At 72.6% G+C, this 115343-nt stretch carries 68 protein-coding genes and 2 pseudogenes (2 of these 70 running past the window's edge); 28 read left to right on the forward strand and 42 right to left on the reverse strand.

Features of this window, described 5'->3' with window-relative positions:
• Positions 1–1548 carry the 3' portion of a glutamine--fructose-6-phosphate transaminase (isomerizing) gene (glmS, locus tag ABJI51_RS39835; protein ID WP_348956351.1) on the forward strand. It extends 276 nt beyond the left edge of the window, so only the last 1548 of its 1824 coding nucleotides appear in the window; the start codon falls outside the window, past its left edge; it ends in the stop codon at positions 1546–1548.
• 3 nt (positions 1549–1551) lie between these two features.
• Here glmS and ABJI51_RS39840 read toward each other — a convergent pair whose 3' ends face one another.
• From ABJI51_RS39840 to ABJI51_RS39865, 6 genes are all read right to left on the reverse strand, one after another.
• Entirely contained in the window at positions 1552–2874 is a 1323-nt protein-coding gene (locus tag ABJI51_RS39840; RefSeq protein WP_348956352.1) for a BNR repeat-containing protein, read from the reverse strand.
• Positions 2875–3020: 146 nt separating this feature from the next.
• Positions 3021–4205, reverse strand: coding sequence for an NAD(P)/FAD-dependent oxidoreductase (locus ABJI51_RS39845; RefSeq protein WP_348956353.1), 1185 nt, complete (start codon positions 4203–4205; stop codon positions 3021–3023).
• The gene (locus ABJI51_RS39850; RefSeq protein ID WP_348956354.1) at positions 4202–4402 is read right to left on the reverse strand and encodes a ferredoxin; all 201 of its coding nucleotides are present in this window, start codon (positions 4400–4402) and stop codon (positions 4202–4204) included. The genes ABJI51_RS39845 and ABJI51_RS39850 overlap by 4 nt, the downstream gene beginning before the upstream one ends.
• A gap of 29 nt (positions 4403–4431) precedes the next feature.
• Positions 4432–5640, reverse strand: a complete 1209-nt coding sequence (locus ABJI51_RS39855) for a cytochrome P450 (RefSeq protein ID WP_348956355.1) — start codon at positions 5638–5640, stop codon at positions 4432–4434.
• Positions 5641–6002: 362 nt separating this feature from the next.
• On the reverse strand, positions 6003–6437 hold the full coding sequence (locus ABJI51_RS39860) for a pyridoxamine 5'-phosphate oxidase family protein (RefSeq protein WP_348956356.1): 435 nt from the start codon (positions 6435–6437) through the stop codon (positions 6003–6005).
• Complete coding sequence (locus tag ABJI51_RS39865; protein ID WP_348956357.1) at positions 6434–7009, reverse strand: TetR/AcrR family transcriptional regulator; 576 nt, start codon at positions 7007–7009, stop codon at positions 6434–6436. Before ABJI51_RS39865 ends, ABJI51_RS39860 begins: the two co-directional genes overlap by 4 nt.
• A gap of 88 nt (positions 7010–7097) precedes the next feature.
• Here ABJI51_RS39865 and ABJI51_RS39870 point away from each other — a divergent pair, with 88 nt between their 5' ends.
• On the forward strand, positions 7098–8120 hold the full coding sequence (locus ABJI51_RS39870) for an aldo/keto reductase (protein WP_348956358.1): 1023 nt from the start codon (positions 7098–7100) through the stop codon (positions 8118–8120).
• Positions 8117–8986, forward strand: coding sequence for an LLM class flavin-dependent oxidoreductase (locus ABJI51_RS39875; RefSeq protein WP_348956359.1), 870 nt, complete (start codon positions 8117–8119; stop codon positions 8984–8986). Before ABJI51_RS39870 ends, ABJI51_RS39875 begins: the two co-directional genes overlap by 4 nt.
• A 69-nt stretch (positions 8987–9055) precedes the next feature.
• Here ABJI51_RS39875 and ABJI51_RS39880 read toward each other — a convergent pair whose 3' ends face one another.
• Positions 9056–9472, reverse strand: a complete 417-nt coding sequence (locus ABJI51_RS39880) for a MarR family winged helix-turn-helix transcriptional regulator (RefSeq protein ID WP_348956360.1) — start codon at positions 9470–9472, stop codon at positions 9056–9058.
• A 53-nt stretch (positions 9473–9525) separates the two neighbouring features.
• Between ABJI51_RS39880 and ABJI51_RS39885 the strand changes: the two genes are divergently transcribed.
• Together ABJI51_RS39885 and ABJI51_RS39890 are read left to right on the forward strand one after the other, a co-directional pair.
• Complete coding sequence (locus ABJI51_RS39885; protein WP_348956361.1) at positions 9526–9936, forward strand: SRPBCC family protein; 411 nt, start codon at positions 9526–9528, stop codon at positions 9934–9936.
• Entirely contained in the window at positions 9933–10646 is a 714-nt protein-coding gene (locus tag ABJI51_RS39890) for a class I SAM-dependent methyltransferase (protein ID WP_348956362.1), read from the forward strand. The genes ABJI51_RS39885 and ABJI51_RS39890 overlap by 4 nt, the downstream gene beginning before the upstream one ends.
• A 2-nt stretch (positions 10647–10648) precedes the next feature.
• Here ABJI51_RS39890 and ABJI51_RS39895 read toward each other — a convergent pair whose 3' ends face one another.
• The 4 genes from ABJI51_RS39895 to ABJI51_RS39910 form a co-directional block, all read right to left on the reverse strand.
• Positions 10649–12673, reverse strand: coding sequence for a cellulose binding domain-containing protein (locus ABJI51_RS39895; protein WP_348956363.1), 2025 nt, complete (start codon positions 12671–12673; stop codon positions 10649–10651).
• Between the two features lie 81 nt (positions 12674–12754).
• Positions 12755–16066: an error-prone DNA polymerase gene (locus ABJI51_RS39900; RefSeq protein WP_348956364.1), complete on the reverse strand. Its 3312-nt coding sequence runs from the start codon at positions 16064–16066 to the stop codon at positions 12755–12757.
• A 39-nt stretch (positions 16067–16105) separates the two neighbouring features.
• Positions 16106–16684 (reverse strand): TetR/AcrR family transcriptional regulator, encoded by a 579-nt coding sequence (locus tag ABJI51_RS39905; RefSeq protein ID WP_348956365.1) that lies wholly within the window; start codon positions 16682–16684, stop codon positions 16106–16108.
• The gene (locus tag ABJI51_RS39910) at positions 16685–17488 is read right to left on the reverse strand and encodes a class I SAM-dependent methyltransferase (RefSeq protein WP_348956366.1); all 804 of its coding nucleotides are present in this window, start codon (positions 17486–17488) and stop codon (positions 16685–16687) included.
• Between the two features lie 87 nt (positions 17489–17575).
• Between ABJI51_RS39910 and ABJI51_RS39915 the strand changes: the two genes are divergently transcribed.
• Together ABJI51_RS39915 and ABJI51_RS39920 are read left to right on the forward strand one after the other, a co-directional pair.
• Positions 17576–17968, forward strand: coding sequence for an effector-associated constant component EACC1 (locus tag ABJI51_RS39915; protein ID WP_348956367.1), 393 nt, complete (start codon positions 17576–17578; stop codon positions 17966–17968).
• Positions 17965–19710, forward strand: a complete 1746-nt coding sequence (locus tag ABJI51_RS39920) for a caspase family protein (protein WP_348956368.1) — start codon at positions 17965–17967, stop codon at positions 19708–19710. Before ABJI51_RS39915 ends, ABJI51_RS39920 begins: the two co-directional genes overlap by 4 nt.
• On the opposite strand, the gene ABJI51_RS39925 is transcribed toward ABJI51_RS39920, so the two are convergent.
• Complete coding sequence (locus ABJI51_RS39925) at positions 19707–20657, reverse strand: helix-turn-helix transcriptional regulator (protein WP_348956369.1); 951 nt, start codon at positions 20655–20657, stop codon at positions 19707–19709. The two genes, ABJI51_RS39920 and ABJI51_RS39925, sit on opposite strands and share 4 nt — an antisense overlap.
• 63 nt (positions 20658–20720) lie before the next feature.
• On the opposite strand from ABJI51_RS39925, the gene ABJI51_RS39930 reads away from it, so the two are divergent.
• Positions 20721–21863 (forward strand): epoxide hydrolase family protein, encoded by a 1143-nt coding sequence (locus tag ABJI51_RS39930; RefSeq protein WP_348956370.1) that lies wholly within the window; start codon positions 20721–20723, stop codon positions 21861–21863.
• Positions 21864–21939: 76 nt separating this feature from the next.
• Here the strand turns inward: ABJI51_RS39930 and ABJI51_RS39935 are convergent, their stop codons facing one another.
• From ABJI51_RS39935 to ABJI51_RS39945, 3 genes are all read right to left on the reverse strand, one after another.
• On the reverse strand, positions 21940–24222 hold the full coding sequence (locus ABJI51_RS39935) for an Orn/Lys/Arg family decarboxylase (RefSeq protein WP_348956371.1): 2283 nt from the start codon (positions 24220–24222) through the stop codon (positions 21940–21942).
• A gap of 192 nt (positions 24223–24414) precedes the next feature.
• Positions 24415–25953 (reverse strand): DNA polymerase Y family protein, encoded by a 1539-nt coding sequence (locus ABJI51_RS39940; protein WP_348956443.1) that lies wholly within the window; start codon positions 25951–25953, stop codon positions 24415–24417.
• A 351-nt stretch (positions 25954–26304) separates the two neighbouring features.
• Positions 26305–26976, reverse strand: a complete 672-nt coding sequence (locus tag ABJI51_RS39945) for a hypothetical protein (RefSeq protein WP_348956372.1) — start codon at positions 26974–26976, stop codon at positions 26305–26307.
• A 281-nt stretch (positions 26977–27257) separates the two neighbouring features.
• On the opposite strand from ABJI51_RS39945, the gene ABJI51_RS39950 reads away from it, so the two are divergent.
• The 3 genes from ABJI51_RS39950 to ABJI51_RS39960 all read left to right on the forward strand — a co-directional run bounded on the left by ABJI51_RS39950 (position 27258) and on the right by ABJI51_RS39960 (position 30933).
• Positions 27258–28487: a lipase family protein gene (locus tag ABJI51_RS39950; RefSeq protein ID WP_348956373.1), complete on the forward strand. Its 1230-nt coding sequence runs from the start codon at positions 27258–27260 to the stop codon at positions 28485–28487.
• 77 nt (positions 28488–28564) lie between these two features.
• Positions 28565–29407 carry a TIGR03620 family F420-dependent LLM class oxidoreductase gene (locus ABJI51_RS39955; protein WP_348956374.1) on the forward strand — a complete coding sequence of 281 codons (843 nt, stop codon included), beginning with the start codon at positions 28565–28567 and terminating at the stop codon, positions 29405–29407.
• A 131-nt stretch (positions 29408–29538) separates the two neighbouring features.
• Entirely contained in the window at positions 29539–30933 is a 1395-nt protein-coding gene (locus ABJI51_RS39960) for an NAD(P)/FAD-dependent oxidoreductase (RefSeq protein ID WP_348956375.1), read from the forward strand.
• Here ABJI51_RS39960 and ABJI51_RS39965 read toward each other — a convergent pair.
• Positions 30861–32384, reverse strand: a complete 1524-nt coding sequence (locus ABJI51_RS39965; RefSeq protein WP_348956376.1) for an alpha/beta hydrolase — start codon at positions 32382–32384, stop codon at positions 30861–30863. The genes ABJI51_RS39960 and ABJI51_RS39965 overlap by 73 nt on opposite strands.
• Positions 32385–32566: 182 nt before the next feature.
• On the opposite strand from ABJI51_RS39965, the gene ABJI51_RS39970 reads away from it, so the two are divergent.
• Genes ABJI51_RS39970 through ABJI51_RS39985 form a run of 4 tightly spaced genes read left to right on the forward strand, consistent with a single transcriptional unit; the run spans position 32567 to position 36967 of the window.
• Entirely contained in the window at positions 32567–32959 is a 393-nt protein-coding gene (locus ABJI51_RS39970; protein WP_348956377.1) for a GntR family transcriptional regulator, read from the forward strand.
• Positions 32956–33837 carry an ABC transporter ATP-binding protein gene (locus ABJI51_RS39975; RefSeq protein ID WP_348956378.1) on the forward strand — a complete coding sequence of 294 codons (882 nt, stop codon included), beginning with the start codon at positions 32956–32958 and terminating at the stop codon, positions 33835–33837. The genes ABJI51_RS39970 and ABJI51_RS39975 overlap by 4 nt, the downstream gene beginning before the upstream one ends.
• Complete coding sequence (locus ABJI51_RS39980) at positions 33834–34826, forward strand: transporter (protein WP_348956379.1); 993 nt, start codon at positions 33834–33836, stop codon at positions 34824–34826. Before ABJI51_RS39975 ends, ABJI51_RS39980 begins: the two co-directional genes overlap by 4 nt.
• 20 nt (positions 34827–34846) lie before the next feature.
• Positions 34847–36967, forward strand: a complete 2121-nt coding sequence (locus ABJI51_RS39985) for an alpha/beta hydrolase family protein (RefSeq protein WP_348956380.1) — start codon at positions 34847–34849, stop codon at positions 36965–36967.
• Positions 36968–37132: 165 nt separating this feature from the next.
• Here ABJI51_RS39985 and ABJI51_RS39990 read toward each other — a convergent pair whose 3' ends face one another.
• From ABJI51_RS39990 to ABJI51_RS40000, 3 genes are read right to left on the reverse strand one after another with little or no spacing between them, the layout of a single operon-like run.
• Positions 37133–38044, reverse strand: a complete 912-nt coding sequence (locus ABJI51_RS39990; protein WP_348956381.1) for an extracellular catalytic domain type 1 short-chain-length polyhydroxyalkanoate depolymerase — start codon at positions 38042–38044, stop codon at positions 37133–37135.
• A 12-nt stretch (positions 38045–38056) separates the two neighbouring features.
• Complete coding sequence (locus tag ABJI51_RS39995) at positions 38057–39691, reverse strand: endo-1,4-beta-xylanase (RefSeq protein WP_348956382.1); 1635 nt, start codon at positions 39689–39691, stop codon at positions 38057–38059.
• 14 nt (positions 39692–39705) lie between these two features.
• Complete coding sequence (locus ABJI51_RS40000) at positions 39706–40743, reverse strand: glycoside hydrolase family 62 protein (protein WP_348956383.1); 1038 nt, start codon at positions 40741–40743, stop codon at positions 39706–39708.
• Between the two features lie 352 nt (positions 40744–41095).
• Here ABJI51_RS40000 and ABJI51_RS40005 point away from each other — a divergent pair, with 352 nt between their 5' ends.
• The gene (locus tag ABJI51_RS40005; RefSeq protein WP_348956384.1) at positions 41096–41482 is read left to right on the forward strand and encodes a hypothetical protein; all 387 of its coding nucleotides are present in this window, start codon (positions 41096–41098) and stop codon (positions 41480–41482) included.
• Positions 41483–41509: 27 nt separating this feature from the next.
• Here ABJI51_RS40005 and ABJI51_RS40010 read toward each other — a convergent pair whose 3' ends face one another.
• Positions 41510–42046, reverse strand: a complete 537-nt coding sequence (locus tag ABJI51_RS40010) for a ferritin (RefSeq protein ID WP_348956385.1) — start codon at positions 42044–42046, stop codon at positions 41510–41512.
• A 60-nt stretch (positions 42047–42106) separates the two neighbouring features.
• Between ABJI51_RS40010 and ABJI51_RS40015 the strand changes: the two genes are divergently transcribed.
• Positions 42107–42862 (forward strand): SDR family NAD(P)-dependent oxidoreductase, encoded by a 756-nt coding sequence (locus ABJI51_RS40015; protein ID WP_348956386.1) that lies wholly within the window; start codon positions 42107–42109, stop codon positions 42860–42862.
• 3 nt (positions 42863–42865) lie between these two features.
• Here ABJI51_RS40015 and ABJI51_RS40020 read toward each other — a convergent pair whose 3' ends face one another.
• On the reverse strand, positions 42866–43366 hold the full coding sequence (locus ABJI51_RS40020) for a MarR family winged helix-turn-helix transcriptional regulator (RefSeq protein WP_348956387.1): 501 nt from the start codon (positions 43364–43366) through the stop codon (positions 42866–42868).
• 66 nt (positions 43367–43432) lie between these two features.
• On the opposite strand from ABJI51_RS40020, the gene ABJI51_RS40025 reads away from it, so the two are divergent.
• Positions 43433–44857, forward strand: coding sequence for an FAD-dependent monooxygenase (locus tag ABJI51_RS40025; protein WP_348956388.1), 1425 nt, complete (start codon positions 43433–43435; stop codon positions 44855–44857).
• 59 nt (positions 44858–44916) lie between these two features.
• Here ABJI51_RS40025 and ABJI51_RS40030 read toward each other — a convergent pair whose 3' ends face one another.
• The 4 genes from ABJI51_RS40030 to ABJI51_RS40045 are packed head-to-tail and all read right to left on the reverse strand — an operon-like array spanning position 44917 to position 48254.
• The gene (locus ABJI51_RS40030; protein WP_348956389.1) at positions 44917–46386 is read right to left on the reverse strand and encodes an FAD-binding oxidoreductase; all 1470 of its coding nucleotides are present in this window, start codon (positions 46384–46386) and stop codon (positions 44917–44919) included.
• 51 nt (positions 46387–46437) lie between these two features.
• Positions 46438–46623: a tautomerase family protein gene (locus tag ABJI51_RS40035; RefSeq protein ID WP_348956390.1), complete on the reverse strand. Its 186-nt coding sequence runs from the start codon at positions 46621–46623 to the stop codon at positions 46438–46440.
• Complete coding sequence (locus ABJI51_RS40040; protein ID WP_348956391.1) at positions 46583–47794, reverse strand: Cmx/CmrA family chloramphenicol efflux MFS transporter; 1212 nt, start codon at positions 47792–47794, stop codon at positions 46583–46585. The genes ABJI51_RS40035 and ABJI51_RS40040 overlap by 41 nt, the downstream gene beginning before the upstream one ends.
• Before the next feature lie 28 nt (positions 47795–47822).
• The gene (locus ABJI51_RS40045; RefSeq protein ID WP_348956392.1) at positions 47823–48254 is read right to left on the reverse strand and encodes a GlcG/HbpS family heme-binding protein; all 432 of its coding nucleotides are present in this window, start codon (positions 48252–48254) and stop codon (positions 47823–47825) included.
• 298 nt (positions 48255–48552) lie between these two features.
• Between ABJI51_RS40045 and ABJI51_RS40050 the strand changes: the two genes are divergently transcribed.
• The 10 genes from ABJI51_RS40050 (at position 48553) to ABJI51_RS40095 (ending at position 58846) form a co-directional block, all read left to right on the forward strand.
• Entirely contained in the window at positions 48553–49137 is a 585-nt protein-coding gene (locus ABJI51_RS40050) for a TetR/AcrR family transcriptional regulator (RefSeq protein ID WP_348956393.1), read from the forward strand.
• A 509-nt stretch (positions 49138–49646) separates the two neighbouring features.
• Complete coding sequence (locus ABJI51_RS40055; RefSeq protein WP_348956394.1) at positions 49647–50432, forward strand: cupin domain-containing protein; 786 nt, start codon at positions 49647–49649, stop codon at positions 50430–50432.
• A 5-nt stretch (positions 50433–50437) separates the two neighbouring features.
• Positions 50438–52234: an asparagine synthase (glutamine-hydrolyzing) gene (gene asnB / locus ABJI51_RS40060; RefSeq protein ID WP_348956395.1), complete on the forward strand. Its 1797-nt coding sequence runs from the start codon at positions 50438–50440 to the stop codon at positions 52232–52234.
• Positions 52234–53274, forward strand: a complete 1041-nt coding sequence (locus ABJI51_RS40065; protein WP_348956396.1) for a PrpF domain-containing protein — start codon at positions 52234–52236, stop codon at positions 53272–53274. Before asnB ends, ABJI51_RS40065 begins: the two co-directional genes overlap by 1 nt.
• A complete protein-coding gene (locus ABJI51_RS40070; protein ID WP_348956397.1) occupies positions 53256–54377 on the forward strand; it encodes an acyl-CoA dehydrogenase family protein in 1122 nt (373 codons plus the stop codon). Before ABJI51_RS40065 ends, ABJI51_RS40070 begins: the two co-directional genes overlap by 19 nt.
• Positions 54365–55750, forward strand: coding sequence for a dihydroorotase (locus ABJI51_RS40075; RefSeq protein ID WP_348956398.1), 1386 nt, complete (start codon positions 54365–54367; stop codon positions 55748–55750). Before ABJI51_RS40070 ends, ABJI51_RS40075 begins: the two co-directional genes overlap by 13 nt.
• Positions 55747–56229 carry a flavin reductase family protein gene (locus tag ABJI51_RS40080; protein WP_348956399.1) on the forward strand — a complete coding sequence of 161 codons (483 nt, stop codon included), beginning with the start codon at positions 55747–55749 and terminating at the stop codon, positions 56227–56229. The genes ABJI51_RS40075 and ABJI51_RS40080 overlap by 4 nt, the downstream gene beginning before the upstream one ends.
• A gap of 19 nt (positions 56230–56248) precedes the next feature.
• Positions 56249–56701 (forward strand): luciferase domain-containing protein, encoded by a 453-nt coding sequence (locus ABJI51_RS40085; RefSeq protein WP_348956400.1) that lies wholly within the window; start codon positions 56249–56251, stop codon positions 56699–56701.
• A 32-nt stretch (positions 56702–56733) separates the two neighbouring features.
• Positions 56734–57354 (forward strand): PaaI family thioesterase, encoded by a 621-nt coding sequence (locus tag ABJI51_RS40090; protein ID WP_348956401.1) that lies wholly within the window; start codon positions 56734–56736, stop codon positions 57352–57354.
• Positions 57355–57619: 265 nt separating this feature from the next.
• Positions 57620–58846, forward strand: a complete 1227-nt coding sequence (locus ABJI51_RS40095) for an HNH endonuclease signature motif containing protein (protein ID WP_348956402.1) — start codon at positions 57620–57622, stop codon at positions 58844–58846.
• Positions 58847–58973: 127 nt separating this feature from the next.
• Here ABJI51_RS40095 and ABJI51_RS40100 read toward each other — a convergent pair whose 3' ends face one another.
• The 17 genes and pseudogenes from ABJI51_RS40100 to ABJI51_RS40180 form a co-directional block, all read right to left on the reverse strand.
• Positions 58974–59702 carry a tyrosine-protein phosphatase gene (locus tag ABJI51_RS40100; RefSeq protein WP_348956403.1) on the reverse strand — a complete coding sequence of 243 codons (729 nt, stop codon included), beginning with the start codon at positions 59700–59702 and terminating at the stop codon, positions 58974–58976.
• Between the two features lie 40 nt (positions 59703–59742).
• A complete protein-coding gene (locus ABJI51_RS40105) occupies positions 59743–60501 on the reverse strand; it encodes an MHYT domain-containing protein (protein WP_348956404.1) in 759 nt (252 codons plus the stop codon).
• Positions 60502–60521: 20 nt separating this feature from the next.
• Positions 60522–61109: a GTP-binding protein gene (locus ABJI51_RS40110; RefSeq protein WP_348956405.1), complete on the reverse strand. Its 588-nt coding sequence runs from the start codon at positions 61107–61109 to the stop codon at positions 60522–60524.
• Positions 61090–61467 (reverse strand): DUF742 domain-containing protein, encoded by a 378-nt coding sequence (locus ABJI51_RS40115; protein ID WP_348956406.1) that lies wholly within the window; start codon positions 61465–61467, stop codon positions 61090–61092. Before ABJI51_RS40115 ends, ABJI51_RS40110 begins: the two co-directional genes overlap by 20 nt.
• On the reverse strand, positions 61464–61898 hold the full coding sequence (locus ABJI51_RS40120) for a roadblock/LC7 domain-containing protein (protein ID WP_348956407.1): 435 nt from the start codon (positions 61896–61898) through the stop codon (positions 61464–61466). The genes ABJI51_RS40115 and ABJI51_RS40120 overlap by 4 nt, the downstream gene beginning before the upstream one ends.
• Complete coding sequence (locus ABJI51_RS40125) at positions 61898–64105, reverse strand: HAMP domain-containing sensor histidine kinase (RefSeq protein WP_431605713.1); 2208 nt, start codon at positions 64103–64105, stop codon at positions 61898–61900. Before ABJI51_RS40125 ends, ABJI51_RS40120 begins: the two co-directional genes overlap by 1 nt.
• 341 nt (positions 64106–64446) lie before the next feature.
• Complete coding sequence (locus ABJI51_RS40130) at positions 64447–65934, reverse strand: PKD domain-containing protein (RefSeq protein ID WP_348956409.1); 1488 nt, start codon at positions 65932–65934, stop codon at positions 64447–64449.
• A 17-nt stretch (positions 65935–65951) separates the two neighbouring features.
• The gene (locus ABJI51_RS40135; protein ID WP_348956410.1) at positions 65952–67442 is read right to left on the reverse strand and encodes a PKD domain-containing protein; all 1491 of its coding nucleotides are present in this window, start codon (positions 67440–67442) and stop codon (positions 65952–65954) included.
• Between the two features lie 173 nt (positions 67443–67615).
• A complete protein-coding gene (locus tag ABJI51_RS40140; RefSeq protein ID WP_348956411.1) occupies positions 67616–68362 on the reverse strand; it encodes a thioesterase II family protein in 747 nt (248 codons plus the stop codon).
• A complete protein-coding gene (locus tag ABJI51_RS40145) occupies positions 68359–69579 on the reverse strand; it encodes a cytochrome P450 (protein WP_348956444.1) in 1221 nt (406 codons plus the stop codon). Before ABJI51_RS40145 ends, ABJI51_RS40140 begins: the two co-directional genes overlap by 4 nt.
• A 5-nt stretch (positions 69580–69584) precedes the next feature.
• Positions 69585–70808, reverse strand: coding sequence for a cytochrome P450 (locus tag ABJI51_RS40150; RefSeq protein WP_348956412.1), 1224 nt, complete (start codon positions 70806–70808; stop codon positions 69585–69587).
• Positions 70805–72025, reverse strand: a complete 1221-nt coding sequence (locus tag ABJI51_RS40155; protein ID WP_348956413.1) for a cytochrome P450 — start codon at positions 72023–72025, stop codon at positions 70805–70807. Before ABJI51_RS40155 ends, ABJI51_RS40150 begins: the two co-directional genes overlap by 4 nt.
• 47 nt (positions 72026–72072) lie before the next feature.
• Positions 72073–82806, reverse strand: a pseudogene (locus ABJI51_RS40160) (SDR family NAD(P)-dependent oxidoreductase); the annotation flags it as partial.
• A gap of 74 nt (positions 82807–82880) precedes the next feature.
• A pseudogene (locus tag ABJI51_RS40165) lies at positions 82881–91130 on the reverse strand (type I polyketide synthase); the annotation flags it as partial.
• Between the two features lie 25 nt (positions 91131–91155).
• Entirely contained in the window at positions 91156–96402 is a 5247-nt protein-coding gene (locus tag ABJI51_RS40170; RefSeq protein WP_348956416.1) for an SDR family NAD(P)-dependent oxidoreductase, read from the reverse strand.
• Positions 96403–96425: 23 nt separating this feature from the next.
• Positions 96426–110816, reverse strand: a complete 14391-nt coding sequence (locus tag ABJI51_RS40175) for a type I polyketide synthase (RefSeq protein WP_431605714.1) — start codon at positions 110814–110816, stop codon at positions 96426–96428.
• Positions 110817–110825: 9 nt separating this feature from the next.
• On the reverse strand, positions 110826–115343 hold the 3' portion of the coding sequence (locus tag ABJI51_RS40180) for an SDR family NAD(P)-dependent oxidoreductase (protein WP_348956418.1). The gene runs 10356 nt beyond the window's last position; 4518 of the gene's 14874 nt are visible here — the last part of the coding sequence; its start codon lies off the right edge, out of view — the gene reads right to left on this strand; the stop codon is at positions 110826–110828.

The following is a 115343-nucleotide window of genomic DNA, read 5'->3' on the forward strand; positions in this document are numbered from 1 at the left end:
GGCCGCGTCTGCGTCGTCCACAACGGCATCATCGACAACGCCGACGCCCTGCGCGCCCAGCTCGCCGACGCCGGCGTCACCCTCACCTCCGAGACCGACACCGAGGTACTGGCCCACCTCATCGCCCGCGCGAAGGCCGACACCCTCGAAGACGCCGTGGTCGAGGCCGTCTCGCGGATCACCGGCACCTACGCCATCGCCGTCACCGACACCGCGCACCCGGACCGCCTGGTCATCGCGCGCAACGGCTCGCCGCTGATCATCGGCGTCGGCGAGCGGGAGATGTTCGTCGCCAGCGACCTCGCCGCCCTGGTCCGGCACACCTCCCAGGTCGTGCACCTCGACGACGGCGAGTTCGCGACCGTCTTCGCCACCGGGTACCGCACCTTCACCGTCGACGAGAGCGACACCACCAAACCGGCCACCGAGATCGACATCGCCGCCGAAGACCTCGACCTGGGCGGTTACCCGCACTACATGGCCAAGGAGATCCAGGAGCAGCCCGAGTCGGTCGAGCGGATGATCCGCGGCCGCCTCGACGACCGGTTCGGGGTCGCCCGCCTGGACGGGCTCAACCTGACGCCCCGTGAGCTGCGCGGATTCAGCCGCGTGAAGATCCTCGGCTGCGGCTCGGCCTACTACGTCGGCCAGATCGGCGCCACGATGATCGAGGAGCTGGCGCGGATCCCGGCCGACGCCGAAGCCGCGTCCGAGTTCCGCTACCGCAACCCGATCATCGAGGCCGACACGCTCTACATCGCGGTCAGCCAGTCCGGCGAGACGATCGACACCGCCTTCGCCGTCGAGGAGATCAAGCGCAAGGGCGGCCGGGTCGTCGGGCTGGTCAACGTCGTCGGCTCGACCATCGCCCGCGCCTGCGAAGGCGGCGTCTACCTGCACGCCGGCCCGGAGATCGCGGTCGCATCGACCAAGGCGCTGACCAACATGGCCGTCGGCTTCGCGCTGATCGCGCTGTCCCTCGGCCGCGTACGCGACCTGTCCAACGCCGACGGACGGCGGATCATCGACGCCATCCGCGCCCTGCCGGGCCAGATCAAGACCATCCTGGACGCCGAACCGGAGATCGCCGAGCACGCCAAGACCGTCGCCGCCGCGCAAAGCCTCTTCTTCGTCGGCCGCGTGCGCGGCTTCCCGGTGGCGCGGGAGGGTGCGCAGAAGTTCAAGGAGATCTCCTACCGGCACGCCGAGGCGTACCAGACCTCCGAGCTCAAGCACGGCCCGCTCGCCCTGATCGACGAGTCGCTGCCGACGGTGGCCGTCGTGCCGTCGGACGAGCTGACCGACCGCAACCTGGCCGCCGTCCAGCAGATCAAGGCCCGCGGCGGTGCGGTGCTGGCCGTCACCCACGAAGACGTCGACTTCGGTGAGCTCGACGTCCCGCGGATCGTCGTGCCCCGGACCGAGCCCGAGCTGGACCCGATCCTGCTGACCGTCCCGCTGCAGCTGCTGGCCTACCACGCCGCGCTGAGCCTGGGCTACGACATCGACAAGCCGCGCAACCTGGCCAAGTCCGTCACGGTGGAGTGAGGCTCAGCCGAGGCGGAAGTCGGCCACCCGGATCGGCGAGGGCGTCGTCCCGGTCGAGGTCTGCTGGTAGAGGACGGAGATGATGCCATCGGAGGCCAGCCGCGAGTCGTCGACGTCGACCTCGCCGAATGCGCCGAGGGCGGGGCTGAACACCGTCGTCCAGTCGGTCCAGCCGCTCGCCTTGGTCGCGGCGACGATCCGGCCGTACGGCATCACCAGGTAGGCGTTGTCGCCGCGGTCGAACACCAGCTTCGTGCGCTGGGTCGACTCCGGCGCCACCGGCACCTCGCGCTTGGTCCAGCCGCCGTCGGCCGCCCGGCTCAGGAAGAACGTCCGGCCGTACTGCTTCCGCTGCGCGGAGTAGTTCGTGACGCACTGGGTGAACCGGCCGGGGACGTAGCTGATCACGACGTGCGGCTGCCCGGCGGAGTCGACGGCCTGGCTTTCCTGGTTCATCAGCGCGTGGTCGACGCCGAGAGGGTCGACGACCGTGCCCGCGGACCCCACGGCCACCGGGGTGCCGCCGGTCGTCCCGACGACCGCGCCGGCGTTGTTCCGCCAGGTCCGGCCGCGGTCGTCGCTGTAGACGTAGCCGGTGTCGTGGTTGGCCAGCCCGCCGGAGTTGCACAGCACCCCGGAGTTGCCTTCGCGCCAGGTGAACGCGGCGTGCAGCCGCCCGCCGGGGCCGTAGGTGATGCCGTGCAGGTACATGTTGCGGGTCGTGCTGGTCACGCCGTTGCCGGAGGTCCACGCGCCGGTCGCCGACGACCACTTCCCGAGCTTGCGCCAGCTGCCGCCGCTGTACTCGGCCAGCTCGTTGGTGCCGTTGCCCGACGCCCCCGTCCGGTAGCTGAGCTGCAGTTTCCGCTCCGGGGTGACCACGAACTGCGGGTAGGTGATCGACCCGAGGTCGACGCCGTTCAGCGTGCGCTGCACCGCGCCGAAGGCCGACGACGTCCAGGCGTGCGACGACGGCGCGGACAGCAGCCCGGCCACCGACTGGACGTAGTAGACCTGGTTGCCGTGGGTGTCCATGGCGACGTGCAGGCGGCCGTCCTCCGGGGAGACGCCCAGCGAGATGACGTTGTGCGAGTCGTCGACGGTCAGCTTGTGCGGCAGCACGACGGTCTGCCAGGCGCCGTCGAACCCGGCGCGCCGGGCGACCACGGCGCTGCGGTCGGCGGTGTACCAGGTCGCGTACTGGTAGCCCGCGTAGCTGAAGATGCCGCTCTGCTGGAAGGAGTCGTTGTTGACCAGGCCGTCGTAGGAGACGAAGTACAGCGCCGTCGCGTCGAGCTGGGTGTCGCGGATCTTCACCGCCGCCACGGCCGCCTCGGCGGGCGGGGCGGGCAGCAGCGGAGCACCGCGGCGACCACCAGGCCGAAGATCCGTGAAAGCGCTCTCTTACCGGCCATGGGCCCGTCCTTCCCGCGTGGTGAACGTGACCAGGATCGGGTCCGGCCGGGCCGGCGTCAACCCCGCGAAATGCGGCTCAGCGGGGCGAAATCGTCGATTTCCACCCGCCACTGCCGGGCCTGCTTGGGCATGTTCCAGCCGAGCACCCCGGTGACCACGCCACCCCGGCGGTACCGCGCGACGAACCGCCCCGACTCCGGTGATCCCTCCACAATGGACACGTCGGTGGCCGCGGGCAGGAGGCCGTGCACGTGGATCCGGGCGTCGAACTGGTGGGTCCAGAAGTACGGCACCGGCGTGTACGGGCGGTCCTCGCCGAGGATGTTCCCCGCGACGGCGACCGCCTGCTCGGTCGCGTTCGTCCGGTTCTCCAGCCGCAGCAGCGTGTCGAGGCCCTCGTGGTGCCAGCGGGCGACGTCGCCTGCCGCGTAGATCCCCTCGGCCGCGCGGCACCGGGAGTCGCACACGACGCCGTTGTCGCAGAGCAGGCCGCTGCCCGCCAGCCATCCGGTCTCCGGCGCGGCGCCGAACGCGACCACGGCGACGTCCGCGGGCAGCACCTCCCCGGTCGCCAGCCGCACGCCGGTGACCCGCCCGTCCGCCCCGGTCAGGCGGGTGACTGCGGCGCCGAGCCGCAGCTCGACACCGCGAGCGGCGTGCAGCCCGGCGAGCAGTTCCGAGACCAGCGGGCCGAACTGGGCGGCCAGCGGCGCGGGCTGCGGGCCCGCCAGGGTGACCGGCAGGCCCAGCCCGCGGACGGTGGCCGCGACCTCGGTGCCGAGCACGCCGTCCCCGACGACGACCACCCGCTTGCCCGGCGCGAGGTCGGCGTGCAGGGCCAGCGCGTCGTCGAGGGTGCGCAGGACGTGCACGCCCGCCAGGCCGTCCTGCCCCGGCAGGGTGCGCGGCCGCAGCCCGGTGGCGAGCACGACCGCGTCCGCGGACAGCGTGCACCCGCTCGCGGTGTGGACGGTCCGTGTCCCGGCGTCCATCCGCACCGCCGGGTCGCCGAGCACGAACTCGGCCGAGAGCGCGGCCAGCGCGTCCGGGCTGCGCAGCTGTGCCTGTCCGGGCGTCCAGCTGCCGCCGAGCACCTGTTTCGACAGCGGCGGGCGGTCGTATGGCAGGTGCGGTTCGGCACCCAGTACCGTCACGCGGCCGCGGTATTCCTTGCGGCGCAAGGCTTCCACGGTGGCGAGCCCGGCCGCCGAGGCGCCGACGACCAGGACGTCGCCGGTCATCCCTGCTCGCTGACCGAGATGGCGGCCCCGGGGCACACGCTCGCCGCTTCCCGGACGATCTTGTGCTGCGCCTCGCCGGGACGCTCGTCGAGGAGGATCACGATGCCGTCCTCTTCACGCTGGTCGAAGACGTCCGGGGCGAGCAGCACGCAGGTGCCGGCGCCGCAGCACTTCTCTTCGTCCACAGTGACCTTCATGGCCGTTCCTTTCGTTGCTTCGTGGCCCGTCACCAGCGGACGGGCAGTTCCCGCAGCCCGCCGACGGCGAGTCCCTCGACGCGGCGCAGCTCGCCTGCCGGGACGGCCAGCTCGAGCGACGGCAGCCGGCGCAGCAGCACCTCCAGCACCACCTGCAGCTCGGTGCGGGCCAGCGGCTGCCCGAGGCAGGCGTGCGCGCCGGCACCGAAGGCCAGGTGCGGGTTCGGGCTGCGGGTCAGGTCCATTTCGGACGCTTCGGGGAACGCGCGCTCGTCGCGGTTGGCCGCGGCCATGCTGCACATCGCGCTGGTGCCCGCGGGCAGCACGGTGCCGCCGACCTCGAAGTCCTCGCTGATGTAGCGGAGCATGCCGACACCGGCGTTCGCGTCCATCCGCAGTGCTTCCTCGACCGCGGTGCGCACCAGCGACGGGTCGGCGAGCAGCCGTTCCCAGCGGCCGCGGTCCGCCAGCAGCATCGCGACCATCTTCGCGATCATGTTGGCGGTGGTTTCGTGGCCGGCGATGAGCAGGCCGATGCCGGTGGCGACCAGCGTCGCGTCGGACCAGCCGGTGTCTTCGGCGATCAGCGCGCTGAGGATGTCCTCGCCGGGTTCCGCGCGCTTGGCCGCGATGTGCGCGCCCATGTACCGGGCGAACTCCGCCTGCGCCGCGTCGAACTCCGCCTGCGTGTAGCGGGTCATGCTGAGCATGACGTCGGACCAGTGGGCGAACCGGTCGCGGTCGGTGTCCGGCACGCCGAGCATGTCGCAGATGACCCAGACCGGCAGCGGGAACGCGAGGCCCGCCTTGAGGTCCCCGGGTGCGCCCTTGGCGACCAGGTCGTCGATCAGCTGCTCGGCCATCGCGGCCATGCCGGGCCGCAGCGCGGTCATCCGCTTGGCGGTGAACCACTTGCCGATCATGCGACGCCACTTGAGGTGGGCTTCGCCGTGCTGCGGGATGACGGTCGCCATCTCGCTGTTGAACACGCCGCCGGACTCGGTGTCGGCAACCCGCGCCGCATTGTCCGACGGCGTCGGCCGGGTGAACCGCGGGTCGGACAGGACGGTCTTGACGTCGTCGTAGCGGGTGATCAGCGTGGCTTCGTCCCCGCTGGCCAGCGCGACGCGCGCGACGGGGCACTTCTCCCGGAACTCGGCCCACTCGGCCGGCGGCTCCAGCGCGGTGCCTGCCTCGAACGGGAACCGCGGCAGCGGCTGGGTGTGGCTTGGCGTCATCACGGGCTCCTCGTCGGTGGATGTCTCCCGTCGCCGAGCATGCCGACGTTCCCGGATTAAGTCAAGCGGTTGATTTAAAGATCGAAGCCTCAGTGCGTGGTCTACCGCGGCTTGTCGTGAGTGGTAATTCGGGTTAGAACCCGAATTACCACTCACGACCTCCCAGCAGGGGCGGTCCCGCCATCCGGACCACCTCCGGGTTGCACCCAGGTGGGCCGAAAGGCGCTTTCGTCGCACCTGACGCAGCGAAAGGGACTTTCCTCGCGGCAGACGCCAGGAAAGTCCCTTTCAGCGCGCGCCGACCGGTGGATCCAGGCTGGATGCCCTGATGGTGGCCTTCAGAGCACTGGGCGGTGTCGGGCCTACTCGCGCTCGACCTTCCGCAGCCCACCCGTGGGGGTCCACCACTCGACAACCAGCAGCGTCGCCGCCGGGTTCAGGTGCGTGTGCACCACCTCGGCGACGTCGGCCCGGAAGCTCTCCCCGTCGCCGGTCAGCGCGCGGCCGGAGATCTTCGCCTCCCCCGGCCACCGCGCCTCCTCGCCCTCGACCGGGTCGACCGTCGCGCTGTGCAGGGCGAACCGCGGGTCACGCAGCAGGTCCGCGCCCTTGCGGGCACGGGGCATCGAGCCGAAGCGCAGCTCGCCGTCCTCGAAGACCGTCTCGATGCCGGAGATGCGCGGCGATCCGTCGGCGCGCAGGGTCGCGATCGTCTTGTGCTTGTGCGCGTCGAACAGGGCCCGCACCCGCCGCGCGAACTCCGGTTCCGCCGCCTCGAACTCCCGCCAGGCCGTCATGCGTCCATCGTGCCGCACCGCAGTCCCGCGACGAGGATCCCGACCAGCTTGCGCGCGTCGTAGCGGGGGTCGGTGTCCGCGCCGATGCAGAGGTTGCCCACGCCGCGCATGAGTTCCAGCGGCTGCACCCCGGCCCGGATCTCGCCCGCCGCGACCGCCGCGTCGAGCAGCTCGGCGCACACCGGCACCAGGCGGTCCACGAAGTACGCGTGCAGCGTCTCCGTACCTGCCTGGTCGGACTGCAGCACGCCGGCCAGCCCGTGCTTGGTCACGACGAAGTCGACGTAGCGATCGACCCACTGCGCCAGTGCCCGGAACGGCGACTCGTTCGCGGCCAGCAGGGCGGGCCCCGCCGCCACGCAGGCGTCCACCTGGTGCCGGAAGACGGCGATGATGAGGTCCGCGCGGGTCGGGAAGTGGCGGTAGATCGTGCCCATCCCGACGCCGGCCTTCGCGGCGATCTCCCGCACCGGCGCGTCCACCCCGGACGCCACGAAGACGGCGGCCGCCGCGTCCAGCAACGTCTTTTCGTTGCGGCGGGCGTCGGCCCGCTTGGGCTTGCGCTCGCCCATCACACCTCCAGGTTGCCAAGCGGAACAGTGTTCCGTATAGTTACCGGAGCAACGTTCCGGTTGCTCATTCTGCCACGGAGGCACCCTCATGCAGTACCGCACCCTGGGCCGCACCGGCGTCCAGGTCAGCACGCTCGCCCTCGGCGCCATGAACTTCGGCGCGATCGGGAGCACCACCCAGGAAGAGGCCACGGCGATCGTCGACGCCGCGCTCGAAGCCGGGATCAACCTCATCGACACCGCCGACATGTACGGCCAGGGCGAGTCGGAAGTGATGGTCGGCAAGGCGATCCACGGCCGCCGCGACGACATCGTGCTCGCCACCAAGGCCACCATGCCCATGGGCGAGGAGCGCAACCACCGCGGCAACTCCCGCCGCTGGCTGGTCACCGCGCTCGACGACAGCCTGCGCCGCCTCGATGTCGACCACGTCGACCTCTACCAGATCCACCGCTGGGATCCCGGCACCAGCGACGAGGAAGCGCTTTCGGCACTGACCGACCTGCGGCGGGCAGGCAAGATCCGCTACTTCGGCTCGTCGACGTTCCCCGCGTACCGCATCGTGCAGGCGCAGTGGGCCGCCCGCGAGCACGGCCTTGGCCGGTACGTCACCGAACAGCCCAGCTACTCGATCCTGCAGCGCGGCATCGAAGCCCACGTGCTGCCGGTGACCGAGGAATACGGGATGGGCGTGCTGGCGTGGAGCCCGCTCGCTTCGGGCTGGCTGTCCGGGGCCGTGCGGGCCGGCCGGGAGATCACCACGAACCGGTCGACCGTCGTGCCGCACCGCTTCGACCTTTCCCTCCCGGCCAACCAGGCCCGGCTCGACGCCGTCGAGAAGCTCGCGAAGATCGCCGACGGGGCAGGGCTTTCCCTGATCCAGCTGGCGCTCGGCTTCGTCACAGCCCACCCCGCGGTGACGAGCGCGCTCATCGGCCCGCGGACGCTCGACCACCTGCGTTCGCAGCTCGCGGCGGCCGATACCGTGCTGACGGCCGACGTGCTCGACGAGATCGACGCCGTCGTCGCGCCCGGCATCGACCTGGCTCCCGACGAGAAGTTCGACACCCCGCCCGCCCTGCTCGACCCGGCGTTGCGGCGACGCCGATGACCCCGAGTTTCGGCATCATGACCGCGCCGCAGCAGGTCGGCTACGACGACCTGCTGCGGGTGTGGCGCGAGGCGGACGCGGTCGCCGCGATCGAGCACGCGTGGCTGTTCGACCACCTCATGCCGATCGGCGGCGACCCGGACGGCCCGGTCCTCGAAGGCTGGACGCTGCTGTCCGCGCTGGCGGCGCAGACCGGCCGGCTGCGGCTCGGTGTTCTGGTCACCAGCAACCGGTTCCGGCCACCGGCGATGCTGGCGAAGATCGCGGCGACGGCCGACATCGTCTCCGGCGGACGTCTCGACTTCGGCATCGGCGCGGGTTCCCGGCCAAGCCATCCCCTGGCCCGCCGGGAATACGACGCGCACGGCCTGCCGTACCACGACCAGGCGGACGCGGTGGCGGCGCTGGCGGAGGCGTGCACGGTGATCCGTCGCTTGTGGACTTCGCCGGAGCCGTTCGACTTCGACGGCGAGCACGTCCGGCTGACCGGGGCGTTCGGGAATCCGCGGCCGGTCCAGCGCCCACACCCGCCGATCCTGATCGGCGGCCGGTCGAGCGCAACCCTGCGCGTCGCGGCGGAACACGCGGACCTGTGGAACATCCCGGGCGGCGGCGACATCGCCGACGTGGCGGGCCGCAGCGCACTGTTGGACCGCTTCTGCACGGAGATCGGCCGCGACCCGGCGACGCTCACCCGCTCGATCCACCTGCCGGTCGACTACGACCGGCCGGAGCGCACGCGGGAGCAGATCGGGGAAGCGGCCGGCGCGGGATTCGGGCACGTCGTGCTCGGGCTGCCGTCGCCTTATCCGGAGGGGGTTGCGCAGTGGGTCGCCGACGAGCTGATCCGCCACCGGTTGTCGTGAGTGGTAATTCGCGTTAGAACCCTAATTACCACTCACGACAAGCCACGGCAGACCACCTTCGCGCGGCGGTCAGCCTGAGTTCGCCAGGTGGGCCAGCGCCGAACGCAACGCCCGCCGGGTCGCCGGGTCGAGACCCGCCAGCCTGTCCTCCTCCACCTCCCGGATCGCCGTACGGACCGCCGCGTGCCGCCGCACTCCCTCGGGGGTCAGGCGGACGATCCGGGCCCGGCGGTCGGCCGGGTCGGGGTCGCGGGTGACGAGGCCGGCCGCTTCGAGGCCGTCGAGCAGGGTGATCAGGCGGGTCTTGTCGTAGCGGATCTGGCGGGCCAGGACCAGCTGGCTCGGCGCCTCCCCGTCGGCCAGCGCCGACAGCACGACGTACTGCCACATCGAAAGCCCGTGCCGCTCGAGCACCGGGCGTTCGGCCTCGGCCAGTGCGCGGCCCGCCCCGGCGCACAGCGCGCCGAGGTCGTCGTCCTCGTTCACCGGCCGGATTTTACGCGTGGACAGATCGTACGCAGATGCGTATCGTTTCGGCCATGACCTCCTTCGTCCCCGGGCGCGCCGAGACGCGCACCATCTCCGTCGCGGCCCCGCCGCACCGGGTCGTCGAATACCTCGCCGATCCCCGTCACCTGCCCGAATGGGCCCCGGGCTTCGCCACCGCGGTCGCCCACGACCACGACGACATCTGGCGCGTCCAGACCGGCGGCGGGCCGCAGCGGGTGGCCGTCCGGGTCGCGGCCGACCACGGCGTGGTCGACGTCGTCAGCGCCGACGCGCCGGACGTCGGCCTGTTCACGCGCGTGGTCCCGAACCTGGGCGGCGCGGAACTGATCTTCAGCCTGTTCTTCCCCGAGGACACCGACCCGGCGGCGGTGGACGCGCAGATGGCCGTCGTCGGCGAGGAGCTGCGGGCGGTCCGCGAGCACGTCGAGAGCGGCCGGTGAACCGCGAAGTCGGCTCAGTCGGCGACCTGCTGCACCTGCTGGACGGCCTGTTCGACGACGGCTCGGCCCCCGATCGCTGGGACCGGTTCTACGCCGACCGCGACCGGCCTGTCCCGTTCTTCGTCACCCACCCCGACGAAAGCCTCGACTCCTGGCTCCGCACCGGCCTCCTCCGCGGCGGCCGCGCCCTCGACCTGGGCTGCGGCCCTGGCCGCAACGCACTCCGGCTCGCGGCCGCGGGCTACGAGGTGGACGCGGTCGACCTGTCCCCGGTGGCGATCGAGTGGGCTCGCGAACGCGCGGAAGGCGTCGACGGCGTCCGGTTCCACCGCGGGGACATCTTCACCGTGGACCTGCCGCACGAGACGTACGACCTGATCTACGACTCGGGCTGCCTGCACCACCTCGCCCCGCACCGGCGGATCAGCTACCGGCAGCTGCTCGACCGGCGGCTGGCACCCGGCGGCCACTTCGGCCTCGCCTGTTTCGCGGCGGGCACCGGGAATCCCGGCTCGGGAGTCGAGATCCCCGATGCCCAGCTCTACCGCGACGGCAGCCTCCACGGCGGCCTCGCCTTCGAACCGGCCGACCTACGCCGGCTCTTCGCCGAGTACACCGAGGTCGAGCTGCGCCCGATGACGGAACCGGACGCGGACAGCGGCGTGTTCGGCGTGTCCTTCCTGCACGTCGGCCTCTTCCGGCGGGACTGACTTCAACCCGCCGCGCAGAGGACGCCGTTGAGGGTGAACGCCGTCGGCAGGATGTTCGGCCCGCCGTAGTCGGCCACGAAACCCGGGTCCGCGCCGGCGGCCAGGGAGGCCGACGACGTCACCGTCACCGTCGAGCCCGTCTGCGTCCACGTGCCGTTCCAGCCGCTCGTCACCCGCTGGCGGGCGGTCGGCCAGGTGAACGTCAGCGTCCAGTCGCCGACCACGCCCGTGGCCGTGACGTGGACGCTGCCGACGAACCCGCTCGCCCAGTCGTTGACGTCGGTCATCCGGACCGTGCAGGTGCTCGTCGCCGGCACGCCCGTCGTGAACGTCAGCGGCGGGGACGACCACGACACGTTCCCCGCCGTGTCCCTGGCCAGCACGTTCACCGTGTAGCGGCTGCCCGGGACGAGGTTGCCCACCTCGAGGGACGTGCCCGTGCTCTCGCCCCACTGCTCGCTGACCGCCCCTGCCTGGCGGTACACCTCGTACTTCGCGATCGGGTGGCCGCCCGGTGCCGCCGCGGGCCAGCTGATCGTCGCCGTGCGGTCGGTGGCCGTGGCCGCCGGCTGTCCCGGCGCCGCGGGTGCCGCCGTCACCGGGGGCGCCGGGTGCAGGACCAGCGTCGTCAGCGAGTACGGCGGCAGCGTCTGCGAGCCTGCCGGACCCGAGGACGTCGTGAAGGACGTCGCGCCGTTGGTGAACGTCGACACCTGCGCGGTCGCCGCCGGGGTGTAGCCCGCGTAGTCCAGCGTCACCGCCCTGGCCTGGTCCGGGTCCTTGTTCACCAGCAGCACGGCGACGTCCCCGTTCGGACGGCGGGCGGCGTGCGCCGCGATCAGCGGGTCGGTCGAGCCCGCGCGGACGAACTGGTCGCCAGGGCGCGCGAACGCGCTGAACATCTTGATGCCGTAGTACGGCGCGAACGGCGTGTTGAGCGCCGGTTCGCAGGCGCCGCCCTCCAGGCAGGTCGCGCTGGACAGCAGGCCTGCGTCGCCGTAGTCCGGGTATCCGGCCACTGTGGACAGTTTCGTCCCTCCGTTGTGGACGTCCCACCAGTCCACAGTGAACACGCCGTTCTCCAGCATCGCACTGTAGGCGTCGGCGGCGAACAGCGCGCCAGGCTGGGTGTTCAGGCCGACCGGGGTGTTCATCTCGGTCAGCGCGATGCCGATCCGGCCGGAGTCCGCGCCCGCGTACCGCGTGATCTGCTGCCGTGCCTGGAAGAGCATGTCGCTCACCGGCTCGGTCGTCGCGAGTGCCTCGGCGGCCGTCGAACCGGTGGGGTACCAGTGCAGGATGACGAAGTCGATGTGCGGGCCCGCGATGGACAGCACCGTCTGGTTCCACGTCGCGGAGTCGCCGCTGCCGACGATGCCGTCCGGCCAGTTCGCCGGGGTCGTCAGCACCGCGCCGATCCTGACCGAGGGATCCACGGCCTTCATCGCGTCGGCGTAGGCGACGACACCGTTGGCATACGCCGTCGGGCTCTTGTCCGCGTGGTTGTCGGCCTCCCAGTTCGCCCCGTAGTGGCCGTTGCCGTACAGCTCGTTGCCGATCTCCCAGTACCTGACGCCGTAGCCCTTGGTGACGTTGGCGTACCGCACCCAGTCCGCGGCCTCCTGCGGCGTTCCCGTGCCGTAGTTGGCGATGATGATCGGCTGGGCACCGGCCCGCCGGACACCGCCCATGAACGTGTCGAAATCGGTGTTCGGGGCCACGTAGCCGCCCGGCGCGGTGTTGTCCTTCCAGTGGTAGATGTCACCGTAGGAGCCGCCCGGGTAGCGCAGGGTGCGGACCCCGGCGCCGCCGAGCAGGTCGGCCACCGTGTCGGTCCCCAGCTGGCTGTCCCACACCGCGTGGTTGGCGCCGACCCCGGTGTCCGGCATGGTGGCCAGCCCGGCGCGGACGTTGACGGTCACCGTCGCCGCGGGAGTGTCGGCCGCGGCGGTGCCCGCCGCAGGCAGCGCCGCGGCGAGCACGGCGGCCACCAGCCACGCTGCCCGGCGCAAACGTCTGGCTGTCATGAAAGTTCCATCCTCTCGTCCAGCACGAAACGGATGGCTGAGAGCGCTCTCAGAGCAGAGAACCATCGCGCCGACCGGAAGTCAACGGAAGTCCCGCGACGGCCCGGCGGCCATGCCGGGGTCGAGGCGTTCGAGCCGGTCGGCGACGAGCGTGACGACTCCCTCCGCGGCCTGGACCCGGCCGCGGACCAGCAGTGCGGCACTGGTGCGGGCGACCAGCCGCTGCCGCTGCCACAACCCGGGCGAGACGAGGACGTTGGTCATGCCGGTCTCGTCCTCGAGGTTGAGGAAGGTGATCCCGCCCGCGGTCGACGGCCGCTGCCGGTGGGTGACCGCGCCGCCGACCCACACCCGCGTCCCGTCCGGCACCCCCGTGAGTTCCGCGGTGGTGAGCGCGCCCCGCCGGTTCAGCAGGTCCCGCAGGTACTCCACGGGATGGCTGTCCGGGGAGACGCCGGTGGCCCACAGGTCCGCGGCGGTGATCTCCAGCCGCGTCATGCCGGGCAGCGCGGGCGCGTCGAGCCCGGGCGCGAGGCCGGGCAGGTGCCCTGGCCGGGTCGCCGCCGCGGCCCCGGCGGCCCAGAGGTCCCGGCGCCGCTCGCCGCCGAACGCCCCGGCCGTCGCCAGCGCTTCGACGGCGTTCTTCTTCAGCCGGACACGGCGGGTGAGGTCGCCTGCGTCCCGGTAGGGGCCGTTCGCGTCGCGTTCGGCGACGATCGCCGCGGCCGCGTCGGCGCCGAGGTGCCGCACCGCGGCGAGGCCGAGCCGGAGCGCGACGCCGCCGGTGCTGCCCGGATCGGGTTCGAGGGTGGCGTGGGCGAGGCTGGCGTTGATGCCGGGCTCGCGGACGTGGACGCCGTGGCGGCGGGCGTCGGCGACCAGCGACTGCGGGCTGTAGAACCCCATCGGCTGGGCCCGCAGCAGCCCGGCACAGAACGCGGCCGGGTAGTAGCGCTTGAACCACGCGGACGCGTACACCAGCAGCGCGAACGACATCGAGTGCGCTTCGGGGAAGCCGTACCCGGAAAAGGCGTGGATCTGCTCGAAGATGCGGGTGGCGAGGTCGCGGCCGATCCCGTTGGCTTCGCAGCCGCGGAAGAACCGCGCCATCAGCGCCTTCATCTTGGCGCTGGACCGCTTGGCGCCCATGGCGCGGCGCAGCCGGTCGGCTTCGGCCGGGGTGAAGCTCGCGACGTCGACGGCCATCTGCATGACCTGTTCCTGGAACAGCGGCACGCCGAGCGTCCGGTCCAAACTGGACGCCAGCAGCGGGTGCGCGTGCTCCCACTGCTCGTCGCCGCGGCGGCGCCGGATGTAGGGATGCACCGAGCCGCCCTGGATCGGGCCCGGCCGGATCAGCGCGACCTCGACGACGAGGTCGTAGAACTCGCGTGGCCGCAGCCGCGGCAGCGTGGCCAGCTGGGCGCGGGACTCCACCTGGAACACTCCGACGGCGTCGGCTTCGCACAGCATGTCGTAGACCGCGGGATCGGCGAGGTCGAGCTTCCCGATGTCCACTGTGGTCTGATGGTGCTCGGCGACGAGGTCGATCATGTAGTGCAGTGCGGACAGCATGCCGAGGCCGAGCAGGTCGAACTTGACCAGCCCCACGGTGGCGCAGTCGTCCTTGTCCCACTGCAGGATGCTGCGGCCGGGCATGGCCGCCCACTCGACCGGGACCACTTCGGACACCGGCTGCTTCGACAGCACCATGCCGCCGGAGTGGATGCCGAGGTGACGCGGGAAGTCCTCGATCCGGGCGGCCAGGTCCAGGACGTCGGCCGGGATCGCGTCGCCCGCCTGCTCTTTCGTCGCGGCGACGCCACCCCAGCGGTCGACGAGCTTGCTGTAGGCGTCCTGCTGCCCGGGGCTGTGCCCGAGCGCCTTCGCGGCGTCACGCACCGCCGAGGGCGCGCGGTAGGTGATGACGTTGGCGACCTGCGCGGCGTGGAAGCGGCCGTGTTTCTCGTAGACGTACTGGATGGCCTCCTCGCGGCGGTCGGACTCGATGTCGATGTCGATGTCCGGCGGCCCGTCCCGCTCCGGGGCCAGGAACCGCTCGAACAGCAGGTTCCACCGCACCGGGTCGGCGTGGCAGATGCCCAGCGCGTAGCAGACCGCGGAGTTCGCGGCCGAGCCGCGGCCCTGGCAGAGGATGTCCGCTTCCCGGCAGAACCGGACGATGTCCCAGACGACGAGGAAGTAGCCGGGGAAGCCGAGTTCGCCGATGACGGCGAGTTCGTGGTCGAGCTGGGCGTAGGCCTTCGGGTTCTCCTCTCGCGTCCCGTACCGGGCCCGCGCCCCGGCCCAGGTCAGCTCCCGCAGGTAGGACAGTTCGTCGTGGCCGGGCGGGACCGGGAACGGCGGCAGGTCGGGCGCGACGAGCCGCAGGTCGAAGGCCACTTCGACGCCGAGGACGGCGGCCCGCCCGACCGCACCGGGGTACCGGCGTTCGAACCGGCGCCGCTGTTCCATGCCGGACCGCAGGAACGCCTGCCCCGACGGCGGCCGCCACCCCTCGAGGTCCTCGGCGGGCCGCCGCGCCCGGACGGCGGCCACCATGTCGGCCACGACGGCGTCCTCCGGGCGGGCGTAGTGCACGTTGTTGGAGACGACGGTGGGCAGCCGCAGGTCCTTCGCCAGGTCGGCGAGGAGGTCGTTGGCGGCGTCGTCGAGGGGCAGGCGGTGGTCGATCAGCTCGACGGCGACGTGCGACCGCCCGAACCGGTCGGCCAGCCACGCCAGCTCGGCGCGCGCGGCGGCGGGACCGCGTTCGGCGAGCGCCCGCCGGACGGCACCCTTCCGGCAGCCGCTGAGCACGACGACGTGCCCGGCCAGCTCGCCGACCAGCTCCTCGACGTCGTAGACCGGGCGGCCCTTCTCCCCGCCGGCGAGCTGCGCCCGCGAGATGACCCGGCACAGCCGGTGGTAGCCCTCCTGCTGCCGGGCGATGACGAGCAGGTGCGTCCCGGCGGGATCGGGCTCGCCGCCCTGCGGCCCGGGCAGCCCGAGCGACAGCTCGGCCCCGAACCCGACGCGCACGCCGAGTTCCCGCGCGGCGTCGTTGAACCGGACGGCGCCGTACAGGCCGTCGTGGTCGGTGAGGACCACCGCGTCCAGCTCCAGCCGCGCGGCCTCCTCGACGAGCGTTTCGGGATGGCTGGCGCCGTCGAGGAAGCTGAAGTTGGAGTGGACGTGCAGCTCGGCATAGGGCGCCCGGATCCGGTCCCCGGCGTCGTCCCGGCTCCGCCGTCCCAGCAGATCGGGCGGCGCCCCGGCATACCCTTCGCGTTTGCGCGACCACGCGGGGGCGTCGTTGCCGTCGCCGGGCGCGCGGCCGGAAGCGATTCGCTCCACTTCGGACCACGGCACACCGGGGTTGTTGAAGGCCAATGCCAGCTCCCACAAGAGTTTTCGCTGTGGGGAAGCCAGCTACGGTTCTTTCGTGACGTCCGAAGCCTCCGTCCTGGGAGCGCGTCCTGTCAATGTGACGGCCGTCGACCGGACCGCAGCCACGAACGCCTCGACGTCCAGCTCGTCGTCCCACGCGGCCTGCAGCAGCAGTCCCTGGTAGATGGCGACGAGCACGCGGATCGCCGCGTCCGGCACGGTGGCTCCGAACGCGGCGGCCTGCTCGTCCACGCCCTGGCGGGCGAGTGCGCGGATCCGGGGTTCGCGGACGGTCTCGGCCCACGCCTGCATGCTGAGCTTGCGCTGCCGGTCCGCCTCCGGCGCGGCGATCGCCCGCAGCAGGTCGAGGTAGCCGTCCAGTGGATCGCCCGCGGCCTCGAGACCGGCCGCGCGGGTCGTGTGCCACTCGTCGACGATCGCCAGGATCATGTCGTCCTTGCCGGTGAAGTACCGGTAGATCAGCCCGGCCGACAACCCGGACTCCCGGACGATGTCCTGCATCGACGTCCGGTGGAAACCGTTGCGGGCAAAGCAGTTCGCGGCGGCGTCGAGGATCTGCCGCCGCCGGTTCGCCAGATGCTCCGCGCTGACCCTGGGCATCTACCGGACCACCGCCCAGGCGATCCGGTAGAACCCGGCGGCGGGCTCGTCCCGGCCGTAGCGGGCGGCTGCTTCCTCCGCCGACAGGTCGCCCTTCAGGTCCAGGCCACGTTCGGCCAGGTAGCCGGGGACGTCGGCGGGCGGAAAGCCGAACGTCCAGGGCTCGCCGACCTTCGCGACTTCCCGGTGCCACGCGGTGCCGTCGCCGAGCGCCGCCCGGTCCACGTAGGTGAAGACGACCGTGCTGCCCGGCGCGACGATCGTGGCCAGGTCACGGAAGGTCGCGTCGACCGCCTGCGCGGTGAGGTAGTTGGTGACGCCTTCCCAGACGACCGCCGTGCGTTTCCGGGGAAACCCGGCGAGGGCCGCGGCGAGGCTTTCCCGGGTGAGGTCCACGGGAACGTAGTGGACGTGCGGGCGGTCGGCGATGCGACGGCGCTTGGCCCGCTGGGTGGCCGGGTGGTCGACCTCGTACGTGGGCGGCATCCCCGGGATGCGGTGGGCCCGGCTGTCGTAGCCGGCGCCGAGCAGCAGGACCTGCTCCGGCGCCGCCTCGGCGAGCAGGTCGTCGATCAGCCGGGTGCGGGCGACGGCGGACGTGCGGGGCCCGCCCGGATAGCGGTGGTCGATGAGCCGCGCGATGCCGCGGCCGACGGGCCGGACCGTGGCGGCCCGCACGAGCCAGCGGTAGCGGGCGGGCAGGAACCGGACGGCGTGGTCGTCGGCGAAGAGCCGGTCGCGGCGCCGCGTCTCGAGGGCGCGGAACAGGGCGACGTGCTCGGCGGTCCGGCTGGCGGTGTCCATGCGGCGAGCATAGTGAATGAACGTTCGTTTTTGCTACCTTCGGCGAATCGGGTCCGCGGCACCGGCGAACCTGGCACGATTACCGGTATGCCCGACGACACCGAGCTGCGCCTGCGCATCACCGGCGACGATCCCGCTGCGCGGCTGCGTTCCCTGCACCGCTGGCTGGGCAACGAGGACGACCTGCGTGGCCGGGTCGAGCTGCGGAACCGGCCGATCGCGCCCGGGGAGATGGGCGGCGTCGCGGACGTGCTCGCCGTTGCCCTCAGTGCCGGCGGCGCCGGGACCGTGCTGATCCGCTCGCTCGCGCGGTCGGTGTCGACGTGGCTGGCCCAGTCCCGCGCCGACGTGAGCGTCACGGTGACCACCACCGGGGACACCCGCGAGGTCAAGGTGGACATCCAGCGCGCCCGCGACCCGGAGGCGGTCCTGCGCGGCATCGAGGAGCTGCTCGAGCCGGGCCGTTCCGACCGGGCGTGAACCGGCCCCGGTTCCCGGACCCGGCGTCCTCGCGTGCGGTGCTGATCGGCGTCAGCCACTACGAGTCGGCCGGGCTGCCGCCGCTTCCCGCCGTCCGCGCCAACCTGGCGGACCTGCGCGCCGCGCTCACCGACCCGTCCGGCGGCACGGTCACCGGGGACGGTTGCCGGGTCCTCGGTGACGACGCGACCCCCGCCGACGTCGGCATGGCACTGGCCGAGAGCCGCAGGCAGGCAGGCGACCTGCTGCTGGTGTACTACGCGGGCCACGGCATCCTCGACGACGACGGCCGTCTCCACCTGGCCCTGCGCACGACCAGCGGCGACCACCCCGGCTGGACGGCCATCCCGATCGAGCTGATCAAGCGCGAACTCGGCCGGGCCAGGGCCCGGACGCGGGTGCTGCTGCTGGACTGCTGTTTTTCCGGCCAGGCGGTCGAAGCGATGGCCGACCCGGCCGGCCTGGCGTCGGGCCAGCTGCGGCTGACGGGCACGTTCACGCTGACCTCCACGACGGCCAACGACCCGTCGAGCGCACCCCTCGGTTCCCGCCACACGGCGTTCACCGGGGCGTTGCTGAGCGCGCTGGCGAACCCGGAACCGCTGACGCTGGACGGAATCCACCGGCACACCGAAGAGACGCTGATCGGGCTGGGGTTGCCGAGCCCGCAGTGCCGCTCGGTCAACACGGCCGGGGAGCTGGCCCTGGTACGGGGCCCGGTGCCGCGGCGGGTGACGGAGGCTGCGCCTGGGGTCGGGACACGCCGGGACCGGCCCGGCTCGACGGCGAAACCGGCCGGGCCGTCGCAGCCCGATCCCTCGCCGAAGTCACACCCCGAAACCGCACCAAGTTCGGCCGCGGCAACCAAATCTGCGCCTCACCCGCGCCGGCCCGAGCACGGACCGGATTCGGCCGCGCCGCCCATCCCCGCACCGAGCCCGGCCACCCAGCCGCGGAAACAGGCCGCTTCCTCACCGGCCTCACGCCCCGAAACCGCGCCCGGCTCGGCTCCGGCCACCGAAGCCAGCCCCGGCTCGGCCACGCCGAACTCACGCCCCGCAGCCGCACCGAGTCCGGCCCCGGCCACCAAAGCCAGCCCCAGCTCGGCCACGCCGAACCCACGCTCCGCAGCCGCACCAAGTCCGGCCCCGGCCACCGAAGCCACCCCGAACCCGGCCACGCCGCCGAAGAAGCAGCCCGGCCCCACCCCGTCCTCCCAGCCGAAACCCGCCGCCGTCTCGTCGTCCTTCGCTCTCGAATCCCGCGGCCGCCCGGCCTGGCGCAAGGAAGTCCTCGCCTTCCCCGCAAGCGTGGCGGCGGCGATCCTGTCCTGGATCAGCTTCACCGACCCGTTCCGCAACGCCGATCCGGGCTTCTTCGATATCGTGCCGGCCTTCCTGTTCGGGCTGCTCTTCGCCGCGGGCGCCGTCGTGGGCGTTGCCTTCGGGATCGTCAGCCTGCGCGCGGCCTCGCCCGGCTGGACCTGGACCGGGCTGGAAGTCCGCCAGGCCGGGCTCGTGCTGCTCGGGCCCGGCTACCAGCGGACCGTGGCGTGGCGGCAGATCGAGCGCCTGGCCGTCGTCCGGGGCACGACCGTCGTGGTCACCTTCCGCCCGAACGCCGTCCCGGCCGGCATCAAGACGACGAAGAACCGCGTCACCCTCGGCCGGTGCAAGCAGTGGCCTGCCCTTGCCGCCGCCGCGCGACGGCTGGCTCCGCAGTCCGTGGCCGTCGAGCGCTAGTCCACCGCCGCGGCGAGGCGGGCCGCCAGCTTCGCGATGTGCTCGACCAGCTCCGGGGGTTCGTGCACGCGGAAGCCGAATCCCTTGCCCGCCACGTAGATCGCCAGCTCGTCCAGCGAATCCGAGCCGGCGCGCAGGGTGCAGCTGTGCTCGTCGATCGGCTCGATCGCGCCGGTGGTCGGGGCGATGCGCTCCGCCGCCGTTTCGGCGCTGACGTCGAGGGTGAACCGGGCCTGGTAGCGGTAGGCCGAAGTCGAGATCGCGCGGGAGGTGTACCCGCTCAGGTCCGGATCCGGCGGGGTGCGCGGGGTGAACCGCGGGCCGGTGGGCGTGCGGGGTTCGAGGCGGTCGACGCGGTAGGTGCGCCAGTCCTCGCGGTCGACGTCCCAGCCGATGAGGTACCAGCGCCGTCCCGTGTGGACCAGCCGGTGCGGCTCGGTCGTGCGGAGGCTCGCCGTCCCGTCGTGGGTGCGGTAGCCGAACCGCAGGCGCAGCGAGTCGCGGCAGGCGGCGGCGATCGCGGTCAGCGTGTCGGGATCGGCGGTGGGGCCGGTGGCGGCCATCGGGACCGTCACCGACTGCAGGGCGTTGATCCGGTGCCGCAGCCGCGACGGCAGCACCTGTTCGAGCTTGGCCAGCGCCCGCACCGACGTCTCCTCGATGCCGGTGATCGAGCCGCCCGCCGCGGTGCGCAGGCCCATCGCGACCGCGACGGCCTCGTCGTCGTCGAGCAGCAGCGGCGGCAGGTCCGCGCCGGGCCCCAGCCGGTAGCCGGCGACGCCCGCGGTCGCCAGCACGGGGTAGCCGAGTTCGCGCAGCCGGTCGATGTCGCGGCGGACCGTGCGCGGCGTGACCTCCAGCCGCTCGGCCAGTTCCGCGCCGGACCAGTCGCGCCGCGTCTGCAGGAGCGAGAGCAGGCGCAGCAGCCGCGCCGAGGTTTCCCACATGCCGTGAAGTCTGCCATCGGCTTAGGACCGGAGTTGACCTAACCGGCTCCTAGAGTCGTCGGCATGGAGAACAACAGCGAGATCCGGCCCTTCACCATCGACGTCCCGCAGGCCGACCTGGACGACCTGCGCGACCGGCTGGCCAGGACCCGGTGGACGACCGACCTGCCCGGCACCGGCTGGAGCCGCGGGGTGCCGGCGAGCTACCTCAAGGGGCTGGCCGAATACTGGCGCGACGGCTACGACTGGCGCGCGTACGAGCGCGAACTGAACCAGTACCCCCAGTTCGTCACCGAGATCGACGGGCAGGACATCCACTTCCTGCACGTGCGCTCGCCCGAGCCGGACGCCCTGCCGCTGATCCTGATCCACGGCTGGCCGGGCTCGATCGTCGAATTCCTCAACGTCATCGGCCCGCTGACCGACCCGCGAGCCCACGGCGGCGATCCGGCGGACGCGTTCCACCTGGTGATCCCGTCGATTCCCGGCACGGCCTTCTCCGGCCCGACCCGCGAGACCGGCTGGGACACCGGCCGGATCACCCGGGCGTTCGCGGAACTGATGAACCGCCTCGGCTACGACCGCTACGGCGCACAGGGCGGCGACACGGGCGCGGTCGTCGGCCCGGGACTGGGCCGCCTCCACCCGGGCCGGGTCGTCGGCGTCCACGCGAACGGCCTGGCGGCGTTCACCATGCCGGACGGCGAGCTGACCGAAGCCGAGCAGGCGCGGCTGAAGCACTTCGAGTACATGAGGACCGAGCAGTCCGGGTACGTGGCGATGCAGACGACCCGGCCGCAGACCCTGGCACACGGGCTCCACGACTCCCCGGTCGGACAGCTGGCCTGGATCGTGGAGAAGTTCAAGGAGTGGACGGACCCGGCGGCGGACCTGCCGGAGGACGCGGTCGACCGGGATCTGTTGCTCACCAACGTGACGCTGTACTGGCTGACCGGCACGGCGGGGTCGTCGGCCAACTGCTACTACGAGACGGCCCACGCGGGAGCATGGGGCGCGAGCGAGCGCTCCCCGGTACCGACGGGGGTGGCGGTGTTCCCGCTGGACGTGTCGATCCGCAGCACCCTCGACCGCGAGCACACGATCGTCCACTGGTCGGAGTTCGACCGCGGCGGCCACTTCGCCGCACTGGAGGCACCGGACCTGCTCGTCGGGGACGTCCGGGAGTTCTTCGCGAAGCTGCGGTGAACCCGGTCGCGCAAAGCCTCTGAAGGCCACCATCAGCGCATCCAGTGCTCTGATGGTGCCTTCAGAGGCATTCGCTTCAGCGGAGGCAGGTGATCCAGTAGTCGCCGTCCGCGTCCCGCGCGACTCCGTGTGTCTCGCTGGGAAATCCGGGGAAGTGCCGGTCGAAGTCCTCCAGCGCGCGCAGGTACCGCAGGGTCGGCTCGTCGTGGCCACCGGCGTTCTCGCCGGGCATCAGGACCGGGATGCCCGGCGGGGTGGTGACCACCTGCGTCGCGACCGTGCGGCCCGCCAGCTCGGCCAGGCGGACCGGCTCGGTGCCGCCGCGCAGGAGCCGCTGGTAGGTCTGGGCCGGGGTCAGCTCCGGGCGGGGCGGGTGGGTGAACGCCGCGTCGAGCAGCGGGATCAGGTCGCTCTTGCGCAGGTGGGCGTGCATCTCGTCGCACAGGTCACGCAGTGTCGCCCCCGTGTGGCCGGTCAGGCCGGGGAGGACGTCGGCGAGCCGCGCGCCCGAGTCGTAGAGCGCCTTGAAGTCCAGGAGACCGTCGACGAGCGTGCCCCACTTGCCCTTCGTGATCCCCATCGAGAAGAGGATCAGGCACGTGTAGGCGTCGGTCTTCTCGACGACGATGCCGCGGGTCTCCAGATACGCGGTGAGGATCCGCGCCGGGATGCCCTGGTCGGCGGCCACGCCGCGGGCGTCGGTGCCGGGGCAGGTGACGCTGACCTTGACCGGGTCGAGCAGGCAGTAACCCGGTTCCAGCCCGGGGAAACCGTGCCAGCCGGCGCCGGGCTCGAGAGTCCAGCACGCCGGTTCGGTGCGCAGCAGCTCCAGCGGCGCGTCCGCGAACGCGTACCGCTCCCCCGTGTGCGGGTCGCGGACCTCGTCCGGCTGCCACGTGCCGAAGAACCAGCCGGGCCGGTCGCCCGCGGCGGCGATGCGGCGGCCGATGCGGGCGACCGCCTGGCGGAACCGGATGGCTTCGGTGACGGCCTCGTCGACCAGCCACCGCCCGCCCGGCCCGTCCATCATGCCGGCGGCGACGTCGAGCCCGGCGATCATCGGGTACAGCGGCGACGTCGTCGCGTGCATCATGAACGTCTCGTTGAACTGCCGGTGCTCGACCGGCGACCGGGGCGAGTTCTTCACGTGCAGCATCGCGCTCTGCGACATCGCCGCCAGCAGCTTGTGGGTGGACTGCGTGGTGAACACGGTCGGCCGGACGGCGTCGGGCACCGCGTCGCCGTCCACCGCCATGCCGTACCGGCGGGCATAGAGCGGATGGAACCGCGCGTAGGCGAACCACGCCTCGTCCAGGTGCAGCCGGGGCACGCTGGTGCCGAGCAGCTCGGCGACGCGGACGGCGTCGTAGCACAGGCCGTCGTAGGTGGAGTTGGTGATCACCGCGTACACCGGGTCCGGCGCGGCGGCCCCGGCCGCGAGCGGGCTGCCCGGCACGAGCCCGGCGACCGCTTCGCGGCCCAGCGCGGCGGGCGGGATCGGGCCCATCAGCCCGTAGCCGTTGCGCGTCGGCACGAGGTAGACCGGGCGGCCGCCGGTGAGCGTCAGCCCGTGGTAGATCGCCTTGTGGCAGTTGCGGTCGACGAGCACCAGCTCGTCGTTCGCGACGCTGGCGTGCAACGCGATGCGGTCGCCGGTGGAGTCGCCGTGCAGCACGAAGTACGTCAGGTCGGCGCCGAAGACGCGGGCGGCGTTGCGCTCGGCGTCGCCGATCGGCCCGGTGTGCTCGAACAGCGAACCCAGTTCCGCCACCGAAATCGAGAGGTCGGTCCGGAAGAGACGTTCGCCGTAGTAGTCGAAGAACGCCCGGCCGACCGGCGACTTCAGGAACGCCACGCCGCCCGCGTGGGCGGGGGTGTGCCAGGAGTATTCGTGGGTGTCGTCGAACCGGCGCAGTTCCCGGAAGAACGGCGGCAGGACCTCGTCGGAGTACCGCCGGGCCGCCACGCCGATCCGGCCGGCGATGAACCCCGGCGTGTCCTCCAGCAGCCACACGTACCCGCAGACCACTTCGGACACCCACAGCGGCAGGTCGTCCACCGCGGTCGAGCTGGTCACCAGGAAGACCGGGAGCCGGGTGAACCGGTTGACGAGCGCTCTCAGCACGGCTTCGGCGGGCGCGGCCCGGTCGCCGTCGTCGTCGCGCAGGTCCCAGCTCACCAGCGCGGCGGTGAGATCGGCCCGGCTCTGGACGAGGGCGAGTGCGTCGTCGTCGGTCCCGGCGTGCACGACGTCGTGCCCGTCCGCGGCGAGGTGCTCGCAGATCCGCGCCAGCTGGGCGGCGAGCACCGAACCCGGCGGAATGTCGTTCAACGCCAGCAGAACCGTCGAACCAGCCACAGTGGACGTCCTTTCCGGAAACGCGAATCCTTCAGGTATAGGCGTGCTCCGGCGGCCTCGTCGATCGGCCGGAAGCCTGACGTCGCCCGGGAAAACCGCACCTGCGCGTAGCGGCTCGTCACGCTTTCGGGTCGGCGCGACAGCGGGTGACGGCGCATCACCACATCGAGGAAGCGCTGTCCCCCGGGTGCACTAGTCGTACCAGCCCTCGACCGTCCATTGTGGATTGTCGCCGACCGGCACCTGGAGCAGCAGCGCGAGTTCCTCCCGCTCGCCCGCCAGGACCACCTGGATCCGGGCCAGGACACGCTCGCCGCGGTGGTGGACCACCCACGGTCCCGCCGAGCCGAGGACGCGCCGCGGCGGCCCGCCGTCGATCGCGACCGTCGACGGCGAGTCGCTCAGCTCACCGCGTTCGGTGCAGCGGACCGCGGTGCCCGTCGCGTCGAGCACCGCCGCCGGGACCGGGTGGCGCGGCACCAGTGTCGGGGAGGGCGCCGGCAGCCGTCCGGGCCACGGCTGGCCGTCCGTGGTGGCGCGGCGAGGTTCGCCCCACGGGACGAGCCGGACGCGCTCGCCGGGGCCGCGGCCGCCGTCGAGCAGCGGGGTGACCACCGCGCCCGGGCCGAGCAGGCCCTGGATCCGCACCAGGGCGCGGCCCGCGCGTTCGGCGGCGTCGGCGTCGCGGCCCAGCGAGCCGAGCTGCAGCTGCAGTGCCTGCCCGCCAACGACCTCTTCGGGGTCCAGCCGCAGCCGGACGATCCCGGCGGTCGGCCGGTCGCGGGCGGTGAGCCAGCCTTCGCACTGCCAGCGCACGCGGTCGGCCGTCGAGCGCGCGGTCAGCGGCTCGGCGCAGCGCCAGACGCGCACGCGTTCTTCGCCGGCTTCGGTGACGGCGGTGATGGCCAGCCGGGTGCAGGCGAGGCCGTGGTTCGCGAGCGCGGCGAAGAAGCGTTCGCCGAGGGTTTTCGCGACGAACGCAGCTTCGTCGACCCTGGTCAGCGGCTCTTCGAAGGTTTCGGCGACGGCGAGGTCCGGCGGCAGGGCGCGGCGCAGCGGCGGACGTTCGGACAGCCCGCGCGCCAGCCGGTGGGCAGCGATCGCGTCACGCGGGAACCGGCCGGCGACGTCCCGCTCGGCCAGCGCGGCAAAGGCGCCCAGGGTGCGCAGGCCGAGTCGGTCGAGCAGATCGACCAGGTCACCACGGTCGTCGCCGGGCTGGTTCAGCTCGGCAATGGACAGCGGCGCGAGGAACGCCGAGGTCTCCCCGCGCGGAACGATGGCCGAGCGACGGGCGGCGAGAGTCGCGGCGAAGAGCCCATCGGCAACCCCGACCTGGCTCTCGACCCCGGCCTTGGCGGCGACTTCGTCGATGAGCAGCTCGGCAAGCCCGGCCTCACCACCGAAGTACGCGGCGGCCCCATCGGCGGGGACGGCAACGATCCCGGGCCGCACCACCTCAACCCCGACGGCCTGCGCTTCGACGGCGGCGGCCACGGGCTCGAACAGCCGGGCATCGCGGCCGGGATCGTGCGGGTGCACAACGAGTTCCGGACACCGCGACTGGGCATCCCGCCGCCGCATCCCCCGCCGGACACCACCCCGGCGCGCGGAGGCAGAGCAGGCAACAACCCGGTTGCCGGAGAAGACGGCGGCCGGAGAAGTGGGCGGAGTCCCAGCGGCAGCCCCGGCGGCGACGACCGGCCAGTCCGGACACCACAGCACAAGCATCCGCGGCGCAACGGCGTTCACGCGACGGCCCAGCTGCCGCGGCGGTCGCGGTCGTGAGTGAATAACAGTGTTCTAACCCTCATTACCACTCACGACCAGCCGCGGCAGACCGCACTCTCGCACCCGGACCCGGGCCCGGGCCCGGGTCCGGTTCACTTGCGTCGGTAACGCCGCCCGGCCGCTGCGCGCACCGAGCCACCACACTCACTCACCTCGGCCGCTGCCACCGACACTCGGCAACGGGTGGGCCACCACACCCGCTCACCCCGGCCAGCCGCCGCCCCGGGGGAGCCGGGCGCCTCGACGCGCCACCCGCAGCAACACCGGCACACACCGAGCCACCACACTCACTCACCCAGCCACCCCGGCCAACCGCCGCCGCGGGGAGCCTGCCGTCTCGACTGCGCCGCCCCTTCCCGGTAGCCGCAAGGGCACCGCGGTCGGGCGGGCTGCCGGGCCTCGGCCGTGGCTGATGGCCGTCACCTCGCGGTAGCTCAGGTGGCCGTGGCCGTCCCCGGTGAGGCCGTGCCAGCGGCCGTCCGAGATGGTCAACTCGAGGTCCGCTCCCGGCCAGTGGCCCGCCACCAGCAGGACCGCGCCGCGGTTGCGGACGCGGCCGGCCAGGCGGCGGGCCGGTTGCGGGGGCAGCCCGCCGCCGAGGACCACCAGGTCGAAGCCGTCCACCAGGGCCGATGCCACCGCCACCAGCTCTGCGCCGGGGTCGGGTACCAGCGCGACGCGCCCCAGGTCGACGCCCAGTTCCGCGGCCGCCGCCAGGCCCAGCTCCGGCAGGCCGGTCACCGCCGCCCAGCAGCCGTCGCGGGTTGCCGCCGCGAGCAGGGCCAGCACCAACGACGTCGCTCCACGGACGGCCACCGTGCTGCCGCGCCGTAGGGCGCCGCCCGGGAGCAGGCGGGCCAGGGCAGGCAGCACCGTCAGCTGCTCACCAGAGCCCCGCAGCTGCGCCGCCGTGCGGACGCCCGGGATCGCCGCGAGCCCGGCCAGCGCCTCCGGCACCGCCACCGCCGATCACCTCCAGCACCACGTACTCGTACCGGAGACACCCGCGTGAGGAAGCCACAGGCGAACCCAGAACACTCATCGAACACTTGTTCGCATACTGCGAGACGCAGGGGCCCGCTGTCAAGCGGCCTCACCCACCCCGGCGGAGGCGGCGTGCCCTGACAATCCGGGAACCCCCCGGCCGTCACCGGAATGACAATTTCCGATTTTCCCCTTGACGGCACCGGAACAGCCCGATTTTCTTTTGATCACCATCTCCGAAGCGATGCGGAGTTTCCGTAATGACTCAATTCCTCCGGCGCGGCATGGCCGCCGCCATTACCGCGGTACTGATCACGGCCGGGATCGCGTCGCCCGCCGGTGCCGCGACGACCTCGATCTACACCCCGCCGTCACCACTTCCCGCAGGTCAGAACGGCGATATCCTGAAGTCCGAGCCCTCGGTCCACAATGGCTCGAAGGCCACCAGGATCCTGTACCTGTCCCGCGACAACAAGGACAAGCAGGTTGCCGTCAGCGGCACGGTTTTCGTGCCGAACACGCCGTGGAACGGTCCCGGTGAGCGGCCGATCGTGGCCTATGCCCCATTCACCTTCGGCATGGGACCGCAGTGCGCACCCTCGAAAACCCTCGCAGGCGAAGGCGCGTCGGACATGGTTTCCGGATTCCAGGGCGGTTTCGTCGACGCGCTGCTGGGTGCCGGGTTCGCCGTGGCGCAGACCGACTACATCGGACCGTGGGTCGAGGGCAGCGGCGAGCACCCGTACGTGATCCGGCTGTCGGAGGCCCACACCGTGCTCGACGTGCTCCGCGCGGCGCAGCGGCTGCCCGGGACCGGCCTGCCCGCGCACGGCCCGGTGGGCATCGCCGGCTACTCCGAGGGCGGCAGCGCCGCGGCGGCAGCGGCCGAGCTCGCCGCCACGTACGCACCCGACCTGGACGTCAAGGGCGTCTACGCGGGCGCGCCGCCCGCGGACAAGGCCGGCCTGGCCAAGTCGCTGGACGGCGGCATGTACGTCGCCTTCCTCGGCTACGCGCTGATCGGCATCAACCAGGCCTATCCGGAGGCGAGGCTGATGGACCTGGCCAACCCGGCAGGCGCCCAGCTGTTCCTGGAAGCCCGGCAGACGTGCACGCTGGACGCGGTGTTCCGGTTCATGGGCAAGCAGACCAGTGCGCTGACCAAGGACGGGCGGCCGGTCGCGGCGTTCCTGTCCCAGCCGCCGTTCGACGCGATCGTGGCCGAGAACCGGATCGGCACCCTCCGGCCCGCCATGCCGGTCATGGTCGAGCAGAGCCCGCTGGACGACGTGATCCCGGCCGCGATGGGCAAGCAGCTGGCCAAGGACTGGTGCGGCCGCGGCGCCACCGTGCAGTGGAAGGAGCTGGTGTCGTTCACGCCGTTCTTCTCCCACGCGCTGGGCATGCTCTCGGCACCCGGCGACGCCACAGCCTGGCTGCAGAGTGTCTTCAAGGGACAGGCCGGCACCGGGAACTGCGGGCGGTTCTGAGGCCAGGCCAGTTTCGGCGGATTGGCCGTGGATCCGGCGGCCCGGGCGGCGCTACGGTCGCCCGGGAAAGGAGCCGCATGGACCTCGGACGGATCGGGCTCTGGAGCCCTCTGCAGCTCTTCGTGCAGGCGGGCGCGCACCTGCCCGAAGCGATGGCCGAACTCGACGACTCCGGCTTCGGCACGGTCTGGCTGGGCAACGGCCCCACGATCATGGACGTGGCCGCCGCGATCCTCGACGCGACCGAGCGGATCACGGTGGCCACCGGCATCGCCAACATCTGGATACACCCGGCGGCCACGCTCGCGGCCCGCCACCGGGAAATCGCCGGGCGGCACCCGGGACGGCTGCTGCTGGGCCTCGGCAACGGCCCGCGTGACGCGACGCAGCGCGCGTCGTCTCCGTACCGGCGGATGGTGGCGTACTTCGACGAACTGGACGCGCTCGGCATACCCGCCGGGAGCCGGGTGCTGGCCGCGAACGGCCCCCGGATGCTGGCGCTCGCCGCCGGACGCAGTCTCGGTGCGCATCCGTTTCTCGTCACCGCCGAGCACACCCACTTCGCCCGCACCGCGCTCGGGGACGGGCCGTTGCTCGCCCCGGAGCTGAAGGTCGTCCTGGACGCCGACCCGGCCACCGCCCGCGCGACCGCCCGCCAGGCACTGGACTTCTACCTCACCAAACAGGGTTATCCCGCCACCCTGCGCCGGCTCGGCTTCACCGACGAGGACCTCGCCGACGGCGGCAGCGACCGGCTGGTGGACGCGGTCGTCGCCTGGGGTGACGTCGAGACCGTGCTCAAGCGCGTCGACGAGCACCACCAGGCCGGCGCGGACCACGTGGCCCTGCAGGTGCTGACCCCGGACCCCGGCAGGCTGCCACTGGCCGAGTACCGGGAACTCGCCGCGGCCGTGCGCTGAGCCCGGTCACCCGGTTCGGCGATCCGCGGAAACGGCGTGGTCGCGCCGTGACCTGCACGCTGTGACGCGCGTCGCGGTCACGTCCTCCGCCGCCACCTCGTCCAGGGGGTGAAGCGAGAAAAGAGGACGAAATGCGCCAGATCCTGATCGTCGGCGGTGGGTACGCGGGCTTCTACGCCGCCTGGAAGCTGGAGAAGAAGCTGCGCCGCGGTGAGGCCGAAGTGACCCTCGTCGACCCGCGGCCCTACCTGACGTACCAGCCGTTCCTGCCCGAGGTCGTCGCCGGTTCGGTCGAGGCGCGGCACGCCGCCGTGTCGTTGCGGCGGCACCTGCGCCGGACCCGGATCGTCGCCGGGAAGGTCACCGCCATCGACCACGCCCACCGGGTCGTCACCGTGCAGCCGGCCGACGGGGAGACCTTCGAACTCGGCTACGACCTGATCGCCGTCACTGCCGGTGCGGTCACGCGGACGCTGCCCGTGCCCGGCATCGCCGAGCAGGCCATCGGCCTCAAGCACGTCGAAGAGGCCGTCGCGATCCGGGACCGGCTGCTCACCGCCTTCGACCGCGCCGCCGCGCTGCCCGCGGGCCCGCAGCGACAGAAGCTGCTCACCGTCACCTTCGTCGGCGGCGGATTCTCGGGGGTCGAGGGCTTCGGCGAGCTGCTGTCGCTGGCCACCGCGCTACTCAAGCGCTACCCCGAACTGCACCGGGACGAGCTGCGGTTCCACCTCGTCGAGGCGTCGGGCCGGATCCTGCCCGAGGTCACCGACCGGCCGGGCCGCTGGGTCGTGCGAGAACTGGAACGCCGTGGTGCGCACGTCCACCTGGACACCCGGGTGGTGTCGGCGGAGAACGGCCACGTCGTGCTCTCGACCGGCGAGGAGTTCGACGCCGGACTGATCGTCTGGACCGCGGGCAACGGCGCCAACCCGGTCATCAGCCGGCACACCGACCTCCCGGTCGACGAGCGCGGGTACCTGGTCGTGCGACCGGATCTGCGGGTCGAGGGCGTGATCGACGCGTGGGCCGCCGGGGACGACGCCGCGGTGCCCGACCTCGCCTCGCCGGTGCCGGGCACGCGGACCGTGCCCAACGCGCAGCACGCCTACCGGCAGGGAAAGCTCCTGGCGCGCAACATCATTGCGACGCTGCGCGGCCGGGAGCTGAAGCCGTACGTCCACCACAGCCTCGGCGCCATCGCGACGCTCGGGCTGGGCCGCGGGATCTTCCAGTACCGCCGTCTGGTGATCACCGGGCTCCCGGCGTGGCTGATGCACCGCGGCTACCACGTGCTGGCCGTGCCGACCTGGGAACGCAAGATCCGCGTCCTCGCGGTGTGGCTGACACAGGCACTGTTCGGCCGCGACATCCTCAGCCTGGCGTCGGTGCAGCACCCGCGGGACGCCTTCGTGGGTGCGGGCCTCACCGCAGCGGGTGAGGCCCGCCCCGATCAGCCCGCGAAGGGGCTGGCGTCGATCGCGCAGGTCTTGCCCGCCGCGGGGAAGGTCCCCGAGATCAGGTAGTCCCGCTTGACCTGCTCGGTGCAGGTGCTCGGCACGTACATCGACGAGTGCCCGTAGCCCTCGGTCACGAACACCCGGGCGCGCGCCAGTTCCGCGGCGCCGTCCCGGGCGCCGTGCAGCGGCGTCGACGGGTCGTACCGGTTGTTCAGCACGAGGATCTCCGCCGACGTCGGGCGGTTCCACGGCCCGGTGTACCGGTCGGTGTCCTTGGCCTGCCAGAACGCGCAGCTCATCATGTCCAGCACCGCGATCCGGCCGAAGTACGGGACCCGCTGGTCCTCCGACTCGGCGTAGCGGCTGTAGATCGCCGGGTCGGTCGGGACGTCGCTGTCGGAGCACTGGATGGCGTTGAACGCCTCGGTCCGGTTCGAGGTGTACTGCTCACCGGCGGCCGCGGCCGTCCGCAGGGCGGGCGTGGCCGGGGCGTCGTAGAGCCGCTGCAGCAGCGCGGCGATGTCCGGCCAGCCCCGCGAGTCGGACAGGTCGGCCGCCGCGTTGATGATGCCCGAGTACGTCCACGTCTCGCCGTCGCTGACGATCGGGGCCTGCTTCGCGCGTGCGGTGAGCGCCGCCCACTTCGCCTTCGGGTCGCCCGAGGAGAACGCGCACTTCGGGCCCGCTTCGGTGCACAGGCGCAGGAACTGCTCGAAGGTCTGCGCGATGCCGGTCGCGACGTCCTGCCGGGTGTCCAGCGGGACGCTCTTGCCGTTGCCGTTCTGGCCGGTGGAGTTGCCGGCGAAGTCCATGGTGCCGTCGAACACCATCGCGCGGATCCGGTTCGGGAACAGGTTCGCGTAGGTGGCGCCGAGCTGGGTGCCGTAGGAAATGCCGTGGTAGTTCAGCTTCGGGTCGCCGACGGCGCGGCGCAGCAGTTCCAGGTCACGGGCGGTGTTGGCGGTCGAGACGTGCTCGAGGATCGGGCCCGCCTTCGCCGCGCAGCGGTCGGCCAGCTCCTTCGACTTGGCGTAGAAGGCGGCGTTCCCGCTCGGGTCGCCGGGCATCTCCGGGAACGACGCGAAGAAGGACTGCTGCTCGGCGAGGGTGTCGAAGCACCGGACGGCGGTGCTGTTGGCGATGCCCCGCGGGTCCCACGAGACCAGGTCGAACCGCGCGCGCAGCTGGTCGGAGAACAGCCACGGCCACTTGCCGCGCTCCCGCAGCCGCTGCAGGCCGGACGCGCCGGGGCCGCCGAAGTTGACGAACAGGGTGCCGATCCGGTGCGCGGGATCGGCGGCGGGCAGCTTGATGAGCGCGAGGTCGATCTTCGCGCCGTACGGCCGGTCGTAGTCCAGCGGCACCTGCGCCTTGGCGCACTGGAAGCCGTCGGCGCAGTCCGCCCAGCTCAGCTGCGGCGCCGGCACGCTGTCGATGGAGGCCGGTGCCGCGGACGCCACGGCGGGGGCCGCCACGACGGCCATCGAGACACCGAGCGCGGCGACGACGCCGCGCACGATGCCTCCCCCAGGAAATCGACGCACGAAAGGTCCTTTCGGAAGAAGACGATCACTTCGCCTCCCCAGACGGGTGAGGGGGTACCGAGGTTGGCCGCGGAGCCGGAAAAGATCACGAGCCGGTGGCGCGGACCGGCACTCCATAGCTATAGTGCTAGGTAACTAGATAAATGGAGTTGCCGATGATCGAGTTCCACCTGGACGCCAGGTCCGGCCTGTCGCCGTACCAGCAGCTGGTCCAGCAGGTGCGGCACGCGCTGCGGCTCGGCCTGCTCTCCGAGGGAGACCAGCTCCCGAAGGTCAAGGACGTCGTCGCGAGCCTCGCGATCAACCCGAACACCGTGCTGAAGGCCTACCGCGAGCTGGAGCACGACGGTCTCGTCGCGGCCCGGCCCGGCGTCGGCACCTTCGTGACCGCGACCCTGAACGGCGCTTCGTTCGCCGTGCTCGGGCCGCTGCAGCAGGAGCTGCGCCGGTGGCTGGGCAAGGCCCGCCGGGCCGGGCTCGACGAAGAGAGCATCGAGGCCCTGCTGATGTCCACGTTTCGCGACTCCGCCAGAGAGGACATAGCGTGACCGTCCTGCGAGCCCGGGAACTGGGCAAGAAGTACCGGCGCAAGTGGGCGCTGTCCGGCTGCACGATGGAGATCGAGGCCGGGCACGTGACCGGGCTCGTCGGACCCAACGGCGCCGGCAAGTCGACGCTGCTCAACATCGCCGCGGGCGTCCTGGAACCGACCACCGGCACCATCGAGGTGTGCGGCGGCGTGCCCGGCAGCGGCCCCGCGCAGCTGGCGAAGGTCGGGTACGTCGCGCAGAACACGCCCGTCTACAGTGGACTGTCCATTGAGGAGCACCTGCGGCTCGGCGCCCACCTCAACCCCGGCTGGGACAACGCGCTCGCCGCCAAGCGGATCGAACGGCTGGGCCTGGACCCGAAGCAGCACGCGGGCAGGCTCTCCGGCGGCCAGCGTGCCCAGCTCGCGCTGACCGTCGGCCTCGCCAAGCGGCCCGAGCTGCTGCTGCTCGACGAGCCCGTCGCCGCGCTGGATCCCTTGGCGCGCCGAGAGTTCCTGCAGGATCTCATGGAGGCCGTCGCCGAGCACGAGCTGTCGGTCGTGATGTCCTCGCACCTGGTCAACGACCTGGAACGGGTCTGCGACCACCTCGTCGTGCTGGTGGATTCGCAGGTCCGGGTGATCGGCGAGGTCGAGACCCTGCTCGCCACGCACCACCGGCTGTCCGGGCCGCGCCGCGACGTCGGCACGCTGCCCGCGGACCAGCACGTCGTCTCCGCAACACACACCGATCGCCAGACCACCGTCGTCGTCCGCACCGAGGCGCCGATCCTCGATCCCGTGTGGACGGTCGGGCAGCTCGGCCTGGAGGACCTCGTCCTCGAGTACATGAGCAACCCTGCCGCCGCACGACCTGCCCTGGAGGTGCTCCGATGACCTGGCTGACCTGGCGCCAGTTCCGCACGCCCGCGCTGTCCGTGCTCGCCGGGCTGGCCGCGATCGCCGTCGTCCTCGCGATCACCGGGCCGGACCTGGCCGGCCGCACGAGCTTCGCCGACCAGGACTTCCTCTTCGGCGGCACCATCCTGACGTTGTTCCTGCTGCCCGCGGTGATCGGCGTCTTCTGGGGCGTCCCGATGATCACGCGGGAGCTGGAGACGGGCACGCACAGCCTGGTGTGGAACCAGACCGTCACGCGCAGGCGGTGGCTCGCGACCAAGCTCGGCTTCGGGGTGCTCGCCGCGATGGTGGCGGCCGGGCTGCTGAGCGTGGCGGTGTCGTGGTGGGCGAGCCCGATCGACGCGCTCTCCGCGCAACAGACCGACCGCGGGATGCTCTCGCGCATGGCGCCGGTGGTGTTCAGCGCCCGCGGCATCGTCCCGATCGGCTACGCGGCCTTCGCCCTGGTTCTCGGCGTGGCCATCGGGATGCTGCTGCGGCGAACCCTGGCGGCGATGGCCGTCACGCTCGTCGTCCTCGCCGCCGTGCTGCTGCTGGTCCCGTCCTTCGTGCGGCCGTACCTGCTGCCGCCGCAGACCGAGACCGCCGCGATCGCCGGCCGGAACATCACGAAAATCACCGCCGAGGGGCCGTCCGGCCGGATCCTGGAGATCGGGGTGCGGAACCCGCCCGGTGCCTGGGTGCTGGCGAACGAGACCGTCGACCCGGCCGGGAACGTCGTCTACCCGCTGCCGGACATCGTCCAGAACTGCCTGCCGAAGCCGGAGCGGGAAGCGCTTCCGCCCGGCCGCGGCGCCGCCGAAGCCTGCCTGGCCCAGCTGAGCACCCACGGCTACCAGCAGCGCCTGACCTACCACGCGGGTTCGCGGTTCTGGCCGCTGCAGTGGCTCGAACTGGCGCTCTACCTCGCCATGACGGCCCTGCTCACCTGGTTCTGCTTCCGCCGCGTCCGCCACCTGTCCTGACGAATCCGACTGGGGGAATCATGCGTACTCTCGCGCTGGCCACCGCGGTGGCCCTCACCCTGACCGCGCCGCCCGCTTCGGCGGACTCCGCGCTCACCCTGGCGAAACCGACCGGCGACCGGCCGGTGGGCACGACTTCGGTGTACCTCAAGGACACCTCGCGCCCCGACCCGTGGGTGCCGTCGGTGCCCTACCGGGAACTGATGGTCTCGCTGTTCTACCCGGCAGTTCCGTCGCCGGGCCCGAAGAAGCAGTTCATGACCGAGGCCGAGGCGAAGGCCGTCTTCGACGAAGCCGGCATCACCGGCATCCCGCCGTCGGTGATGACGACCGTCCGCACCGACGCCGTCGTCGACGCCCGCCCCGCCGGGCGCGCCCTGCCCGCCGTCGTGCTGTCGCCGGGCTTCAAGCGGCCGCGCGCCGAGCTGACCTCGCTGTCGGAAGACCTGGCCAGCCACGGCTACCTGGTCGTCCTGGTCGACCACACCTACGAGAACGTCGCCACCACCTTCCCGGACGGCCACGTCACCGGCTGCGCCGCCTGTGGCAACTATGACCCGCAGTTCTGGCAGAAGCTGCAGCGCGGCCGGGCGAAGGACGTGTCGTTCGTGCTGGACTCGCTGACGCGGTCGAAGTGGGCGCCGCTGCTCGACGCCTCCCGGATCGGCATGGCCGGGCACTCCGTCGGCGGCGTGAGCACGGTCAACGCCATGGTGACCGACCCGCGGATCAAGGCCGGGATCGACGTCGACGGCACGCAGAACGACCCCCTGCTCGCCCCCGGCCTCGACCGGCCCTTCCTGTTCTTCGGCCGTCAGAGCCTGTACGCGCCCGGCACCGGCCAGGAATCCCAGACGTGGGACGACGACTGGAAACAGCTGACCGGCTGGAAGCGCTGGCTCACCGTGGCCGGGATGGCTCATCCGTCGTTCACCGACATCGGCCTGGTCGGCGAGCAGCTGGGCCTCGACTTCGGCGCGAGCACCCCGGCCGTGCGCGGGCAGGCGATCACCGCGGCGTACGTCCGGGCGTTCTTCGACCGGCACCTGCGCGGCCGCCCGCAGCCGCTGCTGGACCAGCCGTCCGTGCAGTACCCGGAAGTCGCCTTCGCCCGGACGTCGACGCCGTACCTGCCCGCCCCGACCGGGGACCGGCCGGTGGGCAGCACGCAGGTGTACCTGAAGGACACTTCGCGCCCGGACCCGTGGGTGCCGTCGGTGCCCTACCGGGAACTGATGGTCTCCCTCTTTTACCCGGCTGCTTCGCCGAAGGGCCCGAAGACGCAGTACGTGACTCCGGAGGAGTCGGCCGCGTTGCTGGACCGCAGCGGCCTCGACGTGCCGCCCGACACGCTCACCACGATGGTGACGAACTCGGTGGCCGATGCCCGTCCGGCCGGACGCGGGCTGCCGCTGATCGTGCTGTCACCGGGGTACACCAAGCCCCGTGCCACGCTGAGCGCGCTGGCCGAGGAGCTGGCCAGTCACGGGTACGTGGTCGCGGTGATCGGCCACACCTACGAGAACACCGGCCAGAGCTTCCCGGACGGGCACTTCGCCGGGTGCGCCTCCTGCGCGGTCTCCCACGACGACGGTTTCGGGGAGAAGCTGGAACTCGGCCGGGCCGCCGACGTGTCGTTCGTGCTGGACTCGCTGGCGCACTCGAAGTGGGCACCGCTGATCGACAGCTCACGGATCGGGATGGCCGGGCACTCCATCGGCGGCGCGAGCACGATCCCGGCAATGGTCGCCGACAGCCGGATCCAGGCCGGGATGAACATCGACGGCACGACCCACGTCCCGCTGACCCCGCCGGGGCTGTCCCGGCCGTTCATGTTCCTGGGACACCAGCTCGGCGCGACTGCCTGCGCGCAGACGGACTCGACGTGGGAACGGGACTGGGCGCAGCTGACCGGCTGGCGGCGCTGGGCCGAGGTGCAGGGCGCCCAGCACGCGTCCTTCACCGACGTGGGCCTGGTCGGCGACGAATTCGGCGTCGGCTACGGCGCGAAGACGACCGCGCTGCGGACCCAGGAGATCACCCGCGCGTACGTGACGGCGTTCTTCGACCGGCACCTGCGCGGCGAGCCCCGGCCGATCCTCGACCGGCCGGGGTACCCGGAGGTGAGCTTCTGCCACTGAGGCGGTCTGCCGCAGCTTGTCGTGAGTGGTAATTAGGGTTCTAACACCCAATAAAAAACCACTCCGGCGCGGCGGACGACGGGGTGGGGGCGGGCCGCCGCGGGTGGGGTTGGGGGGTATGGGGGGAGACCCACATACTAACCCCCCCCCACGGCCGCGGCAGACTCAGTGGTCGAGGCCGAGGAAGGAAATCGCGTACGCCAGCTGGCCGGTCATCGGCAGGGAATGCCCGACGCCCGCGATGCTCACACCCTCCACAGTGGCCTGAGTCCCGGTGTTGCCGTACCGCGTGCGCGTCCACGACGACTGCGGGTGGTCGGTGTAGGCCGGTGTCTGGCCCAACCCGTTCAGGTTGGTCCACTGCTTGATCTCTTCACCGAAGTTCGGGTACGCCAGCGTGGTGTCGGTGGTGCCGTGCCACAGCTGCATCCGCGGGTAGCGGCCGGTGTAGCCGGGATACATCGACCGGGCCAGGTCGCCCCACTGCTGCGCCGTCTTGATGGACTTCCCGCCCGAGCAGGTGCTGTTCCACAGCGAGCCGTTCGTGGTGGCGAAGCACCCGGCGGGCACGCCGGAGAACGCCGAGCCCGCCGCGAACACGTCCGGGTACTCGGCGGCCAGCACGTTCGTCATCATCGCCCCGGAGGAGAACCCGCTGACGACCACACGAGCCGGATCGACGTTGTAGCGGGACTTGGCGTAGGCGACCATCGACATGATCCCGGTCGAGTCGCCGCCGCCGTTGCGCCGCAACGCCTTCGGCGTCGACACGTCGAAGCACTTCTCGCTGCGGGTCGCCTCCGGCAGCACGATGACGTACCCGTAGCGGTCGGCGGCGGTGACGTAGTCGTGGCCGTTCCAGCCGAAGATCGAGCTGGCCGAGCCGCCGCAGTAGTGCACCAGCACCAGCAACGCCGGGCGCGCGGCGACGTGGTCGGGGACGTAGACGTACATGTTCAGGTTGGTCGGGTTGTTCCCGAAGTTCGTCACCCTGGTCAGCGCCGCCGCGTGGGCGGGCGAGGCCAGGCCGGTGACCATGACCACGAGGGCCAGGAGCACACCGAGCATGCGTTTCATCGCGTCACTCCCTTACGCCGCACCGAAGGCCTGGAGCACGGCGGTGTAGGCCGGCTTCCTGGCGTAGTTGCCGTCGAACAGCAGCGGGGTGCTCCCGCTGCGCCACGAGTACTTGTCGGTGACGCCCCACGTGGTGATGCTCGTGCAGCGCGACACCGCAAGGCAGGCACGGACGACCTGGCCGTAGGTGTTCGCCTGTGCGCTGCCCGAGCCGCCGACGTCCAGCTCGGTGATGTTCACGTCGACGCCGAGTGCGGCGAACCGCTGCAGGTTCGCCTGCAGCGTCGAGAGGTTCTGCCCGGCCGAGAGGTGCGCCTGGAAGCCGACGCAGTCGATCGGCACGCCGCGGGCCTTGAAGTCGCGCACCATGTTGTAGACGCCGTTGCTCTTGGCGTTCTGGTTGTCGGTGTTGTAGTCGTTGTAGCAGAGCTTCGCCGAGCCGTCGGCCGCGCGGGCGGCGCGGAACGCCTCTTCGATGTAGCTGTTGCCGATGCGCTGCTGGAACACCGACGGGCGGCGCGTGCCGTCCTCGTTGAACGCCTCGTTGACCACGTCCCAGTAGGCGATCTTGCCGCGGTAGTGCCCGGCCACGCCGGCGATGTGGTTGCGCATCGCGGCGAGCAGCTCGGACCCGGACCCGATGCCGCTCACCCAGCCGGGCAGCTGGGCGTGCCACACCAGGGTGTGGCCGCGGACCTTCTGCCCGTGGCCCTGGGCGTGGCTCACGATGGCGTCGGCCGCGCCGAAGCGGAACGAACCGCGGGACGGCTCGGTCGCGTCCCACTTCATCTCGTTTTCCGGGGTGATGCCGGTGAATTCACGGTCCAGCGTCGTGGTGTACGCGGATTCGCCGAGGTGGCCGTTCGCGACGGCGGCACCGAACGTCCTGCCCTTGGCCGCGGCCGCCGAGCCGAGCGTTGCGGCCGCGAGTGCCTCGGTGGCCACCGCGGCACGCGGATTGCCGATGCTGCCCGGGACCGAACGCAGGGCGTTGTACCAGACCGCCGCCATCTTGTCGTACCCGGCGGCGTTCGGGTGGACGCCGTCGGGCAGGTCGGCCGCGCTCACCGCGCTGTGCATGTCGACCAGGTGCACGCGCTTGCCCGCGTTCACCTTGCTCTGCACGATGCCCGGCAGCGCGTTGTTGAACGTCCGCACCGCGGCGTCCCCGCTCGCCCAGCCGATCGGGATGAGCTGCGCGACGAAGACGTCGGCACCCGGCGCCGTCGCGGTGATGTGGTCGAGCAGCGTGGACAGCCGGCCCGGCGCGCCCGCGACGTTGTAGTTCTGCAGGACGTCGTTGGTGCCGATGTGCAGCAGCACCGACCGCGGGTTGTAGGTCCGCAGCCAGCCGGTGATGTTCGCGTCGATCTGGTCGATGCGCCAGCCGGGGTGGCCTTCGTGGTCGTGGTCCCACAGGCTCGACGGCCCGTTGAACTGCGAGCCGACGAAGTCGTTGGTGTAGCGGCCCGCGGCAAGGCGCTGCCACAGGCCGATCCGGTACCCGCCGGGCACACCGGTGCCGTAGGTGATCGAGTCACCCAGCGGCATGATCCGCACGCCGCCGTTCGACTCCGCGTTCGCGACCCCGGTCCAGCCGGTGAGCGCGATGGCCAGTGCCGCCGCGGCGGCCAGCAGTCGTTTCATCGCCGTGCTCCTCCTCAGCAGTTGGAGTTGGTCTGGGTGAGCAGGCCGAGCCGCCAGGGCAGGCTGTTGTAGTCGCCGCCCGCACTGGGGTTCTTGCCCTGGTAGAGGTACTGCAGCCGGCAGGGGTTGATCGGCAGGGTCTGGTCGTTGCCCGAGCGGAGCATTTCGCCGTGGCTGATGTCGTTCGTCCACTTGCCGGCAGGGAAGGTGACGTTGGCGGCGCCGGCGAAGGGGTTGCTTTCACTGGCCGCCAGCGGGGTCCAGGTGCCGGTGAGGCTCGGCGACGTCCACGACCGGAAGTAGCGGCGCCCGCCGCTGCCGATCGCCTCGACCAGCAGCAGGTACTGGTTCTGGCCGGCGATCTTGTAGACGTTGCTGGCTTCGAACAGGTTGTTCTTGTTCGAGTCCCGCATCGCGATCACGGTGTTGCCGAAGCCGTTGGGGAAGTTCGCCACGGTTGTCTGCGAGCGGTACAGGTGGCCGTTGTCGTCGGAGGAGAACAGGTAGCAGTTGGCCGAGTCGCAGATGACCCACATGTCGACCCAGTAGCCGTTGCCGATGTTCTGCCGGATGATGTCGGGCATCGAACCGTAGAAGTTCTTCGGCGCACTCCAGCCGTTCGGATTCGCAATGTCGCTGTTGGTGGAGTAGGCGGCGTTGCCGTTCTGGTAGACGAGGTACCACTTTCCCTGCGGTGCGAAGTAGAAGACCTGCGGCGCGGCCCGGTAACCGGTGCCGATCGCGGACCTGTCCAGGTAGTACTGGGGCGCCGAGGCGGCCTGCGACCAGTCGGAGAAGCTGAGGTAGACGAGGTTGTAGCCGGACGCGTTCGCGGTGCTGGCGAAGACGTGGTATTTGCCGCCGGAGTAGACGACCGTCGGGTCCTTGATGCCGGCGATGTTGTGTGTCGCGTCGGACTTCGGGCTGATCAGGACCCCGCTGGAACTCCACCGGAAGCTGCCGGGAAGGGCGGCGTCCGCCGCCGGGGTGTTCAGAAGCGTGGCCAGAACCACCGCTGCGGTGGCCACCAAATGCCGGATGCCGAGTTTCACGAAACCTCCTGGTACCAGGGGGAAAAGGCGAGCCGGGCACGGGCGAAACTTTCGCCGCCGGGGTGACGCATTCGACGGTTTCCGAAACTTTCGCTGCGCTGTTAGCGATAACATTCCTTGCGTGGCAACAGCTTAAACCCACGCACGGGAAACTGACAACGGTCGATGACGACACGGTCACCCAGCGCGGCGGCAACTGTCCTTTGTGGACGCACCCCGATCAGCGCGCGAGCTTCGGCGGCTCCGCCCCGCCGGATTGACAAGATCAAGAGCGCACCCCTAGGCTGCGCTGCCACCAGCGGGAAATAACCCACTGGCACAACACTGGGTGGAAAGTTTTCTGGGAGGCATCGTGAAACTCATCAGGACCTTCGGCGTCTTCGCCGCGGTCGCGGCCGCCTCGGCCGTGCTCGCGCCGGCGGCGTCGGCCGACACCGTCGTCACCGGCGGGAACGTCGAGATGGTGCTCTTCGGCAGCGGCTACCACGTCGACAAGGCCACCGTGCACGGCATCCCGGAACCGCAGGGCCCGGCGCAGTACGAGTTCATCTACTCGGCGACGACCTCGCCGACCAAGACGTACACGATGATCTGCGGCGGCAGCAGCACCGGCAGCAGCTGCCTGCACAAGTTCACCGTCAACGCCACCTACGCGCACGGCGTCGGCATCAAGAGCTGCGGGCAGATCAAGCGCGTCGACAACCAGCAGATCCTGGGGACCGCCTGCAAGAAGTGGTGACGAGGCCGGCCGGTGGCCGGGCGGCGCTCAGAGCTTGCCGCCCGCCACCGGCGGCATGTCCGGGGCGTCCTCGACCTCGGTGGCCGACTCGCGGTACAGGTGGTTCTCGACCTCGAACAGGTTGCCGCCCGCCCGCTCGACGACCGTGAGCAGCGTCGACATCTGGGCGACCTCCTCCACCTGCTCCTTGAGGAACCAGTGCACGAACTGCTCGCCGAGGTAGTCCTCCTCGGCCCGCGCGGCCTTGGCCATCTCCTCGATTTCGGCGGTGACCGTCCGTTCCTGTGTCAAGGCCAGCTCGATCGCTTCGTGCACGCTCGAAAAGTCGTTCCGGACGTCCCCGGTGCCGGGGATCGTCACCGGCTGGTCGCGGTCGAGCAGGTAGCGCACCATCGCCAGCGCGTGGTTGCGCTCCTCGAGCGCCTGCCGGTAGAAGCGCTTGGCCAGTCGCGGCAGGTCGCGGGCGTCGAACCAGACGGCCAGCGCGAGGTACTGCTGGGCGGCGGTGAACTCGTGGCGGATCTGCGCTTGGAGCAGTTCGGCGAACTTCTGCGTCTTGGCCATGCCCCACAAGGTACGACGGATCGCGGGCGCGGATCTACGGCGCGGATCTACGATCGGCCGATGAGCCTGCCCGACCTGTCCGGCACGACCACGTGCGTCACCGGCGCGTCCGGCACGATCGGCCGCGGGATCGCGCTGCGGTTCGCCGAGGCGGGCAGCGCGGTGGCGGTGCACCACCGGCGGCCGGGCGCGGCGGACGACGTCGTCGCGGCGATCGAAGCCGCGGGCGGCCGGGCCCGCGCGTTCGCCGCCGACCTCACCGACGACGCCGCGTGTCACGCCCTGCTGGCGGAGGCGGCGGACTGGGGCGGCAGGCTCGACGCGCTGGTGAACAACGCGGGCATCCAGCCGGTCGAGGCACTCGCGGACCTGACGGCGGACCGCTGGCGCGAGATGCTGGACGCCACGCTGACGAGCGCGTTCTCCTGCACCCAGGCCGCGGCTCGCCTGATGCGCGACGGCGGCAGCGTCATGCACATCGCCTCGATCGAGGCCCGCCAGCCGGCGCAGGGGCACGTCCACTACAGCGCGGCCAAGGCAGCACTGGTGATGCACGCCCGAGGCGCGGCGCTGGAGTACGGGCCGCGGGCCATCCGCGTCAACACGGTGTCGCCGGGGCTGATTTCCCGTCCCGGCCTGGAGGACGACTGGCCGGAGGGTGTGGCACGCTGGCGCAGCGCGGCACCGCTGGGCCGGCTGGGCACCCCGGCCGACGTCGCCAACGCGTGCGTGTTCCTCGCCTCGCCGCTGGCGTCCTGGATCACCGGCCACGACCTGGTCGTCGACGGCGGAGTCACCGCACACCCGACCTGGTGACCTTCAGTCCGGGATCTCCCCCATCGACCGGCACAGCCGCCGCAGCAGGCAGGCCAGCTCCCGCCGGTCCGGCTCGCTCAGCCCCCGCACCATGTCCTCCTGTGCCGCCAGCTCGGCCGTGAACGCCTCGTCGGCCAGCGCCAGGCCCCGCGGGGTGAGGCGGATCAGCGCGGTGCGGCGGTTGGCCGGGTTCTGGCGCCGGTCGACCAGGCCGGCCGCGACCAGGCGGTCGAGCCTGCTGGTCATCGTGCTGTTGCCGGCCAGCATCCAGCGGGCGATCTCGGCCAGCGTCAGCTCGTACGGCTCCCCCGCGCGCCGCAGTGTGGCGAGGATGTCCAGGTCGACGTGCAGGAGGCCGTACTCCTTGAGCGTGTCGTCGAGGCGCCGGGTGACCCGCCGCGCGATGCGCGTCAGCCGGGCCAGCACCGACAGCGGGGCCGGATCGAGGTCCGGGCGCTGCGCGCGCCACTGGTCCAGCACGTCGTCGACGAAGTCACGCTCCATCCTCGTACTCTACAATGACGGATAGTACGACGTCGTACCTTTCGGGCTCGGAGCATGGGAGGGAAGATGCGCGGAGTGATCGTCGCCGGCGGCGGGCCGGTCGGCATGCTGCTGGCCGCCGAACTCGGCCGTCAGGGGGTTCCCACCACCGTCGTCGAGAAACTGACCGAGACCCACGACGAACCCCGCGCGGGCACGCTGCACGCGCGCACCGCGCAGTCGTTGCTGCGCCGCGGTTATCTCCCCGCGCCGCCGCGGCCGCGTGACCCGCACGCCGTCGTCGAGGTCCCGTTCCACTTCGGCGGCCGCCCGGTGCTGACGCTGGAATCGCCCGCGATCGAGGGCGCGCCGATGATCGGCCAGGCCCAGTCGGACATCGAGCGGTTCTTCGAGGCGCAGGCGCGCGCCCGCGGCGTCGAGATCCTGCGCGGCCACCGGATCACCGGCGTGCGTGACGACGGCAGCCACGTCACGGTCACCACCGACCACGGCGAGCTGACCGCCGCGTACGTCGTCGGCTGCGACGGCGCCCGCAGCACCGTCCGGGAAGCGGCCGGGATCACCGGGACGACGCACCCGGCGACGTTCGCGGGCATCCTGGGCCTCGCGCGGCTGGGCGACCCGGCGCGGGTGCCCGGCGGCTGGACGCACGGGCCGACCGGCTGGACGCTGATCAACGTCAACCCGGCCGGGCACAGCCGGATCCTCACCCACGAGTTCACCGAGCCGCTGCCCGAGCGCGGCGCCCCGGTGACGCTCGAGGACCTGCGTGCGGCCGCGTCCCGCATCCTCGGCCACGACGTGCCGATGGCCGATCCGGTGTTCCTCGGGCGGTTCAGCGACTTCACCCGGCTGGCCGACACCTACCGCCGCGGCAGGCTCCTGCTGGCGGGCGACGCGGCCCACGTGCACGCGCCGCTCGGCGGGCAGGGCCTCAACCTCGGCCTGCAGGACGCGGTCAACCTCGGCTGGAAGCTCGCGATGGTGGTGGCGGGCACCGCACCGGAGACGCTGCTGGACACCTACCACGCGGAACGGCACCCGGTGGCCGAGGCGGTCATCGAGAACACCCGCGCCCAGGCGGCGCTGATGCGGCCGGGCCCGGAGTTCGAGCCGCTGCGCGCGCTGGTCGCGGACCTGCTGTCCACCCCGGACGGAAACCGGCTGCTCAGCGACCGGATCAGCGCACAGGGCGTGCGCTACGGCGACGGCCCCGGCCTGGACGGCACGTTCCTGCCGAACCTCCCGGTCGGCGAGCAGTCGGTGGCGCAGCTGCTGCCCCCGGGCCGCCCGGTGCTGCTGCTCGGCCCGGGCACGCACGACCTGACCGACGTGGCGGCACGCTGGAAGGACGCGGTCGACGCGGTGGCGCACGAGGAGGACCTGGGCGCCCCGGCGATCCTGCTGCGCCCGGACGGCTACGTCGCGTGGTCCGGCCAGGACGCGGACCACGCGACGGCCGCCCTCACGAGGTGGTTCGGCCCGCGGTGACGTGAATGACTCATTCATGTCGTCTGGCGACATGAATGAGTCATTCACGTCATGCGGACTCAGGCCGGGCGGACCGACTGGCGGTGCCGGAAGACCTCGCCCGGGTCCCAGGCCGACTTCGCCCGCTGCAGGCGCGCGTAGTTGTCCTTGAAGTACAGGCCGTGCCACGGCACGCCCGAGGTGTTCCACATCGGGTCGGACAGGTCCGCGTCCGGGTAGTTGACGTAGCAGCCGTCGACGACCTCGCCCGGCACCGGGACCCCGCCCGTCTCCGCGTACATCGCGCGGTAGAACTCCCGCACCCACGCGATGTTCGCCGCGTCCGCGTCCACTGTGGACCAGAACGCCTGATACAGCAGCTTGAACGTGCTGTCGCGCTGGGCCACCGCCGTCGCGGCCGGGTCGACCGCCGCGATCGCGCCGCCGTAGGAGAACGCCACCAGCATCGTGTTCGGGTTGGTGACGTCCGGGCGGGTCAGGAACTCGTACGCCGTCCGCAGCTGGGACTCCGGCAGCGTGCCGCGGACGTAGGCCGACTTGTGCTCCGCGCGCAGCGTCGGGTCGTTGAGCACCGGGGTGTTCGTGCCCAGGAACCGGGTCGCCCGCAGCCACGGCAGCCGCCGCGGGCGGGACAGGCCCGGCATCGGGCCGAACTCGCCCGCCGCGGCGAAGTCGCGGACCGCGAGATCCCCGAGGACCGTCGACAGGTACTCGTCGAGGACGCGCTGCGCGTGCGGTGCGGCCGCGTCGATCTGTGCCACCAGGCCGACCGTTCCGTTGCAGCGGTGGTTCAGCATGAGCAGGCTCGACAGCGCCCTGCCCGGCGCGTCCGGCGCGCGGTGGTCGTGGTGCCAGCGCGCGTACCCGCCGAGCAGCCGGGCGAACGCGCCCTCGTCGAGGTCCGCCCACGGCACCGACATTGCGGCCACGAGCACCTCCGACGGCGGAGTGACCAGCGGCGCCTCGAACAGGAACCGCGTCACCACGCCGAACGAGCCGCCCCCGCCGCCGGTGTGCGCCCAGAACAGGTCGGCCTCGGCGCCGGTCGAATCGCGCGTGACGACGACGGTCCGGCCGTCGGCGAGCACGACCTCGACGCCGGACAGGTGGTCGACGGTCAGGCCGTCGCGCCGCGACAGCAGGCCGTAGCCACCGCCGGTGATGTGGCCGCCCGCGCCGACCGAGTAGCAGATCCCGCCCGGGATCGTGACACCCCAGCCGCGGTACAGCTTTTCGTAGACGTCGTGCAGGCGCGCCCCCGCCCCGACGGAGTAGACCCCGTCGATGAAGTCCACATCGGACAGTGCGCTGAGGTCGAGGATTTCGTCCACCCCCTCGTGGTGGACGAAATCCTCGAAGCAGTGGCCGCCGCTGCGGACCGACAGGTGCCGTCCGGCGGCGGAGACGACCGAGGCGACCTCGGCGGTGGTCCGCGGCAGGTGCACGGACCCCGGTTTCGCGGTGTAGCGCTGGTTGATCCCGGCCGTGAAGTCCGCGTAGCGCGGGTCGTCCGGGCCGATGACGATCATGACTCCTCCCGGCGAAGAGAGGCCGGGACGACGCTGTCCCGGCCTCTCGGCTCAGAGGTCCGCGGCGAGCTTGCCGCCCAGACCCCAGTGGTCCTTTTCGACGTCGGTGACGATCACCGTCACCGCGGCTTCGGGGCACTTCGCGAGCCGCGAAACGGTGCCCGTGACCTCTTCCACGAGCTGGCGGCGTTCGGCCTCACCGGCCCCCTTCCACCAGTTCACGTGCACGACCGGCATCGTGGTCCACCTCCTTCCCGGTGCCGTTTCCCCGGCGGTCCATGCCCACCGCGGCCAGCGCGACGAGCAGCGAGGCCACGGCCAGCCCGGCGCCGATCCAGCTCGGCGAGAGCAGCCCGGCACCGGCGCTGATGCCGAGGCCGCCGAGCCAGGGGCCGAGCGCGTTGCCGACGTTGAACGCCGAGATGTTGCTGGTGCTCGCCAGCGTCGGCGCGCCTTCGGTCTCGTTCATCACGCGCGTCTGCAGAGCCGGGTTGATCAGGAAGCTGCCGATGCCGAACAGGAACAGCGTCACGACCATGGCCGGCTTGCTGTGCGCGGCAAGGGAGAACGCGCCGAGCATCACCGCGAGCAGGAGCAGGCCCGCGCACAGCGTGCCCATCAGGGACCGGTCGGCCAGCCGCCCGCCGAACACGCTGCCGAGGAACGTCCCGATCCCGAACAGCGCCAGCAGCGGCGGCACCGCGCCCGCCGAGAAGCCGGTGACGTCGGTCAGCAGCGGCGCGATGTAGGTGTAGGCGGTGTAGAGCGCGGCCTGGCTGAGCATGGTCGTGCCCAGAGCCAGCCAGACCTTGGGGTTGCGGAACGCCGCCAGCTCGTGGCGGATCCCCAGGTGGCCGGCGCGCGGCTGGTGCGGGACCAGCGCGATGACGCCGACGAGGTCGATCACGCCGAGGACGGCCACGGCGAGGAACGTCGCGCGCCAGCCGAAGTGCTGGCCGATGAACGTGCCGAGCGGGACCCCGGCGATGGTGGCGATGGTCAGGCCGCCGAACATGATCGCGATGGCCCGGGCCCGCTTGCCCGGCTCGACCAGGTTGGCCGCGACCACCGCGCCGATGCCGAAGAACGACCCGTGCGCGACGGCGGTGACCACGCGGGCGGCCATGAGCACGCCGAAGGTCGGCGCGAACGCGGCGAGCACCTCGCCTGCCACGAACACCACGAGCAGCGCGATGAGTGCCGTCTTCCGCGGCACCTTCGTGGTCGCCGCGGTGATCAGCGGCGCGCCGATGACGACGCCGAGCGCGAACAGCGAGATGAGCAGCCCGGCCTGCGGCAGCGAAACGCCGAACGCGCCGGACAGTTCCGGCAGCAGGCCGGCGATCATGAACTCGGTCGTGCCCAGGCTGAACACCGTCAGCCCGAGCACGAACAGGGCGATGGGCATCGTGACTCCCGGAGGTCTCGGCGAGCGATCAGGACTTCGCGTCGAGGACCGCCAGGCCCGCCTCGGCGATCTTGACGTCGTCGGTCCAGTGGGCGCCGGAAACGCCGACGGCGCCGACGAGCTCGCCGTCGATCACGATCGGCAGGCCACCGCCCATGCTGACCAGGCGGTCGATCGCGGTGGGCGCGCCGGTCCGCAGGACCGGGTCGGCCTCCAGCACCTCGGACCATTTCTGCGTCGGCATCGCCGAGGACGCCGCGGTGTAGGCCTTGTCCTGCGCGACCTGCACGGCGTTGAGCTTCGCGCCGTCCTGCCGCAGGAACGCCTTGAGATTGCCGCCCTCGTCCACCACGGCGATGGCGAACCGCTTGTCGGTGGCCTTCGCGGCCTCGTCGGCCGCGCGGACGATCTGCCAGGCCAGCTCGTCGCTCACGGACGACCGGCGCTGCACGTGGGGCATGACGGAAACTCCTCCTTCGCTCGGCTGCTTGTTCTCCTGCGTGTTCTTCGCTGCCGGTGACGGCGCGGGTGCGCACCGGGACCGGCCGCGCACGGACCGCATCCGGCGGCCACATCCCACGGTAGCAAATCTGGATCGCTCAGTAAACAACCAGGGCGCGTATCCGCGACGATGATGTTCGAACGTCCTGGTCAAACGCCAGAAATCCAGGTCAGAAGACCAGCCATTGTTGATCATTCAGTCCAGATACAACCCCCGGTTGTTGACTGGTCGTTCCAGGATCTTTAAACTGGGTGCCATGCCCCGCGTCCGCGAGTTCGACACCGACGAGGTGGTCCAGAAGGCCATGGAGATCTTCTGGCGCCAGGGTTACGAAGCCACCTCGATCCAGGACCTCGCCGAGGCGACCGGGCTCGGGCGCGGCTCGCTCTACGCCGCGTTCGGCAGCAAGCACGGCCTCTACGAACACGCGCTGCAGCGGTACGTGCGGCTGACGACCGACGCCACCCGCACGTCGCTGATGCAGCGGGTGCCGATCCGCCAGGTGGTGCGCGACCTGCTGCTGGGCCGGATCGACGACGCGCTCAAGGAGCCGGGCAGGCCCGGCTGCCTGCTGGTCATGGCGATCACCGAGCGGCTGCCGCACGACGAGGCGACCAGCCGGATCGTCCGCGACGCGATCGCGGCCCTGCAGGACTCCTTCTACGGCACCCTGCACCTGGCCCGCAGCATGGGCGAGCTGCCACCGGAAACCGACATCCCCGCGGTGTCGAACTTCCTGGTGACGATGATCCAGGGCCTGCGCGTGATGAGTGCGGTCTGCCGCGACAAGGAGATGCTCTCCCAGGTCGTCGACACCGCGCTGCTCGCCATTCCACAATAAGCGCTCCTGCCGTCCGCGAATGGCCCGTACCGGCCATTCGCGGACGGCGCTCACCCGATTGACGGCGCCCCCCCCGCAAAAACCCCCGCGCCGCCGCGCCTATTTTCTTGCGCCCAGGTGACCGGATCTTGAATTCGGCCCCGCCATGGCGGATCATGGACGTCGGATGCCCGGTGCTGCACCGTATTCGAAGTGCGGTACCCAGAAATCGGCGGGACAAATTGTGACAACCTTCACAACCGCCGCCGAGACCGGCTTTCCGGGCGGCTTTGCGCACAACGGAGGACAGGAACGTTCCGACGTTCGGTGGAACCGGAAATGAACTGAATCGATTCGTTCCATGTCGCTACTCCATTAGATACCCATTCTGCGGGCCCCTTTGCGGCTTTGCGCACCCCGGCGCACTTCTGTACCTTCGCTTCCGGAAGCGAATCGCGGGATCGCGATGCCATGATCATTTCCGCTTCCCATCGAATGGCAATCGTCAGCAACCTGATTGGAACCTGGGGATGCTCACCGACCAGATTCAAGGAACGATCGTCCGCGCGGCGGACTTCGTGTTCTCCCCGTTCGACTGGGGCCGGGTCGCCGAACCGGTCGGCCCGGCCATGGGGGCCCGCAAGGTGACCCTGCTCGTGGTCGAGGTCGCGCCCGGCAAGACCTGGCGGCTCGGCTGGGCACTGGAGGAGGAGAACGTCGCCGTCGTCTTCGCCGGCTCCGGCCACGGCGACATCACCGGGCACCGCACCGAGGTCGCCCGCGGGTCCGCACTGCACTCGCCGACCGGCCGCACCCTCGAGCTCGAAGCCGGCGACGACGGCCTGACCGCGTACGTGTGGCGGACGCGCCTGGAGGGCGGCGAGCCTGCCGGGACCGCGCCCCGGCTGGAAAACGAGCTGTGGAACACCGAAACGCAGCTGCGCGGCTTCACCGGCACCGGCGAGGTGCCCGCCGACGAGCGCACCGCCGTGATGAACTTCCTGTTCTGGCCCGGCACCGGCAGCGCACGGCTGTGCCTGCACTGCGGGATCCAGGAGCCCGGGCAGACCTTCAACGTCCACCAGCACCCGGACAGCGAAGAGGCCTTCATCGCCTTCGAAGGCGAGGGCCAGATGTACCTGATCGACCGCTGGCACGACGTCTCCCCCGGCGACGTGCTGTTCGCCGCGCCCGGCGTGCCGCACGGCACGCGCAACCCGGAGTCGGCCACGAAGCGGTTCGCCACCTGCGGCGGCCCGACCCCGTTCGACCCCGTCCTCTATGCCCGCGCGGGCGTTTCCGCGGAGGTGAAGTAGACGTCATGTGCCGGATCTACGGACACCTGGGCGGCAACCTGGCGCACCACCACCTGCGCACGGTTTCGGCGCTGCAGCGGCACGGCGGCCCGGATGCCCGCTTCAGCGCCACCGGCGACGGCTGGGCGCTGGGCAACAACCGGCTGGCCATCATGGACCTCGACGGCGGCGAGCAGCCCTACCGGCTCGGCCGCGACATCAAGGTCGTCTTCAACGGCGAGATCTACAACCACGCCGAGCTGCGCTGCAAGCTGAACGCGGCGGGGTACGTCTTCCACGACCACTGCGACGGCAACGTGCTGCCCGCGCTGTACCACAAGTACGGCCTGGACTTCGTCGACCACCTCGACGGGATGTACGCCATCGCGGTGCTGGACCTGCGGGCCGAGCCCAAGCTGGTGCTCGCGACCGACGACGCGGGCATGAAACCGCTGTACTACCACGAAAACCCGGCGCGGCGGGAGCTGTACTTCTCCTCGGAGCTGCCGGCGTTGCTGAGCGTCCCCGGCGTGCAGTGGGAGCAGTGGGAGGAGGGCCTCGACAGCTACCTCACCACCAAGACGCCGTTCGGCGAGCGGACGATGTTCGACCGCGTCCGGGTGCTGCCGCGGGCGGTCACCGCCGTCTACACGCGCTCGGGCGGGCTGAAGATCTCGCGGCGCGCCGAAAGCGTCTTCCCGGACGAGCACGGCGGCAGCCTGGCGGCGGCCGGGACGCGGGTGCGCGAGACGCTGCGCACCGAGACCCACCGGCTCGCGCTGGCCGACGTCCCGATCTCCACGATCACCAGCGGCGGCCTGGACTCCAGCCTGGTGACGGCGCTGCTGGCGGAGAAGGTGCCGCACGTGCACGCGTTCAACATCGCCTACACCGGCGACTGGCCGTTCGACGAGAAGCGTTACGCCCGCGAGGTCGCCGCGCGCTGCGGCGCGACCTATCACCAGATCGAGGCGGATCCCAAGACGTTCCCTGACCTGCTCGAGGAGGTCGTGTGGCACCTGGGCCAGCCGAACGCCGACCCGATCACGCTCAGCACGTACCTGCTGTTCAAGGGCGTGCACGACGCCGGGTTCAAGGTGACGCTCTCGGGTGACGCGGCGGACGAGATCTTCGGCGGCTACAACCGCATCCGCGACGCGCTGCTCGGCACCGAGGACTGGCCGAACGGGTACGTCGAGGCGCTCGCCGCGGTGCCGTCCGCGCTGCGCAACCGCCTCTACACCGACGACTACCGGGACCTGCTGCGGCAGAAGGGAACCGAGGCCGAGCGCATCGAACGGCGACTGCGTGCCGCGGGTGGCGACCGGCTGGCCGCGATCACGGAGTTCGAGGTGGACGAACGCCTGCCCGCCTACCACCTGCGCCGGGTCGACCATCTGAGCATGGCCCACTCGGTCGAGGTGCGGCTGCCGTTCTGCCAGCGGTCGGTGACCCGGCTCGCGCGTCGGCTGCCCACGGAACACCGTGTGCAGGGCCGGGAGGTCAAGCGCGCGCTCTACGCGGCCGCGCGCGGCCTGATCCCGGATTCGGTGCTGGACCGGCCGAAGCAGCCCTTCACGCTGCCGATCACCGCCATGCTCGCGGCGGGGCAGCCACTGCACACCTACGCACGTGACGTGCTGTCCGGGCCGTCGCTCGCCCGCGGCGGGCAGCTGGACCCGAAGGCCGTGGCCGGGCTGTTCGACGCCCAGGCCGCCCGGCCCAACGACGAATCGGCGCTGGCCATCTGGTCGCTGCTCATCCACCGCATCTGGGACGAGCAGCTGACCCGGGGCAGTGCCGCGGAAAGGAGGGCGGCCTGATGCTCGCCCACATCGCCCACGCCCACGGCAGCCCGAGCTCCACGCTGGTGCTGCCCGCCGAGCAGCTGCCGTCGTCGGAGGAAGCGCTCTCCCGGGCGCTCACCGACGGCGTCGCCTGGCTCGCCGACCACGGCCTCGCCGCGGTCACCAAGATCGCGCTGGTCTCGATCTCCGAGCACCCGCTGTTCGACCTCGACTACCGGTTCGTGCAGGTCATCCCGGGTGATCCGGTCCGGTTCGACTTCCGCGGCAGCTGCGGGCACTCGGTGCTGTCGTCGGTCGTGGTGGCCAGCAGGCTCGGCTGGGTCCCCCGGCTCGCTCCCGGCCACCGCACCCGCGTGCGCGTGCTGAACACCGAGGACCACGTCGTGTGCGAGGTCGACGAGTGCGTCCGCGACCGGACGACGTTCACCGCGCACTTCCTCAACCACCCGGCGGTGCCGCTGCGCGAACTGCTGCCGTTCGGCGAGCCGACCACGGACCTGCCGTACGAGGACGGCCTGATCCGGGTCAGCGCGGTCTCGGTCGGCAACCCGTACCTGTTCCTGTCCGGCCACGACCTCGGCGTCGACACCCCGGAGGAGCTGTTCGCCGCCGGCGAGCCGCTGTTCCGCACGATGAGCGCGATCCGCCGCTCGGCCGCGCGGCAGTACGGCTACCCCGTCGGCGGCGCGTTCCCGAAGGTGGCCGCGGTGCTGCCGGACGGCGAGGACGGCCTCGCGGTGCGCGCGGTGTCCGTGCCGTCGTGGCACCCGACGATCGCACTCACCGGCGCCGTCTGCCTCGGCGCGGCCCGCCGGATCCGCGGCACGATCCCGTTCCACCTCGCCGGCGGCGAGACCCGGCGCACCGCGCCGCTGCGCATCCGCACCGCGGGCGGCTGCACCACCGCCGCCGCGGCGGTGACCGGCCACGACCGCGACAGCGAGCTGTCCTGGGTCAGCGTCCCGGAGAAGGCGGTGTCGTTCACCGGCACCGTGTCCATCGACTCGATCGAGCCCCACGTCCTGAAGGAGGACTCGTGCCTGCTGTCGATCTGACCGCGCGCCTCGGCGTCGACGAGCTGATCGGCGTGCTCGACGAGCACGCCGCCGCGGCCGACGAAGCCGGCCGCCCGGCGCCGGAGGTGCTGGCCGCGCTGCGGAACTCGCCACTGCCCGGCCTGGTCGTCCCCCGCCGCTACGGCGGCGCCGGGGCCGGCTCCCTGGAGGCCAACCGGATGATCGCGCGGATCGCCCGGCACGACCCGTCGACGGCGATCATCGCGTTCCAGCACCTGGCCGTGTGCAGCCGGATCGCCGAGTGGGGCAGCGAGCAGCAGCGCGAAGAACTGCTGCCGAAGCTGGCCTCCGGCGAGTGGCTGGCCGCCTCGGCGTGGAGCGAGTCCGGCGCGGGCGCGGCGAAGAAGAACCTGGCCACCGTGGCCGACGAGCTGCCCGGCGGCGGCTGGACGGTCAGCGGCGGCAAGGCGTTCACCACCGGCGCCGGCGTCACCGACGTCTACCTGGTGCTCGCGCAGACCACCCCGGTGGCCGAGGACGACGACTCGGCGTACGGCTCGAGCGGGCAGAGCTTCTTCCTGATCCCGGCGACGAACCCGGGCATCGAGCCGGACCTGAGCCTGGACCTGGTCGGCATGCGGGCCTCGGCGACCGGGTTCGTCGAGCTGAAGGACTGCCGGCTCGGGCCGGAGGCGCTGCTCGGGCCGCGCGACGCCGCGAGCACGATCATCGCCGGCGTCCGGCAGTCGGGCGCGACGCTCGGCGCGGTGTCCGTCGGCATCGCCGAAGCCGCATGGGACCTCGGTTTCCAGGCCGCGCAACGGAAGTCGCTGCTGGAACTGCAGGCCGTCCGGCACCGGCTGGTGGACCTGCGCGGGCAGGTGGAGTCCGCCCGCGCGCTGGTCGAACGGGCCGGCCGCCGCGACGGCGACGACCCCGGCGAGGTGACGCTGCACAGCAAGATCCACGCCTCCCAGGTGGCCGAGGAGGTCGTCGCGGCGATCGCGCGGCTGCTCGGCAGCGCCGGGTACGTGGTGACCAACCCGATCAACCGGATGGCCCGCGACGCGCGTGCCGTGGCGCTGATGGGCCCGACCAACGACCTGAGCCGAGAGCTGGTGAGCTTGCCATGGGCCGCGTGAAGGACTACGACCTCGTCGTGCGGGGTGGCCGGGTGACCGGCCCCGACGGCGTCCGCGTCGCCGACGTCGCCGTCGCGGACGGGAAGATCGCCGACGTGCTCCCGGCAGGCAGTGGCGTGTCCGGCACCGAGGAGATCGACGCGACCGGGCGGCACGTGCTGCCCGGCCTGATCGACTCCCACGTGCACTTCCGCACGCCGGGCCTGACGCACAAGGAGGACTGGGCGCACGCTTCGCGCGCCGCGGTGGCGGGCGGCGTCACCACGGTGTTCGACATGCCGAACACACGCCCGGCGACGTTCACCCCGGACGACGCCCGCGCCAAGGACGCCGAGATCCGCGGCAGCAGCCTGGTCGACTACCGCTTCCACGCCGGGGTCAACCCGGAGGACGTCGCCGCGCTGGCGGCGTTCGAACCGGCCGAGGCGATGACCGCGAAGGCGTTCCTGACCGGCCACCACACGGCCCCGCACGTGCTGCGCGACCCGGCGAAGCTCGACGAGCTGTTCGCCGTCGCGAAGCGCAAGGGCCTGCGGCTGCTGTTCCACGCCGAGGACGACGCGGTGTTCCGGCTGCTGGACCAGTGGCAGGGCGAGCCCGCGAGCTACCGCGACTACGAGCGGTTTCGGCCGCGCTCGGGCGGGATCGTCGCGGTGGCCAAGCTGATCGAGCTGGCCCGGCGGCACGGCACGCCGGTGCACGTGCTGCACGTGTCCAGCCGCGAGGAGGCGGACCTGCTCACCGCGGCCGGCGCGACCGGGCTGCCGGTGACCTGGGAGGTGACCGCGCACCACCTGTCGTTCACCGCGGCCGACACCACCCGCTACGGCGCCCGGATCCGGCTGAGCCCGGCCATCCGCGAGCAGGCCGACCAGGACCGCCTCTGGGACGCGGTGCTCCGCGGCGAAGTGTCCACTGTGGGCAGTGACCACGCACCGCACGCGTTCGAGGACAAGGTCCTGGACGCCCCGGACGCCCCGCCCGGCCTGCCCGGGGTGCAGGAGCTGTTCCCGGCGCTCTACACGGGACTGTGCCGGCGGGCGCCGGAGGCGACCCCGGATGAGCGGCTGCGGATCGTCACCCGCCTGATGGCCGCCGAGCCCGCGCGGCTGTTCGGGATCGCCGACCGCAAGGGCGCGATCGCGCCGGGCCTGGACGCGGACCTGGTGCTGTTCGACGCGGCGGAGAACTGGTCGTTCGGCCCCGGCGAAGTCCAGTCGAAGTGCGGCTGGACGGCGTACGCCGGCTGGCTGTTCACCGGCCGCGTCGAGCGCACGATCCGCCGCGGCCGCACGGTGTTCTCCCGGGACGGTGGCTTCGGCGCCCCCGAGGGCGAGTGGCTGACCCCGTCGGCGGTGGGAGCGGCCCGATGACCGCGGCACTGCAGGACGAGTTCAAGGACGCGATGGCGGCACTGGCAGGCGGGGTGTGCGTGGTGACGGCGGTCGACGACGACGGCACGCCCCGCGGCTACGCGGCGACCTCGGTGACGTCGGTGTCGATGCACCCGCCGCTGCTGCTGGTCTGCCAGGCGAAGACGTCGAGTTCGTACCGGGTGTTCTCGCGCTGCACGCACTTCGGCGTCAACGTGCTGACGGCGAAGCAGGCCGAGCTGGCGGCGCTGTTCGCGACGCCGGGCGCCGACCGGTTCGGCAGCACCGGCTTCGAGCGCGGCGAGCACGGCACGCTGCTGCACCCGGAGGCGCTGGCGACGGTCGAGTGCCGCCGCCGCGACACGGTCGACGCGGGCGACCACGGCCTGCTGCTGGGCGAGGTGTGCGCGGTGCGCACCCGCGCCGGCGAGCCCCTTGTCTACCACGGACGCCGCTACCAGCGCGTCCAGCCGGTCTGAACCCTTTCGGAGGTAACCGATGTTCGAACTGCCCGACCGCCCCGGCCCCGCCCCGCGCACGCGCGGCCCGGTCCCGCACGGCCAGCTCAACCAGATCGCGCCGACGACGCTGCAGGAGGAGCTGTGGCAGCGGATGCGTTCGCTGGCGGGGGTGTACGTGGCGCCGACGCACGTGCCGTACCCGGAGGCCAGGGCGATCCACCTGGCGCCGGAGTTCGGCACCGGCCCGGACGACGCGTTCATCAAGAACAGCCGCGAGTTCGCCCACCTGCACCCCCAGCAGGACGGCAGCCTGCACATGACGTTGCCGCAGACGGTGAAGAAGATCGTGACGGAGGCGGGCTGGGGCGTGCCGCACCCGATCCAGAACACCCAGCTGGTGTACGGCCCCCGCGACCGTGACGAGATCGAGGTGGTGTGGCGGGTGCTGCTGCAGTCGTACGAGTACGCCCGCGGACGGCTGCTAGACTAGAACAAGTTCTAGTCACTTGGGGGTGCTCCGAGGTGCAGTTCCCGGTCGTCGACGGCATCCCACCCGCCCGGGCCCTGCTGGGCGCCCGCATCCGCGAGCTGATCGAGGCATCGGTGTGCGCGGGCCCCGAAGCGGACCTGACCGAGGCGGCGGCTCGCGTCGCGGCGATCACCGAGGAGCTGCGCTCTGCCGGGGCCGCGTCCCCCTTACTGCTGGCGGCCCTCGATGGCGGCGGTCACCTGAGCGTCAACAATCCGTTGGAGGGGCCGGGGAATCCCCTGGCCCCTCCTCTGACGTGGGTGGAGATCGGCCCGGAATCGGTCCGCGCGGAGGTGGCGCTGGGCGCGGCTCACGAAGGCCCACCGGGCCGGGTCCACGGAGGCTGGGTGGCGGCCATCCTGGACCACGTCCTGGGCCGAGCCACGGCGGCGGCGGGATTTCCAGGCATGACGGCATCGTTGACGGTCGACTATCACCGGGGGACGCCTTACGCTGTGCCACTTTCCGCGGAGGGGAGGTTGGTGCGGCGGGAGGGGCGGAAGCTGTACGCCACCGGGACGCTTTGGGCGGGTTCGGAAGCGTGCGCCACCGCGTCGGCGATTCTGGTGCACTTCAGCGCGGATCGGTTCCCGGCGGCTGTCGATACGGAGTGATCCGTTGCGCTGCACAGACCCGCCGCGTCCTGCAACCGGCGCCAGGCCGCGCGACGTGCGGCCGCCAGACGCAGGCCGCGCCGACGTGCAGTTGCGCGACGTCCCTCGGTTGAGCGCAGCACCGCGCATGGTCGGCCGCCCGCTCGCTCGCACCCCAGCGACTGTCGCCTCAACTCCACCCTGGTCGCATCCAGCGAAACCTGTCCATTGTGGACTACCTGATCGTGTGATGACGTTCGAACGCGTGTTCGGCTAACGTGGGGGCATGGCCGACACCGGGCAGACCTCAGCAGCGTGGCAGCTCTCCGACGAGCAGCTCGCCACAGCACTGTGCGCTGCCGAGAAATCTCTCCGGGCCGCGTACGCCCGGCACCTGGACCTGGTGGCCGAGGCCGAGCGGCGTGGCCTGGGGCGTGCTTCCGGGTGCCGGGACACCGCAGGGTTCCTGGTCAGTGCTTCGCGTCTGTCCTGGGATGACGCCCGGACCCGGGTTGTCCTGGCCACCACGGAATTCGCCGGAGTACGGGCCGCCCTGGCCGCCGGGGACATCAGCCCGGACCACGCGCTGGAGATCGTGAAGGTCCTGCGGCAGGCTCCCGCCACGCTTGAGGTGGGGCGGCTGGCCTCGGATGAGGTGACGTTGCTGGAGCTGGCGCGGCAGGCAATCCCGTCAACTGTGCGGAAAGCCGGGCAGCGTCTGCTGGCCTACTGGGACCTCGAAGGGAAAGAACCCGCGGCTCGGGAGCAGGAGCTGGCCCGGCCACGGCGGGAGTTCCGGTACTGCTGGACCCGCGACGGACGGATGAAGTTCTCCGGCGAATTCGACCCCGAAACTGGCCGCCTCGCCGAAGACTTGTTCGTGCCGTTGGCCAAACCGGACCCGGCGGATGAGCACGGCAACCCCGACCCCCGCACCCTGTCCCAGCGGCAGGGAGACGCGGTCGCGGCGATCTTCGACCTCGCCGCCCGCGCCGACGGCCTCCCGGTCAAGGCCGGGGAACGCGCCGTCGCCACCGTCACCATCGCCTACAAAGACCTCCTGCGCGACTCCGGACTGGCCACCCTCGACGACGGCCAGGCTGTGCCGGTCTCGCAGCTACGCAGGTGGCTGTGCGATGCCAAGATCTACCCCGCCGTCCTCGGCGGCGAAGGCCAAGTCCTCGACCTGGGTCGCTCCGCCCGCACCGCCACCCCCGCCCAGCGACGAGCCCTGGCCATCCGCGACCGCGGCTGCACCCGCCCCGGCTGCCCACGCGGCCCGAAGTGGACCACACCGCATCACGTGATCTTCTGGGCCACCCAAGGCGGCAAAACCAACATCAACGACCTCGCCCTCGTCTGCGAACGCTGCCACCAGCTCATCCACCACGGCGGCTGGAACATCCAAATCCACCACGGGGTCGTGTACTGGGTGCCCCCGGCCTGGGTCGATCCACAACGAAGACCCATCCGCAACACCGCCCACGACCCACCCCAACACCAAGCAGCCTGACCGGCCGGGACGGCCGAGACACCAACCGGTGCCTCGGCCACCCCGCCATGCCGCCTGCCCGGCAGGACAGCGGACTCGGTCAGCACGTGCAGCCAGTACTCGGCACACTCACCGCTCGTTCTCGGTCTCAGCGAAGACGAGAGCCCAGAAGCCTGCTGCGAACGCTACGAAGTTCACCGCCGGTAACACCGGCGCCGAGCAAGTACTGTTCGACGTCAAACCCCTCAAGGGCCGCGACAACAGCCTCCTCGACCGTGGTACCCCGGTCGGCCAGGACGGCCTGGACGACCGGTGCCTGGTCGGCGACCCCCATGGCCGCGAACAGTGGCCGGACGGCCTCGGCGGACAGGGCGTAGTCCGCGGCGATCGCCTGCGGTTCGACGTCGACCAGCGCGAGCAGCAACAACGTGACCAGCCCGGTCCGGTCACGGCCGATGCCGCAATGGAACAGGACTCCGCCGGGATCGGTGTGGGCCATCGCCTTGACGACGGCTGCGCAACGCTCGGCCTTCCGCCGGAGGAAGACGGGATAGTAGAGCGGGGTACCGTCCAGCCGTTCGCGGTGGATGTGCTGCCAAAGCTCGACGTCCTCGATGTCGTCGAGCGGGACTTCGAGCCGGTCGACGCCCTCGACCGGCGTTGCGGGCGGCCGGATTTCGTCCGCGTTGCGGAGGTCGATCACCGTGCGGACGCCGGACTCCCGTGCCTGCGCCCACCCTGCCTCGGTGACGAACCGGAGGTCCGCCGCCCTGAAGAAGGCTCCGTAACTGGTCGTGCCGCCGGATCTGGTGGGCAGGCCGCCGAGGTCCCTGGTGTTGAAGAAGCCTTCCCACGTCACTGCTCTGCTCGTGCTCATCGTAAGTATCGACGCTTGACACGCCGATCGGTTCACACAGTCAGGAAACCACCGTCGTGTGCCGGGGCGCTTCCGAACTCGACGTTGCCATCAGCACCGCGCAGATCGGCACCGCCATGGCCAATGCCGCCAGGACGAACACCGGGAACAGGAACGAAAACACCTCCGTCCCCGATGGGTCCGGCGCCGCCGGGTCCAAGTGGAGACGGACCGCCGCCATGCCCGTGTAGTGCATTCCCGTCACCGCCGCCCCCATCACCAGGCCCGCCGCCAGGCGGGGCAGGAGCTTGTCCAGTCCCACCGTGAACCACAGGGCCGCCGTGGCCGCCACCACCGCGATCACCACCGACAGCGCCACCAGTGCCGGGTCGTAGCCGATCGTTCCCTTCACCTGGACCGCCCACATTCCCGTGTAGTGCATGACGTTCACCGCCAGGCCCGTCAGCAGCCCGCCCAGCAGCAGCCGCTTCCACGCGAACCGGTTGCGGACGCCGAACACCAGCAGCCCGCAGAACACCGCCACCACCGACAGGACCGCCGACAGCGCCGTGCGGAGGACGTCGTAACGAACCGGGAGGCCCGGGGTCGCGAAGCCGAGCATCGCGATGAAGTGCATCACCCAGATGCCCACCCCGCCGATCGACACCGCCGCCAGCACCAGCCACGTCAGGCGGGCGCGGGGGCTGTCGGTCGACCTCGCCTGCAGGGTGCAGGCCAGGCCCAGCGCGCAGCCCACCACCGAGGTCAGGTACGCGAGCACGATGAGCCACGAGCCCATCGCGAAATCTTGGTGGTCCATCGGCATTTCCGGGGCTCCTGTCAGGCTTTCCGTTGTCTGGGGGCGTGCAGCTCGGCGAGCGCGTGCTCGGCCGCGGCGATGAGGGTCTGCTTCGTCGACTCCGGTGACCGCGCGTCACACGTGATCACCTGGACCGCCGACGGGATCTTGAGGGCTTCGCGCACCTGGTCGGGCGCGTGCTGGCGGGTTCCCTGGAACTGGTTGATCGCCACCAGGAACGGCAGCCCGCGGGACTCGAAGAAGTCGATCGGGGCGAAACAGTCCGCCAGGCGGCGCGTGTCCACCAGGACGATCGCCGCCACCGCGCCGCAGACCAGGTCGTCCCACATGAACCAGAAGCGGTGCTGGCCCGGCGTTCCGAACACGTACAGCACCAGGTCGTCGGACAGGGTGAGCCTGCCGAAGTCCATCGCCACCGTCGTGGCGAACTTGCCGGGGACCGCTTCGGTCCGGTCGACGCCGACGGCCGCCGTGGTCATCAGGGCCTCGGTTCGCAGCGGGTTGATTTCCGAGACCGCGCCGACGAACGTCGTCTTGCCGGCGCCGAACCCGCCTGCCACGACGATCTTGGCCGAGGAGATCTTCCGATCAGAGTGCACGTAGTCCACTGAGGACCCTTTCGAGCAGGTCGTTCCGTTCGTCCCAGGAGGCGTCGGTGGTGAGCGTGTCGCGGATGGACACCTGGCCGGCGCTGAGCAGGTCGCCGATGAGCACCCTGGCCACGCCCAGCGGCACGCCGAGGTGCGCCGCGACCTCCGCCACCGACCGCTGGTGCAGGCACAGCTGCGTCACCACCGCCAGGGGGTTCGTCGGGCTGTACGGCGCCGTCCGCCCCTCCGGCGTCGTCTCCACCAGCGCTTCCACCGCCAGGTCCACCGTCGGCCGGGTGCGGCCGGCGGTCCACGCGTACGGGCGGGCCAGTGACGCCGCGTGCCGCCCGCCTTCGCGTCGCCGGCCTTCGGTCACCGGGCCGCTCCCGGGGACGCCGCGGGCCGCGCCGGGGTCTCGACCATCTTGCCGACGCGGTCGACGAGCAACGTCATCTCGTAGCCGACCAGCCCGATGTCGCAGCCCGGGTTGGCCAGGACCACCAGGTTCGAGCCGTCGCCCACGTTCATCAGCAGCAGGAATCCCTGCTCCATCTCGATCACCGACTGCACCACGCGGCCCGCGGTGAACAGGTCGGCGGTGCCGAGCGCGAGGCTCGCGAGGCCGGACGCGATCGCCGAGAGCTGGTCGGCCCGGTCGCGCGGCAGGTCGTCGTTCGCCGCGACGAGCAGCCCGTCCGCCGAGACGAGCGCGGCGTGCGCGACCCCGGGCACCTCCTGGGTGAACGCCGACACCAGCCAGTTCCGCGACCGCTCGGCCACTTCCGCTCCTTCCTGCCGGGTGCTCATCACTGCTGCTCCGCCTCCGGCTCGGCCGCGACCCGGTGGCGGGCCGCGCGCATGCCGCTGTAGTGCCGGGAAAGGTTGTTGCGTACCGCGGCCGGGTCGCGGAACGACGTGTCGGGCGGCTGCCCGCGGCGCGGGGCGACCGAGCCCGGCGCCAGCTGCGCCCCCGGCTGCCGGGTCGGCAGACCCGAGTCGGTGAACTCGACGTCGTCGAGCGTGCCGACCGCGGCTTCCGCGGCCTGCCGGACCGGGTCCGCCGGGGTCGTCCAGGCGCCCGGCCTGCCCGGTTTCGCCGGGGCGTCGGTGAACCAGTGCGACAGCATCTGGTCGAAGATCGGGGTTGGCAGGGTTTGATTGGACAGGGTTTGATTGGACAGAGTTTGTTCCACGACGGCGGCGGCGGGGGCCGGGCCGGGATCCTCGGCGGGCCAGCGGGGTTCCAGTTCGTGCCGGGCGGCGCCGTTGACGGCCGCGGGCAGTCCCGCGGGGCCGGGCCGCGGTGGCAGGTCGACCAGGATCAGCACGCCGGGGACGTGCACGCTGGCGGTGATGCCGGCGCTCGCCGTGCGGGTGGTCGTCGGCCGCAGCCGGACGGTGATGCCGTGGGACGCCGCCAGCCTGCTCACCACGAACAGGCCCATCCGGCGGGTGGTCTCCGGGCTGACCGCGGCGCCGGCGGCGAGCCGGGCGTTCGCCGCGTCGAGGTCGTCGCGGGTCATGCCGAGCCCGACGTCGACGACCTCGATCAGCAGGCCGCCGTCGAAGCCGCGGTCGGCGGTGAGCACGACCTGCTCGTCCGGCGGCGACGAGCGGATGGCGTTCTCCAGCAGCTCGGCGAGGATGTGCACGACGTCGGCGGCGGCTTCGGACTGCACCGATCCGCGCGGCGCGTTGCCGAGCGTGACGCGCTGGTAGTCCTTGACCTCCGAGGTCGCCGCACGCAGCAGCTCGACCGTCGCGACCGGGCCGACGTCGCGGCGCACCGGCCGTCCGCCCGCGAGGACCTGCAGGTTCTCGCCGTTGCGCCGCAGCCGGGTGGCGATGTGGTCGATCTGGAACAGCTCGGCCAGCCGCTGCGGGTCCTGTTCGTCGGCTTCGAGGTCCTCGATCACCGACAGCTGCAGCTCCACCAGCGACTGGCTGCGCCGCGACAGCGTCATGAACATCTCGCTGACCTGGATGCGCATCTCGGCCTGCTCGCCGACGGCCAGCCGCACCGCCTGCCGGTGCATGTCGTCGAAGGCCCGCGCGAGCTGCCCGATCTCCTCGTCGGAGGCGATGGGCAGCGGCGGGGTGGCCCGCCAGTCGACGTCGTCGCCTTCGCGGATGCGCTCGATGGTGGCGGGCAGGCGGCGGCGCGCGGTGTCGAGCGCGGCGGCGTGCAGCCGCCGGATCGGCACGACCACCGACCGCGCCACGGCGAGGGCGATGGCGAGCGCGCCGAGCAGCGACGCGAGCACCAGCGCGGCGTCGCGCAGCGCGGCGGACCGGGCGAGGTTGGTCTGCACGCCGACGGCGTCCGACAGGGTCTTCACCTGCTCGGCGAGGATGCTGCCGAGCGTCTCGCGTTTCGCGGCGGCCCCGCCGGCCCCGGGACTGGTGGCCGCGGCGAACCGCGCGGCGGCGGCCCCGCCGGGCAGTGCCCGCCGGATCTGGCCGGTGAGCACGGTTTCCTCGGCGGTGGCCCGCTCGACGGCCACGCGGTCGGTCCCGCCGGTGAGTGCTTCCTGATCGGCGAGGCTGGTCCGCAGCTGCACCAGCGATTTCGTGATCGTCGCCGAGGCGTCGAGATCGGCATTGGCGGACTGGCCGACGATGCCGGGGATCACTTCGCTGAGCGCGACGGTGAAGTCGTGGTAGGCGGCGGCTTTCGCCGCTGTCGAACCGCTCTGCTGGCGCAGGTCGGCCAATTTCCCCAGCTGATCTTCCAATACACCGGACAGTTCCGGCTTGAGCTGCGCAAATGCGGCGTCGTGCCGGACGGAGGCGGCTTTCGCGTCGACCGCGGCGGTCTGCGCGGCGGCGCCGTCGTGGATCATCTCGTCGTCGACGAGCCCGGCCAGTTCGGAAATCCCCTGCACGACGGGCATCTGGTCCCGCACGGCGCTGAGCCCGCCGGCACGGGCGAGTTCCCCCTGCACGCGGGCGCCTGCCAGCAGCAGCGCGACGAGGACGGGCAGCAACAGCACCACGGAGATCTTGGTGCGCAGCCGCCAGGTGCCCGGATTCCAGGAGACGGCCGAACGACGGGATGCGGGTTGATCTTCTTTCATCGGTGGCGTGGCTCGATTCGTACCGGTGGCCCGAGAACGATTTCCGGTTCCTTTTCCGCGGAATTCAGCCGGAGACGTAACTCCGGAGACCGCGGTGTTGTCAAGGAACGCGAGCCGTTTCCCCCGTACGCATCAGCTACACAGGGTGAAGTTCCACAGCACGGGATTTTACCCTTGCGGAGGGTGAAGAAAGATCCAAGATCGGACGGAAAGCCTTGCGGAGTAGGTGAATTTCCGCCGGGGCGGGGCGCACCCGGCCCGCCCCGGCGGAAACCGGCTCAGCTCGCCTTGACGCCGCTCGCGGGACTGACCGTGGTCACCGCGGTCAGCCGGTTGTCCACGGCGTGGCTGTCGCCGTCGTAGCGGCCGTCGATGGTCGCGAACACCTCGAACTCCGCCTGCCCCGCCGCGGCGTCGGCCGCCGTGTAGGTGTAGGCGAAGGGGAACTCGACCCGGCTGCCCTTGGCCACCCACTGGGTCAGCGTGCCGATGTCCTGGTAGTAGCCGCTCTCGGTCTTCCGGCGGAACGAGACGACGACCTTCTCGTCGTAGCGGGTGTTCACGACCGACACCTTGACCGGCTTGGTCTGGCCCGCCCGCGCCGTCGCCGGGAGGGACAGCCCGGTGAGGGCGACGTCGTGCGTCTCGACGTGCACGGTCTGGACGCCGGTCCCGGTGCGGCCGTCGTCGGTCGTCGCAGTGATCTCCATGCGGTAGTCGCCGTCGGCGGCGTACCGGTGCGTCACCGGGGTGTTCCCGGTGAGGGTCACCGAGGCACCGTCGCCGAACCGCAGTTCACCGCTGACCAGCGGGCGGCCGAGGCTGTCGCCCGCGTACGGCGAGAAGGAGACGTCGTCGAACACCGAGGGCGTGCCGGGCTGCAGGTAGGCGTTGGGGGTCAGCGCCGGCGCGGTCGTGAGGCGCATGTCGTACCAGGACGCGCCCTCGGCGTCGTCGGCGATCCGGATCCAGTACTGCTGTCCGGCGGCGGCGGTGAACACCGGCCGCTTGTTGCCGCCACCGGCGGCCACACAGTCCACTTCGGACAGTGTGTCGCGCGTGGCGCCCCGGTACACGGTGACCGACGGCGACCAGCGCGAACGCGCTTCGACGCTGATCGACCGCGTGCGGTCGGGGGTGTACCGGAACCAGACGGAGTGGTCGGCACCGGGGTTGCACGAGGGCATCGCCTCGCCCGGCTCCGCCGAGGCCCGGGTCAGGTCGCCCGAGTACGTCCCGGGCACCGTGGCCGGGGTGGCCGCCGCGAAGTCGTCGTTGGGTGACGGCGAGACGGCGGCGAGGTCCAGCGTGACCGGGCCCGGCACGCCGTAGTAGTCCTGGAACAGCATGATGTGGTACGTCTGCCCGGCGGTGACGGGGAACGTCGCGGACGGGCCGTTGTTGTACTGCGCGCAGGCTCCCGGCACCTGGGTCAGGGCACCGCGGTCGCCGGTGTACACGGCGACGAACGGCCGGGCGCCGGAGCCGGAGCCGGACGGCAGCGCCCGGACCAGCCCGTTCGCGGGGGCGGTGTAGCTGTACCACACGCTCCGGCGGATCTGGGAGTAGCACGACGTCGGGTCGTCGGACGCGGCCGTGGCGTCCGCGATGTCCTGGGTGGCGCGGAACGGCAGGGCGCCGACGGTCGCCGGGCTGCCGAAGTCGTCGTTGGACGGCGTCTCGGCGTGGGCGGTGGCCGGCGTGACCACGGCGGCCGCGATCGCGAGGCCGGCGACCAGCAGGCGCGTGAGAACGGTGTGCTTCATTGCGGATCCCCCTGCGCTCAGACGGCCACGACGTGCGTGCCGCGCGGATTCACGGTCGTGGCGATGGCGATCACTTCGTTGTCCATCGGCCGGGCGTCGGTCACCGGGTAGTCCAGCCGCAGCTCGGCCCGGAAGGCCACCTTGCCGACGGCCGCGTCGTCGGGCGTGAAGGTGTAGGAGAAGGGGAACCGGACCGTCCGGGTGGGCCGCGCGGGGACCTGCAGGGTCAGCCTGCCGACCTCCCGCCAGAACGTCCCGTCGTGCTTGGTCAGCACCACCGTCGCCGTTTCGGTGTACCGGGTGTTGCTCACGTCGACCGAGATCGGCTTGCTCTCCCCTTCGCGCGCCGAAGTGGGCACGGTGAACTTGGCGATGCCGACGTCGTGCGTGAGCACGGTGACCTGCCGCGTCACGGTGGCCGTCCGGCCGTCCGGCGACGTGGCGTGCGCGGTGAGGGTGTACGTGCCGTCCTTGGCGTAGCGGTGCGAGACGGACTGGGTGGTCGCCGGTGCCGTGGCGCCGTCGCCGAAGTCCCACGCCACGGTCATCGGCTTGTCGATGTCGTTCCACGACTCGGCGGAGAACGACACGGTGTCGTAGACGCTCGGGGACGACGGCGACTGGTAGACCGACGGCTGCAGGGCCGGCGCGTCGTCGAGGGTCAGCGTGACCGGCTCGTAGGCACGGGCGGGCCCGGTGACGCGGACGTAGTACGTCGTGCCCGTCTCGGCGCGGAAGGCCTTGGGGCTCCAGGAGGAACTGTCCTGGCAGGTCACCTGCTTCAGCTCCGGCAGGACGGCGCCGGTGTACACGGTGACGTCCGAGCCGCTGCCGCTGACCTTTGCGGTGACCGACTTCGCCGGGCCCGGGTTGGTGTAGGAGTACCACACCGAGGGCACGGTTTCGTCGTACACGCACGTCGACTCCGGTTCGTCGGTCTCGAAGGACGCGACCGAGAAGTCCGGCTGCGCAGTGAACGGCAGCGCGGGCACCGGCTGTGCCGCGGCGAACGCGTCGTTGGCCGCGGGCGCGACGGAATCGAGCGAAAAGGACAGCGCGCCACCGGGGACGTCGTAGCCGGAAACCATGAAGTAGTACGTCGTACCGGCGGTCGCCCGGAACGTCATCGTCCCGTTCGCCCCGGAATCGCACGCATTGTCCACTCCGCGAAGGTCGCCACGGGTGCCGGTGTTGGCCGCGACGATCATCTGCCGGTCACTGCCCTTGGTGGACGCACGCAGGTAGCCGTCCGCGGTCGCGGTGTAGTGGAACCAGACGCTGCCGCGGACGTCGTAGAGCTGGCACCAGAGCGGGTCGTCGGGAGCCAGGGTGGCCTCACTGGTGTCCTGCTGCGTGGTGAACGGCAGGGCCGTGATGGCCGTCGAGTGGTCGAAGTCGTCATTGGACGGTGCCTCCGCGTGCGCCACGCCCGGGACGAGCAGCGCGAGCACGGCGGTGAGCACGGCGGTCAAGGCGATCCGGCCGCGCGATCGCAAGGACAGCAGCACGAGTCATCCCCCCAGCTGAGTTCGGTCCCCACCCGGTGATGGGGCTCCCCGCCGGGCACATCGCCGGACACCCGTCCGATGTGACCGGTCGGCCGAGAGTTAGCCCGGATGCCTCAACCGCGCTACTGCGGGTAGACCGCGGGGTGCGGACCACCCGCACCCCGCGGTCCGGCTCAGGCCGGAACCCGGCCGAGCAGCCGCTCGCTCATCGTCCGCAGCAGCACGTCCTGGTGCCGCGTGAGGAAGAAGTGGCCGCCCGGCAACGCGACCAGGTCGAACCCGCCGGTCGTGTGCTCCGCCCACGCCGAGACCTCCTCCACCGACGCCACCGGGTCCTCGGTGCCGGTGAACGCCACCACCGGGGTGGCCAGCCGGACGCCCGGCGGGTGGCGGTAGGTCTCCACCGCCCGGTAGTCGTTGCGCAGCACCGGGAGGATCATCCGGACCACTTCGTCGTCGCCGAGGAGGTTCGTCTCCGTGCCGCTCAGCCGGCGCAGCTCGGCCAGCACCCCCTCGTCCGAACGCGTGTGGACGCGGTCGTCGCGGTACCGGTCCGGGGCGCGGCGGCCGGAGACGAACAGCGTCACCGGGGCCGGGCCCGACGCCTCCAGGCGGCGGGTCACCTCGTACGCCACCATCGCGCCCATGCTGTGGCCGAACAGCGCCAGCGGCCGGTCGCCGAGGTCGCCCAGCAGCCGCGCGATCTCCTCGGCAAGGCCGTCGATCGTCGGCACGAACGGCTCCTGGCGCCGGTCCTGGCGGCCGGGGTACTGGACGGCCAGCACCTCGACGTCCGGGGCGAGTGCCCGCGACACCGGGAAGTAGAACGACGCCGAGCCGCCCGCGTGCGGCAGGCACACCAGGCGGGCCTTCGCCGCCGGGGCCGGGTGGAAGCGGCGGAACCAGCGGTCGGCGGTCACCACGTCACCGGCAGCTCGGCGACGCGGTAGACGCCCAGCCCGCCCGGCGGCACCTCCTCGGCGGGCACCGCCAGCCGCAGGCCCGGCAGGCGCGCGAACAGCGTCGAGAAGACGACCTCGAGCGCGGCCGTCGCGAAGTTCATCGCGACGCACTGGTGCGGGCCGTGGCCGAAGGTCAGGTGCGTCTTGTGGTCGCGGCGCAGGTCCAGCTCGTGCGGCTCGGGGAAGGCCGCCGGGTCGCGGTTGACCGCCGGTGTCGCCAGGATGATGCCCTCGCCCGCGCGGACGGTCTGCCCGCCGATCTCGATGTCCTCGGTGGCCAGCCGCGAGATGATGTCGCCCGCGGAGATGTAACGCAGCAGCTCCTCGACCGCGCGCGGCGCCGCGCCTGCCGGGTCGTTGCGCAGGATGTCGGCCTGCGCCGGGTTGTCCAGCACCGCGAACGCGCCCAGCGAGATCATCGTCATCGTCGACTCGTTGCCCGACACCGTCACCAGCATCGCCGAGTTGAGCAGCTGCTGGAAGCCGATCTCGCCCGGGCGCTCGTCGAAGCTGGTCACCATGTGCGTGGCCAGGTCCTCGCCCGGCTCGGCGCGCTTGCGCTCGAAGAGCTTCGTGTAGAAGTCCGACAGCGTGTAGATGGCCGGGACCATCATGTCCGGCCGGGTCGCCAGGTACTGGACGTGCTCGGTGTAGACCGCGCGGTCCTCCTCCGGCACGCCGAACAGCTCGGCCATCATCATCGACGGGAACGGCACGGCGAACGCCGACACCAGGTCCGCGCCGGGGCCGTCGGCGAGCATGCCGTCGATCAGCTCGTCGACGATCTTCTGGATCTTCGGCCGCATCGCCTTGGCCTGGCGCAGCGTGAAGCTGGGGATGACCAGGCGGCGCTGGGTGTTGTGCTCGGGGTCGTCGAGCTGCGCGAACGTCAGCGCGTCGCCCTCGGGCACCGGCTGCGGCATCCCGGTGCCGGGCATGATCTTCGCGTTGTTCGGGAAGTCGGGGTGCGCGCGGGCGGCCGACAGCCGCGGGTCGGCCAGCAGCGCGCGGGCCTCGGCGTAGCCGGTGACGACCCAGGCCTGCTTGCCGTCGACGAGCTTCACCTTCGACAGCGGCGCCTTCTCGTGCAGCTCCGAGTACGCGGCGGGCGGGTGGTACGGGCACTTGCCGCGCGGGAGCGGGAACGACGGCACCTCGGTGGCGGCATCGAGCATTTCGGTCACGGGAGGATCTCTCCGATCGGTTGGGTGGTGCTGACGACCAGCGGGACCCGCTTCGGTCCGAACAGCAGATGGGATTCCTGGTACTCGACGACGCCGTCGACCGTCCACATCGGAAGGTGGTCGAACAGCGCGTTCAGCGCGCCGGTGATTTCCACGCGGGCGAGCATCGCGCCGAGGCAGAAGTGGATGCCGTGCCCGAACGTCAGGTGCCGGTTCGGGCTGCGGCGGATGTCGAACACCCTGGGGTCGGCGAACACGGCCTCGTCGTAGTTCGCCGAAAGCATCCACGGCACGACGATCGCGCCCGCCGGGATCGGGTGGCCGCCGATCTCGGTGTCCACTGTGGTGTATCGCTGCAGCCGCGTGGACGGCGGGCGGCAGCGCAGCACTTCTTCGACCGCGCCCGGGATCAGCGACCGGTCGGCCCGCAGTTCGGCCTGCGCGTCCGGGTGCTCGGCCAGCAGCACCAGGGCGTGCCCGAGCACGGCCGCGGTGGTGAGGTGCCCGGCCTGCAGGATCTGCACGGCCAGGCTGGCCACCTCCGGGTCGGCCAGGCGCTCACCGTCCAGCTGCGCGCGCACGAGGTCGGAGATCAGCCCGGGTCCCGGTTCGGCGCGGCGCCGCGCGCACAGCTGGAGCAGGTAGCCCATGAGTTCGAGGAACGGGCCGCCCAGTGCGCTGCCTGCCGCGGCGCGCACGGCCGCCTCGTCGGTGAGGTCCGGCGGCTCGATCGCCATGATCTGCTCGACCAGCGCGCGGAACGCCCCGGCGTCGGCGGCCGGGATGCCGAACAGCTCGGCGATCATCGTCGCGGGCAGCTCGACGGTGAAGTGCTCGACCGCGTCGAAACCGCCCGACGGCGCCCGCTCCAGCAGGCCGGCCGCGATCTCGGCCACCCGCGGGCCGAGGTCGCGCATCTTCCGCGGGGTGAACGCCTGCGCCGCCAGCCGCCGCAGCTTGCCGTGCTGCGGCGGGTCGGCGACGAGCATCATGCCCTCGGTCATGTTCGGCACGTCGTCGGGCAGCACGCGGGCCGGGTTGCTGGAGAACGTCGCCGGGTCCTTGGTGACGCGCTCGACGTCGGCGTGGGAGAAGACGTGGTGCGCGCCGGACGCGTCGACGTACACCCCGCTCTCCCGTTTCCGGCGCAGCCAGGCCAGCTGCTCGCCCGGGCCCAATCGCGCCGACGGGATGTCCTCTGTGGACAGACTGCTGGTCACGCCCGCTTCACCCGGATCCGGACGCTCTTCGGCGTGAACAGCTCGCTTTCGTAGAACTCGACCGGCTCGCCGTCGAGGACCTCGATCGAGGAGAACCGGCGCAGCAGGGCCTCGATGCCGAACTTCGCCTCGGTCTTGGCCAGCGCGGCGCCGAAGCAGTAGTGGATGCCGTGGCCGAAGGTGAGGTTGCGGCCGGCGCCGCGGTCGATGTCGAAGACGTCGGGGTTCGCGAACACCTTCTCGTCGTGGTTGGCCGACAGCAGCGACAGGAACACCATGCTCTTGGCCGGGATGTCCACCCCGCCCAGCTGGGTGTCGGCGGTGGTGAACCGCTGCAGGCGCGGCACCGGCGGGGTGAACCGCAGTGCCTCGTCGACCGCGGCCGGGATCAGCGCCGGGTCGGTGCGCAGGCGCGACTCGACCTCGGAGTGCTCGGCCAGCCGCAGCACGAAGTTCGCCAGCACCGACGCCGAGGTGATGTGCCCGGCCTGCAGCAGCTGGATGGCGAGGTTGACGGCCTCGTGGTCGGCGAGGCGCTCACCGTCCACTTCGGCCTGGAGCAGGTCGCTGATGAAGCCGTCACGCGGGTTCGCGCGCAGCTCGGCGCACAGCCCCGCCATGTACTGCTGCATCTGGACGAGCGGGCCGAACATGGCGGCCTGCATGGCGGCGTCCATCTCCTGCGCGTCGTTCGGGTTCGGCACGGTGACCTGCAGCAGCTGCTCGGTCCAGGTGATGAACTGCGGCAGGTCGGTCTTCGGGATGCCGAGCAGCTCGGAGACCACGACCAGCGGCAGGTACTGCGAGAACGCCGTGACGAAGTCGAACTCCTCGCCGGGAGCGGCGTCGAGCAGCTCCTCGGCGATCTGCGCGATGCGGTCGTTGAGGTCCTTGACGCGCTTGGGGGTGAACGCGGCGCTGGCGATCCGGCGGACCTTGGTGTGCGCGGGCGGGTCCATCACCGCGAGCATGCCTGCCGACAGCTCGGCGGCGGCCTGCGGCATCACGTGCGACGGGTCGCTGGAGAACGTGCCGGGATCGGCCAGCGCCTGCTGGACCTCGGCGTAGGTGAACACGTGGTGCATGCCGAACGGGTCGCGCAGCACCGGGTTGGCCGCGCGCATCCGGCCCAGCCACGGCAGCGTGTCCGACAGTCCGAACCGGACGGACGGGGGCAGCAGCGCCGGGTCGATCTGCGGCATGACGAAGTCGGTCATTGTCTTCCTTTTCTCGGGTTTCAGAGGTTCTCGAGCCAGGCGCGGACGGCGTCGGCGGTGGTCGCGGCGTGGTTTTCCATCATCGACCAGTGGTTTCCCGGCACGTCGACGCCGACGTGGGCGGGCGCCCAGGTCGGCCGCCACGCGTCGCTTTCGGAGCCGTCGGTGCCTTCGCCACCGACCGACTGCAGGGATTCGGTGGCGCGCACGAACAACGTCGGCACGGCGGTCTCCTCCGGCTCCCAGTCGGCGAAGACGCGGAAGTAGCAGCCCATGCCGGTCAGCCGCAGGTCGTCGATGCCGCCGACGGCCTCTTCGCGGTCCTGGGCGCTGGTGACGAACGTGCTCTTGAACCGGTCGATCTGCCCGCTCTGCGGCACGTAGGTGTCCATCAGCACGATGCCTTCGGGCGGCGAGCCGAGCCGCTCGAGGTGCGTCGCGACCGCGTGCGCCAGCCAGCCGCCCGACGAGTGTCCAAGAAGGACGAACGACGTGCCGCCCGCGGCGTTCCAGGCCAGTTCGGCCTGCAGCTCGACGGTGGCTTCGACGGTCGAGGGCAGCAGCTCGCCGGGCCGGAACCCGGGCGCGGGGATCATGGTCAGCTCGCGTTCCCCGCGGAACCCGGCGGCGAACCGCGCGTACTGCTGGGCGCCGGTGATGGCGACCGGCGCGGCGAAGCACAGCAGGCCGGGTGCGGCGTCGCCGCGGGCCAGCCGCACCGGTTCGGGCAGCTGCTTCAGGTCGCCGATGCTGTCGAACGACGGGCGCAGCCGTGAGGCCGCCTTGATGAACTCGACGGCTTCGGCGATCTTGCCTTCGTCGCAGGCCTTGCGGTAGAGGAGCTGGATCGAGCCGGTCTCCTCCTCGGCCGGGGTGTCCTCCGTTTCGGGGGTGTGCTCGGCGGGGACCAGCTCGCTGCCGAGGAAGGCGACGAGCGCGTCCGGCGTGGGGTGGTCGAAGACGAGCGTGGCGGGCAGCCGCAGGCCGGTGAGCCCGATCAGGCGGTTGCGCAGTTCGACGGCGGTCAGCGAGTCGAACCCCATCTCCGGGAAGCCGACCCCGGCCGGGATGGCGTCCGGGCCGGTGAACCCGAGCACGCCGGCAACCTGGGCGAGCACGACTTCGCGCAGGTTTTCGCTGGTGAGCGCGGTGGTTGCGGCCTCGGCGGCCTTCTTGAGGGCAGGCCGGACGAGCCCGCGCAGCAGCGGCGGCACGCCCCCGGTGCCGAACTGCCTGCGCAGCGCGGCGACGTCGAGGTGCATCGGCACCAGGACGGGTTCGGGGGTGGCCCGGGCGGCGTCGAAGAGGCGCAGGCCTTCGTCGGTGGACAGCGGCCGCAGCCCGGCCCGGCTCACCTTGGCCCGGCCTTCGGTGCCGAGTTCGCGGGTCAGGTCGCTGGCCTCGTCCCAGAGTCCCCAGGCGAGCGACCGGGCGGGCAGCCCGGCGGCGTGCCGGTGGGTGGCGAGGGCGTCGAGGTAGGCGTTGGCCGCCGCGTAGCCCGCCTGCCCCGCGTTGCCGAGAATCCCGGCGGCAGACGAGAACAGAACGAAGCCGGTCAGGTCATGGTCGCGGGTGAGTTCGTGCAGGTGCCACGCGGCGTCGGCCTTGGGCCGCAGGACGGCGGTGAGCCGGTCGGCGGTGAGGCCGTCGAGCAGGCCGTCGTCGAGGATCCCGGCGGCGTGGACGACCACGCGCAGCGGGAACTCGGCCGGGATGGCAGCCAGGACGCCCTCGAGCGCCGCGCGGTCGGCGGCATCGCACTCGGCGACGGTGACCCGGGCCCCGGCGGCGGTGAGGTCGGCGACGAGGGCGTCGGCCTTTTCGGCAGCGCGGCGGCTGGTCAGGACGATGTGCCCGGCCCCGGCCCGGGCCGCGTGGCGGGCGACGAGGCCGCCGAGGAGTCCGGTGCCGCCGGTGATGAGGACGGTGCCGGCCGGGTCGAACGCCGGTGCCCCGGCGGGCACGTCGGCCACGCGGGCCAGGCGCGGTGCGAGTACCTGCCCGTCTCGCACCGCGACCTGGGGCTCCTCGCCCGCCGCGAGCCGCGCCAGCAGCTCCGGCGGTGTCCCGGCTTCCGCGTCGATCAGCACGAACCGGCCCGGGTTCTCCGTCTGGGCCGAGCGCACCAGGCCCCACACCGCGGCCGCGGCCAGGTTCGGCACGTCCTCGCCCGGGCGGGCCGCCACTGCTTCCGTCGTCACGATGGCCAGGCGGCCCTGCGCCTCCTGGAGGCGGGCCAGCGTCGCCGCCGTGACCTCGTGCACGTCACCCGGCGGGACTTCGAACAGCTCAGCGCTGCCCGGAGCGGCCGGTGCGGCCACGGGTGTCCACTCCACGCGGAACAGCGGGTCGCGGCCCGGCGTGATCTTCGAGACCGGCCTGGTTGCCAGCGACTCGATCGTCGCCACCGGCGCACCCGTGACGTCCGCGATGTCGAGCCTGCCTCCCGCGCTCCGCACCCGGATCGCCGACGCCCCGACCGCGTGCAGGGTCACGCCGGTCCAGGCGAACGGCATCTGCGCGCCGCCGTCGGCGTCACCGGCCACCATGCCCGCGTGCAATGCCGCGTCCAGCAGCGCCGGGTGCAGGCCGTAGCCGTCGCCCGCGTCCACCGCGACCTCGGCGAAGACCTCCTCGCCGCGACGCCACACCGCACGCAGGCCCTGGAATGCCGGGCCGTAGCCGAATCCACGCTCCGCGAGCGCTTCGTAGGCGCCCTCGATGTCGACGGCCGTGGCGTCCGCGGGCGGCCACTCCGTCAGCGACACTCCCTGCGTCTCACCGAGAACGAGCGAACCGGACGCGTTGCGTGTCCACGGATCGTCCGAACCGGACAGTCGTGAGTGGATGGTCACCGCGCCGTCTTCACCGGCCACGACCTGTACTTGGACGCCGCCGGTGGCAGGCAGCACGATCGGCGCTTCCAGGGTCAGCTCCTCCAGCACCGGACGGCCCGCGTGGGCGCCCGCCTGCAGGGCGAGTTCGACCAGTGCGGTGCCGGGCACCAGGACCGTCCCGAGCAGGGCGTGGTCGGCCAGCCACGGGTGGGTGCGCAGCGACAGCACGCCCGTGCAGACCAGGCCACCGGACTCCGGCAGCGGGACGACCGCGCCGAGCAGCGGGTGGTCCGCCGTCGTCAGGCCCGCCGAGCCGACGTCGCCGGCGCCCGCCGGGGATTCGAGCCAGTACCGCTCGCGCTGGAAGGCATACGTCGGCAGGTCGACGCGCCGTCCGCCGTCGAGAGCCGCGGTCCAGTCGACCCGGACGCCCCGGACCCACGCCTCGGCGAGCGAGGCCAGCAGCCGCGCAGGCCCGCCGTCGTCGCGGCGGAGCGTGCCGACCGCGATCACGGCCTGGTCCGCGGTCTCCTCGATCGCCATGGTGAGCACCGGGTGCGGGCTGCACTCGACGAAGACGCCGTACCCCTGGCCCAGCAGCGTCGACGTCGCGCCCGCGAAGTCGACGGTCTCCCGCAGGTTCTTCGCCCAGTAGGCGGCGTCGAGTCCCGTGGTGTCGAGGAAGTCCCCGGTGACGGTCGAGCAGAACGGGATCTCGGCCGGGCGCGGGGTGATCGGCGCGAGGACTTCGAGGAGCCGGTCGTGGATCCGGTCGACGTGCGCGGAGTGCGACGCGTAGTCGACCGGGATCAGCTTCGCGCGGACGCCGTCGGCCGCGCAGCCCGCGACGAACTCGGCCAGCAGACCGGCGTCCCCGGACACGACGACCGAGGACGGCCCGTTGACCGCCGCCAGCGACAGTTCCCCGCCCCACCCGGCCAGCCGCTCGGCCGCCGCCTCGGCCGGCAGAGCCACCGACGCCATGCCGCCGTCACCGCCCAGGGCGAGGATTTCCTTGCTCCGCAGCGCGACGACCCGCGCACCGTCCTCAAGCGACAGTGCACCCGCAACGACGGCGGCGGCGATTTCGCCCTGACTGTGCCCGACCACGGCGGCGGGCTCGACACCGTGGGCACGCCAGACGGCGGCGAGCGAGACGAGCACCGCCCACAGCAACGGCTGGACGACGTCGACGCGGTCGAGGTCCCGGCCTTCCCGCAGCACGTCCACGACGGAGAAGTCCACATAGGACGACAGTGCGGCAGCGCATTCGGCGAGCCGTTCGGCGAACACCGGCGAGGAGTCCAGCAGGTCCACGGCCATCCGCGGCCACTGCGAACCCTGGCCGGGGAAGACGAACACGACCTTCCCCGGCCGGCCCGCGACGCCGGTCACAACCCGCGGGTGCGGGACACCCTGCGCAACGGCGTCCAGGGCGAACTCGGGCCCGATCACAACGGTCCGGTGCTCAAAGGTGGCCCGCGTAGTGGCCAGGGACCACGCGATGTCCAGCGGCTCCCCCTCAACCGACCGCAACGCCTCGGCCTGCCCACGCAGTGCCGCCTCACTCCGTGCCGAAATCACCCACGGCACCGGCTCGCCCAAACGCCCCAATGTGGCCTTGGGTGCGTCGGGGCGCTCTGGCGACTCCAAGATCACGTGCGCGTTCGTCCCGGAGACCCCGAAAGAGGACACAGCGGCCCGGCGCGGACGGCCGGTTTCGGGCCACGGCCGGGCCTCGGTCAGCAGCGACACCGCACCCGAGGACCAGTCCACATGCGGCGACGGCTCGTCGACGTGCAGGGTCGCCGGGAGCACGCCGTGGCGCATCGCCTCGACCATCTTGATCACGCCCGCGACCCCGGCCGCGGCCTGCGTGTGGCCGATGTTCGACTTCACCGAACCGAGCCACAGCGGCTCCGCCCGGTCCTGGCCGTAGGTCGCCAGCAACGCCTGTGCCTCGATCGGGTCGCCCAGCGACGTCCCGGTGCCGTGTGCCTCGACGGCGTCCACATCGGACGGTGACAGCCGCGCGGCAGCCAGTGCCGCCCGGATCACCCGTTGCTGCGCGGGACCGTTGGGTGCGGTCAGGCCGTTGGACGCGCCGTCCTGGTTGACCGCCGTGCCGCGGACCACCGCCAGCACCGGGTGCCCGAGCCGCTGGGCGTCGGACAGCCGTTCCACCAGCAGCATTCCGGCGCCCTCGGCCCAGCCGGTGCCGTCGGCGGACGCGGCGAAGGACTTGCAGCGCCCGTTCCCGGACAGCCCGCCCTGGCGGCTGAACTCGAGGAACGCGGTCGGGGTGAACATCAGCGTCACGCCGCCGACCAGCGCCATCGTGCACTCCCCCGACCGCAGCGACTGCGCGGCCAGGTGCAGGGCCACCAGCGACGACGAACACGCCGTGTCGATCGTGACTGCGGGCCCTTCGAGCCCGAACGTGTAGGCCACGCGCCCGGAGGCGACGCTGCCCGCGCTGCCGTTGCCGAGGTAGCCCGCGAGGTCGTCCGGAACGGCGGAGAGCCGCGAGACGTAGTCGTGGTACATCAGCCCGGCGAACACGCCGGTCCGGCTGCCCTTGACCGTGCCGGGGTCGATGCCGGCGCGCTCGAACGCCTCCCACGCTGTCTCCAGCAGCAGCCGGTGCTGCGGATCGATGGCCGTGGCCTCGCGCGGTGAGATGCCGAAGAACTCCGGGTCGAAGCGGTCGGCGTCGTAGAGGAAACCGCCTTCGGGCACGAAGTCGGTCTCGGGCAGGTCCCAGCCGCGGTCGGCAGGGAAGCCCGAAATGCCGTCGCGGCCGTCGGCGACCAGCTGCCAGAACTCCTCGGGCGAGGCGACCCCGCCGGGGTAGCGGCAGCTCATGCCGATGATGGCCAGGGGCTCGTCGGCCGGGACCGCGGCGGTGACGGGAGTCACCGGCGCCGCGGCGCCGCCCAGCTCCGCCACCAGGTGGTCCACCAGAGCCGCCGGGCTCGGGTAGTCGAAGATCAGGGTCGCGGGCAGCCGCAGCCCGGTCGCGCCGCCGAGCCGGTTGCGCAGCTCGACCGCGGTCAGCGAGTCGAAGCCGAGGTCCTTGAACGCGCCGTCGAGGTCGACCGCGGCGGCCGAGCCGTGCCCGAGCACCGCCGCGACGTGCGTGCTGACGACCTCGGCGAGGACGTCGCGGCGTTCCGGCTCGGCCAGCCCGGCCAGCCGCTGCGCGAGGTCCGCGTCGACCGCTTCGCCCGCGCGCCGCAGCGGCGTGCGGACCAGGCCGCGCAGCAGCCACGGCAGCATCCCGGCCGCGGCCTGCTTGCCCAGCACGGCGAGGTCGAGACGGCTCAGCAGCTGCACCGGCGCGGGCGACGCCAGCGCGGCGTCGAACAACGCGAGTCCATCCACTGTGGACAGCGGAATCATGCCGCCGCGGCTCATCCGGCGCAGGTCGGCGTCGGCGAGGTCCGCGGCCATGCCCTGGGCCCAGGCACCCCAGGCCATCGCGGTGCCCGGCAGGCCCTCGGCTCGCCGCCGGGTCATCAGCGCGTCGAGGAACGCGTTGGCCGCGGCGTAGTTGCCCTGCCCCGCGCCACCCATGATGCCCGCGGCGGAGGAGAACACCACGAACGCGGCCAGCGGCCGGTCCCTGGTCAGTTCGTGCAACGCCCACGCGGCGTCCACTTTGGGCCGGAACACGGTCTCGAACCGTTCCGGGGTCAGGGATTCCACGACACCGTCGTCGAGCACGCCCGCCGCGTGCACCACCGCGCACAGGTCCGGAATGCCGTCGAGCACACCGGCCAGCGCAGCACGGTCGGCGACGTCGCACGCCACCACCGAGGCTTCGGCGCCGAGCGCGGCCAGGTCGGCGACCAGGTCGGCGGCACCGGGCGTGTCCGGGCCACGGCGGCCGGTCAGGACCAGGCGGCGCACGCCCTGCCCGGCGAGGTGCCGGGCGGTCAGCGCGCCGATGCTGCCGAGCCCGCCGGTGACCAGCACCGTGCCGCCGAACTCCGGGGCGTCCACATCGGACGCCGGCGGGCGCACGACGCGCAGCATCCGCAGTTCGCCGTCGCGCAGGGTGAGCTGCGGTTCGCCGGTGGCGGCCGCGGCCGCGAGGACGTCGTCGGCCAGGTCCCCGGTGTCGATGTCGAGCAGCACGAACCGGCCGGGATTCTCCGACTGCGCGGCCCGCACGAGCCCCCAGGCGGCGGCCGCGGCGAGATCGGGGGTCTCGGCGACGGCACCGCGCGTCACGAGGACGAGGCGGCCGTCCTGTGATCCCGCAAGCCAGTCCTGGAGCAGGGTCAGGGTCGCGGCGGTCACCGAGCGGACCTGGTCGGGGACGTCACCGGTGGCCGAAGGCAGATACGCGACCTCGATCGATCCCTCGAAGTCTCCGGCCGGAGCCGGTTGCCAGTCCACAGTGAACAGAGCGTCACGCAGGCTGCGCGAAGCGTCCAGACCTTCGGCCGACACCGGCCGTGAAACCAGCGAACCGATGGTGGCGACCGGCTTCCCGGCCGGGTCGGCCAGCGTCAGCGACACCGCGCCGGTGCCCGCCGGGACCAGCCGGACCCGCACCGCGGCCGCACCGGCGGCGAACAGCGAGACGTCGGTCCAGGCGAACGGCAGCCGTCCCTCCGGCGCCGCGTCCGGCGTGGCCAGGCCCGCCGCGTGCAGGGTGGCGTCCAGGAGTGCCGGGTGTACGCCGAAACGCTCGGCATCCGCGGCGTGGTCCGCGTCGAGCGAGACCTCGGCGAACACCTCCTCGCCGCGCCGCCAGGCCGCGCGCAGGCCGCGGAACGCCGGTCCATAGTGGAATCCGGCGGACTCGACGGCGTCGTAGATCCCGTCCACCGGCACCGGTTCGGCACCCGGCGGCGGCCACTCGGTCAGGTCAGGCCCCGGCGGAACCGTTCCCGGCGCCAGGAATCCCGTGGCGTGCCGGACCCACGGCTCGTCGAAGGCGGCGCCGTCCGGCCGCGAGTGCAGCCCGACACTGCGGCGCCCGGCGGCGTCCGGGGCTCCGACCGCGAGCTGCACCTGGACCCCGCCGTCGCCGAGGACGAGCGGCGCTTCCAGGGTCAGCTCCTCGACGCGCCCGCAGCCCGCCTGCTCCCCGGCCCGCAGCGCCAGTTCCAGCATCGCGGTGCCCGGCAGCAGAACCGTGCCGAGCACGGCGTGGTCGGCCAGCCACGGGTGCACCCGCCGGGACAGCACGCCGGTGAACAGGAAGCCGTCGCCGCCGGCGAGGGAGACCGCGGCGCCGAGCAGCGGGTGTTCGGTCGCCCCCAGGCCGACCGAAGCCGCGTCGCCGCCGGTGTCCTTGGCCTCCAGCCAGTAGCGGTCGCGCTGGAAGGCGTACGTCGGGAGCGGGATCCGCCGCGCGCCCGTGCCCTCGAACACCGCTTCCCACGAGGGTTCGCGGCCGCGGGTGTGCAGGCCGGCGACCGCGGCCGCGAACGTCAGTGGTTCCGGTCGCTCGGGCCGCAGCGTGGCGACGGCGACGGCCTCTTCGGGCACCATCGCGGCCAACCGCCCGCCCGGGCCGACCTCGGCGAACGTCGTCACGCCCGCGTCGAGCAGCGTGGTGACGCCGTCGGCGAACCGGACGGTGGCCAGGACATGGGTGACCCAGTAGTCGGCGTCGAGGGACTCGACCGGCTTCCCGGTCACCGTCGAGACGATCGGGATGGCGGGCGTCCCGAAGGACAGCCCGGCGATCGCGGCCCGGAAGTCCGCGGTCATCGGCGCCATCAGCGGCGAGTGGAAGGCGTGGCTGGTCGCGAGTTCCCGCGTCTTGCGGCCCTTCTCGGCCCACGCGGCGGCGACGGCCGTGACGGCGTCGGCCGGGCCCGCGAGCACGACCGAGCCGGGGCCGTTGACGGCGGCGATCGCGACGTCGTCGGGCAGCGTCGGGGCGATTTCGGTTTCGCCCGCCTCGACCGCGACCATGACGCCGCCGGCGGGCAGGGCCTGCATCAGCCGGGCCCGCGCGGTGACCAGCGTGGCCGCGTCGGCCAGCGAGAACACCCCGGCGACGTGCGCCGCGGCGATCTCGCCGATCGAGTGCCCGAGCAGGAAGTCCGGCCGCACGCCCCACGCCTCGAGAAGCCGGAACAGCGCGACCTCGACGGCGAACAGCGCGGGCTGGGTGAACTCGGTGTCGTCCAGGCGGGCGCCGTCGAACACCGCCGTCCGCACGCCCGGGTCCAGTTCGGACAGTGCGGCGTCGAGGGCAGCGGCGAACACCGGGTACGCCGCATACAGTTCGGTGGCCATGCCCGCGTACTGGGCACCCTGCCCGGAGAACAGGAACGCGGTCTTGCCAGGGGCCGCGGTGCCGGTGACGGCGGTGGGCTTCCCGGCCGCAAGATCCGCCAGCCCGGCGAGCAGTTCCTCGCGGTCCCGGCCGAGCACGACGGCGCGGTGCGGGTGCCGCGCGCGGGTCGTGGTGGTGTAGGCGGCGTCCACAAGAGACACGTCACCGGCCAGGTGGTCCACAAGCGACTGTGCCTGCGCCGCGACGGCGTCCTGGGTCCGGGCCGAGATCAGGAGCGGCAGCACCGGCGGGTTCGTCCGCTCGCCCGCGTCGCTCTCCTCCGGCAGTTCGAGCACGACGTGCGTGTTCGTGCCGCTGACGCCGAACGACGACACGCCCGCGCGGCGCGGCCGTCCGGTCTCCGGCCACGGCCGCGCCTCGGTCAGCAGCTCGACGGCACCCGCGGTCCAGTCGACCCGCGGGTTCGGCTCGTCGACGTGCAGGGTCTTCGGCAGGACGCCGTGACGCATGGCCTGGACCATCTTGATCACGCCGCCGACACCCGCCGCGGCCTGGCTGTGCCCGATGTTCGACTTCAGCGAGCCCAGGTAGAGCGGTTCGGTGCGGTCCTGGCCGTAGGTGGCCAGCACCGCCTGCGCCTCGATCGGGTCGCCGAGCACGGTGCCGGTGCCGTGTGCCTCCACGGCGTCCACTTCGGACGGCTCCAGCCCGGCCGCCGCGAGTGCGTCGAGGATGACGCGCTGCTGGGCCGGGCCGTTGGGGGCGGTGAGGCCGTTGGACGCGCCGTCCTGGTTGACCGCCGTCCCGCGGACCACGGCCAGCACCGGATGTCCGAGGCGCCGGGCGTCGGAAAGCCGTTCCACCAGCAGCATCCCGGCGCCCTCGCCCCAGCTGGTGCCGTCGGCGGACGCGGCGAAGGACTTGCAGCGGCCGTCCGGGGCGAGGCCGCGGGCCCGGCTGAACTCGATGAACGCGGTCGGCGTGGACATCACGGTCACGCCGCCGGCCAGCGCCATCGTGCACTCGCCGCGGCGCAGCGCGGTGACGGCCAGGTGCAGCGCCACCAGCGACGACGAGCACGCCGTGTCGATGGTGAGCGCCGGGCCCTCCAGGCCGAAGGTGTAGGCGACGCGCCCGGAGGCGATGCTGCCCGCGCTGCCGTTGCCGATGAACCCTTCGAACCCGTCGGGCACCGGCTGCAGCCGCGCGGCGTAGTCGTTGTACATCACGCCGGCGAACACGCTGGTCTTGCTGCCCCGCAGCGACGACGGCGCCAGGCCCGCCGACTCGATGGCCTCCCACGACAGTTCCAGCAGCAGCCGCTGCTGCGGGTCCATGGCCAGCGCGTCCCGCGGCGAGATGCCGAAGAACGCCGGGTCGAAGTCGGCGGCCTCGCGCAGGAAGCCGCTTTCGCGCACGTAGTACGTCCCGAGCTGGTCGGGGTCCGGGTCGTAGAGCTTCTCCAGGTCCCAGCCGCGGTCGTCCGGGAACTCGCCGATGCCTTCGCGGCCGGAGTCGACGAGGTCCCACAGCCCGGCGGGATCGGTGGCGCCACCGGGGTACCGGCAGCTCATCCCGACAATGGCGATCGGCTCCCTGGCCTGGGCTTCCAGCTCGGCCAGCTGCGAGCGCGTCGCGCCGAGCCGCTGCCGCGCCTGCTGCAGGTCGGCCGTCGCCCGCTTCAGGTAGTCGCGGAGGGTGTCTTCGTTCGCCATTTCCGGGCGTCTCCTCGGTGTGGGCCTCAGTGGACTTCTCAGTGGACTTCGAAGTCCTGGTCGATCAGGGCGAACAGCTCCTCGTCCGTGGCGGTGTCGAGGCGTTCGCCGCCCGGCTCACCGGTCTGCGGGTAGAGGGTGGCAAGCAGCACTTCCAAACGGGTTCTCAACGCCATCCGCGTCGCTTCCGCCGGTTCCGCGGCGGCCAGCCCGGCTTCGAGCTGGGCCAGCGCCGTGAGCGCCGGATCGGCCGCTTCGGCCTCCGGACGGCCCAGTTCGGCCAGGAGGAAGCCGGTGAGCACCAGCGGGTCCGGGTAGTCGAAGATCAGCGTCGCGGGCAGCTTGAGCCCGGTCGCGGCGGCCAGGTTGTTGCGCAGCTCGACCGCGCTGAGGGAGTCGAACCCGAAGTCGCCGAAGCCCCGGTCGGGGTCGACGGCGTCCGCGGACGCGTGCCCGAGCACGGCCGCGACCTGCGTCCGCACCAGGTCGAGCAGGACGGCGTGCTGCTCCTCGGCGGGCACCTCGGCCAGCCGCGCGGCCAGCGCGCCCTCCTCCGGCGCGGCCGACGGGCGGCGCGCGGCCCGGATCAGGCCGCGGAACAGCGGCGGCACCGGACCGCTGCCGATCCGCTGCCGCATGGCCGCGACGTCCAGTTCCATCGGCAGCAGCATCGGCTCGCCCAGCCCCAGTGCCGTGTCGAACAACGCGAGCGCGTCCTTCGTGGCCAGTGCGCCGAAGCCGCCGCGGTTCATCCGGCGCCGGTCGACGTCGGTGAGTTCGCCGAGCAGGCCGCTCGACTGCTCCCACAGGCCCCAGGCCAGCGACGTCGCGGGCAGGCCGCGGGCGTGCCGGTGCCGGGCGAGGGCGTCCAGGACGGCGTTGGCCGCGGCGTAGTTGGCCTGCCCGGCGTTGCCGAGCGTGCTGGCCGCCGACGAGAACAGCACGAACGCGGCCAGGTCGAGGTGCTCGGTCAGCTCGTGCAGGTGCCACGCGGCGTCCGCCTTGGGCCGCAGCACCGTGGCGAACCGCTCCGGGGTCAGCGACGCCAGGACACCGTCGTCGAGGACACCGGCGGTGTGCACCACCGCGGTCAACGGATGTTCGGCGGGGATCGTGGCCAGGAGGGCTTCGAGGGCGTCGCGGTCGGCCGCGTCGCATGCCACGACCCGCGCCCGCGCGCCGAGAGTGTCCAATTCGGACACGAGCTCGGCGATACCGGGCGCGTCCGGACCGCGACGCCCCGCAAGCACGAGGTGCCGGACACCCTTCGCGGCGAGGTGCCGGGCGAGCAGGCCGCCGAGGGTGCCGGTGCCGCCGGTGACGAGCACGGTGCCGTCGGGGTTCCACTCCGGTGCCGTCTCGTCCCCGGCCGGGACGCGGGCCAGGCGCGGCGCGAGGGTTTCCCCGTCCCGCAACAGGATCTGCGGTTCGCCGCCGGCGAGGGCGGCGAGGATCGCGGTGCCGTCGGGTTCGCCGTCGAGGTCCAGCAGCGTGAACCGGTCCGGGTTCTCCGCCTGCGCGGTTCGCACGAGGCCCCACGCGGCCGCGGCGGCTACGTCGGTGACCTCACGTTCCGCACCGCGGGTGACCACGACGAGACGGCCCGTGTCCCAGTTCTGGACCTTCTCGAGGACTTCGGTGGTGACGCTGTGGACGTCGCCACCCTTGACCGGCAGGAACGTGAAGTCCGCGGGCTCGTCCCCGGTCTTGACGACGGCTCCCGCGGTCCGCAGCGCCGCGGCCAGGGCCGGGTCGCCGAGGACGGTGCAGGTCGCTGCGGGGACGGCACCGGTCGCGGCGGGTGCCCAGTCGAGCCGGAACAGTGACCGGTGGTGCTCACGCCGTGCTTCGATGCCGGCCGCGGAGATCGCCCGCAGCAGCAGGGATTCCGCCGACGCGACCGGGCGGCCGCGGTGGTCGGCGACGGTCAGGCTGATCGTGTCCGGCCCGGCCGGTGCCAGCCGCACGCGCAGGCTCGCCGCGCCGGACGTCCGCAGTGCCACGCCGTTCCACGAGAACGGCAGGTGTCCCTGGCCCTTCGCGGTGACGAAGTCGCCGAGCCCGACGGCGTGCAGTGCGGCGTCGAGCAACGCCGGGTGCAGCCCGAACCGGACGGCGGACTCCTGCTGGGCGTCCGGCAGGACGACTTCGGCGTAGACGGCGCCGTCGAGCGACCAGGCCGCGCGCAGTCCCTGGAAGGCGGGGCCGTAGCCGAACCCGTTGTCCTGCAAGCCGTCGTAGAGCCCGGTGACGTCGATTTCCGTGGCGCCTTCCGGCGGCCAGACCTGCAGGTTTCCCGTCGGCGAGGACGCTTCGGGAGCTTCGGGCGCGAGGGTGCCGGTGGCGTGCAGGCTCCACGCTTCCTCGTCGTCGCCGGTGGCCGAGTGCAGGGTGATCGGGCGCTTGCCCGCGTCGTCGGCCGGGCCTACGAAGACCTGGATCCGGACCGCGCCCGACGGCGGGAGGATCAGCGGCGCGGCGAGGGTGAGTTCCTCGATCGCCGCGCAGCCGACCTCGTTGGCGGCGCGCAGGGCCAGCTCGACGAAGGCGGTGCCGGGCAGCAGCACGGTGTCCTGCACGGCGTGGTCGGCCAGCCACGGGTGCGTCCTGACCGACAGCGAGCCGGTGAGGACGCAGCCGCCGGTGCCGGGCAGGTCGACGGCCGCGCCGAGCAGCGGATGCTCCGCGGCGGCGAGCCCGGCGGCGGTGACGTCCCCCGCCGTCCACGACGGTTCGACCCAGAACCGGTCGCGCCGGAACGCCTGGGTCGGCAGGGTCACCGTGCGGCCGCCGCCGAGGACGGTGCCCCAGTCCGGGGTGACGCCCCGGACGTGCAGCCGGGCAAGGGCGGTCAGCGTGGTCCGGACCTCGTCGTGGCCGCTGCGCAGCACGGGGACCGCGTCGTCGACCATGGCCGCGAGCACGGCGTCCGGTCCGATCTCGACGAACGTCCGCGCGCCCTGCTCCTTCGCTGTGGCGACCGCGTCAGCGAACCGGACCGGCTCGCGAACCTGCCGCACCCAGTACTCCCCTGTTCCCTCCTCCACAGTGGACACGAACGTAATCACCGGCTCAGCCGTGGTGAGACCATCGATCGCCGCAGCGAACTCCGCCAGCATCGGATCCATCAACGCCGAATGGAACGCATGACTGGTATTGAGCCGCTTGGTCTTCGTGAACCTCGCGGCCATCTCGGTCACCGCGTCCTCCACACCGGACAACACCACTGAGTCCGGCCCGTTCACCGCCGCAATCGACACACCCTCCGGCAACGGCAGAACGTCCTCTTCGGACGCCTGCACCGCGATCATCACGCCACCTTCGGGCAGTGCCTGCATCAGCCGACCGCGGGCTGCGACCAGCGTCGCCGCGTCCTCAAGGGACAACATCCCCGCGACATGTGCTGCGGCGATCTCGCCGACCGAGTGTCCGATGACGAAGTCCGGCCGCACGCCCCACGACTCCAGCAGGCGGAACAACGCCACTTCCAGTGCAAAGATCTCCTGCTGAGCGAGCTCCGTCTGAGCCGAACCCGACAGCTCCTTCACCCGCGGATCCAGGTACGCACAGGCCGCGTCGAACGCCTCGGCATACACCGGGAACGTCTCGTACAGCTCGCGGCCCATCCCGGGACGCTGGGAACCCTGGCCGGTGAAGAGGAACGCGACCCCGCCGCTGACCGGCGAGCCCTGCACGACGGACCGGTGCACCCGGCCCTCGGCGAGCGCACCAAGGCCTTCCAGCAGCTCGTCGCGGTCCGCGGCCACCACCGCGGCCCGGTGTTCCAAGGCTGCCCGCCCGGTCGCGAGGGTCCAGGCAACATCGCCGAGCGGGAAGTCACCCATGCTCCGCAGCTTCGCGGCCTGGGCCTGCAGTCCCTCACCATCGCGCCCGGAGAGGACGAACGGAAGGACCGACCCCAAACGCCCCAATGTGGCTTTGGGTGCGTCCAACGCACCAAAGGCCACATTGGGGCGCTCTGGCGACTCCAAAATCACGTGGGCGTTCGTGCCGGAGACCCCAAACGACGAGATTCCCGCCCGTCGGGGACGCTCGCCCGCGGGCCACTCCCGGGCCTCGGTCAGCAGCTCGACCGAGCCTGAAGCCCAGTCCACGTGCGGCGTCGGGCCGTCGACGTGCAGTGTCTTCGGCAGCACGCCGTGGCGCATCGCCTGGACCACCTTGATCACCCCGGCGACACCCGCCGCGGCCTGCGTGTGGCCGATGTTCGACTTGAGCGATCCCAGGTACAGCGGCTCCGCGCGGTCCTGGCCGTAGGTCGCCAGCACCGCCTGGGCCTCGATCGGGTCGCCCAGCGTCGTGCCCGTGCCGTGCGCCTCGACGACGTCCACATCGGACGGTGACAGCCGCGCGGACGCCAGCGCCGCGCGGATCACCCGCTGCTGCGCGGGCCCGTTGGGTGCGGTCAGGCCGTTGGACGCGCCGTCGGAGTTGACCGCGGAACCGCGGACCACGGCGAGGACTTCGTGGCCGTTGCGCAGTGCGTCGGACAGCCGCTCGACCAGCAGCACGCCCGCGCCCTCCGACCAGCCGACGCCGTCGGCGGCCGCGGCGAACGACTTGCAGCGGCCGTCGGGGGCGAGGCCGCGCTGGCGGCTGAACTCGATGAACCCGGCCGGGGTGGACATCACCGTCACCCCGCCCGCCAGCGCCAGCGAGCACTCGCCGGACCGCAGTGCCTGGGCCGCCAGGTGCAGTGCCACCAGCGACGACGAACACGCCGTGTCCACGGTGAGCGCCGGGCCCTCGAAGCCGAAGGTGTAGGCGATCCGGCCGGAGACGACACTCGACGCGGTGCCGGTGCCGACGTACCCCTCGGCCTCGGCGGGGATGGTGGCCAGCAGCGAGCTGTAGTCCTGCGCCGAAATCCCGGCGAACACGCCGACCTTCGCGCCGCGCAGTCCCGTGACGTCGACGCCGGCGTGCTCGAACGCCTCCCACGACGCCTCCAGCAGCAGCCGCTGCTGCGGGTCCATGGCCAGCGCCTCGCGCGGCGAGATGCCGAAGAACCCGGCGTCGAACTCGGCGGCGCCGTCGACGAACCCGCCTTCGATCGAGTACGTCGTGCCCGGCCGGGACAGGTCGGGGTCGAACACCGCGTCGATGTCCCAGCCGCGGTCCTCCGGGAACGGCGAGATGGCGTCGGTGCCGGTGGCGACCAGCCGCCACAGGTCGTCGGGCGAGGTGACGCCGCCCGGGTAGCGGCAGCTCATGCCGATGATGGCGATCGGCTCGTCGTGCGCCACCACCGTTTCGGCGGTGACGTCGGCGCCGCTGTCGAGGAACCGGGCCAGCGCCGCCGGCGTCGGGTGGTCGAAGACGAGCGTGGCGGGCAGTTCGCGGCCGAGCGCGGTGGCCAGCAGCGTCCGCAGCTCGACGGCGGTGAGCGAGTCGAAGCCGAGTTCCTTGAACGGCCGGTCCGCGCGGATCTCGTCGGCGGTCCCGTGGCCGAGCACGACCGCGGCCTGACCGCGGACGAGGTCGGTCAGCGCCCGCAGCCGCTCGCCCGCCGGCGCCCCGGCAAGCCGCGCGGCCAGTGCACCCTGCGGCAGCTCCGGCTTCGCCGCGACCTCGACGAACCCGCCGGACCCGGTGGCCTCCAGCCAGAACCGCGACCGCTGGAACGGATAAGTCGGCAAGTCGACACGGAGAGCACCGCTCTCGGCAAAGTAGGCGGACCAGTCCGGGGTGACGCCTCGCGTGTGCAGCCGGGCCAGCGCGGCGACGGCCGACCGCACCTCGGGCCGTCCGGCACGCAGCATCGCGACGGCGGCGGCGTCCCCGGGCAGGCAGTCCTGGGCCAGCGCGCTCAGGACACCGTCCGGGCCCAGCTCGAGGAACGTCCGGACGCCTTCGGTGTGCAACGCCGCGACGCCGTCGGCGAACCGGACCGTCTCACGGACGTGCCGCACCCAGTAACCCGGGTCGGTGACCAGGCCCGGCGTCGCGAGCGCGCCCGTGACGTCGGAGACCAGCGGAATCCGCGGCTCGCTGAAGCCGATCTTGCCGACGGCCGCGCGGAAGTCGGCCAGCATCGGATCCATCAGCGCGGAATGGAAGGCGTGGCTGGTGTTGAGCCGCTTGGTCTTCGCGAACTTCGCGGCCACCTCGGCGACGGCAGCGTCCACACCGGACAGCACCACCGAGTCCGGCCCGTTCACCGCGGCAATCGAGACACCCTCCGGCAACGGCAGAACGTCCTTTTCGGACGCCTGCACGGCAATCATCACGCCACCTTCCGGCAGCGCCTGCATCAGCCGTCCACGCGCGGTCACGAGAGTCTGCGCGTCTTCCAGGGAGAACACCCCGGCGACGTGCGCGGCGGCGATCTCACCGATCGAGTGCCCGAGCAGGTACGCCGGGCGCACGCCCCAGGACTCGACGAGCCGGTACAGCGCGACTTCGACGGCGAACAGCGCGGCCTGGGCGAACTCGGTCCGGTCGAGGTCCGCGCCACCGTCGAGAACCAGGTCCCGCACCCGCGGGTCGAAGCCCGCGCAGATGTCGTCGAACGCCTTGGCGTACACCGGATACGTCTCGTACAGCTCGCGCCCCATCCCGGCGCGCTGGGAACCCTGGCCGGAGAACAGGAACGCGACTTCGCCCGCGGCCACGGCATCCCGCACGACCTCCGCAGCCGGTTCCCCGGCGGCGATCGCCTTCAGCCCGGCAACCAGATCCTCGCGGGTCTCCCCCAGCACGACCGCACGTTCGGTGAAGTGCGCGCGGTGCAGTGCCAGCGACGCGGCGAGATCCACCGGATCCGCCTCGACCTCGATCAGCTGCGAGGCCTGCGCCCGAAGTGCGCCTTCGGTCTTCCCCGAGAGCACCCACGGAACCGGCCCGCCCAAACGCCCCAATGTGGCCTTGGGTGCGTTGGGGCGCTCCGGCGACTCCAAAATCACGTGCGCGTTCGTCCCGGAGACCCCGAAAGAAGAGACCCCGGCCCGGCGCGGACGTCCCGTCTCGGGCCAGGGCTGGGCCTCCGTCAGGAGCGAAACGGCACCGGCTTCCCAGTCCACGTGCGGGGTCGGCGCGTCGACGTGCAGGGTCTTCGGGAGCACGCCGTGGCGCATCGCCTCGACCATCTTGATCACGCCGCCGACCCCGGCCGCGGCCTGTGTGTGGCCGACGTTCGACTTGAACGACCCCAGCAGCAGCGGCCGCCCGGCCGGGCGTTCCGCGCCGTACGTCGCCAGCACGGCCTGGGCCTCGATCGGGTCGCCGAGGACCGTGCCGGTGCCATGTGCCTCGACGGCGTCGACGAGATCCGACGTCAACGCGGCGTCGGCGAGCGCGGCCCGGATCACCCGCTGCTGCGCGGGCCCGTTCGGGGCGGACAGGCCGCTGCTGGCCCCGTCCTGGTTGACCGCGGTGCCGCGGACCACCGCCAGCACCGGGTGCCCGAGCCGCCGGGCGTCGGAAAGGCGTTCCACCAGCAGCATTCCGGCGCCTTCGGCCCACGCCGTGCCGTCGGCCGCCGCGGCGAAGGACTTGCAGCGCGCGTCCGGCGCCAGCCCGCGCTGGCGGCTGAACTCGATGAACCCGGTGGGCGTCACGATCATCGTGACGCCGCCCGCCAGCGCCATCGTGGTCTCGCCGCGGCGCAGCGACTGCACCGCCAGGTGCAGCGCGACCAGCGACGACGAGCACGCGGTGTCGACGGTGATCGCCGGGCCCTCGAAGCCGAAGGTGTAGGCCACCCGCCCGGAGGCGACGCTGCCCGCGTTGCCGCTGCCGAGGTAGCCCTCGACGATCTCGGGCACCGACGTCAGCCGCGCGGCGTAGTCCTGGTACATCACGCCCGCGAAGACGCCGATCTTGTGGCCGCGCACGGTCGCCGGGTCGATGCCTGCCCGCTCGAACGCCTCCCACGACGTCTCCAGCAGCAGCCGGTGCTGCGGGTCCATGGCCAGTGCCTCGCGCGGGCTGATGTCGAAGAAGCCGGGGTCGAAGTCGGCGGCGCCGGACATGAACCCGCCCTCGCGCACATACGACTTGCCGGGCACCGACGGGTCCGGGTCGTAGACGTCCTCGGCGGTCCAGCCGCGGTCGTCCGGGAACGCCGAGATCGCGTCGGTCCCGTCGGCGACCAGGCGCCACAGGTCCTCTGGCGAGGCGACCCCGCCCGGGTAGCGGCAGCTCATCCCGACGATCGCGATCGGCTCGCGGTCGCGTTCCTCCAGCTCGTGCACCCGGCCGCGAGCCTCGCGCAGGTCCTTGGCGGCCTGCTTGAGGTAGTCGCGCAGCTTCTGTTCGTTGGACATTCCGGTGGCTCCAGGCTCGGGGTGATCAGGGAATGCGCAGCTCGTCGAGTACGCCGAACAGCTCGTCGTCGGTGGCCGCGTCGATGTCGTCGGACGGCGTGGCCGCGGGCTCGTCGTTCCAGCGCGCGAGAAGTTCCTTCAGCCGCACCGTGATCGCCACGCGGTCCTCGCCGGTGAACGGCGCCAGCACGGTTTCCAGGCGGCCCAGCTCGGCCAGAGCGGGCGCGAGTGCCGGGGCGTTGTCCGTGGCGAGCCTCCCGGCGAGGAACGCCGCGAGCGCCGTGGCCGTCGGGTGGTCGAACACGAGCGTCGCCGGCAGCCGCAGCCCGGTGGCCGTCTGCAGGCGGTTGCGCAGCTCGACCGCGGTGAGCGAGTCGAACCCGAGGTCGAGGAACCCGCGGCCCGGCTCGACCGCGCCGGGGCCCGCGTGCCCGAGCACCGCCGCGGCCTGGGCCCGCACCAGGGTGAGCAGCACCCGGTCCCGTTCTTCGGGGGCCAGCCCGGCCAGCTGACGGCCGAGCGAGGCGTCGCCGGTTCCCGCCCGCCGCACCGGCGTGCGGACCAGGCCGCGCAGCAGTGGCGGCACGCCCTGGTCGCCGCGGACGCGCAGATCGAGCTGGACCGGCACGACCACCGGCTCTTCGGTCGCCAGCGCCAGGTCGAACGCGGCGAGGCCGTCCTCGGCGGTGAACGCGCGGGAACCGCTGCGGCGCAGACGGTCCAAACCGGACGCACCGAGCGTGCCGGTCAGCTCGCTGGTGTCCGCCCACAGACCCCAGGCCAGCGACTGCGCGGGCAGGCCATGGGCCCGCCGGTGCCGGGCCAGCGCGTCGAGATAGGCGTTCGCGGCGGCGTAGTTGCCCTGCCCTGGCGTGCCGAACGTGCCCGCGGCCGAGGAGAACAGCACGAACGCCGTCAGGTCGCGGGTCAGCTCGTGCAGGTGCCGGGCAGCGTCCACTTTGGCCCGCAGCACAGCGTCGAGACGTTGCGGTGTCAGGGTTTCGACGACGCCGTCGTCCAGCGTCCCCGCCGTGTGGACGACGGCGGTGAGGTCCGGGATGTCGTCGAGGACTTCGGCCAGCCGAGCGCGGTCGGCGACGTCGCACGCGACCACGGTCACCTCCGCGCCCAGCGCGGTCAGCCCGGACACGACGTCCGCGGCGCCCGGGGCGGCGTAGCCGCGGCGGCTCACCAGCACGAGCCGCTTGACGCCGCCGCGCGCGAGGTGCCCGGCCACGAGCCTGCCGAGGGTCCCGGTTCCGCCGGTGATCAGCACGCTGCCGTCGAACGACGGCAGTGCCGCAGGTTCGGCGGGCACCGGCACCAGCCGCGGCACGTGGATCTGTCCGTTGTGGACGGACAGCTGGTTCTCGCCGGCGGCGGGTACCACGGCTCGCGGGTCGTCGTCCGGGTTTTCCAGGTCGAGCAGGACGAACCGGTCCGGGTGCTCGGCCTGCGCCGAGCGCACCAGGCCCCACACCGCCGCCGCGGTGACGTCGGGGTCGTCGGCGGTCGCGCCGGACGTCACGACCACGAGCGGCCGTTCCTCGCCGAGCGCCGCCTGGAGCCGGGCCAGCACCGCGCCCAGGACGTCGCGGACGTCGCCGACGGGAACGGCGAAGTACTCGGCGTCCAGCGGCTCGGCCGGACCACCGGGCAGCGGCACCCAGTCGACGCGGAACAGCGGGCCGGACCGCCGCGCGGCCCGCATCTGACCAGGCACGACGGGCCGTGAGGTGAGCGCGTCGATCTGCGCGACCGGCGCGCCGGACTCGTCGGCGACCTCGACCGTCAGCGTCTCCGGACCGGACGGCGCGAGCCGCACGCGCAGCGCGGTCGCGCCCGCGGCGTGCAGCCGGACGCCGGACCACGAGAACGGCAGCCGCCCGGTGCCCTCGGAGTTGAGCGAGCCGAGCGCGACGGCGTGCAGGGCCGCGTCGAGCAGCGCCGGGTGGACGCCGAACCGCTGGGCTTCGCCGTGGTGCTCGCGCGGCAGCGCCACCTCGGCGAACACCTCCTCGCCGCGCCGCCAGACGGCCTTGAGCCCCTGGAACACCGGCCCGTAGGCGAAGCCGCGCTCGGCGGCCTGGCCGTAGACGTCGCCGAGCGGCACCGGCTCGGCGTCCGACGGCGGCCACAGCGCGAGCCCGGGTGCCGGGACGGTCTCCCCCGGTGCGGCGAACCCGGCCGCGTGCCGCGTCCACTCGCCGAGCAGGTCGTCCTCCGGCCGCGAGTCCAGCGCGACCGCCCGGCGGCCGTCCTCGCCAGGGCCGCCGACGGTGAGCCGGATGCGGACCGCGCCGTCCGGCGGCAGCACGAGCGGCGCTTCCAGGGCCAGCTCCTCCACCTCGGCGCAGCCGGCTTCGGCCGCGGCGTGCAGCGCGAGTTCGACGAACGCCGTGCCTGCCAGCAGGACCGTGCCGTGCACGGCGTGCTCGGCCAGCCACGGGTGCGAGCGCAGGGAAAGCCGTCCGGTGAACAGGAATCCGCCGTCGTCGGGCAGCTCGACGGCCGCCCCGAGCAGCGGGTGCCCGGCCTCGGCGAGACCCGCGGAACCGAGGTCGGCCACCGCGGTCCCGGCGGGGAGCCAGTAGTACTCGCCCTCGAACGGATACGTCGGCAGCGCAACGGTGGTGGCGCCGTCGAACGCCTTCGCCCAGCCGGCCGGGACGCCGCGCACGAACGCCTCGGCGACCGAGCGCAGCAACCGCGCCGGGCCGCCGTCGTCGCGGCGCAGCGAGCCGACGGCGACGACCTCGCGGCCGGCGTCCTCTGCCGTCTCCTGCACGGCCGTGGCCAGCACCGGGTGCGGGCTGCACTCGACGAACACGCCGTGGCCGTCGGCGAGCAGCGCGCGCGTGGCCTGCTCGAACTCGACGGTCTGGCGCAGGTTGCAGTACCAGTAGCCGGCGTCGAGCTGGGTGGTGTCGGCCGGGCGGCCGGTGACGGTCGAGTAGAACGGCAGGTCGCCGGCCTGCGGCCGCACCGGGGCAAGGACTTCCAGCAGCCGCTCTTCGATGGCTTCGACCTGCTCGGAGTGCGACGCGTAGTCGACCGGGATGCGCCGCGCGCGGACCCCGTCGGCCGCGCAGTTTTCGAGGAACGCGTCAAGGGCTCCGGGCGTCCCGGAGACGACGACGGAGTTGGCGCCGTTGGCCGCGGCGATCGCCAGCCCGGTGCCCTCGATGCGTTCGGTGACCACGGCGACCGGCAAGGCCACCGAGACCATGCCACCGCCCCCGGCGAGGCTCGCCAGCTCCCGGCTGCGCATGGCGACGACCCGCGCGGCGTCCTCCAGCGACAACGCCCCGGCGACGCAGGCCGCGGCGATCTCGCCCTGGCTGTGGCCCAGGACGGCCGCGGGCTCGACACCGCGGTCACGCCACACCGCGGCCAGGGACACCATCACCGCCCACAGCGCGGGCTGGACGACGTCGACCCGCTGCAGCGCGGCGTCGTCGGACAGGACGTCGAGGAGCTTCCAGTCCACAAAGGACGACAAGGCGTCGGCACACTCGCGCATCCGGGCGGCGAACACCGGTTCGGTGCCGAGGAGTTCCTGCCCCATCCCGGTCCACTGTGAACCCTGCCCGGGGAAGACGAAGACCACACCACTGCCGCCCGACGGCGTCCCCTGGACGACCGCCGGGTCCGGCTCTCCCGCGGCCAGCGCGGCCAGCCCGCGCCGCAGCTCGTCCCCGGACCCGAGGACGACGGCGCGGTGCTCCAGCACGGTCCGGGTGGTGGCCAGCGAGAACCCGATGTCCGCCGGATCGCCGTCCACCTCGGCCAGCTGAGCTGCCCGCGCCCGCAACGCACTTTCGGTCTTGCCCGAGAGCACCCACGGCACCACCCCCGGCACGGCAGCCGTCGTCCGGGCCTCAGCTTCGGGTGCCTCCTCCAGGATGACGTGCGCGTTCGTCCCGGAGACCCCGAAGGAGGAGACTCCGGCGCGGCGCACCCGCGAACCACCGGGCCACGGCCGGGACTCGGTCAGCAGCGACACCGCCCCCGAGTCCCAGTCGATGTGCGGGGACGGCGCGTCGACGTGCATCGTCTTCGGCAGTACGCCGTGCCGCAGCGCCTCCACCATCTTGAGCACACCCGCCACGCCCGAGGCTGCCTGCGCGTGCCCGATGTTCGACTTGACCGAGCCGAGCCACAGCGGGTCCCCGGCGCGGGACTGCCCGTACGTCGCCAGCAGCGCCTGCGCCTCGATCGGGTCGCCCAGCTCGGTGCCGGTGCCGTGCGCCTCGACGACGTCCACCTCGGCCGGGGTGAGCCGCGCGTCGGCCAGTGCCCGGCGGATGACCCGCCGCTGGGCCGGGCCGCTCGGCGCGGACAGGCCGTTGGACGCGCCGTCCTGGTTGATCGCCGAGCCGCGGATGACCGCCAGTACCTCGCGTCCCTTCGCGACCGCGTCGGACAGCCGTTCCAGCAGCACGATTCCCGCGCCTTCGGCCAGGCCCATGCCGTCGGCGGCGGCCGCGAACGCCTTGCACCGGCCGTCCGGGGCGACCCCGCGCTGGCGGCTGAACTCGATCAGCACGGCCGGGGTCGACATCACCGTCACCCCGCCGGCCAGCGCCATCGAGCACTCGCCGCGCCGCAGCGCCTGGACTGCCAGGTGCAGGGCCACCAGCGACGACGAACACGCCGTGTCGACGGTGACGGCCGGGCCCTCCAGGCCGAGGGTGTAGGCGATCCGTCCGGAAAGGACACTGCCGGCCTTGCCGGTCACCAGGTGCCCTTCGACACCCTCGGGTGCGGCCTGCATCGCGCCGCCGTAGTCGGAGAAGCCGCCGCCGACGAACACCCCGGCAGGCTCCCCGCGCATCGACACCGGGTCGATGCCCGCGGTCTCGAACGCCTCCCAGCCGACCTCCAGCAGCAGCCGCTGCTGCGGGTCCATGGCCAGTGCCTCGCGCGGGCTGATCGAGAAGAACCCCGCGTCGAACTTCCCGGCGTCGCGGTGGAAGCCGCCGCCCCTGGCGTAGGTCGTACCCGGGTTGTCCGGGTCGGGGTCGTACAGCGCCTCGACGTCCCAGCCGCGCTCGGCGGGGAACTCCCCGACCGCGTCCCCGCCCTCGGCGACCAGCCGCCAGAGGTCCGCGGCCGACCGGACGCCACCCGGGTACCGGCAGCCGGTGCCCACGACGGCGATCGGCTCGTGGGCCCGGTCCTCCAGCTCGGCCAGCCGCTGCCGGGTGTCGCGCAGGTCGGTGGTGGCCCAGCGGAGGTACTCCCGCAGCTTGCCTTCGGGGGTGTCCATGGTGGGTGCTCCTAGGTCAGGGGTCAGGAGGTGCGCAGGCCGTCGAGGACGTCGAACAGCTCGTCGTCCGTGGCTTCGCCGAGGTCGGCGCCGCCGGTCACCGGCCCCGCCGGGCCCAGCCGGTTCAGCAGCGTTTCCAGCCGCAGCGCGAGCTCCGCGCGGGCCGGGCCGTCGCCGACGCCGTCCGCCAGTGCCGCTTCCAGCCGGTCGAGCTCGGCGAAGCCGGGCGCCGCGTCGCCGGGCAGCAGCTCGGCGAGCACGTGCCCGGCCAGCGCCTGTGCGCTGGGGTGGTCGAACACGAGCGTCGCCGGCAGCCGCAGCCCGGTCGCCGCGGACAGCCGGTTGCGCAGGTCGACCGCGGTGAGCGAGTCGAACCCGAGCTCACTGAACGCCTGAGCCGGGTCGAGCGCCGACGGCGACGCGTGCCCCAGCACGGTCGCCGCGATGCCGCGGACCAGGTCGAGCACGGTCCGCTGCCGCTCGACGACCGACATTGCCAGCAGCCGCTCCCGAAACGCTTCCATCGCGGTGGTAGCGGCAGCGTCGGCCTCCGCTTCCGCGGCGAAGATGCGCTGGACGTCCTCGACTCCGCCGATCAGCGGGCTCGGCCGTCCCGAGGTGAAGGCGGCGGTGAACCGGGCCCAGTCGACGTCGGCGACCGCGACGAAGGTGTCGTCGAGGTCGAGTGCCCGCTGCATGCCGCGCATGCCGGCGGCCGGGTCCATCGGCGACAGGCCGTGCCACTCGGGGTTGAGGTCCATCAGATCCTCGACCACGACACCGTCGTCGAGCACGTGCTGGGCATCCCAGACACCCCAGGCGATCGACGTCGCGGTCCGCCCGGCCGCCCGGCGCCGCTCGGCGAGGGCGTCCAGGTAGGCCGACCCGGCCGCGTAGGCGCCGTGGTCGCCGCTGCCCCACACCCCGGCGATCGAGGAGAAGAGCACGAAGGCGTCGAGGTCCCGGCCGGCGAACAGCTCGTCGAGGTACGCGGCGCCGGCGACCTTGGCCGCGAGGATGTCCGCGAACTCCTCCACAGTGGACTCCGCGAGCGCGGTGAGCCGGATCAGGGCGGCGGCGTGCACCACCGACCGGATCGGCCCGTGCTCGGCCTCGGTCTTCTCGACCAGCAGCGCGAGGGCATCGCGGTCGGCGACGTCGCAGGCGGCGACGGTGACGCCGACCCCGGCCTCGGCGAGTTCCGCGGCCAGTTCGGGCATGCCGGTGGCCGCCATGCCCCGGCGGCTGGTGAGCACCAGGTGCCCGGCGCCGTCCTCGGCGAGCTTGCGGGCGATGACCGGGCCGAGTGCCCCGGTCGCGCCGGTGACCAGCACGGTTCCGCGCGGCCGCCACGGCGCCGGGACGACGTCCGGGCGCGCGGCCCGGACCAGGCGCCTGCCGAAGACGCCGTCGCCGCGCACGGCGACCTGGTCTTCGGGGCCGTCGCCGGTGATCGTGGCGAGGCAGCGGCGCAGGGCCTCGGCGTCCGGCTCCGGCGGCAGGTCGACCAGCCCGCCCCAGCGCTGGGGCTGTTCCAGGCCGAGGACCCGGCCGAAGCCCCAGGTCTGCGCCTGGACCGGGTCCGGCGGCAGGTCGGCCGGGCCGGTGCTGACGGCACCGCGGGTCACGCACCACAGTGGCGCGGTGATCCCGGCTTCGGTCAGCTTCTGTGCCAGGACGAGGTTCGCGACGAGCCCGGACGTGACGCCCGGCCGCAGTCCGCTGCGGTCGGCGGCGAGCAGGGAGACGACGCCGGTGAAGTCGCCGTCCAGCGCGTCACCAGGGCCGGTCACGACGACCTCGTGGCCCTGCCGGACGAACTCCGCGATGACGGGGTCGCCGTCGTCCGGCGTCACGAACAGCCACCGGCCCGGCTCGCCCGCCGCCGGCTCGGCGACCGGCGCCCACTCGACGCCGTAGCGCATCGAGTCCACAACGGACTCCTGCGCCCGGTCGACGCGCCAGCGCGCGAGCGCGGGCAGCACCGCCGCCACGGCTTCGGCGTCGGCGCCGAGCACCGCGGCCAGCCCGGCCGGGTCGCCGTCCTCGACGGCGGACCAGAACCCGGCGTCTTCCGCGGCCGCCGCGGCGGGCAGCTGGAAGTCGAGCCAGAAACGCTGGTGCTGGAACGGATACACCGGCAGGCCGACCCGCCGGGCCCCGGGGAAGACCGAGGCCCAGTCGACCGCCACGCCCTGGACGTACAGCTCGGCGGCCGACAGCAGCACCCGGTCCAGCCCGCCGGCGTCACGCCGGAGCGTCCCGCCGGTGACGGCCGGGCGCTCGGCACGCTCGGCCGTCTCGCCGATCGCCATGGTCAGCACGGGGTGCGGGCTGCACTCGACGAACACGCCGTGTCCCGACTCCAGCAGCGCCCGCGTGGCCTGCTCGAACTCCACGGTCTGCCGCAGGTTCCGGTACCAGTAACCCGCGTCGAGACCGGCGGTGTCGACCGGCTCGCCGGTGACCGTCGAGAAGAACGGCACCCGGGCCGCCCTCGGCGTCACCGGCGCCAGCAGCTCGCGCACGCGGTCCTCGATGCGGGCGACGTGCGCGGAGTGCGACGCGTAGTCCACCGGGATCCGCCGGGCCCGCACGCCGTCGGCGACGCAGGCGTCGTGGAAGCGGGTCAGTTCGGCCGCACCGCCGGACACGACGACCGCCGCCGGACCGTTCACCGCGGCGACCGACAGGTCCGCGTAGTCCGCCAGCCGCGCGCGCACCGCGTCGGCGCCGAGCGCGACCGAGAGCATCCCGCCCTCGCCCGCGATGTCCCGAATCGCCTGGCTGCGCAGCGCCACCACCCTGGCACCGTCCTCAAGCGACAGTCCACCCGCGACGACCGCCGCGGCGATCTCGCCCTGGCTGTGTCCGAGCACCGCGTCCGGCCGGACACCGAGCGACTCCCACACGGCGGCCAGCGACACGAGGATCGCCCACAGCACCGGCTGGACGACGTCGACCTGCTCGATCGGCTCGCCCGCCCGCACGACGTCCAGCACCGGGAAGTCCACATGAGACGCCAGCGCCGCCGCGCACTCGGCCATGCGCGCCGCGAACACCGGGGACGCGTCGAGCAGTTCGGCCGCCATCCCCGTCCACTGTGAACCCTGGCCGGGGAAGACGAAGACGACCTTCCCGGGAGTTCCCGCGACACCTTCGGCGACACCGGGGCCGGACAGCGTTCGCAGCCGCTCCTTCAGCTCGGCGGCGTCGCGGCCGACGACGACGGCCCGGTGGGTGAACTCGGACCGGGTCGTGGCCAGCGAGAACCCGAGGTCGGCCGGGTGCCGATCGTCCACTGCGGACAGCAGGTTGGCCGCTTGGTCCCGCAGCGCCTCGGCCGTGCGGGCCGAGAGCACCCACAGGATCGCGGGCGGCGTGACCGGCTCGGCCACCGGCGTCACCTCGGGAGCCTGTTCCAGGATCAGGTGGGCGTTGGTCCCGCTGACCCCGAACGACGACACCCCGGCGCGGCGCCGGTCGCGCGCCGTCCACGGCCGCGGCTCGGTGAGCAGCTCGACCGAGCCCGCGGACCAGTCGATGTGCGTCGAGCGCTCCTCGGCGTGCAGGGTGCGCGGCAGGACGCCGTGGCGCATGGCCAGCACCATCTTGATCACGCCCGCGACACCGGACGCGGCCTGGGTGTGGCCGATGTTCGACTTCACCGAACCCAGCCACAGCGGCGTTTCCCGGTCCTGCCCGTAGGTGGCCAGCAGGGCCTGCGCCTCGATCGGGTCGCCCAGCGACGTCCCGGTGCCGTGCGCCTCGACGGCGTCCACATCGGACGGACGCAGGCCGGCCATGGCCAGTGCCTGGCGGATCACGCGCTGCTGCGACGGGCCGTTCGGGGCGGTGAGGCCGTTGGACGCGCCGTCGGAGTTGACCGCCGAGCCGCGGATCACCGCGAGCACCGGGTGTCCGTTGCGCTGGGCGTCGGACAGCCGTTCCAGGACGACCATGCCGATGCCCTCGGCCATGCCCATCCCGTCCGCGGCGGCGGAGAACGCCTTGCAGCGGCCGTCCTTCGCAAGCCCGCGCTGACGGCTGAACAGCACGAACGGCGCCGGCGACGCCATCACGGTCACGCCGCCGGCGATGGCCAGGTCGCTCTCACCGGTGCGCAGCGACTGCCCGGCCATGTGCAGCGCCACCAGCGACGACGAGCACGCCGTGTCGAGGGTGACGGCCGGGCCTTCGGTGCCGTAGGTGTAGGCCAGCCGCCCGGCGGTGACGCTCATCGAGGTCCCGGTGAGCAGGTGGCCTTCGGTGCCTTCCGGCGGTTCGGCCAGGCCGGCGCCGTAGGACGACGTGCTCGCGCCGACGAACACGCCGGTGCGGCTGCCGCGCAGCGTGGCCGGGGTGATGCCGGCGGCTTCGAAGGCCTCCCACGACGTCTCCAGCAGCAGCCGCTGCTGCGGGTCCATCGCCAGGGCTTCGCGCGGGCTGATCCCGAAGAACGCCGGGTCGAAGCCGCCGACGCCGTCGAGGAACCCGCCCTCACGGACGTAGGTCTTGCCCGGGGCGTCCGGGTCGGGGTCGAAGAGGCCGTCGACGTCCCAGCCGCGGTCGGCGGGGAACCCGGTGATGCCCTCGCCGCCCGCGTCGAGCATCCGCCACAGGTCCTCGGGCGAGGCGACGCCGCCGGGGAGCCGGCAGCTCATGGCGACGATCGCGATCGGCTCGTCGGTGCCGGTGGTGACGACGGCCTCGGCGGTCTCCTGCCCGCCGCCGAGGTGCCGTGCCAGCGCTTCGGGGTTCGGGTAGTCGAACACGAGCGTGGCGGGGAGCTTCCGGCCGGTGGCCGCCTGGAGGCGGTTGCGCAGCTCGATGGCGGTGACGGAGTCGAAACCGAGGTCCCGGAAGGCGCGCCCGGCGTCGATTTCGGCGCCCGAGTCGTACCCGAGCACGGCCGCGACCTGCGCGCGGACGACGTCGAGCAGATCGGCCGCCGGTTCCGGCGCCTGCTCCTGCACGAGCCGCCGGACCTCGGGGATCTCGCGGAAGAGCGGGCTCGGCGTACCGGAGACGGCGACGACGCGCGCCCAGTCGATGTCGACGACGACGGCGCTGGTCTCGTCGTGGTCGAGCACCCGCTGCAGGGCGGCGATGGCCAGGTCCGGGTCCATGGCGGGGACACCGCGGGAGAGCATGCGCTCCTCGACGGCGGGCGTGGCCATGCCCCCGGCGGCCCAGTGCCCCCAGACGACGGCGGTGGCGGGCAGCCCCGCGGCCCGCCGCTGCCGAGCGAGGGCGTCGACGAAGGCGTTGCCGGGCGCGTAGTTGCCCTGCCCGGCGGCGCCGAACATGCCGCCGAAGGAGGAGAACAGCACGAACGCGTCGAGATCGAGGTCCCGGGTCAGTTCGTGCAGGTTCACCGCGGCTTCGGCCTTGACGCGCAGGACATGCTCGACCTGCGCGAGGTCCAGCTGGTCAAGCAGGGCATCATCGAGCGCGGCGGCCGTGTGGACCACGGCGGTGAGCCGGACGTCGTCCAGAAGTGCCGCCAGCGCGTCGCGGTCGGCTAGGTCCACTGTGGACACGGTGACCTGGCAGTGTTCCTGCAGTTCGGCGACGAGTTCGGGGGCGCCGGGAGCGTCGAGCCCACGTCGTCCGGTAAGGATGACGTGCTCGGCCCCGCCGCGGGCGAGCCACCGGGCGACGTGCGCGCCGAGGGCGCCGGTGCCGCCGGTGACGAGCACGGTACCCGAGGGACGCCAGTCCCGCTGCGGGGTTCCGTCGGTGGCGTGGGCCAGTCGCCGGGCCAGGACGCCGTCGGTGCGGACGGCCAGCTGGTCTTCCGCGGGTGCGGCGAGGACGGAGCTGACCCGGTCGGCGCCCGTGGTGTTCGATTCGGCCGGAAGGTCGATCAGGCCACCCCAGCGAGCCGGGTGTTCCTGGCCGACGACCGGGCCCAGGCCCCAGAGGAGGGCCTGTTCGGGATTGTCGACAGGATCGGCCGGTCCCGTGCTCAGGGCGCCGCGGGTGGTCACCCACAGGGGTGCGTCGACGCCGGCGTCCCCGAGAGCTTGGACAAGGGTGACGGTGGCGGCGTGCGCCAAGGGGACGGCGGGGTGGTCCGGGTGCCGCCCGGGAGCGGCGGCGAGGAGCGAGAGGACGCCGGTGGCGGTGCGGTGCTCGCCCAGCTGGGCGGCGAGCGTGGCGCGGTCCGCGGCCGGGTCGACGGGGATGCGGGTGACTTCGGCGCCGTGGGTGGTGAGGGAGGTTTCGAGGAGGTCGGCCCAGGTGGGCGAGGTGGTCTCGGCCCCGAGGCGGTCCGCCCCGGCAGGCGAGGTCACCTCGGCCCCACCGGCGCGGTCCGCCCCGGCAGGCGAGGTCACCTCGGCCCCACCGGCGCGGTCCGCCCCGACGGGCGAAGTCACCTCGACCCCACCGGCGCCGGGGACGGCCGAGGCCCGAGCAGCGCCCGAGTCCGGCGAGGTCACCTCGGCCCGGTCCGCCCAGCCGTCACCACCCTCCGGCACCAGCAGCAGCCAGCGGCCACTCAGCTTCGCCGGGCTGAGCCGCACCGGCCGCCACGTCACCCGGTACCGCCAACCGTCCACTGTGGACTTCTCCTGACGGCGCCGCCGCCACGACGAGAGCACCGGCAGCACCGAACTCAGCGCCGCGCGCTGCTCCTCGTCCGCGTCCAGGCCGAGTGCGCTCAGGTCCGCGGTCTCCACCGCCGTCCAGAAGCGGGTGTCCTCCGGGTCCGCCGAGCGCGGCTCCGGGTCGCTCGGCCAGAACCGGCGATGGCGCCACGGGTACGTCGGCAGCTCCACCCGGGCCGCGCCCGTCCCCTCGAACGCCACGGTCCAGTCGACCGGCACCCCCGCCACGAAAGCCGTGGCCAGCGAGCGGGCGAGGCGGTCCGCGCCGCCGTCGTTGCGGCGCAACGTTCCCGTTGCCACGATGGCGCGGTCTGCTGCGTCCGCCGTCTCCTCCACGCCCGCCGTGAGCACCGGGTGCGCGCTGCACTCGACGAACGCCGTGTGCCCGTCGGCCAGCAGCCCCGCCACCGCGCGGTCGAAACGCACCGGCTCGCGCAGGTTGCGATACCAGTACTCCGCGTCCAGCGCCGCCGTGTCCAGCTCCTCGCCGGTCACCGCCGAGACGAACGGGATCGAGCCCGTCCGCGGCCGTACCGGGGCCAGCGCCGACGCCAGCTCCCCGGCCAGCAGCTCCACCTGCGCCGAGTGCGACGCATAGTCGACGGCGATCCGCCGCGCTCGGACGTCCACAGTGGACAGCAGCTCGTCGAGTGCCGCGGCCTCGCCGGACACCACGACCGACGACGGCCCGTTCACGGCGGCGAGCGAAATCCGCTCACCCCACGGCGCGATCAGCTCCTCCGCCCGCGACGGCGAGACCCCCAGCGACACCATCCCCCCGAGGCCGGACAGCCGCAGGATCGCCTTGCTGCGCAGAGCAACTACCCGGGCACCGTCCTCAAGCGACAGTCCACCAGCGACAACCGCCGCGGCGATCTCTCCCTGCGAATGCCCCACCACGGCAGAAGGATCGACCCCGTACGACTGCCACACCGCGGCCAGCGACACCATGACCGCCCACAACGCGGGCTGCACGACGTCCACCCGCTCGAGGTCGCCGTCGAGGACGTCCAGCAGCTGCCAGTCCACGAACGGTGCCAGCGCGGCCGCGCACTCGGCCATCCGCGCGGCGAACACCGGTTCAGTCTCCAGCAGCGCACGACCCATCCCGGCCCACTGCGAACCCTGCCCCGGGAACACGAACACGGTCTTCCGCCCCGGCCGCGCCACCCCGGTGACGACGTCCGCGGCCACCCCGGACGAGGCGAAAGCCTGCGCCGCCTCGGCGTGCCCACCGAGGACGACGGCCCGGTGCTCGAACAGCGCCCGCGTCGTGACCAGCGAGAACCCGACATCGACCGGGTCACCCGCCACCGCGGCCACGGCGCCGGCCTGCGCCCGCAAGGCCTCCTCACCCCTGGCCGAGAGCACCCACGGCACCGCGCTCCCCAACCGCCCCAATGTGGCCTTCGGTGCGCTTGTGAACACAGCGGCGCGAAGCGCCTCCGTTGAGGGTGGCGGTGGGGGCATGGGAGGAGCACCCAAGGCGTCCTTGGGGCGCTCCGGCGACTCCAAAATCACGTGCGCGTTCGTCCCGCTGATCCCGAACGACGACACCGCCGCGCGGCGCGGCCGTCCCGTCTCCGGCCACGGCTCGGCCGCCGACAGCAGCCGGATCGCGCCCGACGACCAGTCCACGTGCGGGGTCGGCGTCGCCGCGTGCAGGGTCTGCGGCACGACGTCGTGGCCGAGCGCCAGCACCATCTTGATCACGCCCGCGACCCCCGCGGCCGCCTGCGCGTGCCCGATGTTCGACTTCACCGAGCCCAGCAGCAGCGGGTGGGCGCGGTCCTGGCCGTAGGTGGCCAGCAGCGCGTCCGCCTCGATCGGGTCACCCAGCGACGTCCCGGTCCCGTGCGCCTCGACGACGTCCACATCGGACGCCGCCAGCCCCGCGTTCGCCAGCGCCGCCCGGATGACACGCTGCTGCGAAGGACCGTTCGGTGCGGTGAGGCCGTTGGACGCGCCGTCCTGGTTGACCGCCGTCCCGCGGACCACCGCCAGCACCGGGTGCCCGAGCCGCTGGGCGTCGGAAAGCCGTTCCACCAGCAGCATTCCGACGCCTTCGGCCCAGCCGGCGCCGTCGGCGTCGGCGGAGAACGCCTTGCAGCGGCCGTCACGCGACAGGCCGCGCTGGTGGGAGAACTCGACGAACGTGCCCGGCGTGGCCATCACCGTCGCGCCGCCCGCCAGCGCCATCGTGCACTCGCCCGAACGCAGCGACTGGACCGCCAGGTGCAGCCCGACCAGCGACGACGAACACGCCGTGTCGACCGTGACGGCCGGGCCTTCGAACCCGAACGTGTACGCGATCCGGCCCGACGCGACACTGCCGGAGTTGCCCACGCCGAGGAAGCCCTCGACGTCGTCCGGGCCGCCGGACAGCCGCGGGCCGTAGTCGTGGTACATCAGCCCGGCGAACACGCCGGTCCGGCTGCCGCGCACGGTCGCCGGGTCGATGCCCGCCCGCTCGAACGCCTCCCACGCCGCCTCCAGCAGCAGGCGGTGCTGCGGGTCCATGGCCAGCGCCTCACGCGGCGAGATGCCGAAGAAGCCCGGGTCGAAGTCGGCCGCGCCGTCGAGGAACCCGCCCCGGCGGACGTACGTCTTCCCCGCCTGCGGCTCGGGCGCGTAGAGCGCGTCGAGATCCCAGCCACGGTCGGCGGGGAACTCGGTGATGGCGTCGCCGCCGTCACGCAGCAGCCGCCAGAGCTCTTCCGGCGAGGTGACGCCGCCGGGGAAACGGCAGCTCATGCCGACGATCGCGATCGGCTCGTCCGACGCGGCGACGGCCGTCACCGCGGCCGAAGCCACCGGGCCGCCCAGCTCCGCGCGCAGGAACGCGGCGAGCGCGGCCGGCGTCGGGTGGTCGAACACCAGCGCCGCGGGCAGCCGCAGCCCGGTCGCGGCCGACAGCCGGTTGCGCAGGTCGACCGCGGTCAGCGAGTCGAAACCCAGGTCACGGAAGGCCATCGCGGTGTCCACAGCGGACACGTCGGGGTGCCCGAGCACCACGGCGACCTGCGTGCGGACCATCTCGGTCAGCACGCGGTCGCGCCCGGCGTCGTCGAGCCCGGCCAGCCGCGACCGCAGACCGGGGTCGGCGGCGGTCGCCCGCGCCGGGACCAGCTTGCGCAGCACCGGCGGAACGGCCTGGTCGCGCAGCGCGGCGACGTTCAGCTTCACCGGCACCAGCACCGGCTCGCCCAGCGTGCGAGCAGTGTCGAACAGCGCGAGCCCCTGCTCGTCGCCCAGCGGCGGGAACCCGGCACGCGCCATCCGCCGCCGGTCGGCGTCGGTCATCGCGCCGGTCATGCCGCCGCTGCGCGCCCACAGGCCCCAGGCCAGCGACTGCGCACCCGGCCGCCGCCGGGCGAGGGCGTCGAGGACGGCGTTGGCCGCGGCATACGCGGCCTGCCCGGCACTGCCGAGCGTCCCGGTCGCCGAGGAGAACAGCACAAAGGTCGGGGCGTCGACGAGTTCGTCGAGCACCAGCGCGGCGTCCACTTTGGACGTCAGGACGCGCTCGAAGTGGTCCGGGGTCAGCGATTCCACGACGCCGTCGGCGAGCGCGCCCGCAGCGTGGACGACGGCGGTGACGTGCTCGCCGTCGAGAAGCGCGGCGAGCTGGTCACGGTCGGCGACGTCGCAGCGGACGACGCGGACGTCCGCGTCGAGGTCACCGAAGTCGCCCGTGCCGGTGCGGCTGGTGAGCAGCAGGCGGCGGGCGCCGTACCCGGTCACCAGGTGCCGGGCCAGCAGCGAGCCGAGCGCGCCGGTGCCGCCGGTGATCAGGACGGTGCCGCTGACGTCGAACGCGGGCGCGGCCCCGGCGTCCGGCTGCTCGGCGCGGACCAGCCGCGGGACGAGCACGGTGCCGTCCCGCAGCACGGCCTCGGGTTCCTCTCCGGCAGCGAGGACGGCCAGGAGCGGCGTGAGGTCGTCGTGGTCGGTGTCGGCGAGCAGGAACCGGTCCGGGTGCTCGGCGCGGACCGAGCGGACCAGGCCCCAGACGGCCGCGGCCGCAGGGTCGGCGCCGGTGGTGGCGCCGCGGGTGACGAACACCAGGCGGCCTTCGGTTTCCGCCAGGTGCGCGTGGATGCGTTCGAGCGCGTCGGCCAGGACGCGCCGGACGCTGCCGCCGACGTCGGCCGGGTCGCCGGTGACGTGGACCAGCGGCAGGTCCGCGCCGCCGGACGATGGCACGGCGACCGGTGTCCACTCCGGACGGAACAGCGAGTCGGCGACCAGCTGCTGGGCGGCCAGGGGCCGCAGGACCAGCGACGACACGGTGGCGACCGCCACGCCGGCGGAGTCGGCGACGTCGAGCGCCACCGCGTCGTCCCCGGCCGGGCGGATCCGCACGCGCAGCGCGGCCGGGCCCGCCGCCCGCAGGACCGCGCCGGACCAGGCGAACGGCAGCAGCGCCCGCTCGCCGCCGCCGAGGGCCGCGGCCTGCAGGGCGGCGTCGAGCAGGGCCGGGTGCAGCCCGAACCGCGCCGCCTCGGGCGCGAGCGCTGCCGGTAGCGCGACCTCGGCGTAGATCTCCTCGCCGAGCCGCCAGGCCGCGCGCAGGCCGCGGAAGGCCGGGCCGTAGGCGAAGCCCTGTGCGGCGAACCGGTCGTGCAGGCCGTCGACGTCGAGGGCTTCGGCGCCGGACGGCGGCCAGGTGAGCAGGTCCGTGCCCGCCGGCTCGGTGCCGCCGAGGACACCGCTCGCGTGGCGGGTCCAGCCGTCGTCGTCCGCGCGGCTGAACACGTCGATCGGCCGCCGTCCGGTGCCGTCGGCCGCGCCGACCGAGACCTGGACCTCCAGGCTGCCCTCCTCGGGCAGCACCAGCGGGGCCTCCAGGACCAGGTCTTCCACGACCCGGCCGCCGGTCTCCTGCGCGGCGCGCGCGGCGAGTTCGAGCATCGCCGTGCCGGGCAGCACGATCGAGCCGCGGACGACGTGGTCGGCCAGCCACGGGTGCGACCGCGGGGAAAGCCGCCCGGTGAAGAGGTAGCCGTCGCCGTCGGCGAGCGCGACGACCGCGCCGAGCAGCGGGTGCCCGGCGGAGCCGGGGACGGACTCGCTGGTCACGGCGGGCGCGTCGAGCCAGAACGGCGTGCGCTGGAACGGGTAGGTCGGCAGCTCGGCGCCGGTCGCGTCGACGCCGTCGAACTCCGGCGTCCAGTCGACCTCGACGCCGTGGGCGAAGGCGGTGCCGATCGAGGTGAGCAGCCGGTCGCGGCCGCCGTCGCCGCGGCGGAGGGTGCCGACGGCGGTTTCGGTCTCGCCGAGGCCGGGCACGAGCACCGGGTGCGGGCTGCACTCGACGAACACCGGCTTGCCGCCGAACTGCCGGATCGTCCGGTCGAAGTGGACGGTCTGACGCAGGTTGCGGTACCAGTACGCGGCATCCAGCGCGGCGGTGTCGAGCAGCTCGCCGGTGACGGTGGAGTGGAACGGGACGTTCCCGGTCCGCGGCCGGATCGGCGCGAGAGCTGCGTGCAGCTCGGCTTCGATGGCCTCGACGTGCGCGGAGTGGGACGCGTAGTCGACGGCGATCCGCTTGGCGGGAACGTCCAGGGCCATCAGCTCGTCGAGGGCACCGGCGTCCCCGGAGACGACGACCGAGGCGGGCCCGTTGACGGCGGCGATCGCCAGCCGGTCACCCCACGGCCGGATCAGTTCTTCCGCGCGTTCGACGGGAACGGTGAGCGACACCATGCCGCCCTGCCCGGCGATGTCCCGGATCGCCTTGCTGCGCAACGCGACGACGCGGGCACCGTCCTCAAGCGACAGTCCACCCGCGACCACCGCGGCGGCGATCTCGCCCTGCGAGTGCCCCACGACGGCAGCGGGTTCGACACCGTACGAACGCCACACCTCGGCCAGCGACACCATCACGGCCCACAACGCGGGCTGCACGACGTCGACGCGCTGGAGGTCGCCGTCGAGGACGTCCAGCAGCTGCCAGTCGACGAACTTCTCCAGCGCGGCCGCGCACTCGGCCATCCGCGCGGCGAACACCGGAGACGATTCCAGCAGCTCACGGCCCATCCCGGCCCACTGAGAACCCTGCCCGGGGAACACGAACACCGCCCGGCGCATTCCCCGCGCGACGTGTGCTCCCACGCCCTGTTCGGCCAGGGCGGTCAGCCCGGCACGAAGGTCCCCGGCCACGACGGCCCGGTGCTCGAACAGCTGCCGCGACTTCACGAGCGCAGCCCCGACCGCGGCGGTGTCCCCGTCCACCAGCGGCAGCAGGTTCCGCGCCTGCGCCCGCAGCGCCGCCTCACTCCGTGCCGAAATCACCCACGGCACCGCGCTCCCCAACCGCCCCAATGTGGCCTTGGTTGCGCTCAACGCACCGAAGGCCGCCTTGGGTGCGTCCAACGCACCGAAGGCCACATTGGGGCGCTCTGGCGACTCCAAAATCACGTGGGCGTTCGTCCCGGAGACCCCGAACGACGAGATGCCCGCCCGGCGGACGTCCGTCGACGGCCACTCGACCGGCTCGGTGAGCAGCTCCACGGACCCGGCCGACCAGTCGACGTGCGGCGAAGGCGCGTCGACGTGCAAGGTGCGCGGCAGCACGCCGTGACGCATGGCCTGGACCATCTTGATGATCCCGCCAACACCCGCCGCGGCCTGCGTGTGCCCGATGTTGGACTTGAGCGAACCGAGCCACAGTGGACGGTCACGGTCCTGCCCGTACGTCGCCAGCAGCGCCTCCGCCTCGATCGGGTCGCCCAGCGACGTCCCGGTCCCATGTGCCTCGACGACGTCCACATCGGACGCCGTCAGTCCCGCGTTGGCCAGCGCGGACCGGATGACCCGCTGCTGCGCCAGCCCGTTGGGGGCGGTCATGCCGTTGGACGCGCCGTCCTGGTTGACCGCCGTGCCGCGGATCACCGCCAGCACCGGGTGGCCGAGGCGGCGCGCGTCGGAAAGCCGTTCCAGCAGCAGGATTCCGGCGCCCTCGGCCCAGCTGGTGCCGTCGGCACCGGCGGCGAACGCCTTGCAGCGGCCGTCCGGGGCCAGCGCCCGCTGGCGGCTGAACTCGACCAGCGCGGACGGTGTCGCCATCACCGACACGCCGCCCGCCAGGGCCAGTGTGCAGTCGCCTTGGCGCAGGGCCTGGGCGGCCAGGTGGACGGCGACCAGCGACGACGAGCACGCCGTGTCGACGGTGACCGCGGGTCCTTCGAGCCCGAAGGTGTAGGCGACGCGGCCGGAGGCGACGCTGCCCGCGCTGCCGTTGCCGAGCAGCCCCTCGAACCCCTCCGGGACCTGGTACATCCGGCCCGCGTAGTCGTTGTACATCACGCCGGCGAACACGCCGGTGCGGCTGCCGCGGACCGCGTCCAGGGTCAGCCCGGCGCGTTCGAACGCCTCGTAGGAGATTTCCAGCAGCAGCCGCTGCTGCGGGTCGATGGCCAGCGCGTCGCGCGGGCTGATGCCGAAGAACGCCGGGTCGAAGTGGTCGGCGTCGTGCAGGAACCCGCCTTCGCGGGTGTAGACCTTGCCCGGCTGGTCGGGGTCCGGGTCGTACAGGCCCTCCAGATCCCAGCCGCGGCCGGTGGGGAAGCCGGTGACGCCGTCGCCGCCGCGCGCGACGAGGTCCCACAGCTGTTCGGGCGAACCGGCGCCGCCGGGGTAGCGGCAGCTCATCCCGATGACGGCGATCGGCTCGCCCGCCGCCGCTTCGAGCCGCCGGTTCAGTTCCCGCAGCCGGTCGCTCTCCTTGAGCGACGCGCGCAGGGCTTCGACGATCTTGTCCGGTGATGTGGCCATGGTGGTGGTCTCCGCGATGAGGTCGGGTCAGGGGAGGTCGAGCGCCAGGGAGACGAGGTCGTCCACGTCCATGGCGTCGATCGGGTCTTCTTCGGGGGCGGCCGCTTCCGGTTCGGCCAGGCGCAGCAACGCGTCGAGCAGCCCGGCCGCGCGCAGGCGTTCCACCGGGATGGCCGCGAGCACCGCGGCCAGGTCCGGCTCGGCCGGTTCGACGTGCAGCTCGGCTTCCAGGTGCGTGGCGAGCGCGGCGGCGTCCGGGTAGCTGAACACCAGCGTGGCCGGCAGCCGCAGACCGGTTTCGGCGCCGATCCGGTTGCGCAGCTCGACCGCGGTGAGCGAGTCGAAGCCGAGGTCGCGGAACGCGAGCCGGGCCGGGACGGCATCCGGGTCGGCGTGCCCGAGCACGGCCGCCGCCTGGGCGCGGACGAACCCGACGAGCAGCGCGTGCCGCTCGGCTTCGGGCACCGCGGCCAGGCGTTCCCGCAGCTGCGCCGGCGCGGCCGCGCGGGACGGGGCCCGCACGAGACCCCGCAGCAGCGCCGGGACGTCGCCCGCCGCCGTGAGGTCGAGCCGCATCGGGACCAACGTCGCCGAGCCGTCCGCGCGGGCCGCGTCGAACAGCGCCAGGCCGTCCTCAGTGGACAGTGCGGTGACACCGCCGCGGCGGTCGCCGTCGCCCATGCCGTCGGCCCAGAGGCCCCAGGCGAGGGACTGCGCCGGCATCCCGGCCGCACGGCGGTGTGCGGCGAGCGCGTCGAGGAAGGTGTTCGCCGCCGCGTAGTTGGCCTGGCCCGGCGTGCCGAGCGTGCCCGCGGCCGAGGAGAACAGGACGAACTCCTCGACGTCGGCGGCCAGCTCGTGCAGGTGCCAGGCGGCGTCGGCCTTGGCCCGCAGGACGGACTCGATCTGCTGCGGCGTCAGGGTTTCCACGACGCCGTCGGCGAGGACACCGGCGGCGTGCACGACCGCGGTGACCGGGTGCCGGGCGAGCAGCGCGGCCACGGCGTCCCGGTCGGCGAGGTCGGCCGCGGCGAGCGTGACGTCCGCGCCGAGTTCCCGCAGCTCAGCGGCCAGTTCCGGCGCCCCGGGCGCCGCTTCCCCGCGACGGCTCACCAGCACCAGGTGCTCGGCGCCCTGAGCCGCCAGGTGCCGGGCGACGGCCGCGCCGAGGGCCCCGGTCCCGCCGGTGACCAGCACGGTGCCGGACGTCTTGGGGACCTCGCGATCGCCGACGCGGACCCGCGCCATCCGCGGCACCAGGAGGTGGCCGTCGCGGAGCGCGGCCTGGGGTTCGTCGGTCGGCACCGGGACCGCGGCCGAGCTGTCCAGGTCGAGGAGGGCGAACCGGTCCGGGTGCTCGGCCTGCGCAGAGCGCAGCAGGCCCCACACGGCCGCGGCGGCGAGATCCGGGACGGCTTCGCCGGGCCGGGCCGCGACCGCACCACGCGTCACGACGACCAGCCGCGGCCCGTCCCCGGCCACCCACTCCTGGACGGTGGCCAGCACGCCGGTGACGGTCTCCCGCACGGCGTCCGGAACCGGGCCGGGCACTCGTGGCACCGGGAGGAAGGCAACCTCGGCCGGGCGGTCTTCCGCAAGTTCTCGTGAGTGGTAATTAGGGTTAGAACCCGAATTACCACTCACGACCCCGGCCGCCTCCAGAGCCGCGACCAGGTCCGGGTCGTCGCCGAGCACCGTGCAGCGCGTGTACGGCGCCTCCGTGACCTCGGCCGGGACCCAGTCGACGCGGAACAGCGCGTCCCGCACCCCCAGCCCTTCGGCCGAGAACGGCCGCAGTGCCAGCGCGTCCACGACACCCACGGGCGCGCCCGTGCCGTCGGCCAGCGCGAGCGCGAAGCCGTCCGGCACCGGCGTCAGCCGGACCCGCAGGCTCGTCGCGCCCCTTGCCGTCAGGTGGACGCCGGTCCACGCGAACGGCAGCTTCGCCGTGCCGTCGCCCTGCAACGCGGCCGTGTGCAGGGCCGCGTCGAACAACGCCGGGTGCAGCAGGAATCCGGAGTGGACCTCGGGCAGCCAGACCTCGGCGAACAGTTCCTCACCGCGCGTCCACGCGGCCCGCAGCCCCTGGAACGCCGGGCCGTAGCCGAACCCGGCTTCGGCGAAGCGCGGGTACACCTCGTCCACCGCAACGGGTTCGGCGTCCGCGGGCGGCCACTCGGTCAGCGCCACCACGGGCTTCGCGCCCGCGGCCACCGTGCCGGTGGCGTGCCGCGTCCACGGCTCGGTGTCGTCCCGGCGGGCGTGAATCCGCACCGGGCGTTCCCCCGCTTCCGGCGCGCCGACGCTGACCTGCAGCTGAACGCCCTGGTCCGGCACGACGAGCGGCGCCTCCAGGGTCAGCTCGGTGACGACGTCGCAGCCGGCCTCGGCCGCGGTCCGCAGCACCAGCTCCAGCAACGCCGTCCCGGGCAGCAGCGTGGTCCCGCCGACGGTGTGGTCGGCCAGCCACGGGTGCGTCCGCGGCGACAGCCGGGCCGTGCCGAGGACGCCGTCCTCGCCTGCCAGCGGGATGAGCGCCGCGAGCAGCGGATGCCCGGTGGTCGTGCCGTCCGTGGCAGGCGGGGCCGCCAGCCAGAACCGTTCCCGCTGGAAGGCGTACGACGGCAGGTCGACGTGCCCGCCGCCGTCGAACCCGGCGGCCCAGTCGACGTCGCGGCCCCGGACGTACAGCCGGGCCAGCGCGGTGAGCAGGGTTTCCGCTTCCTGCCGGTCCGCACGCAGTGCCGGGACGGCCTCGCCGTCGCCGACCATCGCGGTCAGGACGCCGTCGGGTCCCAGCTCCAGGTAGTCCGTGACGCCCTGGGCCCGCAGGGTCTCCAGGCCGTCGTGGAACCGGACCGGTTCGCGGACCTGACGCACCCAGTGCGCCGCGGTCCCGGGGTCACCGTCCTCCACTGTGGACACGATTTCGATGGCGGAGTCACCGAACGTCAGGCCTTCGACGACCGCGCGGAACTCGTCGAGCATCGGTTCCATCAGCGCGGAGTGGAAGGCGTGGCTGGTGTTGAGCCGCTTGGTCTTCGCGAACCCCGCCGCGAAGGCGGTGACCGCGTCGGCGTCGCCGGAGAGCACCACCGAGTCCGGCCCGTTGACCGCGGCCAGCGACACACCCTCGGGCAACGGCAGAACGTCCACTTCGGACGCTTGGACGGCGACCATCGCGCCACCCTCGGGCAGGGCTTGCATGAGCCGCCCGCGTGCCGTGACCAACGCGGCCGCGTCTTCCAGGCTCAGCACCCCGGCGACGTGCGCGGCCGCGATCTCGCCGACCGAGTGTCCCAGCACGACGTCCGGCCGGACACCCCACGCGTCCAGCAGCCGGAACAGCGCGACCTCCAGCGCGAAGATCGCCTGCTGAGCGAACTCCGTGGCATCCAGTTCGGACTGTCCTTCGAAGACGACCTCGCGCAGCCGCGGGTCCAGGTGCGCGCACACGGCGTCGAACGCCGCCGCGTAGACCGGGAACGTTTCGTACAGCTCGCGGCCCATCCCCGGCCGCTGGGAACCCTGGCCGGTGAAGAGGAACGCGGTCCGCCCGGGCGTCACCGCGCCGGTGACGACGCCGGGTTCACCCCGGCCGAGCGCGGCCAGCCCGGCCGGGACGTCGCCGACGACGACGGCGCGGTGGGCGTGCTGCGGCCGCGTCGTGACCAGCGCACGGGCGACCGCCGGAAGCGATTCGCCGGGTTGGGCGGCCAGGTGGGCCCGCAGCCGCGCCGCCTGGGCGCGCAGCGCGGACGGCGACTTGGCGGTGAGCACCACGGGCGGGCACGGGTGCGTGGCCACGGCTTCCGCGGGCGCCGGAACGGCTTCGAGGATGACGTGGGCGTTGGTGCCGCTGATCCCGAACGACGACACGGCGGCGCGGCGGGCCCGGCCGCCGTCCGGCCAGGCGAGCGGCTCGGTGAGCAGCCGGACGTCCCCGGCGGTCCAGTCGACGTGCGGGGTCGGCTCGTCGACGTGCAACGTCTTCGGCAGCACGCCGTGGCGCAGTGCCTGGACCATCTTGATCACCCCGGCGACGCCCGCGGCGGCCTGCGTGTGCCCGAGGTTGGACTTGATCGACCCCAGCCACAGCGGCGTTTCCCGGTCCTGCCCGTAGGTGGCGAGCACGGCCTGCGCCTCGATCGGGTCGCCGAGTTTCGTGCCGGTGCCGTGCGCTTCGACGACGTCCACATCGGACGGTGTCAGGCCCGCGGCCCCCAGCGCTGCGCGGATCACGCGTTGCTGCGACGGCCCGTTGGGCGCGGTCAGGCCGTTGGACGCGCCGTCGGAGTTGACCGCCGAACCACGGACCACGGCCAGGATACGGTGGCCGTTGCGCTGGGCGTCCGACAGCCGTTCCAGGACGAGGACGCCGACGCCCTCGGACCAGCCGGTGCCGTCGGCGGCCGCCGCGAACGGCTTGCAGCGGCCGTCGGGAGCCAGACCGCGCTGCCTGCTGAACTCGACGAACGTCGCCGGAGTCGCCATGACCGTGACACCACCGGCGAGCGCGAGCGAACACTCGCCCTGGCGCAGCGC

Source organism: Amycolatopsis melonis, from assembly GCF_040064235.1.
Lineage (GTDB): Bacteria > Actinomycetota > Actinomycetes > Mycobacteriales > Pseudonocardiaceae > Amycolatopsis > Amycolatopsis melonis.

Bases quoted from the DNA above. Each gene is read 5' to 3' on its own strand.
- ABJI51_RS39845 (WP_348956353.1), bottom strand. From the start codon at position 4,205: ATGACCGGCGACGTCCTGGTCGTCGGCGCCTCGGCGGCCGGGCTCGCC.
- ABJI51_RS39850 (WP_348956354.1), bottom strand. From the start codon at position 4,402: ATGAAGGTCACTGTGGACGAAGAGAAGTGCTGCGGCGCCGGCACCTGC.
- ABJI51_RS39855 (WP_348956355.1), bottom strand. From the start codon at position 5,640: ATGACGCCAAGCCACACCCAGCCGCTGCCGCGGTTCCCGTTCGAGGCA.
- ABJI51_RS39860 (WP_348956356.1), bottom strand. From the start codon at position 6,437: ATGACGGCCTGGCGGGAGTTCGAGGCGGCGGAACCGGAGTTCGCGCGG.
- ABJI51_RS39865 (WP_348956357.1), bottom strand. From the start codon at position 7,009: ATGGGCGAGCGCAAGCCCAAGCGGGCCGACGCCCGCCGCAACGAAAAG.
- ABJI51_RS39870 (WP_348956358.1), top strand. From the start codon at position 7,098: ATGCAGTACCGCACCCTGGGCCGCACCGGCGTCCAGGTCAGCACGCTC.
- ABJI51_RS39875 (WP_348956359.1), top strand. From the start codon at position 8,117: ATGACCCCGAGTTTCGGCATCATGACCGCGCCGCAGCAGGTCGGCTAC.
- ABJI51_RS39885 (WP_348956361.1), top strand. From the start codon at position 9,526: ATGACCTCCTTCGTCCCCGGGCGCGCCGAGACGCGCACCATCTCCGTC.
- ABJI51_RS39895 (WP_348956363.1), bottom strand. From the start codon at position 12,673: ATGACAGCCAGACGTTTGCGCCGGGCAGCGTGGCTGGTGGCCGCCGTG.
- ABJI51_RS39905 (WP_348956365.1), bottom strand. From the start codon at position 16,684: ATGCCCAGGGTCAGCGCGGAGCATCTGGCGAACCGGCGGCGGCAGATC.
- ABJI51_RS39910 (WP_348956366.1), bottom strand. From the start codon at position 17,488: ATGGACACCGCCAGCCGGACCGCCGAGCACGTCGCCCTGTTCCGCGCC.
- ABJI51_RS39915 (WP_348956367.1), top strand. From the start codon at position 17,576: ATGCCCGACGACACCGAGCTGCGCCTGCGCATCACCGGCGACGATCCC.
- ABJI51_RS39925 (WP_348956369.1), bottom strand. From the start codon at position 20,657: ATGTGGGAAACCTCGGCGCGGCTGCTGCGCCTGCTCTCGCTCCTGCAG.
- ABJI51_RS39930 (WP_348956370.1), top strand. From the start codon at position 20,721: ATGGAGAACAACAGCGAGATCCGGCCCTTCACCATCGACGTCCCGCAG.
- ABJI51_RS39940 (WP_348956443.1), bottom strand. From the start codon at position 25,953: ATGCTTGTGCTGTGGTGTCCGGACTGGCCGGTCGTCGCCGCCGGGGCT.
- ABJI51_RS39950 (WP_348956373.1), top strand. From the start codon at position 27,258: ATGACTCAATTCCTCCGGCGCGGCATGGCCGCCGCCATTACCGCGGTA.
- ABJI51_RS39955 (WP_348956374.1), top strand. From the start codon at position 28,565: ATGGACCTCGGACGGATCGGGCTCTGGAGCCCTCTGCAGCTCTTCGTG.
- ABJI51_RS39960 (WP_348956375.1), top strand. From the start codon at position 29,539: ATGCGCCAGATCCTGATCGTCGGCGGTGGGTACGCGGGCTTCTACGCC.
- ABJI51_RS39970 (WP_348956377.1), top strand. From the start codon at position 32,567: ATGATCGAGTTCCACCTGGACGCCAGGTCCGGCCTGTCGCCGTACCAG.
- ABJI51_RS39980 (WP_348956379.1), top strand. From the start codon at position 33,834: ATGACCTGGCTGACCTGGCGCCAGTTCCGCACGCCCGCGCTGTCCGTG.
- ABJI51_RS39985 (WP_348956380.1), top strand. From the start codon at position 34,847: ATGCGTACTCTCGCGCTGGCCACCGCGGTGGCCCTCACCCTGACCGCG.
- ABJI51_RS39990 (WP_348956381.1), bottom strand. From the start codon at position 38,044: ATGAAACGCATGCTCGGTGTGCTCCTGGCCCTCGTGGTCATGGTCACC.
- ABJI51_RS39995 (WP_348956382.1), bottom strand. From the start codon at position 39,691: ATGAAACGACTGCTGGCCGCCGCGGCGGCACTGGCCATCGCGCTCACC.
- ABJI51_RS40010 (WP_348956385.1), bottom strand. From the start codon at position 42,046: ATGGCCAAGACGCAGAAGTTCGCCGAACTGCTCCAAGCGCAGATCCGC.
- ABJI51_RS40015 (WP_348956386.1), top strand. From the start codon at position 42,107: ATGAGCCTGCCCGACCTGTCCGGCACGACCACGTGCGTCACCGGCGCG.
- ABJI51_RS40020 (WP_348956387.1), bottom strand. From the start codon at position 43,366: ATGGAGCGTGACTTCGTCGACGACGTGCTGGACCAGTGGCGCGCGCAG.
- ABJI51_RS40025 (WP_348956388.1), top strand. From the start codon at position 43,433: ATGCGCGGAGTGATCGTCGCCGGCGGCGGGCCGGTCGGCATGCTGCTG.
- ABJI51_RS40030 (WP_348956389.1), bottom strand. From the start codon at position 46,386: ATGATCGTCATCGGCCCGGACGACCCGCGCTACGCGGACTTCACGGCC.
- ABJI51_RS40035 (WP_348956390.1), bottom strand. From the start codon at position 46,623: ATGCCGGTCGTGCACGTGAACTGGTGGAAGGGGGCCGGTGAGGCCGAA.
- ABJI51_RS40040 (WP_348956391.1), bottom strand. From the start codon at position 47,794: ATGCCCATCGCCCTGTTCGTGCTCGGGCTGACGGTGTTCAGCCTGGGC.
- ABJI51_RS40045 (WP_348956392.1), bottom strand. From the start codon at position 48,254: ATGCCCCACGTGCAGCGCCGGTCGTCCGTGAGCGACGAGCTGGCCTGG.
- ABJI51_RS40050 (WP_348956393.1), top strand. From the start codon at position 48,553: ATGCCCCGCGTCCGCGAGTTCGACACCGACGAGGTGGTCCAGAAGGCC.
- ABJI51_RS40055 (WP_348956394.1), top strand. From the start codon at position 49,647: ATGCTCACCGACCAGATTCAAGGAACGATCGTCCGCGCGGCGGACTTC.
- asnB (WP_348956395.1), top strand. From the start codon at position 50,438: ATGTGCCGGATCTACGGACACCTGGGCGGCAACCTGGCGCACCACCAC.
- ABJI51_RS40065 (WP_348956396.1), top strand. From the start codon at position 52,234: ATGCTCGCCCACATCGCCCACGCCCACGGCAGCCCGAGCTCCACGCTG.
- ABJI51_RS40075 (WP_348956398.1), top strand. From the start codon at position 54,365: ATGGGCCGCGTGAAGGACTACGACCTCGTCGTGCGGGGTGGCCGGGTG.
- ABJI51_RS40080 (WP_348956399.1), top strand. From the start codon at position 55,747: ATGACCGCGGCACTGCAGGACGAGTTCAAGGACGCGATGGCGGCACTG.
- ABJI51_RS40085 (WP_348956400.1), top strand. From the start codon at position 56,249: ATGTTCGAACTGCCCGACCGCCCCGGCCCCGCCCCGCGCACGCGCGGC.
- ABJI51_RS40095 (WP_348956402.1), top strand. From the start codon at position 57,620: ATGGCCGACACCGGGCAGACCTCAGCAGCGTGGCAGCTCTCCGACGAG.
- ABJI51_RS40100 (WP_348956403.1), bottom strand. From the start codon at position 59,702: ATGAGCACGAGCAGAGCAGTGACGTGGGAAGGCTTCTTCAACACCAGG.
- ABJI51_RS40105 (WP_348956404.1), bottom strand. From the start codon at position 60,501: ATGGACCACCAAGATTTCGCGATGGGCTCGTGGCTCATCGTGCTCGCG.
- ABJI51_RS40120 (WP_348956407.1), bottom strand. From the start codon at position 61,898: ATGAGCACCCGGCAGGAAGGAGCGGAAGTGGCCGAGCGGTCGCGGAAC.
- ABJI51_RS40130 (WP_348956409.1), bottom strand. From the start codon at position 65,934: ATGAAGCACACCGTTCTCACGCGCCTGCTGGTCGCCGGCCTCGCGATC.
- ABJI51_RS40145 (WP_348956444.1), bottom strand. From the start codon at position 69,579: ATGCTCGATGCCGCCACCGAGGTGCCGTCGTTCCCGCTCCCGCGCGGC.
- ABJI51_RS40155 (WP_348956413.1), bottom strand. From the start codon at position 72,025: ATGACCGACTTCGTCATGCCGCAGATCGACCCGGCGCTGCTGCCCCCG.
- ABJI51_RS40170 (WP_348956416.1), bottom strand. From the start codon at position 96,402: ATGGACACCCCCGAAGGCAAGCTGCGGGAGTACCTCCGCTGGGCCACC.